This window comes from Kribbella aluminosa, assembly GCF_017876295.1.
Lineage (GTDB): Bacteria > Actinomycetota > Actinomycetes > Propionibacteriales > Kribbellaceae > Kribbella > Kribbella aluminosa.
In genome coordinates, this window is the sequence record NZ_JAGINT010000002.1 from 509943 (window position 1) to 620650 (window position 110708).

The window sequence follows — 110708 nt, forward strand, 5'->3', positions numbered from 1 at the left end:
GAACGACGCGTCACCACGCCCGACCACCTTGCTCGACAGCAGCTTCTTCGCCACCGGCACGGTGATCTGGGACGCGGCCGGCGGGGCGGTCTTCGCGGCGGCGTCCTCCGGCGAGCTGATCCGGCTGCCCGCTGCCACCCCGATCCCGAGCGAGACCACAGCCACCCCGGCCACGCTGACCAGCACCCGGCGGCGGGACTTGGGCGAAGCGGTCACCGGTTCGCCGTCTCGTTGCGGTACGCCTCGAGCTCGGCCTTGTGCTGGTCGACGAACTCCTTCTCCTGCTCGTACTGCACCTTCTTGTACGAGTCGTCGTACCCGTGGGCCTTGCACTTCTGGTCCGCGACCGCGAGCTCGATCTCCCGCTTGCGGAGATCGGCCAGCTTCGCGGAGTCGACCTTGTCGAACGACGGCGGACCGGTGACCGTCTTCGCCGGGCCACCCTTGGCCGGCGGCTGGTTGCCGGTGAGCGCGTCGAGCTTCTGCTGCACCTCGTCCCGCGGGTCGGAGACCTTCTTGTACCCGGCGTGCCCGGCGTTGGCCATGCAGTCGGACCAGGCGCTCGTCGCGTCCACCACCCGCTGGTCGGAGTCGATCCGCTTCTGCAGCGCCTGGATGTCCTTGAACAGGCTGTCGAACTTCTTGAAGTCGATGTTGCCCTTGGTGTCGCCGTACACCTGCTTCACCGCCTTGCCGCGGCACCCGAGGTCCATCTGGCCGCTCGAGCTCGGCCCTCCGCCTTGGATCACGACCGTGCCGTTCCCGTTGGCGTTGGGTCCGTTCAGCGCCTTGTCGTACGCCTTCTGCGCGGTCGGCGAGAGCCCCTTGCGGATCTTCGTGTTCGGGTTGCCGCCGTCGTCCGCGGCCTTCGACCAGTCGATCGTGCTGACGCCGTACCCGTACTGTTCGGCGAACTTGTCCGGCGGCAGGTTGAACGCGTCGCTGAACTTGCCCTTCGCCTGCTGCTCCGGCGGTACGGCGACGTACTCGAAACCGGCGTCCTTCATACACGCGACGGTGGCGTCCTCGACCTTCCGCTGCTTGGCGAGATCCTCGTCGCTCGGCTGCTGCGCACCGCCCGCCCGGGTCGCGATCCGGAAGGAGCCGCCGCCCCCGGACGAGCTGACGAAGCCCTCGCCCATGTACTCCGCGAGCGGACTCTTGCCGCTGTTCTGATCGGACGCGACCGGCGCCTTGCCGTTGCCACAGGCAGCCAACGCGAGGACCGCCACCAGGGCGAGTGCTGTTTTGCTCTTCATGGCGGTCGAGCGTGCCGCCCGGGTGGTGAAGAACCTGTGAAGGACCGGTATGCACCCGATGCTCTCAGCCGATCTTCATCGGATTCTCATCAACTTCGGGGACATTGATCGGTATGCCGGCGCGGATCCTGGTCGCGGAAGACGACCTCAAGCAGGCCGAGCTGATCCGGCGGTACCTCGAACGTGAAGGGCACCTGACCGTCGTCGTGCACGACGGGCGGGAGGCCATCGACGAGGCCCGCCGGCGCAGCCCGGACCTGCTGGTACTCGACGTGATGATGCCGAAGGTCGACGGCCTGGACGTCTGCCGCGTACTGCGCGCGGATGGCCCAGGTGGTTCAGGGGTACCGATCATCATGCTGACCGCCCGCTCCACCGAGGACGACCTGCTGCTCGGGCTCGACCTCGGCGCGGACGACTACCTGACCAAGCCGTACAACCCGCGCGAACTGGTCGCCCGGGTCCGGACGGTGCTGCGACGTACCCGGATCCGCTCCGAGGGCGAGGTGTACCGGATCGGCGAACTGGAGGTCGACCCGTCCCGGCACGAGGTCCGGCTGGCCGGCAAGCTGATCGAGCTGACGCCGGCCGAGTTCAAGATCCTCGCCTGCCTGGCCGCCTCGCCGGGGCGGGCGTTCTCGCGTCAGCAGCTGCTGGAGCACGCGTTCGGCTTCGACCACTACGTGTTCGACCGGACCGTCGACGTCCACGTGATGAACCTGCGGAAGAAGATCGAGCTGTCGCCGGGCGCTCCGACGTACCTGCGGACCGTGTACGGCGTGGGCTACAAGCTGTCCGACAACCAGGAGGCGACCCATGCGTCGTAGCGTGCTGGTCCGCTTCCTCGGGTTGTCGCTCGCGGTGGCGCTCGGGGCGGTGATCGCCACGGCGCTGATCGCGACGTACAGCACGACAGAGAAGCTGCAGGGCGAGATCGACGCGAACACCGGCCAGTTGCAGGTCGACGGCGAGATCTACGGCGAGCTGTCGAAGTACGCCTCCGACCATCCGACCTGGTCGGGGGTGGACAAAGTCGTGCACGACCTGGCCGACCGGCTCGGCCGGCGGGTCGCGGTCAGCACCGAGGACGGGTCGGTGATCGCGGACTCGGCCCGGATGCTCGGCGCCGCACCCGAACTCCCTTCGGTGCCTGCGGCAACCATCGACGCGCGCGGCGGCGGGATGGGGAAGATGGGCGGCACGATGACCGTCTATCAGGCGCGCAAGAGCGCGACGGTAGTGAGCGGATTCGCAGCCACCGCGGCGACCGGTCCGCCGTTCATCGCCTATCCGGACTGGGGCATGACCGACGACGAACTGAAGCAGCGGAACCAGCTCGCGAAGCAGGCAGTGGACTGCTACGCCACGAAGGGCAAGTCGGCGAGCGTGGCGCAGGTCGACGGCACCGTCCCGCAGGTGATGATCGAGTCGACCCAGTCGATCGCCGGTATCCGGGTGAACGCCGGCACGCCGGCCAAGGGCGAGTGCCTGCCGCCCGGCCTGACCGCGCCGAGCGCGAAGGCGAAAATCGTCAACGACGACGAGGTACGCCGCTCCACCGGATGCCTCGACGCCGCCGGGATCAAGTACAAGATCAACGACTACTTCGGTCTGCGAGCCGTCGAGCCGATCGCGAACACCGAGGTCACCGAGACGTTCGCGAACTGTGTCAGCCAGGCCCGCGTCCAGGCGTTGACGCCGTACGTCGCTCCGCCGGCGAAGCTGTATCTCGGGGCGAAGAGCACGTTCAACGTGTTCGCCGGCGAGGGACTGCTGCGTACGGCGGCCACCGCGCTCGGGGTACTGCTGATCGCGGCGCTGGTGATGCTGTTCGCGGGCCGACGGTTGGTGCGACCAATCGTCGCGCTGACCGGAGCGACGCAGCGGATGCGGAACGGCGACCACGCGGCGCGGGTCCCGGTCAGCGGGAAGGACGAGGTGTCGCGGCTGGGTCACGCGTTCAACGACATGGCCGAGGCGATCCAGCGCCACGACTTCCAGCGCAAGGCGATGGTCAGCGACGTCGCGCACGAACTACGGACACCGCTCGCGAACATCAAGGGCTACCTGGTCGCATCCGAGGACGGCGTCGTACCGCTCGACGGCGCGCTCGTCACCTCCCTCCTCGAGGAAACCGCACTCCTCGAACACCTGGTCGCCGACCTCCAGGATCTGGCGCTCGCCGACGCCGGCATGCTCCGCCTGCACCCGGCTTCTCGTGACCTGACCGAGCTCGCGCAGCAGGTCGTGCTGGCCCACCAACCCGAAGCCGAATCGGCCGGCGTCACCCTCATCTCCACAACGTCTGCACCCGCACCCGCAGTCGTCGACAGCGCGCGCATTCGTCAGGCTCTGGGGAACCTGGTCTCGAATGCCATCAGGTACACACGGCCCGGCGGCCAGGTCCTGGTCGGCGTACGCTCCGTCGACGACGGCTACAACCTCACCGTCACCGACAACGGCACCGGCATCGCGCAGGAGCACCTACCGCACCTCTTCGACCGCTTCTACCGCGCCGACGTCTCCCGAACCCGCACCACCGGCGGCAGTGGCCTCGGCCTCGCCATCACCAAACACCTGACCGAAGCCCACGGCGGCCGAATCACCGTCACCAGCCGCGCAGGCGCCGGATCAACCTTCACGATCTGGCTCCCCGCAGCCTCCGGCTGAAGCACGCTTCCGGGCAACCCTAGACTCGGAGACATGGCGGCGCGGAAGGCTCGGGTGGCGGATGTGCACGAGGTCGCCGCGGGCATGCCGCACGTCACCAAGTGGGAGCGGGACGACGGGACGGACCGCCCCGTCTACCAGGTCGGCGGCAAGTCGTTCGTCTTCTTCCGCACGCCCCGCCCCGACGCGGTCGACCCACTCACCGGCGAGAAGTACGACGACGTGATCATGATCTGGGTCGAATCCGAGTCCGAAAAACTGGCCCTCCTCGCCGACGACACCACCCCGTTCTTCACCACCCCTCACTTCGACGGCCACCCCTCCATCCTCATCCGAGCCCGAGACCTGAGCGCCCTCACCAAACAAGAACTGACCGAACTGATCCAAGACGCCTGGCTCTCCCGAGCCTCCCCCCGCCGAGCCACCACCTGGCTCCACGAAAACCGCCTGAGCTGAGCTAGTGCCCAACGGTGTAGAACTCAGCCAACCGCTGGACCGCCTGCGCTTTGGTCATGGCGCGCACGTCGGCCTCGGGGATGTGTGCGTCGACCACCAGCGCCCTGACAACTCCCGCCGGGATCGCCTCGGCCGGAGACTCGGGCCCCTGCCGGTCCGGGAGCACCTTGACGTCAACGCAGGCCCAGAACTCGTCGCCCGTCACGGCGAGCTGGTCCCGCAGGATGTGCGCCCAGATCGACGGGCCGTAGTCGGTGCGATCGACGGGGTGGCTGATCCGCGTGTACAGGATGCGGCCATCCGGCAACGGGAGTTCGTAGTTGACGTGGTGGCTGCCTCGTCTGCCGTCAGCGCGTCGGCGTTCGGTCCAGCCTTCGACCAGGCAGAAGCTCTGGTGGTCTGTTCGGGTTGCCGGGCGACGTTGTTCGCTCACGGTGTGCCTCAGGCCAGCAGCCAGGCGTGGAGTTGCTCGTCCAAAGACAGCGCAACGATCTGAACGAGTCCCCAGTTCTCGGCGTGGTTGGGTGCCAGCCGCAGGTGGTCGACCCACTCTTCGGCGTACGCACGGAGCGCGTCGACCATCTCCTCCGCCGCCTCGTCAAGGTCCGCCCCGTCGGCGGCGACCGGAAGCCCCGGGATCATGATCGACCAGCCGTCGTTCTCCGCGACCACCTGGGCGCCGGAGGGATGAACGCTGGTGAGAAAGTGCACCAGTCGATCCGCATCCACCGCCGCCACCCGCCGCGCGTCCCGCGTCACCGTCGCCGGACGCCCGTCATCGGCGGCATCCAAAATGTCCTTGAAGTGCTCGCGCGCCTCGCGAACACTCCGATAGTCAACTTGCGAACTCATCGCACCCTCCATCCCGTGTACACAGCGTACACGGTGCACACATCATCCCCAACCGACAGTCCACAGCACAAGAAGCCGCCGCCACCGTCCGGTCAGTGAGGAGACAGGGAGCGGGCGGTTTCTAGGAGGCTGGTGCCGGTGGGGAGGGTGGCGATTATGGGGGTGTCGAGGCCGTTTTCGAGGTAGCGGTTGATGTGGGTGCGGCATTCGGCGGGAGTGCCGTGGACTATCAGGGCGTCGATGAGGGATTCGGGGATCGCGGCCATGGCGGCGTTGCGGTCGCCGGCGGACCAGGCTTCGCGCATTGGTTGCATGGCGTCGGCGCGGCCGAGCCAATCGTGGAAGGCGGCGTAGCCGGGGACGGTGAGGTAGGTCGCGATCAGGTAGCGGCCGATGTTGCGGGCCATCTCGGCGTCCTCGGTGACGCAGACGAAGATCCGGGCGGCGAGTTCCTTGTCGGGGCCGAGTTCCGCGCGGACCCGGCGTACGTCGTCCGCCGACAGCCAGTTGGTGATCGCGCCGTCGGCCTCCCGGGCAGCGAGCCGCAGCATCTGTGGACGCAGCGCGGCGAGCATGATCGACGGCGGTACGTCGGGCGCCTTCTCCAGCCGGAACCGGTTGATCGTGAAGCTGTCGAACTCCCCGTCGACCTTCTCCCCCGCGAACGCCTGCCGCAGGAACCGCAGTACGTCGCGGGTCCGCGCCAGCGGCGGGTCGTACGCGATCCCGTTCCACCCGGTCACGATCGTCTCCGAGGACGCCCCGATCCCGAGCACGAACCGCCCGGGCGCGAGGTCCGCCAGCGCCGCGGCACTCATCGCGAGCGCAGCCGGTCCGCGCGTGTGCACCGGTACGACGGCCGTCCCCAACCGCAGCGACGAGTCCCACTCGGATGCGAGCACCAGCGGCGTGAACGCGTCCGCGCCCGCCACCTCCGCGGACCACAGGTCCGTGTACCCCAACGAGTACAGCTCCGAGATCAGCGCCCGATGGTCACGCAGCGGTACGCCGGTCAGCGGAACGGTCAGTCCCCACCGCATTCAGATCAGCCTCTTCAGCAACGGCAGCGGCGCCACCCGCATCACCTGGGCCAACGGCCACCACGGCCGCGCCGGCACGCACGCCTTCGCCTTCTCCGCCTCGATCGCGGCCACCATCGCCCGCACGCCCGGCTCGGTGTCGACGATGAACGGCGCGTGTTCGACCCGGTCGTTCATCTCCGACCGGATGTACCCGGGGTAGATCGTGCTGACCTTGATCGGCTTGCCGAGCAGCTCCAGCCGCAGGCCCTCACCCAGCGAGGCGAGCCCGGCCTTCGTCGCGGCGTACGTCGTGACCGTCTTCGGGAAGCCGCGCAGCGCGGAGATCGAGGCAATCAGTACGAGGTGCCCGGCGTTCCGCGCCCGGAACAGCTCGAGCGCCGCCTCCGCCTGGGCGAGCGCACCGACGAAGTTCGTGAGCGCGGTCTCCCGGTTCGCGTCGAACCGTCCGGTGCCGAGCGGCGCGCCCTTGCCGAGGCCGGCGTTCACCACGATCCGGTCCAGCGGCAGCTCGGCGTCGATCGCGCGGAACACCTCGAACACCTGGTCGTGGTCAGTCACATCCAGGCTGTGGATAACCACCTTTGCCTGTGGATAACTCTCGGCGAGCTCGTCCCGGAGCGCTTCCAGGCGATCCGTACGCCGGGCGGTCAGCGCGAGCCCGTGGCCCTTCGCGGCGAACTGCCGCGCCATCTCCGCACCGAGGCCGGAACTGGCGCCGGTGATCAGGAGGTTCCGTCGCATCGAGGGAGTCCTATCTGTGAGTGAGCAGGTCCGCACCGAGGTGGACGTGCTCGTTGTAGCTCACCACAGTCAGCCCGCCGCGCCCGGACACGACCTTCGTGATCCCGGTGTTGATCGTCACCGGGTTCAGCTTTGTCCACAGGTCGTCACCGCCGGACAGCAGCCGGCTCACCACGGCCGCGATCGGCCCGCCGGACGTGAAGACGAGCGCCGTCTCGCCCTTGCCGAGCCGCCCGGCAGTACGCCGTACCGCCGCCTCCGACCGGTCGCAGAACGCCTGGAACGGCTCGGTGTACCCGTCGCCGCCGTCGATCCAGCGCTGGGTCGCGGCCGTGAACATCTCCTGGAACGCCCGCTTCGGGTTCCCGCTGCGCGCCAGGTCGGCCACCATCACCGTGTGCCGTTTGTACGCCGGCTTGTGGGCGACGAGCAACTCCTGGAAATCGAACTCGTCGTACCCCGGATCCACCTCCGGGATGAATCCGGCGAGCGTCGCCGTCTGCTGATGCCGGCGCATCGAACCCGAGACGACAACGTCCGCCCGGACATCACTCAACGTCGACGCAAGCCGGGCGGCCTGCTGCTCGCCGAGCGGTGACAGCTTGTCGTAGTCACGGGCACCGAACGACGCCTGCGCGTGCCGGATCAGGTAGATGACCGACATCTACGCCTGCCGGACGATTCGGCGGCAGCGCCGCTCGAGCAGGTTGACCGGGAGCCAGAAGTTCCTGAACCGCGGGTTCCGGGTCTGCTTGTGGTGGTAGCGGTAGTAGATCTGCTGCGCGATCACCGCCAGCCGGAACAGCCCGAACACCTCGTAGAACGCCCAGTTGTCCACAGGCAGCCCCGACTGCTTCACGTAGTACTGCACGATCTCGTCGCGGGTCAGCATGCCCGGGACGTCGGACGGTTGCAGCCTGAACCGGCGGAACGCCCAGTCGTCGTCGGCCTGCACCCAGTACGCGAGCGCGCTGCCGAGATCCATCAACGGATCGCCGAGCGTGGCGAGCTCCCAGTCCAGTACGCCGACCACCCGCAGCGGGTCGTCCGGTGCCAGCACGACGTTGTCCAGCCGGAAGTCGTTGTGGATAACGCAGGTCCGGATATCCACAGGCTGGTTCGCGGCCAGCCAGGCCGTCACGCGCTCGTAGCTCGGCACGTTCCACGTCTTCGCCTTGCGGTAGCGCTCCGTCCAGCCGCTGACCTGACGCTCGACGTACCCGGCGCCGCGGCCGAGATCCGCCAGACCGGCGGCCGCCGGATCGACCGCGTGCAGCTCCGCGAGCGTGTCGATCAAGGTGAACCCGAGCTGCCGGGTCTGCGCCGCGGTCAGGTCGACGCCCAGCGAGTGGTGCCCGGGGATCGTCCCGGCGACCCGCTCCATCAGGTAGAACTCGGAGCCGATCACCGACTCGTCGTTGCAGTGAGCAACCATCTCGGGCACGTACCGGAAGACCGGTTTGAGCCCTTTCTGGATGCGGAACTCGCGGCCCATGTCGTGCGCGCCCTTCGCCTTCGTACCGGCCGGCGGGCGGCGCAGGATGAGGTCATGACCCGGATAGCTCAACAGATAGGTGAGGTTCGACGCGCCCCCGGAGAACTGCTTCACCTCCGGCAGGCCGTCCGGTACCGCGGTCTGCTCCCGCAGCCAGGCGTCGACCGCCGGTACGTCGAACGCGTCCTCGTCGCGGACGGCCCGCGCGCCATCACCCATCCTTGGCCTCGGCCCGCTGCCGGGCCCGTTCCGCGACCTTGCGCATCTGCCGGTCGTACAGCGGCCGCGCGAACCGCTTGCTCAGGTAGGCCATCCGGGCCGGCCGGTCCGGGATGATCAGGTGCCGCTTCTTCTTGATGCCGGCAACGACCACGGCCGCGATGTCGTCCGCGGACCGGGGCGACTTCTCGATCAGCTGTCGCGCGGTCGCGCCCATCGCGCTGTCGGCACCCTGGATCGAGTCGGCCAGGTTCGTCCGGAAGAACGACGGGCAGACCACCGACACGTCGACACCGTACGGACGCAGCTCGTGCGACAGGGTCTCGGAGAGCGCGACCACGCCCGCCTTCACGGTGTTGTACGAGCTCATCATCGGCGGATGCACCAGCCCGGCCGCGGACGCGGTGTTCACGATGTACCCGGACCGCTGCCGCTTGAACAGCGGGACGAACGCCCGGCACCCGCGGACCACGCCCATCAGGTTGATGTCGACGACCCGGTCCCACTCGTCGAGCGTCTCGACGTCGATCCGGCCGCCGGTCGCGATGCCCGCGTTGTTCACCAGGATGTCCAGGCCGCCCCAGTTGTCCTCGCACCACGCGACCGCCGCGTCCCAGTCCGCCGGGCTCCGGACGTCGAGCTTCAGGTACGACGTACCGCCGTCCTCGGCCACGTCGGTACCGAGCACTTGGTGGCCGTCGGCAACGAAGCGGGCGACCAGCGCCGCGCCGAGTCCACTCGCGGCACCGGTGACGAGGACGCGGCTCACTTGGTCTCCTGAGCGACAGCTGCGGACAGGTACGACGCCAGCTCGATCCTGGCGACCACCCCACGATGCACCTCGTCCGGCCCGTCGGCCAGCCGCAACGCGCGGGCACTCGTCCACGCGGCCGCGAGCGGGAAGTCGTCGGACAGCCCACCGCCGCCGTGCAGCTGGATCGCCATGTCGACGACGTCCTGCGCCATCCGCGGCACCGCGACCTTGATCTGGCTGACCTCGCTCAACGCCCCGGCCAGCCCTTGGGTGTCCAGCAGGTACGCCGTTTGCAGCACCAGCAATCGCGCCTGGTTGATCGCGATCCGCGCCTCGGCGATCCGCTCGCGGTTGCCGCCCAGGTTGACGAGCGGCTTGCCGAACGCGGTCCGGCTGGTACCGCGCTGCAGGGCGAGCTCGAGCGCCTTCTCCGCCAGGCCGATCAGCCGCATGCAGTGGTGCACGCGTCCCGGACCGAGGCGACCCTGGGCGATCTCGAACGCCCTGCCCGGTCCGACCAGGATGTTCGCGGTCGGTACCCGAACCTCGGTGAACGACACCTCGCCGTGGCCGTACGGTTCGTCGTACCTGCTCATCGTCGGCAGCAGGCGCTCCACCTTCACGCCCGGGGCGTCACGCGGTACGAGCACCATGGTGTGCCGCGCGTACCGGTGGGCTTCGGGGTCGGTGAGGCCCATGAAGATCAGCAGTCGGCAGTCCGGGTGGCCGACGCCGGTGCTCCACCACTTGCGGCCGTTCAGCACGACGTCGTCGCCGTCGACGACCGCGGTCGCCTCCATGTTGGTGGCGTCGGAGGACGCGACGTCCGGCTCGGTCATGCAGAACGCGGACCGGATAGTGCCGTCCAGCAACGGTTCCAGCCAGCGCTTCCGCTGCTCGTCGTTGCCGTACCGGAGCAGCACCTCCATGTTGCCGGTGTCGGGAGCGTTGCAGTTGAAGACGTACGGCGCGATGAAGGAACGGCCGGTGAGCTCCGCGATCGGGGCGTAGTCGAGGTTGCTCAGGCCCTCGCCGTACTGCTCGTTGCCCGGCTCGGCGAGCGGCAGGAACAGGTTCCACAGGCCGGCCTCGCGGGCCTTCGCCTGCAGGTCCTTCATGATCGGCTGCGGCTGCCAGGGGTCTCCGGAGGCGCGGATCGCGCTGTGCAGCTCTGGCTCGGCCGGCTCGATCTCGGTGCGCAGGAAGGACTGCACGCGCCCGATCAGGTCCTGAGCCCGGTCCGAAGGTTCGAACCCCATCAAGACTCCTCTCCCTCAGCTTGACCGTAGCTCAGCGTCTAAGCAATGCTCAAGAGATGGAACACCGTCTGACAGCGGACGAGCGCAGGAAGCAACTGGTCAAGCTCGGCCTGATGATGCTTCGCACCAAGCCGATCCACGAGCTGTCGATCGACGAGATCGCGAGCGCCGCGGGCATCTCCCGCGGGCTGCTGTTCCATTACTTCCCGAGCAAGCGCGACTACTACGTCGCGGTCATCTCCGCGGCCGGCCGCCGGCTGCTCCGCGTCACCAAGCCCGACGACGCGCTCGCCCCCGAGCAGCAGCTCCGCGAGATGCTGACCCAGTTCGTCGCGTTCATCGAGCGCCGCCGTACGGCGTACATCTCGTTCGTCCGCGGCGCCGCCGGCGGTGACGACTTCGCGGTCGAGGTGTACGACGAGACCCGGGCGGGCCTGACCAAGCGGATCCTCACGTACCTCGGCACCCCCGAGGTGGCCGACGACCCGACGTCCGCCGACTACCTCCGGATCCACGCCTGGCTCTCCTACACCGAGGACCTGGCCATCGAATGGTCCGGCCTCCCGGAGGAAGACCGGCCGTACTCCGCGACGCATCTCGTGAAGCACAGCATCGAGGCCCTCCACACCCTCCGGAAGCTGTAGCTCCACCGCTTGTTCGCCGGCGGCAAAAGCACGTGCGCCGAGTGGTGGGATGGGCTTTGATCAGCACATGCCGATCACGCTGCAGACCGCGACCCCGGACTCGCTGGACGAGGTCGTCGAGGCGGTGGCGCTCTGGCAGCAGCCTGGCGGGCCGGTCCAGCTGCACCCGGGTGACCTGGGGTGGAACTGGTGCGACGGCACCGAGACGCTGGCCGCGGCCGTTCGGGCCTGGCGTCGCGACGGGCAGATCGTTGCCGCCGGCATGGTGGACGACGACAGCGGGCTGATCCGGATGGCGATCGCACCGAGCGTCGACGCCGACGAGGCGTTCGCCGCCCGGTTGCTGGCCGACCTGTCGGATCCCGCGCAGGGCGTGCTGCCTGCCGATGCCGGGTTCGTCGAGGCCCGGGCCGGCGCCGCCTTTCGGGAGCTGCTGCACCGCAGCGGCTGGGTGGCCGATGAGCCGTGGACGCCGCTGACGCGTGAGCTGACCACTCCGGTGGAGGACTGCGGCCTCACCATCGAGTACGTCGACGCGCAGCACGTTCGCGATCGGATCCTCGAGGACCGGATCGCGGTGCATCGGGCAGCCTTCCCCAACGCCAAGCTGACCTTGGAGCGCTGGCAGGCGATGGCGGCCGGAGCACCGTACCGCCGGGGTCGGTGTCTGGTCGGGTACGACGACGCGGGCAATGCCGTCGCCGCGACGACGGTGTGGTCAGCCGGCGACGGGCGACCGGGTCTGATCGAGCCGCTCGGCGCCCATCGGGACTACCGCGGTCGCGGACACGGCCGCGCGATCACCGTCGCGGCCGCGGCAGCCTTGCAGGAGCTGGGGTCGTCCAGTGCGACCGTGTGTACGCCGAGCAGCAACGTCGGCGGGGTCGCGGCGTACGTGTCGGCCGGCTTCGAGAAGCAGCCGGCCGTCACGGATTTCTGCCGCAAGAGCTGAACCCTAGGGCAGGAGCTCCGGGGTCAGGTCGGGGTCGGCCATCTCCGGGTCGAACGGGAAGAGCGGCCGGAGTACGCCGTGGTGCCCGAGGCGCAGGAGGTCCTGGTCGACGCCGCCGGGGGTCAGGGCGAGCAGCCAGTCGGCGGCGAGGTTGTAGAGCTCCGGCTCCAGGTATCCGATCTTGACGATGACCAGGTCGGTGGACGCCGGGTCCAGGCCGAGGAGCGTGAAGTCGGCGAGGTGGTGGTACGGCTTGCGGCGGCTGGTGAGGATCGAGTGCAGGCCTCCTGCCTTGACGACCGCTACGGTGCCGCCGACCGGGTCCTCGGAGATCGAGAAGACGGTGCCGGAGAGCGCGACCGGTCCGGACGGGCCGGGGTCGACCTTGCCGCCCGCGGTGACCTCGACCGGGTTGCCGACGCCGGCTGTCACGCAGGCGGCGACCGCGTCCGGGTCGGTGATGCTGGCGTGGATCGCGGTCGCCTTGCCGGAGGTCAGGTCTTCGACCTTGAGCAGCTCGCCGAGCGTCCAGGACACGTCGCCGGCGCCGCCCGCGGTCGGGTTGTCGCCGGAGTCGCTGATCAGGAACGGACGCGCGCTGCTGGCGAGACCGGCCGTGACGCACTCGTCCAGCGTTCCGGTCGGCGCCACGAACGCGAACCCGTCCCGGGCGTCCCAGTACGCCTGCGCCAGCTCGGTCGCCCGCGCGGTGATCAGCTCGGTGTCGTCGCCGGTGACCACGACGGCGGCCCGGCAGCGCGGCTCGTCCGCCCAGGCGTACCCGACCCAGACGGCCGCATCCAGTACGCCGGGCTCGTCCGCGATCTCGGCGACCCGGTGATAGATCGACTTCGCCGGCTCCAGTCGCGTCGACGTCTTCTCGCCGGGCAGCAGCACCGGTACCTGGATCCACGCCTTCCCGGGCTTCCCGCCGCCGGACCGCAGCCGTTCGACGAGGTTCCGCAGCGCGCGCTCGCGACTCTCCATCGCGTCCTCGTGCGGCGCCATCCGGTAACAGGTGATCAGATCGACCGCCGTACCGAGCTCGCGGGAGACGTTGCCGTGCAGGTCCATCGAGGCAGACACGAGGACGTCGGGACCGAGCACGTCCCGGATCCGGGTGGCCAGATCAGCCTCGGCGTCCTGCCGTCCGACGACGCTCATCGCGCCGTGGATGTCGAAGAAGAACCCGTCCAGCTCGCCGGCGTCCTGGAGCCGGGTGATGATCTCCGCGGACAGGTCGTCGTACACCTCCGGCAGCACCGCGCCACCGGGCAGTGAGCGCGCGTGCACCAGCGGCACCCACTCGATCCCCTGCGCCCAGTCCTTGCCGAGAAAGTCGGTGTACCGCTCCAGCAGGTGGTCTCCACGCCGTACGTCGAAGTCCGCGAGCCCGGCCCGGTGCGGCGAGAACGTACTGGACTCGATGGCGATCCCGGCAATGCCGATCCGAAGGTTCATGCCCAAAACTTGCCACATCCGAGCCGTTTCGCGCACTGCCAACCGTCCAGATTTGAACACCTCGAACCTGTCGAAAGCCGCCGCCCGGCTTCGAGGTAGCAGCAACCGATCGAAAAGGACACGGACATGACGAACGAACTGCAGCAGCTCGGCCGCCTCGTCGGCAGCTGGGACATCACCGGCGGCGCGACCGGTACGACGACCTTCGACTGGATGGACGGCGGCCACTTCCTGGTCCAGCATGGCCTCCTCGACCACGACGGTCACGAGGTACGGATGACCGAGATCATCGGCTACGAGCACCCGTTCGGCGGCGAACAGGGAACGGAGGTGAAGTCGCGGGTGTACGACGCCGACGGCAACACGCTCGACTACGTCTACGAGCTGGCCGGGGACGAGCTCACGATCTGGGGCGGCTTCAAGGGCTCGCCCGGCTACTTCAAGGGAGTCTTCACCGAGGGCGGCGACCGCCTCACTGGAGACTGGGTGTACCCAGGTGGCGGCTACCACGCCACGATGGTTCGAAGGAGTGACCGATGAAGTACCTGCTTCTCGCGTACGGCGACCAGAGCGGTTGGGACACGGTCGACGTGACGAGCCCCGAGTTCATCGCGATGTGCAAGTTCTACGAGGACCTGGCGGCAGAGCTGACGGCCAGCGGCGAACTGCTCGGGACAGAGGGCCTCTCGCACCCGGCGCTCGCTCGGACGGTACGGCGTACCGACGGCGGGCCGGTCGCCAGTGAGGGACCGTTCGCGGAGTCCAAGGAGGTGCTCGCCAGCTTCGCGATCGTGGACTGCGACAGCCACGACCGGGCGATGGCGATCGCGGCCCGGATCGTCGACGCGGTGGGCGACACCGTCGAAGTACGCCCGATCATGGCCGGCCCCGAGGACATCCGGCCGGACTGATGGAGCACTTGTTGCGCGGTCTCACCCCTCAGGTGCTCGGCGCGCTGGTACGCCGGTACGGGCATTTCGAGACGTGCGAGGACGCGGTCCAGGAGGCACTCCTGGTCGCAGCGCGGCAGTGGCCCGCACAAGGAGTCCCGGATGAGCCCCGCACCTGGCTCATCCGGGTCGCCTCCCGGCGGCTGATCGACCTGTTACGAAACGAGGAGGCTCGACGGCGGCGCGAGGACACCGTCCGTGCACCGGACGTGGCACCCACTCCGGTCAGCGACGTCGACGACTCGCTGACTGTGCTGTTCCTGTGCTGCCACCCGGTACTGCCGGTCGCGTCGCAGCTCCCGTTGACTTTGCGGGCCGTCGGCGGTCTCACCACCACTGAGATCGCTGCGGCGCTGCTGACGCCGGAGGCGACGATCGGCCAGCGGATCAGCCGGGCCAAGCAGAAGCTCCGCGGTCAGCCGTTCCGGCGGCCGGACGAGTACGACGAGCGGTTGGCCGCCGTACTGCAGGTGCTCTATCTGATCTTCAACGAGGGCTACACGAGTACGGCGGGTGACGAGCTCGGGCGGGTCGAGCTGGCGCGGGAGGCGATCCGGCTCGCGCGGATGCTGCGCGAGCTGCTGCCCGACGACGGCGAGGTGGCTGGGCTGCTCGCCTTGATGCTGCTGACCGACGCCCGGCGAACGGCGCGTACGTCAGCTGACGGTGCGCTCGTCCCGCTCGACGAGCAGGACCGGTCTCAATGGGATCACGCGGCGATTGCCGAGGGCACCGAGTTGATCACCTGGGCGATGCGTACGACGACCCTCGGCCCGTACCAGTTGCAGGCCGCGATCGCCGCGGTCCACAGCGAGGCGACAACGGCCGCCGACACCGACTGGCGGCAGATCCTTGCCCTGTACAACTTGCTCGAACCGCTGCTGGAGGGACCTGTCGTTCGGCTGAACCGCGCGGTGGCGACTGCGATGGTGCACGGCCCCGACGCAGGGCTGGCGTTGCTCGACAGCCTGACCGCGGACCCACGGGCGACTCGCGGCCACCGGTACGACGCCGTACGCGCGCATCTGCTCGAGTTGCGGGGTGATCACCCGGCGGCCGCCGATGCGTACCTGACCGCGGCCAAACTCACCACCAACACGTCCGAGCAGCGCTACCTCCGGGCCCGGGCGAAGCATCTACGCACGCACTTGGGCGGTGGAGGCGCGGGGGATGAGGGTGGTGGCTAGTTCTATGTGGAGGGCTTCCAGGGGTTGGCGGTCCAGGAGGCGGGTCAGGAGGCTTACCGCCATTCGGCCCATCTCTTGCAACGGCTGTCGGACCGTCGTGAGTTGAGGGGTGGTCGCGCGGCTGAGGTCGAGGTCGTCGAAGCCGGCGATGGACAGGTCACCGGGGACGTCGAGGCCACGGTCGGTGGCGGCTTGGAGAGCGCCGACGGCGGCCTTGTCGTTGAAGGCGACCAGCGCGGTGGGGCGCGGGGTCAGGTTGAGCAAGGCAAGAGCGGCGCGGTAACCGTGCGCCGTGGTGGGCTGAACGTGGCGCACCAGGGCCGGGTCGGGGAGGATGCCGGCGTCGGCGAGCGCGGCGGCGTGACCGCTCAATCGCGCGTCGGCGGCCAGCCATTCGCGCGGACCGGCGATGACGCCGATGCGGGTATGGCCGAGGGCCGTCAGGTGAGCGGTCAGTTGGCGGGCGCCGGAATGGTGGGCGGCGGAGACGGACGGGATGTCGGGCGGGAGGGCGGTGCGCGGGTCGACAACCACGAACGGGAAGCGGCGGGAGCTCAGGCGGACCAGGTCCGCGCTCGGCTCCGGCGGAAGGATGAGGACGGCGCCGCCGACGTCCCGGCGCGATGCCAGATACTGCAGTACGGGATCGTCCTGCGCGGCCTCGCCGGCGTTGAGGATCACCTGCCGGCCATGCCGATCCAGGGCCTCGGCGATCGACGACACGATCAGGCCGAAGTAGTCGGTGAGCACGTACGGGCAGCGCACGTAGACGGCGCCGTCGACCGGTTTCGCCGTACCGCCGCGAGGTACGGGAGCCGGTACGCCAAGCTCCTCGATCGCTTGCTCCACCAGCCTCCGCGTCTCCGGCGCCACACCGGGCATCTGGTTGACCACGCGGGACACGGTCGCGAGCGACACCCCGGCCGCCGCCGCGACGTCGCGCATCGTCGCCCTAGCGCGCGGCATTTGTTACATCGCCTTGTTTCACGCTCTGCACTCTAGATCAACGCTCCCAGGTCTTGACAGTGGTCGATCGTGAGCGTGTTCTGAGGCCGTTTGTTTCATCCCTGAGGAGTGCGATGAGAACAACCGCCTTCGGCGTCGCCCTTGCTCTCGCGGTGGCGTCACTCACCGGTCCCGCCCAGGCCCATCCCCCGACGACCCCGGTCAGCGTCTGGGTCACCACGCCGGACCGCGCCGAACTGCTGCACGAGCGCGCGCCAGTCTCGTTCCACGACGGCGCGAGCGACCGGACCACGATCACGGTCGACCCACGGACGACGTACCAGACCATGGACGGCTTCGGCGCCTCGATCACCGACTCGTCCGCGAGCGTGCTGTACAGGCTCAGCCCGGCCGACCGCGAGCAGACGATGCGGAAGCTGTTCGACCCGAAGCAGGGCATCGGCGTCAGCTTCCTGCGTCAGCCCGTCGGCTCGTCCGACTTCACCGCGGCGAGCGCGCACTACACGTTCGACGACGTACCCGCCGGGCAGACCGACTTCGGCCTGGAGCACTTCAGCATCGCGCACGACGAGCAGCAGGTGCTGCCGCTGCTCCGCCGTGCCAAGCAGCTCAATCCCCAGCTCAAGGTGATGGCGACGCCGTGGAGCCCGCCGGCCTGGATGAAGACCGGCGGCTCCCTCGTCGGCGGCCGGCTGCAGGACGACCCGAAGGTGTACGACGCGTACGCGCGCTACCTGGTGAAGTTCGTGCAGGCGTACGCGAAGGCCGGCGTACCGGTCGACTACCTCTCGATCCAGAACGAGCCGCAGAACCGCAAGCCCAGCGCGTACCCGGGCACCGACGTACCGGTCCGCCAGGAGGCCGCGGTCATCACCGCCCTCGGGCCGATTCTGCAGAAGGCCAGCCCGCGGACCAAGATCCTCGGCTACGACCACAACTGGACGACCCATCCCGGCGACGTCGCCTCCACCCCGCCCGGCGAGGACCCGGAGACCGACTACCCGTACAAGCTGCTCCGGACGCCGGCGGCGAAGTGGATCGCGGGTACGGCGTACCACTGCTACTCCGGCGATCCGTCCAAGCAGGCCGACCTGCACAACGCGTTCCCGTCGAAGGGGATCTGGTTCACCGAGTGCTCCGGCTCGCACGGGCCGAACGACACCCCGCCGCAGATCTTCCGCGGCACGCTCACCTGGCACGCCCGGACGCTGATGATCGGTACGACGCGGAACTGGGCGAAGTCGGTCGTCAACTGGAACCTCGCCCTCGACTCGACCGGCGGCCCGCACCTGGGCGGCTGCGACACGTGCACCGGGCTGGTCACGCTGCAGCCGGACGGAACCGTCACGACCGACGCGGAGTACTACACGATCGGGCACCTGTCGAAGTTCGTGCAGCCGGGTGCGGTGCGGATCGGGAGTACGTCGTACGGGACGACCGGATGGAACGGGCAGTTGATGTCCGCGGCGTTCCGCAACCCGGACGGTACGACGGCGCTCGTTGTGCACAACGAGAACGACGATCCTCGGACGTTCGCCGTTGCGGTGGGTGATCAGTCCTTCGAGTACGAGCTGCCTGGTGGGGCGATCGCGACGTACACGTGGGGGCGGGTGCGTACCGACGTACCGCAGGAGCTGATGGCGCGTGCGGCGACGGCGAGTGTGAATGCGGCCGATGCGGGCTTGCTTGTCGACGGTGACGGGTCGACGGTGTGGCAGAGCAAGGCGGCGCAGGCGCCCGGGCAGTGGGTGCAGGTGGATCTCGGGAAGGCGCAGACGTTCCGTCAGGTGGCGCTCGACAGTGGTGGGAACGTCGGGGACTTCGCGCCGGGGTTTGACGTTGCTGTGAGCAACGACGGGAGTAGCTGGCGGACAGTCGCGAGCGGTACGTCGAACAGCCAGCTGACGACGGTCGCGCTGCGGCCGACGCGTGCGCGTTATGTCCGGGTCACGCAGACCGGGAGTGCGGGCAACTGGTGGAGTCTGGCGGATCTGCGGATCTACCGGTGAGCCCGAGCTGGGGATACCGTCCAACGAGCCGCCACCGCGCCTATTGAAGGGTCGTCATGAAGTTCCTGCTCACGTCCTCCGGCATCCGCAACCCGAGCATCTCCGACGCACTCGTCGAGCTGCTGGGCAAGCCGATCTCGGAGTGCGACGCGCTGTTCGTCCCGACCGCGATCTACCCGTTCCCCGGCGGCGCCGGCCAGGCGTGGAAGGCGATCTCCGGGAACGCCCGCAGTCCGTTGTGCGAGCTGGGCTGGAAGTCCTTGGGCGTGCTGGAGCTCACGGCGTTGCCGACCATCCGGGAGGAGAGCTGGGTCCCCGCCGTTCAGGAGGCTGACGCGCTGCTCGTGTGGGGTGGCGACGTCCTGTACCTGACTCACTGGATGCGGCAGTCGGGCCTGGCGGACCTCTTGCCGTCGCTGACCTCGGTGTACGTCGGGGTCAGCGCGGGGAGCATCGCCGTGACGCCGTACAACTGTGACGCCGAGTTCGACCTGGACTTCGTGCCGCCGGGCAGCGACATGGGGCAGGGCGCCGAACGTGCGCTCGGGCTGGTGGATTTCACCCTGTACCCGCACCTCGGGCACCCGGACATGGAGGACACCTCGCTGGAGAACATCGGGAAGTGGGCGTCCGGGATCCCGGTTCCGACGTACGCGATCGACGACGACACGGCGATCAAGGTCGTCGACGGTGCGGTCGAGGTGATCAGCGAAGGCGACTGGAAGCTGTTCGGCGCCTGATCCTCACGCCCGTTCGGCACCAGGGAGAGGAAACGGAAACAGCAGCGTCATGCCAGGTTGGTACCGTCCGGCGGCATGGTGATCGAGGGAGTGGAACTACGCGCGGCGGCGCCGACGGATCCCGAGGTGCTTGCGCTGACGGCCGCTCAGCAGGCCGAACTGGCGGGGATGTACGGCGAGGACCAGCCGCTCGTCGAGCTGCATCCCGACATCTCGTTCACGGTGCTGAGCCTGGACGGGACCGCGGCGGGCTGCGTCGGCCTGCAACCGGTCGCCGCGGAGCTCGGGGAGATCAAACGAATGTACGTCGCGCCGTCCGCGCGCGGCTGGGGACTGTCGCGGCTGCTGCTGGACGCGGTCGAATCACAGGCCAGGTCCGGCGGTCTCACCACGCTCCGGCTGGAGACCGGGCAGAAGCAGGTCGAGGCGATCGCGCTCTACACGAACCACGGGTACCGTCCGACGCCGCCGTACCCGCCGTTCGAGAACTCCGCCGCCTCGACCTGCTTCGCGAAGGATCTCTAGAGGTTCAGCACGAGTTCGTCGCCCTCGCGGTGGAAGCCGAGGTTCTTCAGGTACGTCGTGGAGTCGCGCATCCGCGGCGGCGCGATCACCTGCCGGAACCCCTGCTCCGTGAACACGTCACTGCGTCGGTACACGAACTCGCCCGGCGTGAAGTCGCGGTACTTCGGCACCACGTAGTCGAGGTCGATCTGCGCGCGCCCGGCGCCGGCATCATGCGCGAGGACCACGCCGACAGTCCGGTCGCCGTGCTGCACCAGGAACGCGTACGGGCTCGACCCGACCGTGAACCCCGGGTTGAACCGGCTGATGTCCTTCTGATGCCGCTCGAGGACGAACCCGAGGTACGCGTCCCCGTCGTTCACCTGCAGCACCTGGTACTCGGCCTCGTCGTGCCGGTGCCGGAGCAGCCGCCACAGGTGCACGACGTTGATGACCGCGAGTACGGCGTTCATCCCGACCATCGGCCAGACGCCGACCACCGCGTTGAACGCGACCAGGATCACGCAGCCGACCAGGTTCAGCAGCCGTAGCCGCAGGATCCGGGTCTGCAGCAACGACAGCACGACGAGCGCCGACCCGCCCCACCCGATGACACTCCACACATCCACAGCGCGAGACTAATGGCGTGAACGAGCTTCTTCTGCTGATCTGACCTCGGTCAGCTCTCCAGGTCCTCGCGCGCCGACTCCTCGGCCTTGAGCGACCGACGTCAGGTCGAGGACGACGATCTCGACCGCGCGACAATGACGTCCGGAACGAGCAGGCGTCCAGTGCTCAACTGCAGACTGGTCGCCTCCACAACGTCGGCTCCATCCGGCGCTGACTCGCGGAGGAACACGGCGATGCGGCCACTCGCCTGTGGAAAGCCCAGGTCAGGAACGCTCGGACCACCACTGGAGGAGTTTTTCGCGGGCGCGCTCCTCGCCCAGAGGGCCTTCGTCGAGGCGGAGGTCCATGAGGAACTTGTAGGCCTCGCCGACCTCGCGGCCCGGGGGGATGTCGAGGATCTGCATGATCTGGTTGCCGTCGAGGTCGGGGCGGAGGGCGTCGAGCTCCTCCTGCTCCTTGAGGCGGTCGATGCGGGCCTCGAGGTCGTCGTACGCGGCCCGCAGGGACTCGGCCTTGCGGCGGTTGCGGGTCGTGCAGTCGGCGCGGGTGAGCACGTGCAGGCGCTCGAGCTGGTCGCCGGCGTCGCGGACATAGCGGCGTACGGCGGAATCGGTCCACTCGCCCTCGCCGTACCCGTGGAAGCGCAGGTGCAGCTCGATCAGCTTGCTGACCTGGTCGATCTGCTCGTTGCTGAACCGCAGCGCCTTCATCCGCTTCCGGGCCATCTTCGCGCCCTTGACGTCGTGGTGGTGGAACGTCACCTTTCCGCCGTCCTCGAACCTGCGGGTCTTCGGTTTCCCGATGTCGTGGATCAACGCGGCGAACCGAACGACGAAATCCGGCGTCGGAACAGACAGACGGGGTTCCAGATCGATGGCCTGATCGAGGACGGTGAGCGAGTGCTGGTACACATCCTTGTGCCGCTGATGCTCGTCGGCCGTCTCCAGCAGCGCCGGCAGCTCGGGCAGCACGTGCTTGGCCAGCCCGGTGGAGACCAGCAGGTCGAGCCCGATCCGCGGGTGGTCGGCGCAGATCAGCTTCTCCAGCTCGTCGCGGACCCGCTCCGCGGACACGATCGTGATCCGGTCGGCCATCGCGGTCATCGCGGTCACCACGGCCGGGTCCGGTGTGAAGCCGAGCTGGGCCGCGAACCGGGCGGCCCGCATCATCCGCAGCGGGTCGTCACTGAACGAGTCCTCCGGCGTACCGGGCGTGCGGATCCGCTTGTTGGCGACGTCCTCGATCCCGCCGTACGGATCGACGAACTGGCGCGACGGCAGCCGGACCGCCATCGCGTTCATCGCGAAGTCCCGGCGGGCCAGGTCGCCCTCCAGGCTGTCGCCGTAGGCCACCTCCGGTTTGCGCGAGGTGGGATCGTAGGTCTCGGACCTGTACGTCGTGACTTCGAGGACCCAATCGCCCTTGCGAGAGCCGATGGTGCCGAACGCCTTGCCGATGTCCCACACGTGGTCCGCCCAGCCGGACAGCAACCGCTCGATCACGTCGGGGTGCGCTGACGTGGTGAAGTCGAGATCCTTGCTCCCCCGGCCGAGGAGAATGTCCCGGACAGGACCGCCGACCAGGGCGATCTCGTGGCCGGCATCGGCGAACCGGGAGCCCAGTTGGTCGACGACGGGAGCGAGTTCCAGCAGGGCCTGGACGGCGCGCCGCTGGACGCCGGACAACGATCCGGCGGAGGCTGACTGGTCGGCAAAGGGTGACACGGGGAACTAGGTTACGGTGACGGCGTGTTCAGACGGCGACTGAGGCTCCCAGCGGTGCTGGGTGCCTGCCTGCTGGTTGCTGCTTCGGCAGCGACTCTGAGTGCTCCGGCCGCTGCGGAGCCGGTCGACGAGCCGGCCGTTCAGGTCAGCATCGACACGTTCGGCCCGGTCGCGCCGAAGGCCGGTGAGCAGGTGGTGATCAAGGGCCGGGTGACGAACACCAGCTCGGTCACCTTCGACGCCCCGCAGGCCCTGGCCTGTATCGACCGCACCCGGCTGGCCAGCACCTCCGCGCTGGACGCCATCTCGACCGAGCAGAACGTCCCGATGGACAAGCGGGACAGCTGCAGCAACCTGACCACCGACAGCCAGACGTTCCAGCCGTTCGACCAGCCGCTGGCGCCGAAACAGACCGTCCAGTTCTCGCTGAAGGTGCCGTGGAAGGAATGGCGGATCAACGGGGACACCGGCGTCTACGTCGTCGGCGTGACGTTCCGCGGGGAGACGCCGAACGACGGGCGGGTGATGGCCGGCCGGGCGCGACTGCTGATGCCGGTGATCGGCAGGCAGCCGTTGCAGCGCACCGTCAGCACCGCCCTGGTCGTACCGCTGCGCTTCCGGCCGACCCAGCTCGGCGGCCGCAACTTCGCGAACGAGGCGCTCGCCAAGGCCCTCGCCCCGACCGGTTCGCTCGGCCGGCTGCTGGCCCTGGGCAGACAACGCAAGGTCACCTGGCTGGTCGACCCAGCGATGCTCGACGAGATCCGGCAGCTGGGGAAGGGGTACGTGATCCTCGGCCAGAACGGCCAGACCACCTCCGGCACCGGACAGGCCACCGCGGCCGTCTGGCTGAAGGAGTTCGACGCCACGACCGCCAGGGGCAATCAGGTCGTCCTGCTGCCGTACGGCGACCCGGACGTCGCCGGACTGCTGGACTCGGGCGGCCCGTTGAAGGACCTCGTCGGGCGGGCCCGGACCAAGACCGAGCACTCGGGCGGCGAGCTGGCCCCGACCTTCACCAACGGCCTCTGGCTCGAGGGCGGCGCGGCCGCGAGCCGCTACCTGGGCGCAGCGTCCGGCGGATTCGCCGGCGCCACCCCCGACGACCTGAACCTGGTCAGCAGCTCCTCCTGGACCGCCCGCACCCGCCCGGTTCTGACCAGCACCCCGGTGTACGACGTACTCACGCCGGAAAGCCCTGACCACGCGGTCCGGACCGTGATCGCGGACTCCGCGCTCACCGAGGGCGGCCCCGACCCGGAGACCGCGAACAACCCGCTCCAGGTGCGGCAGCGGTTCGCGGCGGTGACCGCCCTGATCGCGGCTGCCGGAAAGAGCGCTGCCTCAGTGGTCGCCCTACCGCCCCGTGGCTGGGACCCGAACGGCACCGCCACCGCTGCGCTCGCGGGCAGCCTGTCGCTGCCGTGGATCAAGACCACCGACCTCGGCACGATCGTGGCGACCAGCCCGAAGCCGCAGCCCGTCAAGGCGCCGACCGCGCCGCGGACCAACGGCGTACTGTCCGAGGCCCAGCTGCAGAGCGTCTCCCAGCTCGACGCCGCGACCAGCACGATGCAGAACCTGCTCGTCGACGGGAGCCAGCTGCCCGACGTGATGACGCAGGCGCTGCTGCGGTCCGCCTCGACCAGTTGGAACGGGTACCCGGAGGAGGCGCAGTACTTCAGCTCGATCGAGCGCGGCTCCGCGAACCAGCAGCTCGGCAAGGTGCACCTGGTGAACGCGAGCGTGGACCGCGGGTTGCGCAAGGAGATCAAGGTCAACCTGGCGGGCAGCAAGGGCACGTTCCCGCTGACGATCACCAACGAGACCGACTGGTCGGTCCGGGTCGGCATCGTCGTCACGCCCGTCAACCGGACCGACCTCAAGATCAAGACGCCGCAGACCGTCGTCCTCGGCCCGGGCCAGAAGTGGACCCCGAGGATCAACGCGAGCGCCGAGCAGAACGGTCTGATCCGCGCGAACGCCCAGGTCACGAACGCGGCCGGCAAGCCGGTCGGCAAGTCCCAGGAGATGCTGATCCAGGCCAGCCAGTACGGCAGCGTCGGCTGGATCCTGGTCGCCGCCGCCTGCGCGCTGCTGTTCGGTACGTCGTTCGTCCGGATCTATCGCCGGATCCGGATCGAGCGCCGCAACCCGGCCGCGGTCACCACGACGACCGAGCCGGCCGACTCCGCCGAGTCCGAGGAACCCGGTGAGGCCGCCGAAACCCCTGATCCCGCCCACGGCCGCCATGCGGCGAACGGCGTACCCGAGGAGACTCCGGGGACGTCGCTGAAAGAAGGAGTCGGTTCGAAGGATGGCTGACCGCACCCTGCGATCCGCGGCGGTGATGGCAGCCGGAACGGTGCTGTCCCGCCTGCTCGGATTCATCCGGATCGCCCTGCTCGCGGCCGCCATCGGCACCGCGCTGCGGGGCGACATCTTCACCGCCGCGAACACGATCCCGAACAGTCTGTACATCCTGCTGGCCGGCGGGGTGTTCAACACCGTGCTGGTCCCGCAACTGGTGCGCGCGATCAAGAACCACGACGACGGCGGCCAGGACTTCACCAACCGGATCCTCACCTTCGGCTTCGTCGTACTCGCCGTCGTCACGGTGGCCTGCGTCCTGCTGGCTCCGGCGATCGCCGAGCTGTACCTGCCGAAGGAGCTGCACGACCCGTCCCGGGCGTCCGAGCGGGAGTCGATGGTGATGTTCGTCCGGCTCTGCCTGCCGCAGATCTTCTTCTACGGCGCGTTCGTCCTGGTCGGTCAGGTGCTGAACGCGCGCCGCCGGTTCGGTCCGATGATGTGGGCGCCGATCGCGAACAACATCGTCGCCTGCGCCTCGATCGTGCTCTTCCTGTTCATCTACCGAGTCGGCGACACTCCCCCGACGTACAGCCACGGCGAGGAGCTGCTGCTCGGGCTCGGGCACACACTCGGGATCGCGGTCCAGCTGCTCGTGCTGCTGCCGTACCTGCGGGCCAGCGGGCACCTGTACCGGGTCAAGTTCGGCCTCCGCGGAACCGGTCTGGGCCACACCGCCCGGCTGGGCCTCTGGACGGTGCTGTTCGTCGCCGTGAACCAGGTGACCCTGGTGGTCGTCACCCAGCTCGCGATCGCCGGCAGCGCCTCGAACGATCCGGGCGCGAAGGCCGGCCTGTTCGCGTACAGCACCGCGATGCTGATCATCCTGGTGCCGCACGGCATCGTCACGGTCTCGCTCGCGACGGCGGCGCTGCCGCAGATGTCCACGCTGGCGGCCGACGGCGACACGGCCGCAGTGGGCCGGATGTCGGCCCGGTCGATCCGTCAGACGCTGGCGATCGTGGTCCCGGCGGCGGCCGCGATGATCGCGTTCGCGTACCCGATCGTGACGCTGATCGCGGGCTACGGCTCCGGTAAGAACAACCTGACGCTGATGTCGTACACGCTGATGACGCTCGCGCTCGGCATCGTCCCGTTCACCATCCAGTACTTCCAGCTGCGCACCTTCTACGCCTTCGAGGACACCCGTACGCCGTTCTTCCTGCAGTGCGTGATCGCGGCGACGAACATCGCGGCCGCGGTGATCGGGGTCCGGGTGCTGCTGAACCAGGAGGACCTGCGGTTCAGCGGCGTCGTGCTGGGCGCGGCGTATGCCGTGGCTTACCTGGTCGCCGTACTGATCTCGCGGCCCGTGCTGCGCCGCCGGGTGCCGCGGGTTCCGGGCGCCGGAATCGGGCTGCCGCTGCTCGCGATGGTGATCGCAGCGGTCGCTGGGGCCGGTGCGGGCAAGATCGTGCTGTGGATACTGGACCTGGCGATCGACTGGTCCGGGCCGCTCGGCGCGATCCTCCAGCTCGCGGTGGCGGCGCTCGTGATGCTGCCGGTGTACGCCGCCGTGTCGCGGGTACTGCGGATCCACGAGGTGAACGATGTGGTGTCCATGGTCACATCGAAGCTGCCGATCGGGCGCTGATCCGAACCGCTTGTGCGTTAGTGCACCACCTGTCGGGTCAGCGGGGCACTAACATAGGCCCTGCGATCAGGCCGCTGGCGCTTCTAGGAGGGCGAGAGACACCGTGTCGAACCAGACCGTGAGTCCTGGTGCCCTGCTGGCCGGGCGGTACCGGATCGCCGAGTTGCTCGCGGAGATCGACGGCGCCCGGGTGTGGCGCGCCGTGGACGAGGTGCTCAGCCGCGCGGTCGTCGTCGACGTACTGCCGGTCGGGGACCCGCGGACCAACCTGCTCTTCGACGCCGCCCGCCGGGCCGCCGCGGCGAACGACCCGCGGTTCCTCCGGGTGCTCGACTGCGACATGCACGACGGCGTGACGTACTGCGTCCGCGAATGGGCCGGCGGCCGCTCGCTGGAGCGGATGCTCGGCAGCGGCCCGCTCACCGGGCAGCAGGCCGGCTGGCTGGCCCGTGAGGTGTCCGAGGCCCTCGAGAACCTGCACCGCACCGGCTACGCGCACGGTGCGATCAACCCGGCGACCGTGGTGGTCACGGACGCCGGTGCGATCAAGGTCGTCGGCGTCGCCACCGAGGCGGCGCTGCGCTCGTCCGGCGCCGGTTCGCCGGAAGAGGACGTGCACTCGCTCGGCCAACTGCTCTTCGCGTCGCTCACCGGCCGTTGGCCCGGCCCGGCGCCTGCCTGGGGCCTGCAGCCGGCTCCGGTCGAGCACGGCCGGCTGCTGAGCCCGCGCCAGGTGCGGGCCGGCGTACCGCGCTCGCTGGACGACATCAGCGACCGGCTGCTCGGCGACCCGCCGCGGCACCACGCGCCGCCGATCACCAGCGCGGCCGGCCTGTCCGCCGCGCTCTCCGGTGTCGTCGGCAGCTCGCACGAGCCGCCGAACCAGATGGACGAGACCGTCCAGGTCGCGCGCCAGAACGGCAGCGTCGACGACGCCACCCAGGTGGTGCCGCAGTCCCCGCCGCCGGCCCTCGACCCGACGTACACCTCCGAGCCGAACGGGTACCGCCCGCCGATACCAGCGTACGAAGCTGCGCACAATCCTGGGACCGACACCCGCCCGGTCCGCCGTCAGCCCGCGTCGGCGAACGGGAACGGCCGCCGCCGGGACGAGCCGAAGCAGAAGCAGAAGGGCTCGTGGGGCGGCCGGATCCTGATCCTGCTCGCGATCCTGGCCCTGCTGTCGGTGATCCTGCTCGCGCAGTTCCTGCTCAAGGGCGCGATGAACCACGACAACGGCAACGCCAACAACGGCTCCGGCGGCACCGCGACGAGTGCCCCGCCGAAGACCAGCACCACCCCGTCGACGACCGGTGGGAAGGCGACGATCGCCGGTGCCCAGGACTTCGACCCGCCGCCGGGCAACGGCGAGGAGCACCACAAGGACGTCCCGAACACGTACGACGGCGACCCGAGCACGACCTGGAAGACGCAGTCGTACAAGGGGAACCCGAACCTCGGCGGCCTGAAGACCGGCGTCGGCATCATCTACGACCTCGGCGCGAAGACCCCGGTGTCGAGTGTCGCTGTCCTCCTGCAGGGCAACGACACGAGCATCCAGCTGATGGTCCCGAAGGGTGACACCAGCACGTCACCGACGGCGATCAGCGGTTGGACGGCCGTCGCGACCAAGGCGGACCAGCCCGAGGGTACGGTGACTCTGACCCCCTCGGCGCCGACCGAGACACGGTACGTACTGGTCTGGCTGACCAAGCTGCCGAAGGTGTCGGACGGTTACCAGGGCACCATCTCGGAGGTCACGATCCAGAAATGACCGCGCATGTCGACTCGGGCAATCCGCCGCCCCGTCGTCCGGACGTTCCGCGCATCGGCGCGGAGGAGCCGGTCGCCCAGGGTGGCGCGCAGCCTGCCCGGCCGAGCGGGCCGGCCGGCCTCGACGAGCTGGACGACCACGAGCTGCTCCGGATGCACGTAGCCGGGAACCCGGACTCGTTCGGGTTCCTGGTCAAGCGGCACCGGGACCGGATGTGGGCGGTCGCGATCCGGACCCTCGGCGAGCCCGAGGAGGCCGCCGACGCGCTCCAGGAGGCGTTCATCTCGGCGTTCCGCCGGGCCGACTCGTTCCGCGGCGACGCGAAGGTGACCACCTGGCTGCACCGGATCGTGGTGAACGCCTGTCTGGACCGGATCCGCCGCCGCCAGGTGCGCGCCGCCGACCCGCTGCCGGAGGACGAGGACCGCGCCGCCGAGCTGGCCGGCCCGGCCGAGGACGACCCGGCCGAGGTCCGCGAGCGCCGGATCGACGTACTGAACGCCCTGAAGCAGATCAACGAGGACCAGCGCGCGGCGCTGGTCCTGGTCGACATGGAGGGGTACTCGATCGAGGAGGCGGCGGCGATCCTGGACTGCGCGCCCGGCACGGTGAAGTCCCGGTGCGCGCGTGGTCGCGCCAAGCTGCTGCCGCTGCTGCGGCACTGGCAGACGTCCAGAGAGAAGTCCGCCGCGGAAGCGGTGGGAACCGAATGAGTGGGTACACCGTCGAAGCGAAGTCGCCTGCCTCTGGCGACCGAACGCCTGAAGCCTTCGACCGGAGTTTTTCTATGACCATGTCGCCTAGGCCGCGCACCTCCCGTGAGGAGGCGAGCCCACGATGACCGATCCCGGTCTGCCGACCAGTGAGCATCTCGAGCACCTGGACACGGACACGATCGCCGACCTGATCGAGAACCTGCTGCCTGCCCCCGAGGCACACAGCGCTCGTGAGCATGTGAAGGCATGCCCGGAGTGCCAGCAGACGTACGACGCCCTGCTGCAACTGACGGAGGACCTCGCCGAGGAGGGCCGTAGCGACATCCCGATTCCGGCCGACGTCGCCGAGCACCTGGACGCGGTGATCGTGTCCGAGTCGGTGCTGCGTGCGTCCACGGTCGGCGTGCACTCGCTGGCCCAGCTCCGCGAGGAGCCGCGCCGGCACCTGCCGAAGCTGCTCGGTGCGGCCGCCGGTGTGGTGCTGATCGCCGCGCTCGGCGTCGGTGTCGTGTTCGCCACCAAGGACCAGGCGAACGACGGTGCCGCCGCCACCGATGCGAACTCGCCGCCGGCCGACACCGTCACGATCGCCAGCAAGGACATCAGCTCGGCCACGAAGCGCTGGCTGGACAACACCCCGAACGCGATCCTGCACGGCTCGAACGACGAGCAGGCCTGCGCCCGGGCGTTCGCCGCCGGCCGCTCGAACTCGAACGTCCGGCTCGTCCAGCCCGCCAAGGTGGACGGCAAGCGGGCCACGATCATCGGTCTGCAGGGCGCGACGGTGAGCCAGATCCAGATCTTCGCGGTCACCGGATGTAGCTCCCCCGGCGGCGTCGGTACGTCGTTCTACGACAACACGGTGACGCTCCGCAGCCGCTGATCCGGACGATGCGGTACCGGCGGCTGTCGATGGGTACCGTATTCACACGGTCCCACCCCACCACCCGGCTCTGGGGAATGGTCGGCCTCTAGGATCCGTTGAGTACGACGTCACTGTCTCGACGACACGAGGAACGCCTGCATGAGCGAGTCCACAGTCCGCAACGTCATCATCGTCGGCTCCGGCCCGGCCGGTTACACCGCCGCCGTGTACGCCGCCCGCGCGGCGCTGGAGCCGCTGGTGTTCGAGGGCTCCGTCACCGCCGGCGGCGCGCTGATGAACACCACCGAGGTGGAGAACTTCCCCGGCTTCTCGCAGGGCATCATGGGCCCGGCGCTGATGGACGAGATGCGTACCCAGGCCGAGCGGTTCGGCGCCGAGCTGGTCCCGGACGACGTGATCAAGGTCGACCTGACCGGCGACATCAAGGTGGTCACCGACTCGGCCGGCACCGAGCACCGCGCGAAGGCCGTCATCCTGGCGATGGGCTCCGGCTACCGCAAGCTCGGCCTGGCCGACGAGGACCGGATGTCCGGGCACGGTGTGTCCTGGTGTGCGACCTGTGACGGCTTCTTCTTCCGCGACCAGGAGATCGCAGTCGTCGGCGGTGGCGACTCCGCCGTCGAGGAGGCCACGTTCCTGACCAAGTTCGCCAAGAAGGTGCACCTGGTGCACCGCCGCGACGAGCTGCGCGCGTCGAAGATCATGGCCGACCGGGCGTTCGCCAACGACAAGCTCGAGTTCCAGTGGAACTCCGCGGTCGACAAGATCCACGGCGAGGACAAGCTCAGTCACCTGACGCTGAAGGACACCGTCACCGGCGAGACCCGCGAGCTGCCTGCCACCGGCCTGTTCATCGCGATCGGCCACGACCCGCGCTCGGAGCTGGTCAAGGGCCAGGTCGACCTGGACGAGGAGGGGTACGTGCTGGTCAAGCCCGACAGCACCGAGACCAACCTGCGCGGCGTGTTCGCGGCCGGCGACCTGGTGGACCACACCTACCGGCAGGCGATCACCGCCGCCGGCACGGGCTGTGCGGCCGCGCTGGACGCCGAGCGCTTCCTGGCCACCCTGGAGGACGCGGAGCACGCCGCGGCCGCCACCGAGCCTGTCTCCGTCTGAAACCTCACACATCACCTGAAGGAGTTATCCGCCGTGGGCGAGAAGATGAACGCTGTCACCGACGCCGAGTTCGACCAGACCGTGCTGAAGAGCGACAAGCCGGTCCTGGTGGACTTCTGGGCCGAGTGGTGTGGACCGTGCCGCCAGGTGTCGCCGATCCTGGAGGAGCTGAACCAGGACCACGGCGACAAGATCACGTTCCTGAAGATGAACGTCGACGAGAACCCGGTCACCCCGAGCAACTACAGGGTCACCGGTATCCCTACTATCAACGTCTACGTGAACGGTGAGCTGGCGAAGTCCATCGTCGGCGCCAAGCCGAAGGCAGCGCTGCTGAAGGAGCTCGCAGACTTCACCGCCTGATACAGAACCGCCTGAGTTGTACCCCGCCACACCGGCAAGGAGCTTTACCTGATGGAATCCCCGCACGGCGTGTACCGGATCGGCGACAGCGGTGAGGCGGTCGCGGAGATCGTCGGCAAGCTGCAGAGACTCGGGCTGCTGACCGGCGGTCATGACGTCTACGACGAAGCGACCGCACACGCTGTCCGGGGGTTCCAGCAACAACGCGGGCTGATGATCGACGGGATCGTCGGCCCGCAGACGTACCGCGCGATCGACGACGCCCGCTGGCGGCTGGGCGACCGGCTGCTGACGTTCGTCCCGACGCATCCGCTGAGCGGTGACGACGTACAGAGTCTGCAGGCGAAGCTGCAGGAGCTCGGGTTCGCGGTCGCGCGGATCGACGGGATCTTCGGCGCCGACACGCAGCGCGCGGTGACCGAGTTCCAGCGGAACATGGGCCTCCCGGCCGACGGGACCTGCGGGCCGTCCACCTTCAAGGCGCTGCAGCGGATCCGTCCGATGGCCACCGGCGGGCGGCCGGACGCTTTGCGCGCGCGGGAAGCCGTGCGCGCCGCCGGACCGCGGCTGTCCGGGAAGACGGTCGTGATCGACGCGGGGCACGGCGGCTTCGACTACGGCTGGGAGGGCTACGGCCTGCGCGAGTCCGACATCGCGTACGACCTGGCCTCCCGGATCGAGGGGCCGCCTCGGCGCTACCGGCGTCCGGGCGTACCTCTCGCGTGGCCGCGACCAGGGGCCGGACGAGCTGGCCCGGGCCGCGTTCGCGAACGAGACCGACGCGAACCTGTGCGTCTCCCTCCACACCGACGGTTCGATGAACCCGGACGCGCAGGGCGTCGCGACGTACTACTACGGCAACGACCTGCACGGCGCCTCGTCGAGCGTCGGTGAGCAGTTCGCCGGTCTGGTGCAGCGCGAGATCGTCGCCCGGACGGATCTGCTGGACTGCCGTACGCACGCCAAGACCTGGGACCTGCTGCGCCGTACGAAGATGCCGGCGGTCCGCCTGGAGATCGGGTACGTGACCAATCCGCACGACTCGGCGCGGCTGGCCGATCCGGCGTTCCGCGACGTGATCGCCGAGTCGATCGTGGTCGCGATCCAGCGCGTCTACCTGCCGCCGGAGCAGGACGCCGCCACCGGAATGCTCCGCCTCGGCCAGCTGACGGTGTAGTTGCTTCGCTACGAGTGATCCTCGAGTTTGATCCTCGGCAGCACCCGGTCCAGACTCCGCGGTAGCCACCACGCCCGCTCACCGAACAACCGCAGTACGGCGGGCACGATACCGAGTCCCAACGCCAGCAGGCCGAGCAGCGCGATCACCACCGTGCAAGTCGTGTACGCCGGCACCTTGAACAGGTGCGACGCGAGCATCAGCAACCCGCCCGTACTGCCGACGGCGCTCCGCGCCAGGTCTCCCCCGACCTCCACCGGGAATCCCGGCCGGGCGAGGTCCTGCGCCCGGTGGATGATCGTCCGTACGCCGTCCACCGGCATGTCCGCGGCCGCGACGTCGAGGCTCACGGTCGCGTACGCCGTACATCGATCTGTCGACAAATCGCCGTGTCCACTGAACGGGTCGGCGACCGAGGAGACGTGCGGGAGCCGGGTCGGATCGCTTGCCGGATCGGGCTGTCCACGGGCATCGGTGATCCTCGATGAGTAGAACGGCTACATGTTGCATCTCGAAGGCAACAGACATATGAGTAGACTGGCTACATGAAGGCGGATGCGTTGCGTGGGCACCTGGACCCGATGATCCTGGCGGTCGTCGAGGCCGAACCGCTGCACGGTTACGCGATCATGGAGGCGCTGCTGCAGCGCAGCGGCGGCGAGCTCGACCTGCCGACCGGGACGCTCTACCCGGCGCTGCGGCGCCTCGAGCGAGCGGGGTACCTGGCCAGCGAGTGGAGCACGGTCAGCGGGCGGAAGCGGCGTACGTACCAGCTCACCAGCTCCGGCGTGAAGATGCTCGCGTCCGGGAAGCAGGAATGGTTGACGTTCCGGGCCGTGGTGGAAGGGGTGCTACGCCCGGGCCAGGCGTAGACCGCGCGCAGCCTGGACGCTGACCAGCGCCAGCGGCAGGACGACGAACGTCCCGACCACGCCGAAGGCGGGCACGCCCGGAGCATGGGAGCTGGTTGCCGCCATCAGTACGCCGGTCCCGGCGACCAGCGCGGATCCCACCAGCGCGAAGTGGGCCGTCACGCGGCTGAGGTGCTCACGCACCACGGGATAGCGGACGCCGATCCCGGTCGCCAGTACGGCGAGCAGCGCGCCGGCGATCACCACACCGCCGACCGTGCGGACGACCGTTTGCAGCAGGTCGTTGAGGGCACCCGCCGATTCCGGCTCCTGGGTCCAGATCCACGCGCCGCCCTGCCACACGATCGGCTGGATCATCAGCGCGAACAGCAGCATCATCGCGGTCCGGCGACTCTGGCTGATCGCCAGCTCGGCACGGTAGCCCGGCACCACGTCGGACAGCTCACCGAAGTCGGCGACCGCCTCCCGCTCCGCGTCGTACCGCTCGTGTCCGTCCGCCTCGAACGCCTCGGTCGCGTCGGTCAGGTGGTCGCGGGCCTCGGCCAGCAGGTCCGCCTTCCGGCGCCGCGGCCCGCTGAGCGCCCTGCTCAGCGCAGCGAGGTAGTCGTCGATCGGCACCCTTCAAGTATGCGGAGCCGGATCCCGGCTCACGTCCGGGGTCCCACTGAGTCACCCCTGACCTTCGCCTTCTGCCGATGCCGTACGACGAAGAACCCGACATAGGCGATCACGACGACGGCGAAGCCGACTTGTGTGACGAGGGGCGTCGCGCCCACCGGCCACAGATGGCCTTCGAAGTAGTGCCGAACGAAGCCGCCCCGGTACCTGCTCTCGCCGCCCAGGCGCCGGAAGTACTGCTCGGTCGCGGTCACCGGGCAGGTGAAGCTCACCAGGGTGATGACGACGTTCCACACGACGATGGCGAGGTGGAACCAGATCAGCCGCGGCCACCGCCAGGCGAGGAAGCCACCGGCGAGGAAGAACAGCAGGAGAGCGCCGTGCACGACCGCCACCAGGTCGGCCAGCGCACGCCACGTCATGGGGCCTCCCGTCCTGGACTGAGGGCTACTCCGGGCCTGACCGGAGCGCATCCCGGACGGTCACCGGCGCCGACGGCGACTTCTCCGGCCGGATCGCGCCCATCAGCCGCTCCACCGCCGCCTCCATCTCGCTCCGCCAGGTGATCGCGGACCGCAGGTCCAGCCTCAGCCGCGGAGTGCGCGGATGTTCCCGGACCACCCCGAAGCCGACCGCCCGCAGGAACTCCGTCGGCCACACGCAGCTCGGCCCGTCCCAGCGCGAGTCCCCGAACGCCTCCACGGCCCGGAACCCGCGCTTCAGCACGTCCTTCGCGATCGCCTGCACGAGGATCTTGCCGAGCCCGAGCCCCAGGTACCGCGGCAGGATCCGCCCCGTCGCCAGTACGACGGCGTCCGGGCTGACCGGCGCGGTCGGGAACGCCTGAATCCGCGGCAGGTACTTCGCCGGCGCGTACACGGCGAACCCGGCCGGCTCGTCGTCGACGTACAGCACGATCCCGGCGGTCCCCCAGTCGAGCAGCAACTGGGACAGCCAGGCTTCCTTCTCGAGCGCGGTGTCGCCGTTGCGGACCGCCTGCCGGGCAGTGACCGGGTCGAGCTCCCAGAACACACAGTCACGGCACGGCACCGGTAGCTCGTCGAGATTGGCGAGCGTCAGCGGTTCGAGCCGTCGGGCCATCAGCGCATCCGATCAGCGGTACGGGCTGTTAGTTTGCTCACGGTGCGTCAGTGCGCCGCTGGTTCGGCCGCCGGCTCCGGTACGGCGGACGGGGTCCGCGCGTCCGGCGTACGGGTCGCCTCCGGGGCGACGTACCGCTGCTGCACCTTGGCGGCCGGTTGCCGCCTGAACAGCTCGCCGGCGAACCCGGCCAGCACGCCCAGCAGCAGACCACCGAGCGTCCAGCCGGCTGTCCTGCCCACGCTCATCCTGAATCCTTCCGGTTCCACCTCTCAGGCCGCACCGCACCGCCGGCTGTCTCAACAGCCAGATTCCGGCATGGTCGAACCTGCCCCTATAAGGCATGGTAGTGAGAGGTCACGCCGATCCCCAGCCCCGACTGAGGTCTGTCGTCGTAACCTGGTGACTTCCCCCTCGATCACCGTTGGAGTGCCCTCGTGAGTGCTGACGTGCCCGATGTCCGGCAGACCCGTCTCGACAACTACGTCGAGGCGTACGCAGCCCGGACCAAGGGCATGACCGCATCGGAGATCCGCGCCCTGTTCTCGGTCGCCAGCCGGCCCGAGGTGGTCTCGCTGGCCGGCGGCATGCCGAACATCGCCGGCCTGCCGCTCGACGTGGTCGGCGGCGCGGTTCGCGACCTGGTGATCGACAACGGCGCCGTCGCGATGCAGTACGGCTCCGGTCAGGGCGATCCGACGCTGCGCGACCAGATCTGCGACATCATGCGGCTCGAGGGCATCGAGGCGCACCCCGACGACGTCGTGGTCACCGTCGGCAGCCAGCAGGCTGTCGACCTGGTGACGCGGGTGTTCTGCGACCCGGGCGACGTCGTGATCTGCGAGGCGCCTTCGTACGTCGGCGCGCTCGGGGTCTTCCGTGCGTACCAGTGCGAGGTCGTGCACGTCGCGATGGACGACGACGGCGTCGTACCGGAGGCGCTCGAGCAGGCGATCGCGTCGGTGCGGGCGGCCGGCAAGCGGATCAAGTTCTTCTACACGATCCCGAACTTCCACAACCCGGCCGGGGTCTCGCTGTCCGACGAGCGGCGCGCGCGGGTGCTGGAGATCTGCCAGCGGGCGAAACTGCTGGTGCTGGAGGACAACCCGTACGGCTTGCTCGGCTTCGAAGGTGAGCCGCAGCAGGCGTTGCGGGCCGCGGATCGCGAAGGCGTCATCTACCTCGGCTCGTTCTCGAAGACGTTCGCGCCCGGGTTCCGGGTCGGGTGGGCGGTCGCGCCGCACGCCGTCCGGGAGAAACTCGTGCTGGCACAGGAGTCCGCGACCCTGTGCCCGCCGACCTTCAGTCAGCTCGCCATCTCGTCGTACCTGATCCGGCACGACTGGATGGGGCAGGTGAAACAGTTCCGCGAGATGTACCGCGAGCGCCGGGACGCGATGCTCGCGGCGCTGACCGAGAAGATGCCAGCGGCAACGACCTGGACGCGGCCGCGGGGCGGCTTCTACGTCTGGCTGACCCTGCCGGAAGGGCTGGACGCGAAGGCGATGCTCCCGCGGGCGGTCACGGCACGGGTCGCGTACGTGCCCGGGACCGCCTTCTTCGCCGACGGTTTCGGCTCCCAGTGCATGCGGTTGTCGTACTGTCATCCGACGCCGGAGCGGATCACCGAGGGTGTCGGCAGGCTGGCCGCGGTGATCAACGAGGAGCTCGAGCTCCGGGAGACCTTCGGCCCGCTGCCCCCGGGCGCCGGGCGCGACTACGACGCTCCGGGGCCGGAGCTGACTTAGGTACCTCCGCAAAGGTTGCGCAAGGGACCAACGGGTGGCCGGGGGTCCGTGTTGCGGTAGGGGTACCGTTCCAGTGGGCCTCGGGGCCGGCGACCGCGCCGGAGACGCCCACGAGTGATCGGGATATTTGTGATGAGTGATCTGGGTCGAGTGCTGGTTCTGGCCGGCGGTCTGTCGCACGAGCGCGACGTCTCGCTGCGCTCCGGCCGCCGCGTGGCGGACGCTCTGCGCAGCGTCGGCGTCGAGGTCGAGCAACGCGACGTCGATGCCTCCCTCGTCGATCGGTTGCGCGAGGATCCACCGGACGCGGTCTTCCCCGTCCTGCACGGCGTCACCGGCGAGGACGGCGCCCTCCGCCAGGTCCTCGACCTGTACGGCGTTCCGTACGTCGGTGCCGACGCGGCCGCATGCCGTACGGCGTTCGACAAGCCGGTCGCGTCGACAGTCGTCGGCAATGCGGGGCTGCACGCTCCGGCGTCGGTGGTTCTCGGGCACGACACGTTCCGGGAGCTCGGTGCGGCCGCGCTGATGGCGGCCGTCGTCGAGCAGATCGGGCTGCCGCTGGTGGTGAAGCCGGCGCGCGGTGGTTCGGCGCTCGGCGCTTCGATCGTGCGGTCGGCCGACGAGCTGCCCTCGGCGATGGTGAACTGCTACGCGTACGGACCGGTCGCGCTGATCGAGCAGTACGTCGATGGCACCGAGGTGGCCGTGACGGTCGTCGACACGGGCGACGGGCCGCGGGCGCTGCCTGCGGTGGAGATCCGCCCGGACTCCGGGTTCTACGACTACGAGGCGCGGTACACGGCCGGCGCGACGCAGTTCGTCGTACCCGCGCGGCTGGATCCGGAGGCAGCCGGTGCGTGCGCCGCAGCGGCCGTCCAGGCGCATCAGGCGCTCGGTCTGCGGGACTTGTCGCGGACGGACCTGGTCGTCGACGCAGCCGGCGTTCCGTGGTTCCTGGAGGTCAACGTGGCGCCGGGCATGACGGAGACATCGCTCGTCCCGCTCGCCGCGGAGGCTGCCGGGATCGAGCTCGGTGTGCTTTGCCGCGACCTGCTGGCCACGGCCGCCGCCCGCTGACGCTGATGTCCGACCCTGCGCCCCAACCCCTCTGGCGGACGGCTGTTCAGGCACGGTGGCTCGGGATCCTCGCTCTCGCGCTGGCGATCGCTGCGGTGATGACTGCGATGGGGGTCTGGCAGCTCGGCGTGTACAGGTCGAAGACCGCGACCGCGACGGCGGAGCGTGCGGCGGCTGCGCCGGTTCCGTTGCAGTCGCTGTTCTCGATCGACGACGGTCTGCCCTCGAAGGCGGTCGGGCGACAGGTCACGATCAGCGGCACCTGGGGACCTTCCGCCGATCAGGTGTTCATGTCGGATCGCCTGCAGGACGGAAAGTACGGGTTCTGGGTCGTCTCCCCGCTGAAGCTCTCAGACACCGAGGCGGTGATGATCGTCCGCGGCTGGGTCCCGTCCGTGTCCGACCCGGCCGTCAAGGCTCCCAGTGGCCCGGTGACGCTGACCGGCGCGGTGGTCGCCTCGGAGGCCGAGGACTCGTCGGACGACGCCGCGAAGGGACGGGTGCTGTCGTCGCTGCGAATCCCGACGATCGTGCACCTGGTGAAGTACCGGGTGTACGACGCGTTCGTCGTACAGACCTCCGCGGCCGGTACGTCGCCCGCGCCGGCCGCCGTCGTACCGCCTCCGCCGCCGACCGATCACGCCGGCCTGCGGAACGTGGCGTACGCCTTCCAGTGGTGGATCTTCGCCGCATTCACGCTGTGGATGTGGGGCCGGATGGTGCTGGACGCCCACCGCTCCCCCGACGACGACAGCGATGCTGATTCGGCCGAGGGCGACCGGGGCGAAGCGCCAGTGGAGCCAAGCGGTACCGTTTCAACGTGACTTCCTCTGCCGACCCCGCCACCTCCGCGCCGCCGATCACTCCGGCCGTCCGCGGCGCGCTGACCCGGTACCGCGTGATCGCGTACGTGGTGGGCGTGATGCTGCTCCTGCTGGTGTTCCTCGCGATGCCGCTGAAGTACTTCGGCGACAACCCGGGCGCCATGAACGTCATCGGCCCGCTGCACGGCTTCCTGTACGTCGTGTACCTGCTGCTGACCTTCGACCTGTTCCGCCGGGTGCGGTGGTCGTTCCCGCGGCTCGTCCTGATGGCGCTGGCCGGCACGATCCCGTTCCTGTCGTTCTACGCCGAGCGCAAGACGTCGCACGAGCTCCTCGGTCGCTAATCCCGTTGTGCTGCGGCGGTGCGCGGCCCTAGCGTCGCCTGCATGCTGCACGACATCACGGAGTCGAACCGCGCCAGCTGGAACCAGATCCACCATGCCCGCCCTGGCGAGCCCGCGTCGTACTTCGCTGCGGGTGGCTCCACCCTCACGGAAGCGGAGCTCGCCGCGGCGGGCAATGTTCGTGGCCGCCGGGTCCTGCAACTCGCCTGCTCGTGTGGCGACGAAGTCCTGTCCTGGGCACGGCTCGGGGCCTCCGTCACCGGCGTCGACATCTCCGAGGTCGCGCTCGCGATGGCGATCGAGAAGTCAGCGGCAGCAGGGATCTCGGCCGACTTCGTCCGCGCCGACATGCTGGCGCTACCCGAGTCGCTGACGGGCTTCGATCTGATCTACCTGAGCTGGGGCGCGGTCTGTTGGCTCCCGGACCTGGACGTCTTCGCCACCTCGGTCGCCGCCCGTCTTATTGCCGGCGGCTCGGTCCTGATCGCCGAACATCATCCGGCCTGGGAAACCCTCGCGGTCCGCGGGCCGAGCCAACTCGAGGTCACTGCCGACTACTTCGGTCGCACGACCCCACTCGCCGCCGTCGAGAACTCCAAGCGACCGACCGGCGCCCGAGACAATCCGGATGCCCCCAGCTTCACGGCCTTCATCTGGCCGCCGAGCGATGTCATCACCGCCCTCCTGAAGGCCGGCCTCACCCTCACCAGGTTCGAGGAAGCTCCGGATCCTGACAGCTACCTCGGACTCGGTCCGGCGGCCTCCGCACTCCCCGCCACCTACCTGATCCGGGCGACTCGCAATGTTCCACGTGAAACATGACTTTGTCGACAAATCACTTTGCCGAGATAACCCTGTAGTTTGAACAGCGAACTATCTCGCTGAGCGTCATCCTAAGCCGCCGCGACCGACTTACATCCCTGTGATTTCCGGCCCGGTCGCCGCAGAATCAGGGCGCTGACTCGGCGTGTCGGGCTTGTCAGGACCCGTTCTGCTTGTTCGGGTCCATCAGCGTGACAATCCGCTCCAGATCGTCGAGCGATGCGAACTCGACCGTGATCTTGCCCTTGGTCTTACCGAGGTCGACCTTCACCCGGGTCTCGAACCGATCCGACAGCCGATCGGCGAGATCGACGAGCCGCGGAGCGACCGGCTTGTTGCGGCGCCGCGGAGCAGCGGCCTCCTCGGCGTTCATGTCGCCGAGCGCAACGATCTCCTCGACGGTACGGACCGAGAGCCCCTCGGCGACGATGCGCTGTGCGAGCCGCTCGATCGCATCCCCACTCGGAAGGCCGAGCAGCGCCCGCGCGTGACCGGCAGACAGTACGCCGGCGGCGACGCGCCGCTGCACCGAAGCCGGCAGTTTCAGCAGCCGCAGCGTGTTGGAGATCTGTGGACGCGACCGGCCGATCCGGGTCGCGAGGACTTCCTGCGTGCAGCCGAAGTCGTCGAGCATCTGCTGGTAGGCCGCCGCCTCTTCCAGCGGGTTCAGCTGGCTACGGTGCAGGTTCTCCAGCAGTGCGTCGCGCAGCATCGCATCGTCGGACGTCTCGCGAACGATCGCGGGGATCGTCGTCAGCCCGGCCAGCTGGGTAGCGCGCCACCGGCGCTCGCCCATGACCAGCTCGAACTTGTCGTCCTCGAGCCGCCGGACGACGATCGGCTGCAGCAGACCGATCTCCTTGACCGAGTGGACCAACTCGTCCATCGCGTCCTCATCGAAGACGGACCGCGGCTGCTTCGGGTTCGGCGTGATCTTGTCGACGTCGATCTCGGCGAACGACGCGCCGGGGACCGCGGCGAGCTCCGGCTCCGTCGATGCCTGCGGCGCCGTCGACATCGGGGGTGCCCCCGGGATCGAGTTCGACTTGCTGCCGAGGGTCGTGGTGCCAGGGGCCGGCGAGCTGGGGATCAGCGCACCAAGTCCGCGTCCGAGTCGGGTGTTCATCGCGCTCCCTCGAGTTCGACATCCTGCTGAGCTACTGCTGGACTATCACAACGCCCAACGGGTGCCGCCACTCGCACTCTGGCCCCCGTGGTCCGTTTCACGTGAAACGCTGCCACACAACGCAAGGTACTCAGGCGTTGTTCCGCATGGCGATCTCGCGCGACGCCTCCAGGTACGACAGCGCGCCGGCCGAGGCCGGGTCGTACGCGAGCACGGTCTGCCCGTGGCTCGGAGCCTCCGAGATACGCACCGAGCGCGGCACGGCGGTCCGCAGTACGGCGTCCTTGAAGTGCCCCCGTACTTCGGCCGCGACCTCGCCGGCCAGCTTCGTGCGCGCGTCGTACATGGTCAGCAGGATCGTCGACACGTCCAGGCCTGGGTTCAGGTGCGACTTCACCATGTCGATGTGGCGGAGCAGCTGGGACAGCCCCTCGAGCGCGTAGTACTCGCTCTGGATCGGGACCAGGACCTCGCGCGCCGCGGTCAGCGCGTTCACCGTCAGCAGGCCGAGCGACGGCGGGCAGTCGATGAAGACGTAGTCGTACTTCTCTCCCGCGGTCTCGGTCTCGGCCAGGAAGGCCTCGAGCACGCTCTTCAGCCGGCTCTCGCGGGCCACCAGGCTGACGAGTTCGATCTCGGCACCTGCCAGATCGATCGTCGCCGGGATCACCTGGATCCCGGGGTGCTCGGCGCAGGGCTGGATCAGCTTGCTCAGCGGCTCGCCCTCGATGACCGCCTCGTACACACCCGGCGTACCTTCGGCGTGCTCGATGCCGAGGGCCGTCGACGCGTTGCCCTGCGGGTCGAGGTCGATGACGAGGATCTTCGCGCCGTACAGCGCGAGGCCGGCCGCGACGTTCACCGTCGTGGTGGTCTTGCCGACGCCACCCTTCTGGTTGGCGACGACGAACACTCGGGTCTCGGCGGGCAGCGGGAACTCGCGGCCCATTGTGCGTCCTTCATTCACCAGCAGGGTCCGTTCGGTCGCGGCGGCGATCGGAGTCTCGAGGAGTCGTCGCTGAAGCTCGTCCGTCGTGGCCCGCGCGGCGATCTGTGCGGCAGTCATAGCGCCCATTCCAATAGGTGCGGGACTCGGCCCGAAGAGGATGTCTGTAGGGGTCGGGGCGGGTCTACCCCCAGCTCCGTCCACAGGCTTCTGTGGACGAATTCCCGTGTGCAGGGGCAGTTTCATGCGGTGGTCATCCACAGGCGGTGGAGACTCCGAGAGGTCCGTCTCGGCGTCCACCAGTGGCGTCGACTCGGAACCGGAATCATCATCTCGCATCTCCGGCGTTTCACGTGAAACAGCACGGGTCTCATCAGCACTTGGTACGTCGAGACCGGCAGCCGCAGCAGCCCGCAGTCCCGAAGTGTCAATCGGAGGCACGACGGCCGCGCGTTCGGTGGTGACCGGGGGCGCCGGTGCCGGGGAGGTGTCGGGAGCGGGCTCCGGAGTCACCACACGAACGGCACGGTCCGCTTCGGTCGGCCAGCCGATGCCCTGCGATGGGCTCGGCTCACCGGTGCTCTTCTCGGGCCATCCGAGGGCACGACTCACCAACCCGCTCACCTCCCGTGTCGTCCGTGCCGGGATCCCCCTGCAGCACGTCCGGCCACAATACTCACCACAGTCGTGGGGAGGGCCAGTTCATCGCCGCCGAGTTGGTGAATATGACAAACCTCTGCACCAAGCTTCATCAATTCGCGTTCTGAGGCGTCCAGTTCCTCCTCCGCGGACGCACCTTTCATCGCCAGCATCAGGCCGCCCTCGACACAGAGCGGCAGGCACCAGCGCGCCAACTTGGCCAGCGGAGCGACCGCCCGGGAGGTGACCACGTCGTACGACGCCGGCGGCAGATCCTCGGCCCGCGCCCGCACCACGCGCGCATTGTCGAGCTCCAACGCGTCCACGGCCTCCTGGAGGAACGTCGTTCTCCGGAGCAGCGGCTCAACCAGGTCCACCTGGAGATCCGGCCGCACGATCGCGAGCACGATCCCCGGCAGCCCCGCACCGGTGCCGACATCGGCCACCGAAGACTCCTCCGGGATCAGCCGCTCGACGACCGCACAGTTCAGCAGGTGTCGGTCCCAGAGCCGCGGAACCTCGCGCGGGCCGATCAGTCCGCGCAGGGTGCCTTCGGTCGCCAGCAACCCGGCGTACGCCGAAAGCCGGACCGCCGCCCGTGGGAACAGCTTGTCCACGAGCGGCGGCGTTTCACGTGAAACGTCCTCGGTCACGGGGCCTCCCGGCCTGGACTGCGGAGCGGAGGGAGCGACGCGACCAGAGCGACGAGGGAGGGCCGGGAGCAACAGCCCGATGACCCGCCGCGCCGGAGGCGCGGCATCTGCAGGGTCATACGGTCGTCACGGCTGGACCACCACGCGCCGGCGCGGCTCCTCACCCTCGGACTCCGACGTCAGGCCGGCGGCCGCAACGACGTCGTGGACGACCTTGCGCTCGAACGGAGTCATCGGGTCCAGGCGCACCGGCGTACCGGTCGCCTTGGCCTCTTCGACCGCCTTGCGGCCGACCTCTTCGAGCTCAGCCTTCCGGTTCGCCCGGTAGTTCGACACGTCCAGCATGAGCCGCGAGCGCTCGCCGGTCTCCCGGTACACGGCCAGCCGGGTCAGCTCCTGGAGCGCCTCCAGGACCTTGCCGTTCTCACCGACCAGGTTGTTGAGCTCGGCGCCGACGATCGAGACCGCGGCCCGGTCACCGTCGATGTCCATGTCGATGTCGCCGTCCAGATCAGCGATGTCGAGAAGTTCCTCGAGGTAGTCGGCCGCGATGTCGCTCTCCGCCTCGAGTGCCTTCAGGCGCTCCGACGCGGAGCTCTTCGGGCTGGCGGACTCGTCAGCCGTCTCGGTGTTCTGCATGCCGTCGGTCACGGCCACTCCTTCATAGTGTCAAGATCCGCCCCACGGGGACCCAGGATCGTCAAAGAAAGGGATTGCGGCGCGCAGTGTCAGCGCGAACCGCCGGAGCGCTTCTGCGCCGCCTTCTTCTGCGCGGCCGACTTCGCCGCCGGCTGGCGCTTGGCTCCCGACCCCTTCTTGCCGGCCGGCTGCTTCTTGGCAGCACCAGCCTGAGTCTGCTTGGGTGCGTCCTGCTTCGGCGTCGCGTCCTGCACAGCCGGAGCGTCCGCGTCCTCAGCGGACGTCTGGCCGTTGCTGGACGCGGTCGTCCCCGGACCACTCTTCCGGTCGCTCCGCGACTGCCGCTTCGGCTGCTGCCGCTGCGCCGGCCGCCGGTCGGGCATCTCGGTGTCAGTCGCCGCGCCCGCGGTACCCGGGACGTTCTCGTCGGCCGGGCGGCCGTGGCGCAGGTTGTGCTCACGCTTGCGGGCCTGCATCGCGTCGTACGCCGGAGTGCCCGGAGCCGGGTTGCGGCGGATCACGTAGAACTGCTGGCCCATCGTCCACAGGTTCGAGATGAACCAGTAGATCAGCACGCCGATCGGGAAGTTGAAGCCACCGACCAGGAAGAAGATCGGGAAGACGTAGAGCATGACCTTCTGCATCTGCGCCGCCTGGCCGGTGAGGGCCTCCTTCGGCATGTTCTTGCGCATCAGCTGCAGCTGCGTCGTGAACATCGTGGCGGTCATCAGGATGATCAGCACGATCGCGACAACCTTGACGTTGCCGGAGCCGGAGCCGCTCGCCTTCAGGAAGGTCTGCGAGATCTCCGCACCGAAGATCTTCGCGTGCTGCAGGGAGTTGACGTACGGCTTCATGATCTCGCTGTGCCACTGGCCCTTGGCCGCGTAGTCGAGCACCCGGAACAGCGCCAGGAAGATCGGCGACTGCAGCATCAGCGGCAGGCACGAGGAGAACGGGTTGGTCCCGGTCTCCTTGTACAACTTCATCGTTTCCTGACCGAGCTTCTCCCGGTCATGGCCGTACTTCTTCTGCAACTCCTTCATCTTCGGCTGCAGCAGCTGCATGTTCCGGCTGGAACGGATCTGCCGGACGAACAGCGGGATCAGGATGGTCCGGATCACGATCGTCAGGCCGGCGATGGACAACGCCCACGCCCAACCACCGTTCGGGTCGAGCACCTGGCCGAGCAGCCAGTGCCACCCGACCAGCAGCGCCGATACGGCCCAGTACAGCGGCGTCATGACCGTGTTGAACAGATCTACGATCCCGTCCCACACCGCGAGCCCGGGGATGGCCAGAAGAGTCACTCACACACCTCGCTGCACAGGCCCGGCGTCGGCTGACGATCCGGGCTGGTTGGCGGAGACAGACTCTCCGCGCTGGTCGACATCTTTGGGGGGAACGGGGTCGTAGCCTCCGGGGTTCCACGGGTGGCAGCGGAGAAGTCGCCTCACCGCCAGCCAGCTACCGCGCACCGCACCGTGGCGCTCGACCGCTTCCAGGGCATACGCCGAACAACTTGGGTAGAACCTGCAGACCTGCCCGTACATCGGGCTGATCAGCAGGCGGTACAGCTTCAGAAAACCTATGATCCCGCTGCGCACGGGATTGAACCGCATCATGACTTCGACAATCGACGGAACGCCTCGTCGACGTCGGCGACCAGCTCGTCGTACGACGCCGCGGCGGACGACGGCAGTGCGCGGACCACCGTCAGACTGCCGGCCGGCAGCTCCGGGATCCGCGCTGCCATGACAGCACGCAGACGGCGGTGGACCCGGTTCCGCTGAACCGCGTTGCCCACCGCCTTGTTCACAACGAATCCGACGCGCGGGGGGCCGGTGTGACCGGCCTCGAACAGCACATGCAGGACCACCGCGCGTCGCGCCGCGCGCCGTCCGGACCGGACGGCGCGACGGAAGTCGTCGGACCGGACGAGCCGGTTCGACGCGGGCAACACGAGGTGGACACCGTCAGACGGGTCGCTCAGGCCGCGAGGCGCTGACGACCCTTGCCACGGCGGGCGGCGATGATGGCGCGACCCGCACGGGTACGCATCCGAAGACGGAAGCCGTGCTTCTTGTGCCGGCGACGGTTGTTCGGCTGGAACGTCCGCTTGCTCACTGGAATGACTCCGGTTACTCGAGATCACAATTTGTCGACAAATCCACTGATTGGATCTGCCCGGGTGCCTGTCCTGCACACCGTCGGAGAACCAGACGAGGGTTCCGCAGCGAGCGCAGCACGAAAGGGCCGGCTCAACACCGACCGATCCACGGTACGTGGCTCCCTGTGGACAGGTCAAACCAGGTATCCCCAGAGTTTTCCACAGGCTTGTGGACAGCATAGTGGGTAACTGGTTGCCGGACGGCTCGTCACTGTCCGGACCGGGTGGCGACACAGAGCGATCGCGAACCATGACTACGCTCCGGCGTCTACCCGACACGCCGCAGGTTGCCCCCAATTTCCTGTTCATAGCCTGTGGATGACGGCTTGTAGGTGGCTGGTCAGACTTGTTAGCGTCACTCCCTCACAGCAGAGGTCCCACACCCCGCAATCGGTAACCAACCTGTCCCGGCAGTCGTTCACAACTGTGGACAACCGTGTGGACAGAGCGGAGGCACGGTGTCGGGTCGAACGGTCGCGCAGCCCGGATTCCTCCGGATCGCGCCGGCCACCGCAGCGATGGATTCGGGGAGCAACGCGTGGTCGAGGACCATTCCGCCAGTGCGGAATTCACACCGGCGGAATTCACGGCAAGCGAGTACCGGACGGATTACCACGCCGCCCGCCGGCAGGATCTGCGGCCCGAGCCCGACGCCGACATCCGTCCCGAACCCGAAGCGAACTTCCGTACCGAGGTCCCGCCCGCTCCGGAGCCCCGGCCGCGCACCGAAGCCCTACCCCGCAGCGAGCCGACACCCCGCACAGAGCCAGCACCCCGACCGGAGCCGACACTCCGTACAGAGCCCACACCCCGAGCGGAGCCCGCACCTCGTACAGAGCCGACGCTCCGTACGGAGCCGGCACCTCGAGCGGAGCCCACACCCCGTCCGGAGCCCGCGCCTCGTCCGGAGCCCGCGCCTCGAGCGGAAACGCGGCGCCGTACCGACTCGATGCCGCAGGCCGAGACCCTGCCGATCACGCTGCCGGAGCCTGGGCCGCGGATGGATCCTGGTGACTACCTGAGCCCGTCGCTCCCGATCCCGATGCCCGAGCCGTCGGCCTTCGGGTACCGTCCCGCGCCGCCACCGGCGCCGTACGGCTACCGGTCCGAGCTCGAACGTGCGGCCACCGATCTCCCGGCCGGCCCACCCATGCCCACCGCAGGTACGACGTACTTCGGCGCGGCCCCAGCCGTCGGCAACTACCGCCACCCCGACCCGGGCACTGCCTGGGGAACGGCGGATTGGGGTACCGGCAGCGTCAATGCAGCTGGCTCGGCACCGAACGAGGGCGAGGCACGTGTGGACAACGTATCCACCAACCAGTGGTCATCCGACGACAACCCCCCGCAGCCCCAGCCCGCTGCCGACCGGACCGAGGCTCCAGAACACGCCACACCTGGACAGCCGCCGTCCGACCAGCACCCCGTCGCCGTCGACCAGCACCCGGTCGACCAGCAGCAGATCGGGCAGCAGCAGGTCGGCCAGCAGCAACCGCAGCACCAGGTCAATCCGCAGCCGACCGAGCAGCACGCGACGCACCAGGCGCACGAGCAGGCCCAGCACGAGCACCAGCCCAACCTCCAGCAGCAACCGCCGGAGGAGCACACCACGCTGGACCCGCAGTCCCACCAGCACGCTCCACACCAGCCTGCTCGACAACAACCGGCCCCACAGCCGGTCTCCCACCAGCCCCCACCTGAGCAGCACCAGCTGCACCACCAGGGCCACATCCCACAGCAGCAGATCCCCGGGCAGCAGGCCCCGGACCAGCAGACCCACGTGCAGCAGGTTCCCGAGCAGCAGGTCCCGGAGCAGCAGGTTCCCGAGCACCAGGTCCCGGAGCAGCACGCCCCGGAGCAGCACGCCCACGGGCAGCAGGCCCCGGAGCAGCAGCAAGTCGCACAGCAGCCACACCAGCAGACCCAGCAACCGCACCAGCAGCCGCTGCAACAGGCCGCACATGAGCCCGCGACACACCCGCAGCAGACCCAGCCCACCACGCAGCAGCAAGCTGAGCAGCAGCCCGTCGTGCAGCCGCGCGCCCAACAGGCACAGCAACCTCCTGCGCAGCAGCCCGTCGTGCAGCAGCACGCTCACCAGGCACAGCAACCGCCTGCTCAGCAGCAGATGACGCAGCAGATGCAGCAACAGGTCCAGCAACCTGCCACTCAGCAACAGATGCAGCAGCAGGTGCAGCATCCCGGCGCTCAGCAACAGATGGCTCAGCAGCCGACTCCGCAGCAGCACCTGCAGCAGCAGCAGCCGCAGCTGCATCAGCCGCGTGTCACCGAGGTCGCGCCAGCAGTCACAGACCTAGGTGAAGCCTGGGCCCGCGTACTCGCCGGCCTGCCGCCGAACCAGCGTGCCTGGCTGACCAACTCGCGCCCGGTCACCCTCCACGAGAGCACGGCGATCGTCGCGGTCCCCGACGACTTCACCCGCGGCCAGTTAGAGACCCGCCTCCGACCGGACCTCGAGCGGATTCTCACCGAGAGCTTCGGCCGCGACATCCGGATCGCCGTCACCGTCGACCCGTCCCTGGACCCCGAGCAGCAGGCCCCCCAACACCAGCAGCCGCAACACCAGCAGCCCCAGCACACGCTGCAACAGAACCCCCTGCAACAACCGCAGGCCCCGCAGCAGCAGTACACGCAACAGCCGGCCCAGCAGCCCGTACAGCAACCCCCTGCCATACGCGAGCCACTCCGCACCGACGGCGCGTACCAGCCGACCATCCAGTCCGCGCTGACCGATCCGGACAACAGCCCGCACTACAACCAACCGCCCGCGCAGCAGCACTACCAGCAGCAGGCCCAACAACAGCAGAACCCGTTCGGCCAGCCGCTGGGCTCGGTCGCTCCGCCGCCGAACGGTTCCAGCCAGCCGGCCACGGAGGCGCAGGGCGAGGCACGCCTGAACCCGAAGTACACCTTCGAGACCTTCGTCATCGGCAGCTCGAACCGGTTCGCGCACGCGGCCGCCGTCGCGGTCGCCGAGGCACCGGGCAAGGCGTACAACCCGCAACTGATCTACGGCGACTCCGGTCTGGGCAAGACCCATCTCCTGCACGCGATCGGCCACTACGTCCGCAGCCTCTACACCGGGGGCCCCGCGTGCGGTACGTCTCCAGCGAAGAGTTCACCAACGACTTCATCAACGCGATCCGCGACGACAAGGCGTCCCAGTTCCAGCGCCGGTACCGCGATGTCGACGTACTGCTGATCGACGACATCCAGTTCCTGGAAGGCAAGATCCAGACCCAGGAAGAGTTCTTCCACACCTTCAACACGCTGCACAACGCGAACAAGCAGATCGTGATCAGCTCCGACCGGGCACCGAAACGCCTGGAGGCCCTGGAGGATCGGCTGCGGAACCGGTTCGAGTGGGGTCTGATCACCGACATCCAGCCGCCGGACCTGGAGACCCGGATCGCCATCCTCCGGAAGAAGGCGGCCACCGAGCGGCTGACCGCGCCGCCGGAGGTGCTGGAGTTCATCGCGTCCAAGGTGCAGACCAACATCCGTGAACTCGAAGGTGCGCTGATCCGCGTCACCGCGTTCGCCAGCCTGAACCGGCAGCCGGTCGACCTGAGCCTCGCCGAGATCGTGCTCAAGGACCTGATCCCCGAAGGCAGCAAGCCCGAGGTGACGGCCAGCATGATCATGGGCCAGACGGCGTCGTACTTCGGGCTCTCGATCGACGACCTGTGCGGTTCGAGCCGCAGCCGCGTCCTCGTGACGGCCCGCCAGATCGCGATGTACCTGTGCCGCGAGCTGACGGATCTCTCGCTGCCGAAGATCGGTCAGCAGTTCGGCGGCCGCGACCACACGACCGTGATGCACGCGGAGCGGAAGATCCGGCAGCTGATGTCCGAGCGACGCAGCGTTTTCAACCAGGTGACCGAGCTGACGAACCGCATCAAACACCAGGCGAAGCAGCAGTAGCGGCACCACACAGGCTGGGGACACAGCTGTGGAAAACTGTGGGTATCGCCGTGGAAAGGTCGGTCGATCCTGTGGATTGGCTGTGGGGACAGAATTCTTCGTCCACGGCTGTCCCCAACCAAAGCGAGGACTGTCCACACGGCGTCCACATGGCAATTCGTGGTCTGACCTGCGAACTCGCCGCTTTTCCACACTATCCACCGGTGCTAAGAACACTATGGAATCTATAGAGAGCTCGAAGGCCACAAAACGATCGAGCGGCCCGATCTGGGGAAAACCCCGATCTCGCGCCGGCTTGCGGGACCTGTCAGGCTGTTCCCGAAGGCACCAGCAGCACGACCGGTACGACGCCGACGCGACCCGCCCGAAGCGCCACGTCTGGCCCGAATGGCGCACAGCACACTTGTCCGTGGCAGGATCTGCCTGGCACACAGCCGAAACAGGAGGCACCCAGCGGTGAAGTTTCGCGTCGAGCGCGACGTACTGGCCGAATCGGTGGCCTGGGCCGCGCGCAGCTTGCCCAGTCGACCCAGCGTCCCGATCCTTGCCGGCCTTCTGGTCGAGGCCGAGGACGGGCAGATCACTCTGTCCGGCTTCGACTACGAGACCTCCGTCCGGGTGACGGTGCCCGCACAGGTGGCGGATCCCGGCAAGTGCCTGATCTCCGGCCGGCTCGTCGCCGACATCTCCAAGAGTCTTCCGAACCAGCCCGTGGACATCGCAGTAGACGGCGCGAAGGTCCAAGTCACCTGCGGCAGTTCGCGCTTCACGCTCCAGACGCTTCCCACAGAGGAATATCCGGCCCTGCCGACGCTTCCGGCGGCCAGCGGCACGGTGAAGGCCGACGTCTTCGCCCAGGCCGTCTCACAGGTCGTCACGGCCGCTGGGCGCGAGGACACGTTGCCGGTGCTGACCGGTGTCCGGGTCGAGATCGAGGGCTCGACGATCTCCCTGCTCGCCACCGACCGCTACCGGCTGGCGATCCGCGAGCTCGAGTGGAACCCGGAATCCCCCGACGCGTCCGCGGCCGCGTTGGTCCCGGCCCGCGTACTGTCCGAGACCGCCAAGGCGATGACCGGCTCCGACGTGACCGTCTCGCTGGCCGCTCCCGGCACCGGCGACGGCATCGTCGGCTTCGAGGGCCAGGTGTCCGGCGGCAACCGCCGCGCCACCACGCGACTGCTGGACGGCGAGTTCCCGAAGGTCCGCGGCATCATCCCGAACGACGCCTCGATCGCGACCCGGGTGCGGATCGACACCGCGTCCCTGGTCGAGGCGGTCAAGCGGGTCGCTCTGGTCGCCGAGCGGAACGCCCCGGTCCGGCTGACCTTCGAGGAGGACAGCGTGACGCTGGACGCCGGCAGTGGCGACGAGGCGCAGGCGTCGGAGTCGCTGGAGGCACGGGTGGTCGGCGACCCGGTGACCGTAGGCTTCAATCCGACGTACCTGCTGGACGGTCTCGGTGCGATCGGTACGCCGGTCGCGCATCTGGCGTTCACGCAGGCGACGAAGCCGGCCGAACTGACCGGTGTGCGGGACTTCGACGGCGAACCGATCAGTGAGTTCCGGTACGTGCTGATGCCGGTCCGCCTGAACAGCTGAAAAGCCAACAGAACAAGGGGATTCAGATGGAGCTCGGCCTTGTCGGTCTCGGCAAGATGGGCGGCAACATGCGCCAGCGGATCCGCAACGCGGGCCATACCGTGGTCGGATTCGACAACAACCAGGAGATCTCCGACTCCAAGGACCTTGCCGACATGGTCGGCAAGCTGACCGCCACCGATCAGCCGAAGGTCGTCTGGGTGATGGTGCCGGTGCAGGCCATCGACCCGGTCGTCACGGAGCTGGCCGAGCTGCTCTCCCCCGGTGACATCGTCATCGACGGCGGCAACAGCCGCTGGACCGACGACACCCGCCGTGCCGCCCAGTTGGCCGAGAAGGACATCCGCTTCGTCGACTGCGGCGTCTCCGGCGGCGTCTGGGGCCTGGAGAACGGCTATGCGCTGATGTGCGGCGGCGCCAAGGACACCGTCGACGTGGTGATGCCGATCTTCGAGGCGTTGAAGCCCGAGGGCGAGTTCGGCTTCGTGCACGCCGGCAAGGTCGGCGCCGGGCACTTCTCGAAGATGGTCCACAACGGCATCGAGTACGGCATCATGCAGGCGTACGCCGAGGGCTACGAGCTGCTCGAGGTCTCGGACATCGTGGAGAGCGTGCCGGAGGCGTTCCAGTCCTGGCGCGAGGGCACCGTGATCCGGTCCTGGCTGCTCGACCTGCTGGTGAACGCACTCGACGAAGACCACCACCTGGAGAAGATCCGCGGGTACGCCGACGACTCCGGTGAGGGCCGCTGGACCGTCGAGGCCGCGATCGACCTCGCCGTACCGGTGCCGGCGATCTCCGCGGCGCTGTTCGCCCGGTTCGCGTCCCGGCAGGACGACTCGCCGGCGATGAAGGCGATCGCCGCGATGCGGAACCAGTTCGGCGGTCATGCGGTGAAGGGCGCCGAGGCCGCCGACCCGTCGTACGCCACTCCACCCAAGCACTGAGGTGTACGTCACCGCCCTGGGTCTGCTCGACTTCCGGTCCTACCCGCAGGCGGAGGTCCAGCTCGATCCGGGCGTGACGGCCTTCGTCGGGCCGAACGGCCACGGCAAGACCAACCTGGTCGAGGCGATCCACTACACCGCGACCCTCGGCTCGCACCGGGTGGCGAACGACGCGCCGCTGGTGCGGGCGGGCGCCACTCGGGCGATCGTGCGGACCGAGATCCGCAGCCAGTACGACCGGGACGTGGTCGTCGAGCTGGAGATCAACCCGGGCAAGGCGAACCGGGCCCGGATCAACCGCTCGCCGGTCCCGCGGCCGCGGGAGGTGCTCGGGCTGCTGCGGACCGTGCTGTTCGCGCCGGAGGATCTGGCGCTGGTGAAGGGCGATCCGTCCGAGCGGCGCCGGTTCCTCGACGAGCTGCTGACGCTGCGCGCGCCGCGGATGGCCGGCGTACGGCAGGACTACGACCGGGTGCTCAAGCAACGGAACTCGTTGCTGCGGAGCGCCTCGCAGGCCCGCCGGCAGAACCGGACGAGTGCCGCCGAGGGGCAGTTGCGCACGCTCGAGGTCTGGGACTCACACCTCGCCCGCTCCGGCGCCGAGCTGCTTGCCACTCGGCTCGAGCTGCTGGAAGCCCTGCGCCCGTTGGTCTCCAGCTCGTACGACGCTGTTGCCCGCGGCAAGGGTGATGCGCGGCTGGAGTACAAGTCGTCGGTGCTGCTCGAGCCAGGGGTGGTGTCCCGCGAGCAGCTCGAGGACGTACTGCTCGCGGCCGTCCAGGAGAAGCGCCTGGACGAGCTGGAGCGCGGGGTGTCGCTGGTGGGGCCGCACCGCGACGACGTCGTACTCGGGCTCGGCGACTTGCCGGCGAAGGGGTACGCGAGTCACGGTGAGTCCTGGTCGTTCGCGCTCGCGCTGCGACTGGCGTCGTACGAACTGCTCCGCGCGGACGGAGGTGAACCGGTGCTGATCCTCGACGACGTGTTCGCCGAGCTGGACTCGCAGCGCCGGGACCGGCTGGCCGAGCTGGTCGCGCCGGCCGAGCAGGTGCTGGTGACCGCGGCGGTCGGTGCTGACGTGCCCGCTGAGCTCAGCGGCGCACGCTTCGAGGTGGGTGAAGGGGTCGTTCAGCGTGTCTGAACCCCCGGATTCCTCCGAGAGCGTCCCCGAGAACGACGCAGCGACCGAGGAAGAGCACGACAAGCAGGGCCTGGATCTGGCCAAGTCGCTGGCGGGCAGGCTCAAGCAACAGGCGGCGAAGGGCGGCTTCAAGCCGGTCAAACGCCGCCGCCGGCCGCGGATCGGCGGCGCCCAGATCAGCAGCGCCCGCCCCGACGACCGCGATCCCCAGCGCCTGACGAACACCCTCGGCCGCCTGATGCGCGACCAGGGCTGGGAGGTCGACGTCGCGGTCCACGGCGTGATGGCCCGCTGGCAGACCATCGTCGGCCCCGAGATGGCCGAACACTGCAAACCGGAGTCGTACGACGACACCGTGCTCACCGTCCGTACGTCGTCCACCGCCTGGAAGGTCCAGCTCGACCTCCTGGTCCCCCAACTCCTCTTCCGCCTGAACGCCGAACTCGGCGAAGGGACCGTCACCCAGGTCAAGGTCCTCGGCCCCAACACCTACACCTGGCGAAAAGGCACCCGCACAGTCCGCGGCGGCCGCGGCCCCCGCGACACCTACGGATAACGGCCTGGGTTGCTGGTAGGACCCACGCCTCCCCTAGGATCAGGCGCGATGCGCACGCTCGTTGACGGTTTTCGCGAGATGGTCCACCTGATCGGGGATACGTTCCGGCTCTGGTGGAAGAACCTGCTGCCCATGACCGTCTGGTGGGCCGCGGGTTTCGTCGGCTTCACGGTGTGTTCGCAGGGCGCGATCTGGCTGGCGCAACACCGGCATTCCAGTCTCGGTACCGGGCTGTTCGCGGTCGGCGTACTGCTTCAGATCACCGCGTCCGTCGGCATGATCCGGACCTGCGCGATGTCGCTGTACCGCTGGCGGGACGCGGCGAGCAGCGACGCCGAGGAAACCTCGGACCCGACGCAGCGCGGGCTGCTGGAGCTGCTGGCGGTCACGCTGCTGCCGCTGGTCGCGGTCTGGTCGGCGTGGGGCTTCTTCGACCAGCAGGTCAGCCAGCTGAGCGCGACGTACATGATCCAGGTCGGTACGCAGTCCTCGTTCTTCACGCTCGGCAACCACAACTGGCACGGGTACCTGCCCGCGCTGATCATCCTGCTGGTGCTCCGCCGGGTCCTGCAGAGCGTCGACGACCGCTGGCCGAGCCGCCCGGTGAAGTTCGCCCAGGTCTGGGCCGAGGCGTTCTTCGTGCTGCTCACCTTCGTGATCACGCCGTTCGCGATCGCGGACGGCAAGAACTGGGTCAAGGACCGGAGCTTCTGGTACTGGTCGCTGGACTGGTGGGACGGCCTCAAGGGCTTCTTCGAGAAAATCCACATCCCGATCCCGGCCGGCATCGAGTTCCTCTGGGGCTTCTTCTGGGAGACCCTCTGGCCGCTGTTCAAGCTGGGCGTCGCCGAGCCGCTGACGTGGCTCGCGATCACCACGGTGGTCTTCGGTCACCGGGTACTGTCGAGCGGTGGAGTCTTCCGCGGTACCCGGCTGGAGCGCCGGCTCGGTGCGCAGTCGGAGCAGCAGGAGGAGCCGCAGCGCGGCCGGTTGATCGGTCTGACGTACAAGGCGCCGGACCTGCTGCTTGGCGGTCTACGGGAGAAGTTCTACCCGGCGATCAACGCGTTCCGGCTGCTGATCCGGGTCGGCCCGGTCTTCCTCGGCGTGGTCTGCCTGGTCTACACGTTCTGGCTTCTCGGGCAGGACTGGGCGTTCGTCGCGCTGCAGCGGCTGATCGGCCTGCATGGCGAGCACTGGGGGCTGATGAACCACGAGATCGCCACCACGATCCAGGACCTGGTGTTCGAGCCGCTGCGGATCGCGCTGCTGGCGGCCGCGTTCGACCTTTGCATCTCGGTCGGCAACGAGCGGCGCACCGAGGCCGTCGCGATCGCCGGAGCCAAGAAGCCGACGCCGGAGCCGGCTCCCGCGAACGCCTGAACCCCGGATCAGGGGGTGATCAGCACCCGCTTGTGGACGTAGAAGTCCTCGGTGGTCAGACCGACCAGGTTCGGTACGTCGCTCCGCGGCACGACGAAGATCTTCGCGATCTTGGCCGGCTTGTCCATCGTGAACGGGTGGTCGCTGTCACCGCAGTACGTCGGCAGCGGGTAGCCGTACGCCTGCTGGTCCTTCCAGGTGTTGCCCTTGTCGTCCCGCAACACAGCGTCGCACGTGAACCCGTGGTCCTTGAGGTAGAGGCCAGGCTTCGGTGTCACGGTGATGGTCGCCAGCACGACCACGGTGCCGGCCGGGCCGTCGAGCTCGATCGGCTCGCCGTCCCCGTTCAGGATCTTGGTGTAGACCTTCAGCGAGTCGAGCTTCCACTCGACGTTCGCGATCGTGACCGGTCCCTCGCTGACGACCTGGTCGATCCGGCCCTGCTTGTAGAGTCCCTCGTCGTCGCTCAGGTAAGGGCGGAGCAGGACGAACGTTCCGACGCCGAGGAGCGCCAGGAGCAACGTGATCTGGATGACCATCCGGCTCACCCGGCTCGCGAGGACGTTCATGACGCCACCCGGGTGACGGCCGGTTGCACGACGTACTGCTCCTCGGCGCTGTCGATCATCTGCTGCGCGATCGAGTCGGTCGGGATCCCCAGATCGACGCGGATCTCGGAGTTGTACACCGTGAAGAACATCGTTGGCTTGAGCCGCAGGGTGAGGCCCTTCAGGTCGGCCGGGTTGGCCTCGAAGACCGCCGCGCCGGTGCGCGCGAAGCCCGCGTCCGGAAAGCTGATGCCGGCCTCGGACGGGTCGCTGACCTCGGCGTACACACTGCCGCCATCGGTCATCAGCGTCGGGGTGAACGATTCCGGGTCGGCGACGCCGCGAACCGAGTCCCACTCGACGGCGATGAAGATGCCGTTGGTGTCGATCGGTTTGTCATCGCTGCTCGCCCGGCCGCTGAGCAGTTTCTGCGCGAATTTGATCCGGGTCACCTTGATCGTCGAGCCGCTCCCCGTCCACGGCAGCACCTGGCCGATGGTGCCGTGCACGACCTTCAGGTTCGAGTCGTTGCCATAGACCGCATCGGGCTCGGCCAGCCGAGCCACCCCGGCGAGCAGCACGAACAGCAGGCCGACCAGGATGGTCGCGGGGCGGTACAGCTTCATTTGCTCTTCCCGTCGTCGATCACGACAGTCGGCTTGAGCCGCACGACCGCAGCCGCGTCCGGGCTCTGCCAGTAGGGCTTGTCGACCAGACCGAGGGCCGCGTTGTCACTCTCGTAGTGCTCCTGCAGTACGCCGATTTCGACGACGTCGGCGGTGAAGTTCGGGCCGACGTCGAACTTGGTGCTGCACTCCTCTGGGGGCAGGCCGTAGACCAGTACCCAGCCCAGGTGGTCACTCTTACAGGAGTCGCCATTGGACTCGATCAGGTCGGCGCCGCCGCCGGGCACGAATCGGATCATGTTGCCCTGCACCGAGTCGCTCTTCTGTTCCTCGGAGTCGATGTTCTTTGCGGTGAAGTAGACCTTCAGGCTGGCCTCGGCCTTGCTGTACTTCGTCTTCGGCTTCCGGACGATCTCCGCCTTGGTGAACGTGTACTCGAACCGGCCGGCGGTGACCGTGGCCGGGGCCTCGAGGGTCGGGACCGTGCGGCCCTTCTTCTCTTTCCAGCCGCCGGCCGCCAGGATCACCAGGATCGCCGCGATGAGGAGGGCGATCACCAGCAGCCAGACTCGCCGGTGCCGGTGAATCACCCGGTCGGCGATCATCGCATCGATGACCTCGTCGAGACTCTCCACGGCTGCGATCCTAAGGGGCCGTGGGTGCGCGCCGCCCACCTGTCGTCCACAGCCGCCCCGGACGCCGGTCAGCGGTCTGGACCGGTGATCGAGGGAACCGTCAGTCGCGAAACGCCCGAAGGCCACTGAGTGCCCGTGAGCGCTTTCTGGCCCCCCACCCGCGAGAGGGGACATGGCGACGAGGGAGAAAAGACGCCCTGAGGTGAGTTTCAGGCGCCTGGTGGCAGGTTCTGCTTCGGTCGACGGGTAGAATGGACGGCGTAGAGCGAGCCGCGCCTTTGCCATCACCGTAGAGGGCGGCTCTACTGTGCCGCGATGCCTCGCGAACGCGGGGTCCGAGGAGGACAATCACCGGTGACCGACGAGCCGATCGAGATCGACGCCAACCAGTCCGCCGACCCCATCGGCACCCCCGCACCCAGCGAGGAACTCCCCGCGATGCTCGACGCGATCCCGTCGAACGTCGTCGAGCGTGAGTACGACGCCAGTGCGATCCAGGTCCTGGAAGGGCTGGACGCGGTCCGGAAGCGCCCGGGTATGTACATCGGGTCCACCGGTGAGCGCGGTCTGCACCATCTGGTCACCGAGGTGGTCGACAACGCGGTCGACGAGGCGATGGCCGGGTTCGGCGACCGCATCGTGGTGACGCTGCTCGCCGACGGCGGCGTACGGGTCGAGGACAACGGCCGGGGTATCCCGGTCGACATCGTCGAGTCCGAGGGCAAGCCGGCCGTCACCGTCGTGCTGACCGTGCTGCACGCCGGCGGCAAGTTCGGCGGCGGCGGGTACAAGGTGTCCGGCGGTCTGCACGGCGTCGGTGTCTCCGTGGTCAACGCGCTGTCCACCAAGCTCCAGGTCGACGTCAAGCTGAAGGGCAAGCTGTACACCCAGACCTTCACCAACGGCGTCCCGGATGCCGACCTCGCCGAGATCGGTACCTCGGTCTCGAACGGTACGACCATCACGTTCTGGGCCAGCGAGGACGTCTTCGAGACCACGACGTACTCCTACGAGACGCTGGCGACCCGCTTCCGTGAGTACGCGTTCCTGAACAAGGGCCTCGAGTTGGTGATCCGGGACGAGCGTCCGGACCACTTCGACGAGGACGGCAAGCCGCTCGAGCAGTCCTTCCGGTACGACGACGGCCTGGTCGACTACGTGAAGTACCTGACCGGGATCCGCGAGACCGTGCACCGCGACGTGATCTCGTTCGAGGCGGCCACCGCGGAGAACACGATGAGCCTCGAGGTCGCGCTGCAGTGGAGCGGATCGTTCCAGGAGTCCGTGCACACCTTCGCGAACGCGATCAACACCCACGAGGGCGGCACCCACGAGGAAGGCTTCCGGGCCGCGCTCACGTCGCTGGTCAACTCGTTCGGCGAGGACCAGGGGATGATCAAGAAGAAGGAGGACAGGCTCACGGGTGACGACATCCGCGAGGGCCTGACCGCGATCATCTCGGTCAAGCTGGCCGAGCCGCAGTTCGAGGGCCAGACCAAGACCAAGCTCGGCAACACCGAGGTCAAGGGCTTCGTGCAGCGGGTCGTGAACGACAAGCTCGGCGCCTGGTTCGAGCAGAACCCGGCAGAGGGCCGCGAGATCATCCGCAAGGCGAGCGCCGCGGCGAGCGCCCGGATCGCGGCCCGCAAGGCCCGCGACCTGGCCCGGAACCGCAAGGGTCTACTCGGCGGCGGCGGCCTCCCCGGCAAGCTGGCCGACTGCCAGTCGACCAACCCGGAGGAGTGCGAGGTCTACATCGTCGAGGGTGACTCGGCGGGTGGCTCCGCGAAGGGCGGCCGGGACCCGAAGTTCCAGGCCATCCTGCCGATCCGCGGCAAGATCCTGAACGTCGAGAAGGCCCGGATCGACCGCGTGCTGCAGAACAACGAGGTACTGGCGATCATCTCCGCGCTCGGCACCGGTATCCACGAGGACTTCGACGAGGAGAAGCTCCGGTACCACAAGATCGTGATCATGGCCGACGCCGACGTCGACGGCCAGCACATCCGGACCCTGCTGCTCACCCTGCTGTTCCGGTTCATGCGGCCGCTGATCGAGCGCGGTCACGTGTACGCCGCGCAGCCGCCGCTGTACAAGATCCGCTGGAGCAACCAGCCGGACGAGCTCGCATACACCGACCGGGAGCGCGACGGACTGCTCGAGGCCGGCTACGAGGCGGGCAAGAAGCTGCCCAAGGAGAACCCGATCCAGCGCTACAAGGGTCTGGGCGAGATGAACGCGAACGAGCTGTGGGACACCACGATGGACCCGGCCAACCGGGTGCTGCTGCAGATCACGCTCGACGACGCGATCCGCGCCGACGAGACGTTCCAGACACTGATGGGCGACGACATCGAGGCGCGGCGCAGCTTCATCCAGCGCAACGCCAAGGACGTCCGCTTTCTTGATATTTAGCACCGTCTCGACATCTGATCTCGCAGCTGCTCACCGACGTACTGATCTTCTGAACGGGACTTTTTCATGACCGAGACCCCCACCTCGCCGGGCCACGACCGGGTCGAGCCGCTCGACCTGCAGACCGAGATGCAGCAGTCGTACCTCGACTACGCGATGGCCGTCATCGTCGGCCGCGCGCTGCCCGAGGTCCGCGACGGCCTCAAGCCGGTGCACCGCCGCATCCTCTACGCGATGTACGACGGCGGCTACCGGCCGGACCGTGGTTTCAACAAGTGCTCCCGCGTCGTCGGTGACGTCATGGGTCAGTACCACCCGCACGGCGACTCGGCGATCTACGACACCCTGGTCCGGCTGGCGCAGCCGTGGGTGATGCGGGCGCCGCTGATCCAGGGCCAGGGCAACTTCGGCTCGCCCGGTAACGACCCGGCGGCCGCGATGCGGTACACCGAGTGCCGGATGGCGCCGCTGGCGATGGAGATGGTCCGCGACATCGACCAGGACACCGTCGACTTCCGGCCGAACTACGACGGCAAGTCCCAGGAGCCGGTGATCCTGCCGGCCCGCTTCCCGAACCTGCTGGTCAACGGTTCGTCCGGCATCGCGGTCGGCATGGCGACGAACATCCCGCCGCACAACCTGCGCGAGGTCGCGGCCGCGGTCGACTGGGCGCTGGAGCACCCGGACGCGACCCGAGAGGAACTGCTCGACGCCTGCCTGCAGAACATCAAGGGCCCGGACTTCCCGAACGGCGCGCTGATCGTCGGCTACAAGGGCATCGACGACGCGTACCGCACCGGCCGTGGCTCGGTCACGATGCGTGCGGTGGTCGACATCGAGGAGGACGCCAAGGGCCGGACCAGCCTGGTCGTCACCCAGCTGCCGTACATGGTCAACCCGGACAACCTGGCGCTGAAGATCGCCGAGCTGGTGAACACCGGCAAGATGAACGGCATCGCCGACATCCGCGACGACAGCTCGTCCCGGACCGGCCAGCGGCTCGTCGTCGTACTGAAGCGGGACGCTCAACCGCGCGTCGTACTGAACAACCTCTACAAGCACACGCCGCTGCAGGACACCTTCGGCTGCAACATGCTCGCGCTCGTCGACGGCGTACCGCGGACGCTGAGCGTGGACCTGTTCATCAAGCACTGGATCGACCACCAGATCGAGGTCATCCAGCGGCGTACCCGCTTCCGCCTGCGCGAGGCCGAGAAGAACGCGCACATCTACCGCGGGTACGTGAAGGCGCTGGACGCCCTCGACGAGGTGATCGCGCTGATCCGGCGCAGCCCCGACGTCGAGGAGGCCCGTACCGGCCTGATCCAGCTGCTCGACATCGACGAGATCCAGGCGCAGGCGATCCTGGACATGCAGCTGCGCCGGCTGGCCGCCCTGGAGCGGCAGAAGATCATCGAGCGGTTGCAGGAGCTCGAGGCGATCATCGCCGACCTCGAGGACATCCTGGCCAGCCCGGAGCGGCAGCGCACGATCGTCAAGGACGAGCTCGCCGAGATCGTCGAGCGGTACGGCGACGAGCGGCGTACCGAGATCATCGCCGCCGACGGCGACCTGTCGGTGCAGGACCTGGTGCCGGACGAGGAGGTCGTCGTCACCATCTCGCGTGGCGGCTACGCGAAGCGGACCAAGACCGACCTGTACCGGACGCAGAACCGGGGCGGCAAGGGCGTCCGCGGCGCCGCGCTTCGGGCCGAGGACGAGATCAACCACTTCTTCGCGACCACGAACCACCACTGGATGTTGTTCTTCACCACCAAGGGCCGGGTCTACCGGGCCAAGGTTTGGCAGCTGCCCGAGTCGGCGCGCGACGCCAAGGGCTCGCATGTGGCCGGCCTGCTCTCGTTCCAGCCGGACGAGGAGATCGCGCAGGTGCTGACGCTGCGCGACTACGACCAGTCCGACTACCTGGTGCTCGCGACCAAGAAGGGCCTGGTCAAGAAGACGGCGCTGCGCGACTACGACTCGGCGCGGCAGAGCGGCATCATCGCGGTCAACTTCCGCGAGGAGGATGACGAGCTGATCGGCGCCGACCTGGCCACCGCCGAGGACGACCTGCTGCTGGTGTCCCGCAAGGGCCAGTCGATCCGCTTCACCGCGAACGACGAGCAGCTGCGGCCGATGGGCCGGGCCACCTCGGGAGTGACGGGCATGAAGTTCCGCTCCGGCGACGAGCTGCTGTCGATGTCGGTGATCCGGGCCGGTTCGGAGGAGGACGCGCAGTTCGTCTTCACCGTGACCGATGCCGGGTACGCCAAGCGGTCGAAGATCTCGGAGTACCGCCAGCAGGGTCGTGGCGGTCTCGGCATCAAGGCGGTCAAGCTGAACGACGAGCGCGGCTCGCTGGTCGGCGCGATCATCGTGGTCGACGAGGACCAGGTGCTGGCGATCAAGGCGAGCGGCCAGGTCGTCCGCAGCCGGGTGGACAGCGTGCCGGTCAAGGGCCGGGACACGATGGGCGTCCGGTTCGCCGGGGTCGGCGAGTCCGACGCCGTGGTCGCGATCGCCCGGAACACCGATCTGACTGTCGCCGAGGAGGAGTCGGAAGGGTCCGACGAGGGTACTGTCGCTGAAGGTGCCCAGAATGTGGACGGATCGACAACCGAATCCCCCTCTGCGAGCGTCCAGAATGGTGACGAACGTTCGACGGAGGTTGACGGCGCGGCTACCGTCGAAAGCGACGAAGCCGGCCAGGAGGGTGACTGATGACCAACCGCGCGAGGCCGAACTGGCCTGAGGGTGCGGCCGACGGCTCCAAATCCCAGCGCACCGCGCCGGGTGGGAAGCCGTCTGCTGCCCCGGGCAATCCGGCCTCCAACGGTCGTGCCAACGGCGTCCCGGCCACCAACGGCCAGCAGCGAGCAGGTGCTCCGAACGGTCAACAGCCGTCGGAGTACCGTCCACAAGCCCGTCCGGGTACTCCGGGTACTCCGGGTGCCGGACCGGCTCCGGTCCGTCCGCAGCAGCCGGCACCGAGTACGCCGGGCCGCCCGGAGCCCTGGGCCCCCGAACCGGTGCCGGGCGAGGCAGCGTCGAACGGTGCGGCGGCGTACGGTGAGCAGCCGGATGCCAAGACCGAGTCGTTCGGTGACCGGATGAACGCGGCGCGGCAGGCCGTCCTGGACAAGGCCGCCGCGGTGAAGGCGGCGAAGCCGGACAAGTCGGCGGAGCGCGCCGAGCGGGCCGAGGCCAAACAGACCCGGCTTGCCGAGAAGGACACCAAGTCGTCGGGTCGGCCGCAGACGCGGAAGGCGCGGCTGCGGATGTCCCGGATCGACCCGTGGTCGGTGATGAAGACGGCGTTCCTGCTGGCGATCGCGTTCGGCATCGTCACCTGGGTGGCGGTCTTCATCATCTGGTCCGCGATCGGCGCGGCCGGTGTGTTCGACAACATCAACTCGACCGTCCGCGAGGTTCTCGGTACGCCGACCGGCGAGCCGTTCCGGGTGGAGAACTACATCAACACCGGCAAGGTGATGGGTTTCACCACGCTGCTCGCGTGCGCCGATGTGCTGATCATCACCGCGCTCGCGACCCTCGGATCCTTCCTCTACAACATCGCCGCCGCGCTCCTCGGCGGCCTCGAAGTCACGCTGGCGTCGGAGGACTGATCGGTCCCGGCCGGGCCTGTCTGGGCCCGGCCGTAACCGGTTTGGGAGTACGGCACCTGGTGCGGTAATCTCTCCCGGGTTCGACACCGCAGTACGCGGGCCTATAGCTCAGACGGTTAGAGCGCTGCCCTGATAAGGCAGAGGTCACTGGTTCAAGTCCAGTTAGGCCCACCCTCACGTAGTTCGAAGTTCTGATCCGAGGAGTCCCAGTGCTGAGAAAGTTCCTGCTGGTGCTGCTGGCCGGCGTCGGTGGATACTTCGTCTACAAGAAGACCCAGCAGTCCCGCGCCGAAAAGGACCTCTGGGCCGAGGTCGCCGACCCGGTAACCCCGGGCCACTGACCACCCCACGGGGGCGTAGCTCAACTGGCAGAGCACTGCCTTTGCAAGGCAGGGGTTAGGGGTTCAAGTCCCCTCGTCTCCACCATCGCGTTTCTGCAGGTCGGAGCGCGGTTCTCGCGCTCAATGCCTCGTCTCGTACCTGGTCAGGACCACGCCGCCGGGAAACGTCCGCGTCTCCACCAGGTTCAGGTTCACCCAGCTGTCCAGCGCGGTGAAGAACGGTGTGCCGCCGCCCACCAGCACCGGATGGGTGACGATCTCGTACTCGTCGACCAGCCCGGCCCCGCATGGCCGCCCCAGCGAGCGTGGCGCCACCGACCCTCATCGGCTCGCCGTCGTCGGACTTGAGTCGGGTGATCTCCGCTACAGCGTCGCCGGTGACCAGGCGGGTGTTCCAGTCGACCTTGTCGATCGTCGAGGAGAACACCACCTTCGGCGTGTCCCGCCAGTTCCGCGCGAACTCGATCTGCGCCGGGGTGGCGTCGGGCTGCTGGTCGCCGGTCGGCCAGTGGGAACTCATGGCCTCCCACAGTTTGCGCCCGTACATCAACAGCCCGATCGCCAACTCCTGGTCGAGCCACCACTGGAACAGCTCGTCGCTCGGCACGCCCCAGCCGATGTCCCCGCCGGGCGCGGCGCTGTAGCCGTCCAGGGTCGTGTTCATGCCGTAGATCAGTTTCCGCATGGCGCCATGCCTTTCTGTCAGTCCGGCGGACTTTCTCCGGCCGCCTGTCACCCCTACTACGAACGCCTCACTCCGGATCCAACAGGTCATCGGCAGAAATTCGCACGAGGCTCCTCCGTCGGCGCAGGAAATCTCAACCTCGCCCGCGCACAGCAAGCAGCGCACTCACCCCACACGCGAACAGACGGTTATGCGGCAGCTTGCCGGCTGACCCCGGTCTGACCCGACCCGATCAAGGAGCCGGACTGGATGCTCGTGGAGGGAGCGATTGGTGACGTTCTTCTGAGAGCGACCACAGCGTGTGTGGCTAGCGGTCTGGTGAGGTTTGGGTGATGAGTTCGCCGGCGTCATGCGAACTCGTGGACTGGATTCCGAGCTGAGCTACTGCCTGGCTCGTATTGTCGGTTCATGGCTTTTACGTCGCCCTTGGAGCGGGTTGTGCCGGGTCGGTTGGTTGGGGAGCGGGATGCGTTGGCGCAGCAGCTCGACTTTCATCGGGCGACGTTGCTGACCAAGCTGGACGGGCTTGATGACGAGACGTTGCGGCGGCCGATGACGGCGTCGGGGCTCAGTTTGCTCGGGTTGGTGAAGCACCTGGCGGCGACGGAGCATGGGTGGTTTCTCAAGATCTACGGTGGGGTGGCCGAGCCGGATCTGTTCGAGACGGACGAGGAGTTTCGGGTTGAGCCCGGCGAGACGGCCGACGTACTGGTTGGGCAGTATGTGCGGATCAGTGAGCGGTGCCGGGCTGTCGTGGCTGCTGGTGAGCTTGACGATGTGGTGACCACGCCTTGGGGAGCGGAGGTCAATCTGCGGGCGATTCTGATTCACTTGGTGCAGGAGACGGCTCGGCACAACGGGCACGCGGACATCATTCGGGAGAGCATCGACGGGGCTACCGGGCATTGAGCGGTAGCCTTCTCGGATGTCGGTTTGGGGTGTGCCTGAGCGGGTCGAGCCGCCGGTTGATCCGGTGGACGAGTTGGATGCGCTGGTGGGGCGGCTGGAGTTTCAGCGGACCACCTTGTTGGTGAAGTGCGGTGGGCTGACGCCGGAGCAGTTGGTGTTCCGGGCGGTGCCGCCTTCGAGGCTGTCGTTGTTGGGGCTGGTCCGGCATCTGTCGGGGGTCGAGGCCTGGTTCCATGAGTACGACGGGCAGCCGGACCACCTGTACTACTGGAACTACGTGCATGGCTCAACGACCAGCTTCGAGGAGCTCGACCCCACACGAGCGGCTGACGACCTGGCGAGCTACCGGGCGAGTGTTGCCCGGTCACGGGCGGCTGTTGCGGCGGTCGGCCTGGATGAGCGCAGTCCGGGTGAGGACTACACGCTGCGGTGGATCTACCTGCACATGATCGAGGAGTACGCCCGGCACAACGGTCACGCGGATCTGCTCCGCGAGTGCATCGACGGCGCCACGGGTGAGTAAGGACTAGCTGCCGAACGCCCAGCGGATCATCAACGGGAACTCGGCCCGCCAGAACGGGTCGCCGTGGTTCCCGGGGCGTTCTGTCAGGACCACGTCCACGTCCGCGGCGCGCAGCGCGTCGTACCAGCGGGTCGCGTTCTCGCGGAAGAACGGCTCGTCCGTACCGGCGACGAGGTACGCGCGCGGTAGTGCTGACGGCATCACCTCAGGCGGCCGGTATCCGCCGCCGGGAGATGCGGCGAGGACCGATCCGTAGATGTCCGGGTGCCGCATGCCCATCGCGAGGGCGAGTTCCGCGCTGGCCGAGACGCCGAACACCGCGGTGCGTTCGGCTGGCAGCGCGACACCGAAGAGGGTGCCGACCCAGCGGCGTACGTCGTCCACGAACAACTTCTCGTGCGCCGCGAACTGTGCCTCGTCGAACGAGGGAGAGTACTCGCGGATCCGCACCATCTCGTCCGGATCGTCCGTCCGGTGTACGCCGACAACCAGCGTCGGCGGTACGTCGGCGCGCACGAGGTCCGGGCCCCACTTCGAGAGCAGTTGGCCGTCGCCGGTGTAGACGACTGCCTCCGGCGCGGTCGGAGGTACGTAGACGGTGACCTGCCGGCCGCCGTCGAACTCGAATGTCTCGGTGACGAACTCACCGGTGCTGTCGTCCATCGATCTCTCCGTCGTGTGGGCGGGTCGGGCTGGCAGACTTGCGGGCGTGACCGATCAGAGTGCGTTCGACTTCAGTGGTTACCAGGAGGCCGCGGCGCGGACCGGGGGTCCTGTCGCCACCGATCACCCGATTGTGTACCCGACTTTGGGTCTCGTGAACGAGGCGGGCGAAGTCGCCGGCAAGGTGAAGAAGATCTTCCGGGACCGGGCGGGCGTGGTCACCGACGCCGATCGGGAGGCGCTGACGCTGGAGTTGGGCGACGTGCTCTGGTACCTGTCGGAGTTGTCCACAAGGCTCGGGATCCGGCTCGAGGATGTTGCCGAGCGCAACATCGCGAAGCTCGCCGACCGGGCGTCTCGCGGCGTTCTCGGCGGTGACGGGGACCACCGCTGAGTCACGGTCTGAAGTGGTCGGCGGCCGCCTGAACCTGTGTACGTCGGTCGTTCCAGAACGCTTCGTCGGCGGCGACGGTGGTGCCTCCGCCGAGCCGGCCGTCGAGTTGCTCGCGGAGGATGTCGGCGTGGCCGGTGTGCTGGCTGGTCTCGGCGACCATCCGGATCAGCAGTACGCCGAGGGTGGTCTCGCGGTGCCCGTCCGCCCAGTGCGCAACGTACGCGGGACTGTCCAGCTCGAGGTCCGCGACGGTTCGGTCGGAATGTGCGGCGATCTCGCGATACACGCCGACGACGTACGCACTCGACTCGTCCGGCGTCGCCCACATGTCGATCTCCGTCGACACGTCATCCCGAAACCATGACGGCCGCACCGCGGGCACCCGCCCGACAGCCTCACCGAGATACCCGTGCTCCAGCCCCGCCAGATGCTTCACCAGCCCGAGCAAGTTGGTCCCCGTCGGCGCCAAAGGCCGCCGCAGCTCGTACTCCCCCAGCCCCTCCAACTTCCCGACCAACGCCTCCCGAGTCTCTTGCAACACCCGCAACAGCTCACACTTGGGATCCACGAGTCCCCCTCACTGTCCGGTATGGCAGTTCTCCGGTGAGGCAGGTGCAGGGCATGGTGACAGTTTGCTATTCGCCGGTGGTGCCGTCGAGGGACTCGCGGAGGAGGTCGGCGTGGCCGGTGTGGCGGGCGTACTCCTCGATGACGTGTTCGAGGATGAAGCGGATGTCGGTGTCGCCGTACTCCGGGTTCGGCTCGATTCGGTCGAGGTTCGTGGTGCCTTGCGGGAGGAGGTCGCGGGAAGTTTGACAGGCTGTCAAATAATCCGCGTAGACCTCGGACGCCGGCGTCGGATCGGATTCGTCGAACCACTCGTCGCCGTCGGCGGTCTTGTACGTCCGGTACGGGAAGAACTGCGGCGGTGTACCGGTCAGCCGGAGATGCAACCAGTACCGCTCGACGCCCTGCAGGTGTCGCATCAACCCCAGCAGGCTCAACTCGGACGACGGGATCGACCGCTGCCGCAGTTGCGCATCCGTGAGTCCTTCGCATTTCCACAGGAACGTCGCGCGGTGATAGTCGAGGTTCGACGCGATCACGTCGATCCACGAACCGGCCAGCACGCGCTCCGGGCGTACGACGTTCGCGATCACGATGTCATTCATAGAAGAGCCCTTCGAGCAGGAGTGTCTACTCCATCCGATGCGCGAGCACCCCGCAGATCGACATCACCTCAGTGCTCGACCAACCCGCCGACCGCGACCGCCGGTCCATGCCCCGTCCGCGGCCGCGACTCCCACAGCGCGATCCCCACGTCGACAAGCGCCGCACGATGCAACCCCAGTACGTCGACAATCGGCGTCCAGACCGACTCCGCCGTCTCACCGTTCGGCTCCGGCCGCATACGCCCGCCGGTGACGCGCACCGCGTAGAAGATCCCGATGTTCTGGTGATCCCCCCGCCCCCACCGCCGGCGTACCGCGGCCGGCACCACCCGCGAGTCCACACCGAGCATCTCCTCGACCACCGACTCGTACCCGGTCTCCTCCGCCACCTCCCGCGTCACCGCATCGAACGGATCCTCGTTCTGCTCGACACCCCCACCCGGCAACGTCCACCAACTCCCGTCCCCGAACGGCGACACATACCGCGCCAGCAGCACCCGCCCATCGTCAACACACACGGCATAAGCACCCACCCGCTGACCCATCCCCCGAACCTAGTGCCTCAATTGGTCAGGTTGGGGATGGTGTGGGCGCCTACGTAGTCGCGGAAGAGTTTGATCTTGCCGTTGTGGATGCGGAAGACCTGGATGCAGCGGGCTTCGAAGGGGGTGCCGGTGGTGGTGTGGCGGGCTTCGGTGGTGAGTTCGAGGATGACGACCTCGGGGTCTGCGGTCTGGTGGAGCTGGACGGTGTGCAGGTCGATGATGTCGATCGGGCGATCGCTGGTGCGCAGCGAGAACTCGCGGATCGCTTCCCGGCCTTCGAGGCGGGTCGGGAGGCCACCGACCGCGAACGGGAGTTCGATCACGCCGTCCTCCGCGAACAGGTCGGCGAAGGCATCGAAGTCGCGGGCGATCAGATGCCGGCGGCGGAGTTCCAGTACGTCGAGCGGGGTCATGACGCTCCTTCATTCAACGGATGTAGAACGGTTCAACGAGCGTAGAACGAAACTCCCGACGGGTCAACGGACGTAGAATGAATCCCGATGAGTGAGCCCACGTCCCGGCCGTCGCGGGCCCAGCAGCGGATCGACACCCAGGAGCGGATCCTGTCCGCCGCGGGCCGGCTGTTCGCCGCGCTCGGGTACGACCGGACCACGATCCGCGCGGTTGCCGCCGCAGCGGAGGTCGATGCCGGGCTGGTGATGCACTACTTCGGCAGCAAGGAGCAGTTGTTCGCGCTGGCGACGAAGACCGAGACGCCGCTGGTCACCGGCGAGACTCCCGAGGAGGTCGCCGAGCAGTTGCTCGGGATTCTGCGGCAGTCGCTGATCGAGGAGCCGATCGCTTCCCTGGCCGCGCTCCGCTCCATGCTCACGCATCCCGACGCGGCCGCCGAGGTCGGCAACGCGCACGCCGAACGCGTCAAGGTCAGCAAGGCGATCCCCGGCGTGGACGGTAACCTCCGGGCCGCCGTGGTGAGCGCGATCCTGATCGGCGTGGTCCTCGGCCGGCACCTGGTCAAACTCGACGAGCTCGCCGACGCCGACCCCGACGAGATCGTCGAACTCCTCCGGCCGGCGGTCCTCTCGCTGACCAAGGCCGACCGCACGGAATAGGTTCGTCCGCGAGGAGGTTCCGCCGGTATGAGCCTTGAGTTCGGAGTGATCCTGCCGACGTCGACGCCCGATCCGGAGCGCCCCATCCTGGGGGACGTCAAGGAGAGCGCGCGGTACGCCGAGGAGGTCGGGCTGGACTCGATCTGGTCCACGGATCACCTGGTGGCCAGTGCGCCGCTGCTGGAGAGTTCCGTCGTACTGGCGACGGCCGCAGCGGTGACGGAGCGGATCACCATCGGGTACAACGTGATGCTGCTGGCGCTGCGCCCGGTGGCCTGGGCGGCGAAGCAGATCAGCACGCTGCAGTACGTGTCGAACAACCGTGTCGTGCTCGGAGTCGGTACGGGCAACCCGGCACACGGCGCCGCCGGGTGGCAGGCCGCGGGCGTCGAGTACGCGGACCGCGGGCGCCTCACGGACGACGCGCTCGCCGTACTGCCGGACCTGATCGCCGGAACTCATCCCGACATCAAGATCTCGCCGAGCGCGAAGGTGCCGCCGATCTTCGTGGCCGGAAGCGGCGTACGGGCGCAGCGGCGAGCGGCGAAGTACGCCGACGGGTGGGCGACCATCGCGCTGCCGCCGGAGGAGGTCCGCGCGAACCTGGCGCGCATCAACGAACTTGCCGACGGCAAGCAACTGAAGGCCACCGTGGTCGCCCCACAGCTCACCGGCGATCCCCTCGAACAACTGGCGGCCTACGAGGCCGCCGGTACCGAACGCATCATCCTGCCCCCGACCGGCGACTGGCGCCACGACTACGACCACGCCGCCGAGCTCCGCGCCCGCTACCACCAGGCCTGAATGGGCTGGTGAAACACCGGCCGAATGGATCTGCCGAGGCGTGCTGGGTAGCCGAATACTGGGAACGTACCCCGCGAGCTGAGGATGTGGATGATGTACGTTCCCGCGCACTTCGCGCCGGACGAGGCCGCTGTGCAGGAGTTGCTGGTGCGGCACGGTGCGGCGGATCTGGTCACGATGACATCGGACGGATTGCTGGCGACGATGCTGCCGTTCGTGTACGACCGCGAGCGGAACGTCCTGCTCGGGCACCTGGCGCGGAACAACCCGCACTGGCAGCGACCGGTGATCGGGGACGCGCTGGCGATCATGCGCGGCCCGGACGCGTACGTCTCGCCTGCCTGGTACGCCGCCAAGCGCGAGCACGGTCGCGTCGTCCCGACCTGGAACTACGTCACCGCCCACGTCTACGGAACGCTGACCGTGTACGACGACCCCGCCTGGGTCGAGGATGTCGTACGGCGGCTCTCGGATCTCCACGAGGCGGGTCGGGCTGAGCCGTGGTCGGTGGACGACGCGCCGGCGAAGTACGTCAGCGGTCAGCTCCGGGCGATCGTCGGCGTGGAGATCGCGATCACGCGGATCGAGGCCAAGTTCAAGCTCAGCCAGAACCGCTCGGCTGCCGACATCGACGGCGTGATCGACGGCCTGCACGCCGCCGCCGATCACCGCTCAGCCGACGCGGTGGCCCAGCACCGCCCCTGACCTGACCTTGACCGAGGCGGCTCAGCTTGGTTTGAGCAGGCCGCGGTTGTAGGCGACGGCGACGGCGGCGGCGCGGTCGGAGACGTCGAGTTTGGCGTAGATGTTCAGCAGGTGCGTCTTCACCGTGGCCTCGCTGATGAACAGGTGCCGGGCGGCCTCGCGATTGGTGTTGCCGCCGGCAACCAGCTGCAGGACCTCGAGCTCCCGCGGGCTGAGCAGCTCCGGGGCGCGCGGCGCGCGGACGTGGTTCATCAGCGTGTTGGCGACCGACGGCGCGAGCACCGAGCGGCCGTCGGCGGCGGACCGGACGGCGCGGAGGAGCTCGTCGCGCGGCGCGTCCTTGAGCAGGTACCCGGTGGCGCCTGCCTCGATCGCGGGGACGACGTACCCGTCGGTGTCGTACGTCGTTAGTACCAGGACCCGGGCCTGTACGCCGCGCTCGGCGAGCTCGCTGATCGCGTCCAGGCCGTTCATGCCGGGCATCTGCAGGTCCATCAGGATCACGTCCGGCTGCAACGCCTCGGCCAGCCGGATCGCCTCCGCGCCGTCGCCCGCCTGGCCGACCACCTCGAACTCGGGTTCGGCCGCGAACATCCCGCTCAGCCCGTCCCGGACGATCGGGTGGTCGTCGGCGATCAGCAGCCGGATCATGCGCCGACTCCGGTCAACGGCACGGTCGCCGAGATCGCCGTACCGAAACCGGGCTCGGACTCGACCTCCAGCGTCCCGTTCAGCGCCTCGACCCGCTGCCGCATCGCGACCAGGCCGAACCCGCCGGACTCCGACGCCGGCCGCGGCTGCTCCGGATCGAACCCGGCACCGTCGTCGCGCACGTCCAGGGCGACCTTCTTCTCCATGTACGACAGCGTCACACCCACCCGGGTCGCCTGTGCATATTTCGCCACGTTCGCCAACGCCTCCTGAGTCGCGCGGAGCAGGGTCGACTCCGCCTCGGGTGTCATCACCCGCTGCGTGCCGGTAGTGGTCAGTTGTACGTCGACACCGTGCAGTGCGGACCACCGCCGTACTACGTCCGCGATCGCCTCGCCCAGCGTCGCCGACTGCAGCGGCTGGGGACGCAGCGCGTGTACCGAACGCCGGGCCTCGGTCAGGCTCTCGCGGGCGAGCCCGATCGCGGTCGTCACGTACCGCCGCCAGTCGTCCGCGGTCTCGGCGGCCTGGAGCTGGGCGACGATCCCGGTCAGCCCCTGCGCGAGGGTGTCGTGGATCTCGCGGGCCATCCGCTGCCGCTCGTCGATCACCCCGGCGTCGCGAGCCTGGGTCACCAACTGCTCGTGCAGTACGGCGTTCTCCGCGAGCGTCGCCTCGAGCTTGAGGTTGGTCTCGGTCAGGGCGTCGACCGCGTCCTGGCGCTGCTGGCTCAGCACCTCGCCGCGCCGGCCGAGCCAGGACGCGAGGCACATCCCGACCACGTTCACCCCGATCACGGCCGCTGTGCCGAGCAGCCCGAAGATGTCCGACTTCGCGATGGCGTACGCCTGGGCGTACCCGGCGACGACCGCGACGCTGCCGACGCCGACCAGTTCGATCGGCCACGGCAGCAGGATGAAGGTGTAGAAGTAGCTGGCCGGGGTGAGGAAGCCGAACCACGGATCCCGAACCACCAGCACGGCCAGCAGTAGGACGAACCCGGCGATGAAGACGCCGATCCAGCGGTGGTCGGTCCGCTTGGCCGGGCGGAGGGTGAACATCCCGAGCGTCCACAGCGCGATCAGCGCGCACAGCACCAGGTCGACGGTGAGCGACCTGGGCTGGTCGCGCTTGATCAGGATGGTGACGGCGGTGAGGCATGCGAGGAACACATACGGCATCACCGTCAGCCGAACCGGCCAGACCCGATCACTCATGTCACTTAGTGAACACCGAGCGGAGGTGCTTGCTGTTCACCACGAGTGTCACGCCGAGCAGGAGCAGCCCGCAGACCGCCTGCTCACCCTTCATCCACAGTGGGAAGGTGCCGGGCAGCGCGATGATCACCACGATCGCGACCAGCATCACGGCCGACACGATCCGGAGCCGCAGGAACCCCTTCCGGGAACCCTTGGCCGCGCTGCGAGCGAAGAGGAAGGTCAGCAGCGAACTGCCGACGACGATCGTTCCACGGACCCAGACGGCGTCGTTGACGACTGTGCTGTGGTTCCGCAGGGCGATGATGGCGACCAGCGTCAGCACGCTGATCGCGACGTAGCCGGTCACCAGCAGTTGCACGCTCCGCAACGCGGAGGCGCTGCGCGGGTGTCCGACGTTCGCGGGGGTAGTCATCTCGGTAGGTCCTTTCGGGGCTCTGTTTCGGTACTACGACTGTCCCGTTCGGGCCCGGTCCGGCACATCGCCCGAGCGGTCCCAGCCGCCTCCACCGATCGGTTGAGGGGCGCGCTCCACCGGTCCACTACAGGCACATGATCGTTGCCCTGAGCACCTTCCTTCCGTGTCAGTTTGTGCACGGACTGTCACGAACTGTCACGGACGGTTTGCGGCTGCGTGCAGATGTCCGGACAGGGCTTCCGGCGGCGGGAGGCGTCGGCCGATGGTCGTTTCTGGAAGTCGAGAAGGGTTCGAGTCAGCCGGTCGACCACGGAGGACCAGACGCGTGCTCGAGACTTATCGCGGTATCCCACACCTCTTGGACACCTGGCTCGTGCTGACCGGCATGGCGCTGCCGATCGCCCTCTCCTCATGGCGCCGTCGCGGAGACCTGATTCCCCGGCTGGCGGGGTTCTGCCTGCCGGCGGCGTTCGCGTTGGTGATCGCGGCGACGCTCAGCCCGACCCCGCTCCGCTACGGTCCGGTCGGGATGTGCGGCACCCGGCTGGAAGGCATCGGCGGTCTCACCTCGATCCAGGCGCCGCTCAACGTCCTGCTCTTCGTCCCGTTCACCGGGATGCTGGTGCTGTCCGGTGGGCGCCGCGCGGAGGCGATCGCGGCCGGGATCGGGCTGTCGGCGGCGATCGAGGCGATCCAGTCCCTGATCCCGTCGCTGGGCCGGACCTGTCAACTGCACGACGTGATGACGAACTCGCTCGGCTCCGTCTGCGGCGTCGGCCTCGCGGCGGCGGTGCAGACGGTCGCCCACGGGCTGCTGACCGCGAGCCGCGGGCGCCGGCTGGTCACGGCACCGTACGTCGTGGAGCACACCGGGTTGCTCGTCGTACGGTCCAGACCACCGGCCCGCCACCGCCGCGCGACCCTGGTGGCACCCAGGCGTCGTAACGCGGCTGCGAGATATCACAGAACGAATACACAGTTATCCGGATAGCTATCCACAGCCTGTGGATAGAACCGTGGATGACCGTCTGGCTACCTGGGGATATCCACAGTTCACGGTCGTACGTCGAGGCCCAGGGCGGCTGCGACCACCATGGCCTGGGTGATATCGATCCGGGCGCCCTTGAGGACGACGGTCAGCGGATCGAGCGTCGACAGGTCCGATCCGCGCAGGTCGGCGCCGGTGAAGTCGGCCTTCTGCAGCATCGCGCCGGACAGGTCCAGATCCCTGAGCACCGCCTTCGGCGCCCGGACGCCGGTCAGGTCGGCCTCGCGCAGCTTCACCCCGGTGAACTCGGCGCCCTTCAGGTTCGCGCCCGGCAGCCCGGTGAACGACCAGTCCCCGCCGGACACCTTCATCAGGCTGTGCGCGCAGTCGGCGAAGAAGCTGCCGACGAACTTGCACCGGGTGAACGTGGTGTCGAACAGCGAGCAGCGGACGAACGTGCAGTTCACGAACGCGGCGTCGGTGTGCGTCGACGCGTTGAACCGGACTCCGCGAAACGTGCACTCCTCGAACACCGCACCGCGGTTCTCCACCTCGGTCAGGTCCGAGTCGACGAACAGCACCCGCCGGTACGTCTGCCCGGACGGATCCGCGTCGTCCCAGTCCCGGATCGTCGACTCGGTCGGTGCTGCCGGACGCCCGTCCACACGATCAGCCATGCGCTCACACTGCCACGTCGTACCGACACTGTGATGGTAAGGCAGGAGAACGGTAGGCCGACCGACAACTACGGGCCGCACGATGGAGAGGTGACCGGAACTGAGCGGGTGATGGTGTTCGGCGCGGGAGGCTTTCTCGGCGCCAGGATCTGCGCGCTGCTCGCCGACCGGGGCATCGAGTACCGCGGGCTGAGCCGGACCCGGAGCGAGCCGTACCGGCGCTGCGACCTGACCGCGATGCACCCGTACGCGCTGGACACCCAGATCGGGATGTACAAGCCGACCGTGATCGTCAACGCGGTCGGCGCCACGTTCGGTGCGCCGGCCGAGCTGGTCCGGGCCAACGTGATCGCCGTCGAGGCGCTGCTCGCGTCCGTCCGCGACCATGCCGGCCACGCGCGGTTCGTCCAGCTCGGGTCCGCGGCGGAGTACGGCGGCGCCGCGCACGGGACGAGCATGCTCGAGGACAGTGCGCCGCGTCCGCTCGGTCCGTACGGGATCACCAAGCTGGCCGGCTCCGAGCTCGTACTCCGGGCGCAGCGGGCCGGCGCGGATGCCGTCGTACTACGGATCTTCGACGTGATCGGGCCGGGGGCGCCGGACAGTACGCTCACCGGCCGGGTGATCCGGGACCTGCGGACGCGACAGCTGATCGAGGTCGGGTCGCTGGACGTCTGGCGCGACTTCGTCGACGTCCGGGACGTGGCCGAGGCGGTGCTCGCGGTTGCGCTCGCGGACGGGAAGCTGCCGCCGCTGCTGAACGTCGGCACCGGCCGGGCGACCCTCGCGCGCGACGTCGCCGGGCAACTCTTCGAGCTGAGTGGCCTGGCGGCGACGATCGTCGACGAGGCCGGTCAGGAAACCCTGCTCGGTGCGCCGTGGCAGCAGGCCGACAGCACACTGATCGGCCAGCAGCTCGGCTGGTCTCCCAAGGTCGCCCTCGAGCAGTCCCTAGCCGACAGCTGGGCTGAGTCAGACTAGTTCCGTGCAGATTCGCTCGCTCAGTGAGGCCGCGCCGGATCGGCGACCACCTGCCGTCAACGAGGATCTCGTGCTGACCGGCCCCGACTTCACGCTCGTCCTCGACGGCGCCACCGCGCCGAAGGGCGTCGACTCCGGCTGTCGGCACGACGTCCCGTGGCTGGTGAAGCAGCTCGCGATCCAGTTGGCGCCGGCGCTGCTCGCCCAGTCGTCCGCCCCGCTGCCCGACCTGCTCGCGGAGGCGATCGCCGGAGTCCGGGCGACCCACGCAGACACCTGCGACGTCAGCAATCCGGACAGTCCGTCGTCAACGGTCTCGATGGTTCGGCTGCACCCGGATCACGTCGAGTACCTGGTGCTGGCCGACTCGCCCGTCGTGATGCGTTCCCCCGAAGGCCAGATCACCGTCCACAGCGACGACCGGATCGAGCAGCTCCCGGAACGGACCCTGGAGGCGGTACGCCGGTTGCGTAACCAGCCGGGTGGTTTCTGGGCGGCGAGCACCGAGCCGAAGGCGGCGTACGAGGCGATCACCGGGAGTACGGACCTGGCCGCCGTGGACGTGATCGCGATCCTGTCCGACGGCGCGTCCCGTTTCACCGAGCAGTACGGGCACTCGTGGGACGAGCTGATCGACGTACTCACGACCGCTGGTCCACGACAGCTGATCGATCGGGTCCGGGAGCACGACGCAACCTCGACGGGCCGGTGGAAGCAGTACGACGATGCGAGCGTCGTGCTCCTTCAGCGGCCGTAGGTCGGGAAGCCCGGACCGGGCGGCTGCGACCGCGGGGCGTACTGCGGCGTGAGCGGCGGCGGCACCTGGTCCTGCACCGGCGGCGGCGCTGTCCGTTCCTGCTGCCAGTCGCCGATCTGGAGCATCAGGAGAGCCATCGCGACACCGGCCACGATCAGCAGCACGGTCGCGACCGTGAACCCGATGTCCACGCCCAGCGCGACATGCACCATGAAGTCCTGCAGGTCGTAGACGTCGACGTACTGGCCGGCGCCGTTGTCGGTCGCCTGGACGAGACGCACGATCCAGACGATGAAGCCCACCACCGCGACCGATCCGCCGCCGACCATGATCACCCAGAAGCCGGTCCACGTCGCCCACCATCCGTACAGCAGTGCGCGGACCCGCCCAACCGGCCGCGCAGGTGGCTTGCTGGCGCGGACGACGTCGTCGACGATCTGGAACGGGTACCAGAACTGCACGATCGGGCAGAACCACGAGCCGATCACCCAGCCCGGCGCGCGACGGTGCAGGAGGTGCTGCGGCACGAACGGTGAATGCAGGAAGTCGACGTTGTCGCGGGCGCGCCACAGCCAGAGCAGGAACGCGATCGCGGTCCCGATCAACAGGTAGCCGAGCAGGTCCAGCAACGGTCCGGTACCGGCGACCGACCGCGCGCCGCGCTCGATCTCCGCGTCCGAGAGCAGCCCGTACACGAGGCGCTTGACCTCGTCGTACGAGCGCCAGAGCAGCACGCACTGGATGATCGCGGCGATCACGGTCAGCCCCATCAGCGCCATGCTGACGATCGCGACCGCCCGCAACGGCCGGAACGGCCGCGGCACCGGCTGATACGGCTCCGGCCCCGGATACGGCCACGGATAAGGCTGCGTCACCTTCCACCTCCCCGCAGCCAAGTTAACCTCAGACCGCCGCGAACGCCTCCCGTACCGCGGGCAGCGCCAGCTCCCGGTCCGCCGCCGACAGCCCGATCCGGGTCCGCCGATCGAGTACGTCGTCCTCGGTCAGCGCCCCCTCGTGCCGTACGGCGAACCTCAGCTCGGCGTACGTCGTCCGCAGCCCGGGCGCGATCGGCTCCTGCAACTCGGGTGGCCCGTCGATCACCTGTGGCGCCTCCACGCCGTACCGCTGGACGAACCGCGCCGGTGCCCGGACCGCGGCGAGGTGCGCGCGATCGGCCGCGCCGACCAACGGGATCCGGTGCGTCTCGCAACGCCGCAGTACGTCGACGTCGGACTGGTCGAGCGCCGTGTCGAGGGCGTCCTCCGCCATCCGGCGGTACGTGGTGAGCTTGCCGCCGACGATCGTGACGACACCGTCGTCGCTGGTGATCACCGCGTGCCGCCGGGAGATGTCGGCCGTACCGCCATGGTGGCCGGTGTCGAGCAACGGACGCAGACCGGCGTAGGTGCCGAGCAGGTCGGCGCGCGTCACCGGCTGCTGGACGGCGGCGCTGATCGTGTTCAGCAGGAAGTCGATCTCGGCGTCGGTCGCCTGCGGTACGTCGCTGACCGGGCCTGGCGCATCCTCGTCGGTGAGCCCGACGTACACCCGGTCGTCCGGCGCCGGAATCGCCATCACCACCCGGCGCAGCTCGCCCGGCACCGGCACCGTGAGGACCGCGGACAGGCCGCCGAACACGGACTGCGGCAGCACCAGGTGGGTGCCGCGGCTCGGGCGGAGCTTGATGCCGGAGGCAACCTGATCGGCCCAGATCCCGGTCGCGTTGATCACGATCCGCGCGTCCACCGACCGCGTGTCGCCGGTCAGCTGGTCCACCAGGACCGCGCCCTGCCCGGTGACCTCGGTCGCGGCCACGTGGGTCAGGATGCGGGCGCCGTACTGCGCCGCGGTCCGGGCGATCGCGACCACCAGCCGGGCGTCGTCGTACAGCTGCCCGTCCCAGGTGAGGAAGCCGCCGCGCATCCCCTCCGGGCGCAGCGTCGGCGCGTAACGCAGGATCTCGGCCGAGGACACCCGGCGGGAGTGCGGGAGGTAGTCGTCGCTGGTCCGCGCGAAGGTCCGCAGTACGTCACCGCCGAGGAACGCGGACCGCAGCAGGGCGGCCTGCACGAACCTTGCCTGCGGCAACCACGGCGCGATCTGCGGAATCGGATGCACCAGGTGCGGGGCGGTCGTCTTCATCAGGATGCCGCGCTCGACCGCGCTCTCGTACGCGATCCCGACATGCCCGGACGCGAGGTACCGCAGGCCGCCGTGCACCAGCTTCGAGCTCCAGCGGCTGGTGCCGAACGCCAGGTCGTGCTTCTCCACCAGGGCAACGCTGAGTCCGCGGGCCGCCGCATCCAGGGCCACCCCGGCGCCGGTGACACCGCCGCCGATCACGAGGACGTCGACCGCTGCCAGCGAGTCGAGCTCACGGGTACGGCGGGCCGCGTTCAGACTCGCGTTGCCGATGGAGTTCATGGCACCAGGTACCTCGTCAGCATCACGCGCAGCTCCTCGTCGAGCTTCGGGTACTCGTCCTTCCCGGCCATCACCGGGCCGGACACCGCCGACGCGAGCGAGACCAGGATGATCTGCCGGGCCAGCCAGACCGGGTCGCCGGCGCGGATCGAGCCGTCGGCCTGACCCTGGCGCAGACCCTCCTCGACGAGAGCGAGGTGCGCGACGGTGCTGCTGCCGCGGCGCTCCAGCAGGTACGGCGTGAGGAACTCCGGGTCGAGCTCGATGATCTTCCGCATCAGCGGATGCACGCGGGTCTTCGCGACCACCTCGACGACGCCCTCGACCAGGCGGGACCGGCCGTCGGCGGCGTCCGGCTGGAACGCGGACACCAGCGCGATCGTCCACTCCCGGGTCATCAGCGCGGCGACCACGGCCTGCACGTTCGGCCAGCGCCGGTACAGGGTCGCGCGGGAGACTTCGGCATGCCGGGCGATGTCGGCCATCGTCATCCGGCGCATCCCGATCGCGAGCAGCAGCTCGTACGCCGCGTCCAGGATCCGCTCCTCGCCGATCGCGTTCGCCGGGGTTGGACGGGTGCTGGCCTCTTGATCTGATTCGCTGCTACGCTGAGACATCACATGCCAAAGTGTATCAGCGACTTCGGCATCCCGGAACTGTCCAGGGGAGGTGGGAGCCAGGGGGTTCCACCTCCCCTGGACGCTACCCCGCGCGCCCCCGGAAAGGACACCACCGATGACCGAATCAGACCTCCCGGTGGCGCAACTCACCCCCGGCCGCTGGGGCGACCCCGCCCATCCGGCAGAACTCCCGGCCGCCGCGCTCGACGCCCTCAAACACCTGGGCATCCAGCGCCCGCCGGACCCGGTGGTGGAATCCGAGGTCAGGTCAGGCCTCACCGACGAGCAACTGCAGTTCCTGTCATCCGTCGTGGGCTCTCAGCACGTGGCGGCCGAGTGGGAGGCTCGCTGGGCTCACACGCGTGGGTACTCGACGACGGATCTGCTGCGGTTCCGCGCCGGCGACACCTCCGACGTACCGGACGCAGTCGTCTACCCAGCCTCACACGACGAAGTGCAAACAATCCTCCGAGGAGCCGCCGAGCACGATCTGGCCGTCGTCCCGTACGCCGGCGGCACCTCAGTCGTCGGCGGCCTCGCCCCCACCCGCAGCTTCGTCACCCTCGACCTCCGCCGCCTCGACCAGCTGACCGATCTGGACGAGATCTCGCGAACGGCAACCCTGCAAGCCGGCGTCCGGGCCCCGGCCGCCGAAGCCCTGCTCGCCGAGCGCGGCTACACCCTCGGCCACTTCCCGCAGTCGTACGAAGGCGCCTCGATCGGCGGTTACGCGGCCGCCCGCTCCAGCGGCCAGTCGTCGGCCGGGTACGGCCGCTTCGACCAGATGGTCGTCGGGCTCACGATCGCCACCCCGCGGGGCACGATCGAGCTCGGCCGCGCCCCGATGTCGGCCGCCGGCCCGGACCTCCGCCAACTGTTCCTCGGCTCCGAAGGCGCGTTCGGCATCATCACCTCGGTCGTCGTCCGGATCCGCCCGCGGCCGACGGAGCGGCACTTCGAGGGCTGGAAGTTCGACACCTTCGAAGCCGGCCTGACCGCGGTACGTCGGCTCGCGCAGGACGGCCCGCTCCCGACCGTGCTGCGGCTGCCGGACGAGGTCGAGACCGCGGTGAACCTCGCCGACCCGGACGTCCTCGGCAGCAGCGCCGGCGGCGTACTCGCGATCATCGGCTTCGACGGCCCGTACAACCAGGCGACCGCCGACGTACTCACCGCGGCAGGCGGTACGAACCTCGGCGAAGGGCCCGGCGAGACGTGGCGGGTCGGCCGGTACCGCGCGCCGTACCTCCGCGACCCGCTCCTCGACGAAGGCGCCCTGGTGGAGACCCTGGAGACCGCCGCGTTCTGGTCCCGCATCCCCGCCCTGAAGGCCGCCGTCACGGACGCACTGGTCGGCGCCCTGTCGGCGACGCCACCGCTTGTCCTCTGCCACATCTCACACGTCTACGAAACCGGCGCTTCGCTCTACTTCACCGTCGTCTGCGCCCAGACCGACGACCCGATCACCCAATGGCGAAACGCCAAGTCCGCCGCCACCCAGGCGATCGCCACCGCCGCCGGCACGATCTCCCACCACCACGGCATCGGCACCGACCACCGAGACGCCTACGTGACGGAGATCGGTCCGCTCGCCACCGAAGCCTTACAGGCTGTCAAACAAACCCTTGACCCGAACAACATCATGAACCCAGGCATCCTGCTCCCCGAGAGCTGATCCGACGTGGGAGAGGCGGCTCCCACGGTCGCGCTACTCCCGTCCGTCGAGCGCCCTGCCGATGTCGCGCTGCGCACCTGTCTTCGGCTTCTCGCCCTGGTCCTTCGAGTCCCCGCCCTTGCCAGGAGGCTTGATGCCGTCGAGCGCCGCCTTCAGGTTCTTCGAGTCGTTCCGGCTCCAGCCGCCGCCACCGTCCTTCTGGCTGCCGCTCTCGTGCACGTTCTTGGCCATGTTTCCTCCTGTCTCGTCGGAGTTGCCACGGTAGGCACAGCACGGGGTCACGGCCACGACCATTCGATGCCGACCGCAACGCTTGACTTCAAGTTTGGTTGAGGTACGACGGTGTCGGCATGACTCCTGAACCGTCGGAACGTCCTGTTGCTCTGATCACCGGTGCCTCCGCTGGGCTCGGGCTCGCGCTGGCGCATGGGCTTGCCGAGCGTGGGTGGGCGTTGGTGATCGATGCGCGGGGTGCGGAAGCGCTGAAAGATGCGGCGGACGCTCTCGCGGCCAGTACCGACGTCATACCGCTGGCGGGTGACGTCACCGACCCGGAGCACCGCGCCGACCTGCTCGACGCGATCACCGAGCTCGGCAGGCTCGACCTGCTCGTCAACAACGCCAGCTACCTCGGCCCGAGCCCGCTGCAGGCACTCGCCGCGGCTGACCTCGACGAACTGCGTCGCGTGTACGAGGTCGACGTACTCGCGCCGCTCGCCCTCACACAGCTCCTGCTCCCGGCACTCACCACAGCGTCCGGTGTGCTGATCAACATCAGCTCTGACGCTGCCGTGGAGGCCTACGAGACCTGGGGCGGCTACGGCTCCGCCAAGGCAGCACTTGATCACGCTACGAAGGTCCTGGCCGCAGAGCATCCAGCGCTCGCGGTGTACGCCGTTGACCCGGGTGACCTGCGTACGGCGATGCACCAGGCCGCGTTCCCGGGTGAGGACATCTCGGACCGGCCGGAGGCTGCCACCGTCGTACCGTCCTTCCTGCAGCTGCTCGACAAGCGCCCGGCCAGCGGCAGGTACCGAGCGGCTGACTTCGCGCCGGCGGTGACGCCGTGACAGTGCACCCGCACATCAGGTTCGAGCTACCGGACGCGTTGAACGCCGGCGAACCTCCCGAAGCGCGCGGCCTCTCCCGGGACCACGTGAAGCTGCTGGTCGCGGAGGGGTCGACCGTCACGCACACGCGCTTCGACCGGCTCGGCGACCACCTGCGGCCGGGCGACCTGTTGCTGGTGAACACCTCCGGCACGCTGGCCGCAGCCGTCGACGGTACGACGTACACCGTGCACTTCTCCGCACCGCTCGACGACGGCACCTGGGTCGTCGAGCTACGCGACGGCGACGCCCCGATGTTCGACGGTATGCCGGGACAGCAGGTGGAGCTTCCCGAGGGGCCGCTGACGTTGCTGGCGCCGTACCAGGCCTCGCCGAACCGCCTGTGGATCGCGAAGCCGCCAACCCTCGACGTACTCGGATACCTGCGACGACACGGACGGCCGATCACCTACAACTACGTGGGGAGGCGCTGGCCGCTGGCGTCGTACCAGACCGTCTTCGCGCGGGAGCCCGGCAGTGCGGAGATGCCCAGCGCAGCAAGGCCGTTCAGCTTCGAGCTGGTGAGCCACCTGGCGCCCCAGGGCGTACTGATCGCGCCGATCATGCTGCACTGCGGCGTCTCCTCGCTGGAGACCCACGAACCACCGCAACCCGAGCGGTACGACGTACCCAAGCACACATCCCGCCTGGTCAACTGGGTCAAGGCGAACGGCGGACGGGTGATCGCGGTCGGCACCACCGCAGTACGCGCGATCGAGTCGGCGGCCGTCGGCGGAACGGTCGCCCCCTCCCGAGGCTGGACCGACCTCGTCCTGGGCCCGGACAACCAGCCCCAGATCGTCGACGGCCTCATCACCGGCTGGCACGCCCCCGAGGCGTCCCACCTACTACTCCTCGAATCCGTCGCCGGCCGTGCCCAGGTCCAGCGCGCGTACGACGCCGCCCTCCAGAACCACTACCTCTGGCACGAGTTCGGCGACAGCTGCCTCATCCTGCGCTGAGGTCAGGAGGCGGCCTTGGTCGGCAGTTTGCGCTGTGAGATGCGGTTGCCGGCGTGGTCGGCGGCCTGGAGTGCGGTGACCGCACTCGGGGCTTCCGGGGCCGCCGCACGTATTACCTGATGTTCGTTGCCGGGGCGGGCGCGTTTGTCCACCGCGCGTGGGCTCATGTGGATGTCCTTACCAAGCTGGTCCCCCGTCGGGACGTCACCTGATTAGACGAGCAGTCCCCCCGGTTGTCACCTGGTTTGACGCAACTGAGCGGAACTTGTGGCATCTATGCCGCTTGATTGTTGCGGCGCTTGTGGTTCGACATCCGGAGGAAGATCCAGGCGGTGGCGGCGCCGACGACGAAGCCGCCGAGGTGGCCTTCCCAGGAGACGTTCGGGATCGCGAACGACAGGAACGCGGTGACCGCGACGTACATGATGATCCAGGTGATGTCCAAGCCGCGAGCGCGGTGGATCACCAGCAGGGCGCCGACCAGGCCGAGGACCGCGCCGGACGCGCCGAGGGTCGCACCGCCGGGGGCGGACAGCAGCCAGACCGCGACGCTGCCGCCGAGCGCGGACAGCAGGTACAGGATCGTGAACCGGAGCCGGCCGAGCATCTGTTCCAGCGGCGGGCCGAGCTGCCAGAGCATGAACAGGTTCGAGAAGATGTGGAAGATCTGTACGTGCGTGAACGCCGACGTGAGCAGCCGCCACGGCTCGCTTCCGGCCAGCACCGGCACCATCACCAGATCGCTGAGGATCTGCGGGCTGCCGAACCGGACCGCGACGAAGACCAGCACGTTCAGCGCCAGCATCGTGAACGTGACGACCTGCTGGCTGCCGCCGCGCTGGAGGCCGCCGAGCGACGTCCGGGTGCGGGGCACCGAGCGGGCGCCCTCGGTGAAACAGCTCGGGCACTGGAAGCCGACGGCGACGCTGTTCATGCACGCCGGGCAGATCGGCCGGTCGCAGCGCTGGCAGCGCACCCCGGCGGGCCGATCCGGGTGCCGGTAGCAGACGGTCTCGGTCACGCGCGTGCGTCCCTCTCTGGGAGCGCGGGGGCCGGGAGCGTCCCGGCCCCACGATGAAGCTGTGTCAGGCGTTCTTGCGCTCGACGACGACCTTGTTGATCACGATCGGGTCGATCGGACGGTCGCCCGGCGCGGTCTTCGCGGTCGCGATCGCGTCCACGACCTTCTTCGAGTCGTCGTCCGCGACCTCACCGAAGATCGTGTGCTTGCGGTTCAGGTGCGTGGTCGGGACCACGGTGACGAAGAACTGCGAGCCGTTGGTGCCGTGCCCGAACTGGACACCGGCGTTCGCCATCGCGAGCAGGTACGGGCGGTCGAACTGGAGCTCCGGGTGGATCTCGTCGTCGAACTGGTACCCCGGCGTGCCGGTGCCGGTGCCGAGCGGGCAGCCGCCCTGGATCATGAAGCCGTCGATCACCCGGTGGAAGCCCAGGCCGTCGTAGAACGGCTTGGTGACCTGCTGGCCGGTCTCCGGGTCGGTCCACTCCTTGGTGCCCTCCGCGAGACCGACGAAGTTGCTCACCGTCTTCGGCGCGTGGTTGGGGAACAACCTGATGACGACGTCGCCCTTGTTCGTCTGCAGGGTTGCGTACAGCTCTTCAGCCACGGGAGTCACTCCTAGTCGGGTTACCACTGCTTACCCCTCGATCCTGTCATGTGGGTCCAAGAACACCCGCATCGACGGGCTGACGTGTGGAGATTGGGAGGTGGGGCACAGGGTTATCGGCTCGTGACGTCGTACGATGCAGATGCAGCCGGATTTGTCCAGAGTTGTCATCAGAAACAAGCCCATGTCGCCGATGGGCGGGAGAGCTGTCCGCGGGGCGGGCGGCACCGAGGAGGGAACCGTGGGTTCGAGGAAGTCCAAGCATCGGGTCGAGGCCGCCAGGGATCGCGTCCGGCCGCTGGCCGAGTCGGCGAGCGAGAGGTTCGGACCGGCCGTCGGCCAGGTCCGTGAGCACCTCGCGCCGGCCGTTGGCACCGCACGGGAGAAGGTGTCGCCGTACGCCGAGAAGGCGGTCGAGCGGGGCGCACACCTGGCTCACCAGGCGGTGGAGAAGGCCGGTCCGGTGCTCGACGACGCGCTCGCGAAGGTCGGCCCGGCCACCGAGCACGCGGCCGAGAAGGCCCGCGGGCGGCTGAACGACGACGTACTGCCGAAGGTGACCGCCGCACTGGCCACCCTGGCAGCGGCCGCCGAGCCGGTCGTCGAGGAGACCACCCGCCGGGGCAAGGCCACCAAGGCCGCGCTCAAGGGTGAGCTCGACGTACCGACGAAGAAGAGTCACAAGCTGCGCAACGTGGTGCTGTTCCTGGGCCTCGGCGCACTGGCCGCGGCCGCGGTGAAGAAGCTGCTGACCCCGCCGGAGCCGGCCTGGCAGTCCACTCCGACCAGCGGCCGCGACTACAGCTCCGCCCCGGCGGGTACGACGACCCGCCCGGCCGACACCACCGCGTCGAACGGTACGACGTCGAACGGCAAGAGCGACGTCAAGCCGGAGGCTCCGAAGGCCGAGGCGCCGAAGGCGGAGGCCAAGCCGGAGGAGGCCAAGGACGAGGTGAAGGCCGCGTCCAACGGCGCCGCGAAGAAGACCGCCACCAGGAAGCCGACGGGTTCGGGCGAGTCCCGGCCCAGCGACTCCTGACACCACCGCAACGGCGAAGGTCCCGAACCCCACCTGGGGTCCGGGACCTTCGTCTGTCCGGGCGTCGTCTTGCGCGTACGACGCTGTCAGTCGACCTGCGGCTCCTGGTCGTCGGCCTTCGTCATCGTGTAGCGGCCGGCGGACAGCAACTGCGCGGCATACCGGTGCGTGATGCACGGGTAGGTGCCGCCACAGCTCATGCAGACCGCGTGGTTGCGGCGCGGCCACGGGACGACCTTGAACCGCCTGGTCCAGGTCAGCGGCTCCCGGTCCGGCGCGTGCATCCGGAGCGCCGCGCGGGCGGTGTCCTGGATCTCCGGGGCCGACCATTCCTCGGCGCTCTTGTTCATCAGCGCGCTGAGGTCGGGGTGCAGGTGGTCAGTAGTGCGGGCTTTGTTCATTTATGTGTCTTCCAAGGCAGGTGGGAGTTGCCTAGATCGAGCGGTGGGTGGGTTTGCGGATAGCGCTGAATCGCTCGCTTTAAACGTTAGTGCCCTGGCTCGGCCACCGCGCGCCGATTCGCCCCGTTCGAGTGTCAGATCTTCGTCAGGTCTCTCAGGTCCACATCGTCTCGAGGGCGATCCGCGCCTCGAGCTCGAGCAGGTGCCGCTTGGTCGGGAGGCCGCCGCCGAAGCCGACCAGCTTGCCGCCGGCGCCGACCACCCGGTGGCAGGGCACCACGATCGCGATCGGGTTCCGGTTGCAGGCGGTCCCTACGGCGCGGGCCGCGCCGATGTCGCCGACGATCTTCGCGACGTCGCCGTACGTCTGCATCTCGCCGTACGGGATCCGGGTCAGTTGTTTCCAGACCGCGCGCTCGAAGTCGGAACCGCCGCGGACCGACAGCGGCAGCGTGAACTCCTGGAGCTCGCCGGCGAAGTACGCCTTCAGTTGCTCGGCCGCCTCGGTCAGCAGCGGGTCGCCGGACTGCGGCCGGTCGGTGCCGCCGAAGTGCAGCCGGCAGAGCCCGGTCTCGTCGACCGCGAGCGTGAGGTCGCCGATCGGTGAGTCGACCACGGACCAGTGCATACGACCATCCTCCCCGCCACCGCCGACAGTTTCTGGCAGGAATACGCCACGGAGTGGCCGCAACCTGATGTTCTCGCCCGGTCACGCCGTGTTGTGCTATGTCTGATCCATGCCGAGCCGGCCCGCACAGGTACCGCCCTTGGACCGCTGGTTCAGTTCCGAGCGGCCGATGGGCATCGCCGCGTCCGTCCTGGTCGGCCTGGTCACCGTGACCAGCTGGTCGACGGCGTGGTCCGACTTCAACCTGTACCGGACCCGCCGGACGTACGGCGACAACGCGGACCGGTGGTCCGAGGCGAACCTGATCTCCGGCTCGCTCGGGATCGTCGCGGCGCTCGCGCTGTTCGCGGCCGCGGCGGTGTTCATCATCTGGCTCTGGCGGGTCCGGTGGAACGCGGAGATGTTCTGCCGCGGCGAGCACCGCTACACCCGCGGCTGGGTGCTCGGCTGCTGGCTCGTCCCGGTGGTGAACCTCTGGTACCCGAAGCAGGTCGTCGACGACATCGTCGCGGCCAGCGACCCGCGGACGGATCCGCTGACCACGGAACTCAAGGACGTTCCGGGAGCCCGGCTGGTCTGGGCCTGGTGGCTGACCTGGGTGACGGGACTGGTGACCGGAAACATCGTGCAGAGAGGTGTCCTTTCCGGCGCGTCGCAGCTGGGAGATCTGCGGACGAACGTCATACTGTCCTCCGTCTCGGCGCTGTTCATCACCGGCGCGGCGGTGTTCGCGGTGATCCTGATCCAGCGCATCGACGAACTCCAGAGCATGCGTCCGTGGGTGCCCTGGTGGGCCGTCGGGACACCCCAGAATCGCTTCCAACCACCTGCGCGGTAAACCAAACCGTCACGCCTCGCTCATTGCCTCGTTACCAGTGGTGATGGGCGTACGAAAAGAACACGTTAAGTCGACACCCTCTGTGCTGGGGCCGACTGCCCTGGCGTACCTACTTCGTGGTATCAATGTGGCTCGGTCACGCGGGGGCAAGGCCGGGCCGAAGCGCCGGAAAGACGACGGAGTTCCAGCAACGCGAGGGACGCGAGACGTGAGCCACCCGCAGGCATTGATGACCCCTGTCGAGGACGAGGAAGAGTGGCAGCCGCACGCGGCTGAGGAGTTCCAGCAGGTCGGGACGGTCGGCAAGATCGCCGTCGGACTACTGGGCGCATCCACCGTGACGCATCTGCTGTCCACCTGGTCCGACTGGAACACCTACTCGGTGGTGCACCGCTATCTCGGCGGGATGCCGAACGTCGGTGACGCGGACCTGAACCGCGCCGACGCGATCGCCAAGGTGACCGCCGTTCCGAACGTCATCGTCTCGGTGGCCGCCGCGGTCGTCTTCGTCGTCTGGTTGTGGCGGGTCCGGGTCAACTCCGAGGTCTTCTCGCAGGCCGACCATCGCCGCAGCCACGGCTGGGTGCTGGCCAGCTGGTTCGTCCCCGGACCGAACCTCTGGTATCCGAAACAGATCGTCGACGACGTCTGGATCGCCAGCGACCCGAAGACCCCCGTGTACGCCGACGACCTGCGCCGGTTCAGGACTCCCCCGCTCACCTCGGTGTGGTGGGTGGCCTGGATCGGCGCACTTGCGTTCGACGTGGTGGTCCGCCGGTTCCTGATGTGGATGGAGGCGACGGTCGGCTCGCTGCGCGGGATCGCGCTGGCAGGTACGGCGTCGCTGGTGCTGACCGCGATCTCCGCGGTGGGCGCGACGATGATCATCCGCAAGATCACCCACATGCAGACCACCCGCAAGTGGGTGCCGTGGTGGGACCAGGGCCCGAAGCTGAGCGCCGTCCCGACGTACGACATGAGCCAGGTCCCGTCGTACGCGAACGACGACACCGATGAGCAGCCGGTGATCTCGGAGCCGATCGCGCCGTCGCTCGGCCTGGTCCGCGAGCCGCAACTGCAGATGGCCGGCGCACCCCACCTGCAGCCGAACAACCCGTTCGCGCCCCAGGCACCCGCTCCCGAGGCGCCGGTCGCGAGCCCGTTCGCGCCGCAGCAGCCGCAGGGCTTCCCGGGCGACGGCGCCGCCGCCCCGGCCGCGTACGGCGGTGCGCCGCAGCAGCCCGAGGAAGGGCCGAAGTGGAGCCCGTTCGCCCCGGTCCCCGAGAACTGGCAGGGCAACGACGGCGGGCCGGCGACCGAGCAGTTCAGCCCGATCAAGGACTGGCAGGACGAGCAGCCGGCCGCGGAGACGTCGTACGCCGCTGCCGAGCCGACCTGGGAGGAGTACCGCAACACGATCACCCAGGACACGCTCGGTTCCGCGAGCAGCTGGCGTGACGAGGCGGCTCCGATGACCGTCGTCCAGCCGGACCCGTACTCGTACCAGCCGCAGCAGCCCGCACAGGAAGAGCACTGGGCGGCCCGCTACTCCGAGCCGTACTCGTACGAGTCGGAGTACACCTCGACGTCCTCCCCCGCGGAGGCGCAGACCGCACCCGAGCCCGAGCCCGCACCGGTTGCGCGCGCAGGTCGTCGGGCCGCTCGGGTCGCGGTCGACAGCCCGTCGGCGGTCCAGCCGGCCGTCGGGAGCCACACGACGCACGCGTCGCACTCCGGGCACACCACGCAGTCGGCGTACCAGGACCACACCGTCTACGGGCAGTCCGAGCACTCGCAGCAGTCGTCGCACGTGTCCGCGTCCTCCGGGTACTACGAGCCCGCGCCGGCGCCGAGCCACCACGCGCAGGACGACTTCCTGACCCCGTCGAAGCCGCTCCCGCCGGTGCCGTCGTACGGTCCGGAGCCGACGTACCCGGCCACCAACGACCACACGGACTACGGCTCGTCGTACCCGTCGGACCACGCGTCGTCGTACAACTCGGACTACAGCAACTACTCGTACGAGTCCGAGAGCGCGAACTACCCGAGCGAGTCGTACGGGCCGCAGTACCAGGAGCAGACGGACTACCAGCAGCAGTACCCGCACGAGCAGCAGCCGACCGAACCCGAGCAGCCGAACGGCCCGCGGACCCAACCGCGCCGTGGCCGCTGGATCTGATCAGATAGAGCGTATGCGTTTAGGATTCGCCACCCTCGGTTGTCCCGGAGCAGCACTCGACGACGTCCTGGCACTTGCCCAGGGCAACAAGTTCACCGGTCTGGAGCTACGCGCCGCGCCGGACGAGTTCACCAACACCGGCCTGTCGCCGGCTGAGCGGCGGGAGCTGCGCGGCCGGATCGAGGATGCCGGCCTGGAGATCTTCGCGATCAGCAGCTATGTCCGGCTCTGCGCCGTCGAGGAGCAGCCGCTGGAGGCGCATCTGGAGCTGGCGGCCGATCTCGGTGCGCTCGGCGTCCGGGTCTTCCCAGGTGACGACACCGATGCCGACACCGGTACGCCGGACGGCCCGAGCGCCGGCGAGATCCGGGCCCTGGACCGCGTGACGTCCGCGTCGCGCGAGGTGCCGATCCTGCTCGAGACCCACGACTCGCACTCGACCGCCCGGCAGGTCGCCGCGTTCTGCGCGCTGCTCGACACCGACGCCCCCGGCCACCGCGTCCGGGCGCTCTGGGACAGCTCGCACACCTGGTCGCACGGCGAGACGGCGGCCGAGTCGTACGCGCTGCTCCGGCCGTGGCTGGAGCTCGTCCAGTTCAAGCAGGCCGACTCGCGGCAGGACTACCGCCCGGTCGCGATCGACGAGGGCGACTTCCCGATCCACGACCTGCTGACCGCGCTCGACGGCACCCACTACCCGCTCTCACTCGAGTGGGAGCTGAAGTGGCACCCGCACCTGCCGTCCCTGGCGGAGACGCTCCCCGCCGTTCACGCCTGGCTGGGCGACGGCTCGGTCAAGTAACGCGTCACGGTCGGTCCGAGCCAGGCGACCGCCTCGTCGGTCGTCAGCTCGACCACCGGCCGGAGCTCGAGAATGTAGCGGCACAGCGCGAATCCGAGTGCCTGTGTCGCGATCAGCCCCGCCCGTACGGCGGGCTGATCGATCGCGGCCCGCTCGAACGTCGGCGTCAGCTGCCCGATGAAAACCTGCCGCATCCGCTCGGCCGCCGACTCGTTGGTGACCGCCGTACGTAGCAGCACGCGCAGCGTGTCGTCCTCCTCCCAGCGCTCCACCAGGTGCCGGACGAGCACCTCCCCGAGCTGCTCTCTCGGTACGTCGTGCAGCTCGGGCATCCGTACGTCGAACTCGGCCGCCGCCGCGAACAGCTTCTCCTTGCTGCCGTAGTACCGCATCACCATCGCCGGGTCGATCGCCGCGTCGGCCGCGATCGCCCGGATCGTCGCGCGCTCGTACCCGTCCGTGCCGAACCGCTCCCGGGCCGCCGCGAGGATCGCCGCCCGGGTCCGGTCGGACTTCTTCTCCGCCATGCCAACAGCATATGCCAACACCTGTTGACTTTCGTCGCATGCGGCCCTAGCGTAAAAGTCAACAAGCGTTGATGAAAGCAAAAGAACAAAGAAACCCTCGCTTCGCTCGGGGTAGGGGGAGGGGCATGATGACTCCGCAGAAGGCAGCAGTTGTGGTGGTGGGAGCCGGTCCGGTCGGGCTTGCAGTGGCGGTCGGGCTGCGGTTGCACGGGCACGACGTGGTGGTGGTCGACAAGCAGGCCGAGGGTGCGAACACCTCCCGGGCCTGCGTGATCCACCCGCGGACCCTGGAGGTCCTGGAGCAGCTCGGCGTGACGAAACGGCTGATCGACCTCGGCCTGGAGTTGCAGGACTTCGCGGTCCGGTCCGGCGACCGGCGGCTGATCCCGGTCGGGTTCGCGGACCTGCCGACCGCCTACCCGTTCGTCACGATGATCCCGCAGCCGGTCACCGAGCAGGTGCTCCTCGAACGCCTGCAGGAGCTCGGCGGCTCGGTGCTCCGCCCGTACGCCGCGACCGGCCTGAGCCAGACCGCCGACGGCGTCGACGTGACGCTGGACAGCGGCGACGTGATCCACGCGCAGTACGTCGTGGCCGCCGACGGCATGCACAGCACGGTCCGGGAGCTGGCCGGCCTGCGGATGCCTGGCAACACGCTGGAGTTGTCACTGAGCCTGGTCGACGTTCGCGTCGCCGACGGACTTCCGACCGACGAGGTCGGGCTGTACTTCGCGGCCGCCGGGATGCTCGTGGTGGCGCCGCTGCCGGACGGGAGCTTCCGGCTGGTGGCCGAGGTGCACGACGCGCCGGAGCACCCTGACCTGGCGTACGCGCAGCAGTTGCTGGCCAGCCGTGGCCCGCGGAAGACGCACCCGAAGGTGACCGAGGTGGTGTGGGGCTCGCGGTTCCGGATCCACGAGCGGGTCGCGGACCACTACCGCGCCGGTCGCGTGCTGCTGGCCGGCGATGCGGCCCACACGCACAGCCCGGCCGGCGGCCAGGGCATGAACCTGGGGCTGCGGGACGCGGTCGCGCTCGCCGGCGCTCTCTCCCAGGCGCTGGCCGGCGACGAGTCGGGTCTCGACACCTACGCCACGAACAGCCGGGCGGAGGCCGTCCGCGTGATCGGGCTGGCACACCGGCTGACCCGGCTCGCCAACGTCCCACGTCCGATCCGCCCGGTGCGCAACGCCGTACTCCGGCTGGTCGGCCGCGGCAGCAAAACCCAGACCGACCTGGCCAAGCAACTCGCCGGTCTTCCCGAGCGTTAACCGCCGGAAATGCCCCTTCACCGCCGGCATGCAGGAGGTGAACGGGCAAGGTGCGAGGTTAACCCGCGGTCGACTCGCGGATCTGCAGCGTGTGCGGGACCGTCAGGTCGCGGTGGGCGGAGTTGTCGTCGCCGGTGATCCGGTCGAGGAGCAGGGCGACCGCGTTGTCGGCCAGCCACTCCTTGTCCGGTGAGATCGTGGTCAGCGACGGCGAATAGAACCGGCCGTCCTCGATGTCGTCGAAGCCGGCCACTGCGACGTCCCCGGGCACGCTGAGCCCGGCGTCGGCCAGGCTGCGCAGCGCACCCAGCGCCAGCAGGTCGTTGAAGCAGAACACCGCGTCCGGCGGTTTCGGCAAGGCCAGCAGCTCGCGCATCGCCGTCGCACCGTCCGCCCGGTGGTACCCGGACCCGGCCAGTTCGAGGGCGGGGTCGTGCGGCAGCCCGGCCTCCTTGAGCGCCTTCCGGTACCCCTTCCGCCGGACCGCTCCGGTACTGGTCCCGCCGACGCCGATGGCCGCGATCCGGGTCCGGCCGAGCGAGATCAGATGCGTGGTCGCGTCGTACGACGCCTGCACCGAGTCGACGGCGACGCGGTCGAACTGGCCGCCGGCCGGGCGTTCGCCGAGCAGCACCAGCGGCTTCCCGATCGCGACCGAGGTGAGCTTGGCCGGGGCGGTGGCCAGCGGCGAGAAGATGATGCCGTCGATCAACTGCCCGCGCATCCCGTCCAGCACGACCCGCTCGGCGGCCGCCTCGCCCTCGGTCTGGTCGATCAGCACGGTGATCCCGCGGCGCTTCGCGGCCCGGCTGATCGCGGCGCCGAGCTCGGCGAAGTACGGCGATCCCATCTCCGGGATGGCTAGTGCGATGAAGTCCGAGCGGCCCTTGCGCAGTGAGCGGGCGCTGACGTTCGGCCTGTAGTCCAGCGCGGCGATCGCGGCCTCGACCTTTTCCCGGGTCTGAGCGGTGATGTGCGGGTAGTCGTTGATCACGTTCGAGACGGTCTTCACCGAAACCCCGGCCCGAGCGGCCACATCGCTGAGCCTGGTCGCCATCGGAGCGCCTCCTGTCACCGTCGTGTCGCCCGAGTGTCCCATCGCCGAGCCCTTTACACCGATTGTCAATCGTTGTAGACATCCACGGTAAACGTTGTAAACGTCTCTGGGGAGGCCCTGTGGCTCGGCTTGTGGTGGACCCGGCGTTCGTGGTCGGTGGGTTGGACCGGCGGGTGTTCGGCTCGTTCGTCGAGCACATGGGCCGCTGTGTCTACACCGGCATCTACGAGCCCGGGCATCCTCGTGCCGACGCGGACGGGTTCCGGCAGGACGTGCTCGAGCTGGTCCGGGAGCTCGGCGTCACCGCGGTGCGGTACCCGGGCGGCAACTTCGTCTCGAACTACGACTGGGAGGACGGCGTCGGGCCGAAGGACGAGCGGCCCCGGCGGCTGGACCTGGCCTGGCGGGCGATCGAGTCGAACCAGTTCGGCACCGACGAGTTCGTCGCCTGGGCGCGGAAGGCGGAGGTGCAGCCGATCTGGGCCGTGAACCTCGGCACCCGCGGCATCCGGGACGCCGTCAACCTGCTCGAGTACTGCAACCTCCCGGCCGGAACCGCCCTGTCCGACCGCCGGATCGCGAACGGCAGCCCGGAGCCGCACGACATCCGGACCTGGTGCCTGGGCAACGAGATGGACGGCCCGTGGCAGATCGGGCACAAGACCGCCGAGGAGTACGCCCGGCTGGCCGAGGAGACCGCGAACGCGATGCGCCGGGTCGACCCCGGCCTCGAACTGGTCGCCTGCGGATCGAGCAACGCCGGGATGCCGACGTTCGGCGAGTGGGAGCGCGTCGTCCTGGAGCGCAGCTACGACCTGGTCGACCACATCAGCCTGCATGCGTACTACGAACCGAAGGACCGCGACCAGACCAGCTTCCTCGGGTGCGCCGAGGAGATGGACCGGATGATCTCCTCGGTGATCGCGACCGCCGACCACGTCAAGGCGCTGAAGCGCAGCGACAAGGAGCTGACGCTCTCGTTCGACGAGTGGAACGTGTGGCGCCAGCAGGAGTTCCCCGGCGAGCTCGGTCTGGACATCCGCGAGGCCGGCCCGCTGATCGAGGACACCTACACGGTCGACGACGCGGTGGTGGTCGGCAGCCTGCTGATCACGCTGCTCCGGCACGCCGACCGGGTGAAGATCGCTTGCCTCGCGCAACTGGTGAACGTGATCGGCCCGATCCGTACCGAGCCGGGCGGCCGCGCCTGGCGGCAGACGATCTTCTACCCGTTCGCGCTGACCGCGCAGTACGCCGGCCCGACCGTGCTGCAGACCGCGATCTCCGGTGGGCCGGACCTCGAGACCGCCGCGTTTGGGCGGATCCCGGCGTTGTGGAGCACGGCGACGTACGACGAGACCACCGGGGAGACCGCGATCTTCGTGGTGAACCGGAGTGAGACCGACAAGATCGACCTGGAGGTCCCGGTGACCGGACGGCTCCGCCGGCACCTTGCCTTGTACGACGACGACCGCTCCGCTGTGAACACGGCGGACGATCCGGACCGGGTGAAGCCCCGGGCCGTCGACACCACCGAAGTTGTCGACGGTGTCTGCCGTGCCACGCTGCCGCCCGCATCGTGGCACGTGATCCAGCTCAGCAGTTGATCCCAGAGGGGACCCGCCCGTGCCTCCGAAACGACTACTCGCCGCAGCCCTGACTGTGGCCGCGATCGCTGCCGGTACGTCGGCCGCGACCGCCGCACCAGTGGTGACCACGACCAACCCGATCACCTCGAGCTTCGCCGACACGTTCGCCGACCCGTCGATCATCCAGGGCCGGGACGGCTACTGGTACGCGTACGCCACCTCCGACCCGCTGGTGGCGAACGGCCCGTTCGGCCTGATGCACATGGCCCGGACCAAGGACTTCAGCTCCTGGGAGTACCTCGGCACGGTCTTCAACGACCAGACGAAACCGTCCTGGGCCGCGCCCGGCTCGTTCTTCTGGGCACCCGACATCCGGTACTTCGACGGTCACTACGTCATGTACTTCACCGTCACCGACACCCTCGCCAACCCCGGCGGCGATCCGGCGATCGGGGTCGCGACCGCCCCGGCACCCGGCGGCCCGTGGACCGCGACCAGCGGCCCGGTCGTCGCACCGCGCCCGGACGGCAACGGCGGCTACCTCGGCACCATCGACCCGGCGATGCTGACCGCTGCCGACGGCAAGCGCTACCTGTACTACGGCGGCTTCTACGGCGGCATCTCCGTCACCGAACTGAGCGCCGACGGCATGCACGCGGTCGGTACGCCGACGCAGGTCACGATCGGCGACCGGTACGAGGGCTCGTACGTCGTCTACCGCGACGGCTGGTACTACTTCATGGGCTCGTCGATGAACTGCTGCGCCGGTCCCACCACCGGGTACTCCGTCTTCGCCGGCCGCTCCCGTTCGCCGCGCGGGCCGTTCCTCGACGCCGACGGCGCGGCGCTCACCGACTCCCGGGTCGGCGGTACGACCGTCATCACCCAGAACGGCAACCGGTGGATCGGCCCCGGGCACCACGCGTTCATCACCGACGCGGCCGGGCAGGACCACATCGTGTACCACGCGATCGACCGGAACCAGTCGTGGCTGACGACGCCGTTCGGGATCAACCGGCGGCCGATGCTGATCGACAACATCGACTGGATCGACGGCTGGCCGCGGACCAACGCCGGCGCCGGCCCGTCCGAGAACCCGGTCGCCGCACCCACCACCGGCTCCGCGCTCGGCATCGACTCCACCGATCCGGCCGCCGGCCTGCTCGGCGCCACCCGCCAATCGGGCGACGCGCTCGGCGGCCCGACAGCCACCCTCTCCGGCGCCGCCCAAACCCGCCAGTCCGCACCAGGCGGATCCCTCCGGGTGGAAGCCGATGTCAAGCTCGGCTCGTCCTTCACCACAGTGCTGGGTAATCAGGTGGTGGCGACTGTTGCGAACAACCGGCTGACGGTGACGGCCGGTCGGCGTACGTCGTCGGTGAATCTGCCGGCGGACTTCGACCGTACGCAGTGGAACAAGCTGTCCGTACAAGTCTCCGGATCCACCGTGACGGCGCGACTGAATGACGCGGGCCTGGGCGATGTCTACGGAGAGGCGCAGCTGGCGGTACCTGGGCTGGAGCTCAAGTCCGCACCGGTGCGGTGGTTGGGATCGGCGGAGGTGGACAACCTGACCGTTCGTTCCGTGGCCAAGCCTGTGGGCAAGATGGTTGCTGTGCCGCGGACCGGGAAGCTGCTGGCGGGTGACGACTTCAACAGGCCCCTTGGTGCGGACTGGTCGTGGATCAGGAAGGACGACAAGGCGACCGTTGCCGACGGCAAGTTGTCGTGGCCGCTGGAGAACGCAGACCTGACCGGCAAGTCGAACAACGCCGGGCTGCTGCTGCACAGCACACCGGCCGGGGACCGCTGGATCGCGGAGACCAAGCTGCACCTCGACACCGGGCAGGGCGACGTCCGCAACTACCAGCAGGCCGGGATGATCGCCTACCTCAACGACGACGACTTCGCCCGGCTCGGAAGCGTGGCGATCTGGAAGACCCGCCAGACGGAGTACGGCCGGGAGCTCGTCGCCCGCCCGTCGGACGGCGCCACGTCGTACGGCGCGGCCGCGATCGGTCGCTCGGCGCCGACGCTGTGGATGCGGCTCGCGTACCACAAGAACGCCGCCGGCGAGCACGTGTACCGGGCCGGGACGTCGGTGGACGGCAAGAACTGGACCTGGGGCGCGTCCTGGGTGCTGCCGTCCGCGGCGAAGATCGGCATCTACGCACACGGCGAGTTCGCCGGCGCGAACCCGCCGCCGGTGGCGACCTTCGACTACCTCCACTTCTACGAAAGCAGATAATGGCATTCTCCAACCCGGTGTACGACGGTGGTTTCGCCGATCCGCAGATCATTGCGGTAGGCAACGAGTACTACGCGTTCGCGACCAACGGACCGCTCGGAAACGTGCAGACGCTGACCTCCCGCGACCTGGTGTCGTGGCAGCCGGCGGGTGACGCGATGCCGGAGGTGCCGGGTTGGACGATTCCCGGGTGGGTGTGGGCACCGGAGGTCGCGGTGCACGCCCCGGACCGGTACGTCATGTACTACACGTCCCGCGATGTCGCCGCCGATCGGCAGGCGGTCGGCGTCGCGGTGGCGACCTCGCCCGAAGGTCCATATGTCGACAAATCGATGAATCCGCTCATCAGTCAGGTCGACGAGGGCGGCTCGATCGACGCGTCGCCGTTCCGGGACTCCACCGGCCGGCGCTGGCTGTACTGGAAGAACGACGGCAACGCGATCGGCGTCGACACCTGGATCTACGTGTCCGAGCTGTCCGAGGACGGTCTCACGCTGGTCGGTCCGGTACGCCGGATGATCAAGCAGGACCTGCCGTGGGAGGGCGCGCTGGTCGAGGCGCCGTACATGGTCGAACGGGAGGGGAAGTTCCACCTGTTCTACTCCGGCAACGCCTACGACAAGGCGGCGTACGCCGTCGGCCATGCACTGTGCGAGTCGCCGACCGGCCCGTGCGTGAAGTCCGGCGACCCGATCCTGTCCACCTCCCCCGACGCAGCCGGCCCCGGCCACAACATGGTCCTCGGCGACTGGTTCGTCTACCACGCCTGGAACCCGGCCCAGGTAGGCACCGACCCGAAGGGCCGCACCATGTGGCTCTCAAAACTGACCTGGGACGGCGACACCCCCACGATCCAGCCGCCCCTCGCGCACAATCCCTTGCAGCCATAGCCTTTCCGGAGCGAACGTCGACTACTACGACCAGCTCAACGGCGGTTGAGGGCGCCGGTGAGGATTGTGAGTGCGCGGTGCAGGTCGGGCGTTGACGGTGTTGCATAACCGATGACAAGGCCTGGTGGGCCGGGGATGCTGCGGCGGTACTCGGAGAGGGGTGCGACCACGACGCCGGCCTCTCGTGCGGCGGCTGCGATCCGGCGGTCGTCGGTGGTGCCGGAGAGCAGCAGCGTGATGTGCAGGCCGGCGTCCTGGCCGATCACCTGGCCGTACGGCGCCAGCACCTCGCACGTGTGGGTACGGCGTTCGGCGTACAGCCGGCGGCTGCGCCGGACGACACGATCGAGGTAGCCGTCGCGGAGCATCGCGAGGAGTGCGGCCTGCATCGGCCAGGCGGGCCAGTCGCCGGAGTTCGCGCGGAACGTGGCGAGGCGGTCCACCATCGGCTCGGAGGCGACCAGCCAGCCGAGGCGGAGGGCGGGGCTGAGCGTTTTCGACAGCGTGCCGAGATGGACGACCCGCTCCAGGTCGAGCTGTGCCAGCGCGGGCAGCGGTGCGACGTCGTACCGGAACTCGCTGTCGTAGTCGTCCTCGATCAGCAGGCTGCCGGTACGCCGGGCCCAGCGCACCAGTTCGTTGCGCCGGGCAACGGGTAGCCGGCCGCCGAGCGGGTACTGGTGGGACGGCGTGACGTACACGGCGTCGACGTCGTCGGTCAGCGCCGCCACCTGCAGGCCGTCCTCGTCGACCGGTACGTCGACGATCTCGAGCCGGTGGTCGCGCGCGGCGGCGACCGCGTTCAGGTAGCCGGGGTCCTCGATCGCGATCCGGTCGCCGGGCTCCCGGGTGACCGTGAGCAGCAGTCGCAGCCCGTGCACGGTCCCGTTCGTGACCAGCACGTTCTCCGGGCCGCAGGCGATGCCTCGGACCCGGGCGACGTGGTCCGCGAGCGCGGCACGGAGCGCGGGCAGGCCGGCGGCATCGTCGTACCCCCGGGGCGGGGACTGCGTGGAGACCTCACGCCAGGCCCGCCGCCAGCCGGGGTCGGGCGTCGGCGCGATGTACGGGATGCCGGGGCGCAGCGTCAGCAGCTTCGCGTCGGCCTCGGGCCGGTCGGCCGGACGACGTCGTACGGCGGGTTGCAGGGGCACGACGTCCGTGACGAAGGTGCCGGCGCCGGTGCGGCCCTCGATCCAGCCCTCCGCGTGCAACTGGTCGTACGCCGCCTGTGTCACGGATCGCGACACGGACAGCTCCTGCGCGAGATCCCGCGTGGACGGCAGCCGGTGCCCCGACTGCAGCCGGCCGTCCAGGACAGCCGCGCGGAACTGCTCGGCCACCTGCAGGTGCAACGGCACCCCGGAACCCCGGTCGATGATCAGCGGCAGCGAAGTCTGCACGCGTTCAGTGTCCCGTAGGCTTCCAGCATGGCCATGACCGCGGAGGACGTGTCCCGGTTCGAGCGGTCCAGGCACCGGCTCGAGGCCATCGCCTACCGGCTGCTCGGCTCGGCGTGCGAGGCCGAGGACGCCGTCCAGGAGACGTTCCTGCGCTGGCAGGCCGCGGACCTCGGGCGCATCGACGTACCCGAGGCGTGGCTGACGAAGGTGCTGACCAACCTCTGCCTGAACCAGCTCACCTCGGCCCGCGCGCGGCGGGAGACGTACGTCGGTCAGTGGCTGCCCGAGCCGCTGCTCGACGGCGACCCGATGCTCGGCCCGGCGGACACGGTCGAGCAGCGCGAGTCGGTGTCGTACGCCGTACTCACGCTGATGGAGCGGCTGTCGCCGAACGAGCGGGCGGTCTACGTACTGCGGGAGGCGTTCGACTACCCGCACCGGGAGATCGCCGAGATCCTCGAGCTGACCGAGTCCGCCAGCCAGCAGTTGTTCCGGCGCGCGCGGCAGCACCTCGCGGACGGTCGCGCGCGGACCGAGGTCGACGAGGCGACGGCGCGGCGGATCGTCGACGAGTTCATGGTCGCCGCGACCAGCGGGCAGACCGAGTCGATCGTCCGGCTGCTCACCGCCGACGCGGTCTCGGTCGGCGACGGCGGCGGCAAGGTCCCGGCCCGGACGACCGCGGTCGAGGGCGCGCTCGCGGTGGCGCGGTACCTGCGGGGCGTCTTCAAGCCGAGCGACGCGAAGCGCCTGTACGTCGGCGGTACGGCGGAGGTCTACGCGTGGGCCGCGAACGGCGAGCCTGCGCTGGTGGTCCTCGGCAACGGCGAGGTCATCGGAGTGATCTGCGTCCAGGTGACCGGCGACGGGATCACCTCGATCCGTACCCAGGCGAACCCGGACAAGCTGGCCCGCGCGACCGAGTTGTTCGCCGCCGCCGAGCACGGAGAGCCGCTGCTGACCATCCTGTGAGCTGCTTCACAGCACGTTCCTGTCATGAATCCGCGGGCTGCCCGGTTCAAGGGTCGACACCGCAGCAGACAGGAGCACGGATATGAAGCACCGCATCGTCGTCCTCGGCGCCGGGTACTCCGGAGCCATCGCAGCCGGCCGCCTCGCCGCCCGGTTGTACCGCGACGAGGTCACCATCACCCTGGTCAACGCCGAACCCGACTTCGTCGAGCGGATCCGGATGCACGAGCTATCCACCGGCCGCGACCTGAAGCACCGGTCGTACGCCGACCTGTTCGCCGGCACCGGCGTCGACCTGAAGCTCGCGAAGGTCACCGCGGTGGACGTCGAACGCAAGACGGTCGCGCTGGAGTCGGAAGACCTGGAGTACGACACGCTCGTCTACGCGCTCGGCAGCGGCTGGAACTCGCAGGGCGTGCCGGGCGCGGCCGAGCACACGTACCAGATCGCCAGCCGCCCGGGTGCGCTCCGGCTGCGCGAGCGCCTGACTTCGTTGCCGGCCGGCCAACCGGTGACCGTCGTCGGCGGCGGCCTCACGGGTGTGGAGTTCGTGACCGAGCTTGCTGAGTCGCGACCGGATCTCGACGTCGCGCTGGTCGTCCGCGGCGGACTCGGGGACTGGCTGTCACCCAAGGGCCGGCGGCACCTCCGGACGGTCGTCGACCGGCTCGGTATCACCGTCCACGAGAACGCCCGGGTCACCGAGGTCGCCACCGATCACGTAGCGGTCGGCGGTTCGCGGATCCCGAGCGCGGTCACGGTGTGGACGGCCGGATTCGCAGTACACCCGATCGTGCAGGCGACCGCGCTGGAGGTGTCGGACACCGGTCGGATCGTGGTCGACCGCACCATGCGGTCCGTCTCGCACCCGGACGTCTACGCGATCGGCGACGCGGCGTACGCGATGGGCTCGAAGAACAAGCCGTTGCGGATGTCGTGCGCCTCGGGCCAGCCGATGGCGTGGCAGGCCGCCGACTCGATCGCGGCCCGGCTGACCGGTGGCCGGCTCCCGCACGCGCCGCTGGCGTACTTCAACCAGTGCATCTCGCTGGGCCGCAAGGACGGGCTGATCCAGTACGTGACCACCGACGACCGCGCCGTCAACGCGGCGCTCACCGGACGCGTGGCCGCGGTCTACAAGGAGTCGATCTGCAAGGGCGCCGCCTGGAGTGTCGCGAACCCGACGCTCGGCCTGCCGGTCCGGCGCCGGCACGTCGTCCGCGCGGCGGTCCCGTCGCGCGAATGGACTAGCTGATTCGTTCCGGAATGGCCCGTGCCGCCAGGCCACTGCGCGTCCACCCTGGAGGTATGACCAGACTGCAGCCGACCGCCCGGACCTCCCTTCGCCGCTCGAAGGAACGCGCCGCCACGGATCGCCAGGCGCTGTACGACGTACTCCTCGACGGCATGTTCTGCCATCTGGGCGTCGTGGTCGACGGCGATCCGCTCGTACTGCCGACGGCGTACGGCGTGGACCTGGAGCGCGGGCCGGACGGGACGCTGTACCTGCACGGCTCGGTCGCCGCTCGCAGCATGGTCGCCGCCCCGCGGCAGACCGTCTGCGCCACGGTCACGCACGCCGACGGGCTGGTGCTGGCGCGGTCGGCGTTCCACCACTCGGTGAACTACCGGTCCGCGGTGATCTTCGGCGTACCGCGGCTGGTCACCGACCCGGACGAGAAGCTGCACGGCCTGAACCGGATCGTCGACCACCTGGTCCCGGGCCGCTCGCTCGGGTCCCGGCCGCCGAACCGGAAGGAGCTGGCGAAGACGTCCGTCCTCGCTCTCTCGCTGACCGAGGCCTCGGTGAAGACCCGGTCCGGCGGCGCCAACGACGACGAGGAGGACCTCGACCTGCCGTACTGGACAGGTGTCATCCCGCTGCACGTCGTCGCCGGCGAACCGGAGAACAACCCCGACTGCGACCTGCTGGTACCCGCCCACGTCCGCACCCGCGCGAACCTGCTCGGCGCACCGAGTTAAGCCACTGTCCCCTTGTTGTAGTTCTTCTGCGCCCAGAAGTAGCCGACGATCGCGATCACCACGCACCACGCTCCGGCGAGCCAGCCGTTGCCGCTCTCCATCGGCGTCCCCAGCAGCAGGTGCCGCAGGGTGTCGATGATCGGCGTGAACGGCTGGTACCGCGCGAACCAGCGGATGGCGCTCGGCATCGCGTCCAGCGGGATGAACGTGTTGCTCAGGAACGGCAGCAACAGGCTGATCGGCAGGACGACGTTGCTCGCGCCTTCCGGCGTCTTGCTGGTCAGCCCGAGCGCGATCGCGAACCAGGTCAGCCCGATGGTCAGCCCGATCAGCAGCAGAATCGCCAGCAGCCAGTCGCCGACCGACGCGTTCGGGCGGAACCCGATCAGGATCGCGAACCCGACCACGAGCGCCAGGCTGACGATCGTCACCAGCACGTTGCCGAGCACATGCCCGGTGAGGACCGCGGGCCGGAAGATCGCCATCGTCCGGAACCGGGCGACGATGCCCTCGGTCATGTCCGTGCAGACCGCGACCGCGGGCGACATCGTCCCGGACGCGATCGACATCAGCAGAATGCCTGGGGTGAGGAAGTTGATGTACTGCCCGCGCCCGCCGCCGCCACCGAGGCCGTTCGCGAACGTGTCGCCGAAGACCAGGCCGAACAGCAGGATCATGATGACCGGCATCCCGAGGGCGCCGAGGGACAGGCCCGGGTACCGCTGGGCGTGCCGCAGGGTGCGGCGGAGCATCGTCGCGGTGTCTTGGATCGGGTAGCTCATTGTGCTGTGACCTTCTCGGTGGGCTGACCGGTGACGGCGAAGAACACGTCGTCCAGATCAGGGGTGTGGACAGTCAGTTCGTCGACCTCGAGCGAGGCGTCGTCGATCCGGGCCAGCAGGTCGCGCAGCGCGTGCACGCTGCCGTCGTTCGGCACCTGCAGGACCAGGGCTTCGTGGTTCGGTACGGCGGTCGGCAGCACCTGGCCCGCGAGCGTGAACGCCTCGGGGGACGTGAACCGCAGCCGGATGTGCCCGCCGGGTGCGAGCCGCTTGAGCTCTTCCGCCGTACCCTGGGCGACGAGCCGCCCGTGGTCGAGGACGGCGATCCGGTCGGCCAGCTCGTCGGCCTCGTCCAGGTACTGCGTGGTGAGCAGGACCGTGGTGCCGCCGGCGACCAGGTCGCGGATCATCGTCCACATGCTGTGCCGGCTACGCGGATCGAGACCGGTCGTCGGCTCGTCCAGGAAGATGATCCGTGGGCGGCCGACCAGCGTCATCGCCAGGTCGAGCCGGCGCTTCATGCCGCCGGAGTACGTCATCGCCAGCTTCTTGCCGGCGTCGACCAGGTCGAACTGCTCCAGCAGTTCGTCCGCCCGCTGCCGGGCCTCCTGCTTGCCCAGGTGGTACAGGTCGGCCATCAGGATCAGGTTCTCCCGGCCGGTCATCAGGCCGTCGACCGCGGAGAACTGGCCGGTGACGCCGATCGCGGCGCGGACCGCCTCCGGGTCCTGCGCCAGGTCGCGGCCGGCCACCCGGATCTCGCCGGCGTCGGCGGCGGCCAAGGTGGACAGGATCCGGACCACGGTGGTCTTGCCGGCGCCGTTCGGGCCGAGCAGGGAAAAGATGGTGCCTTCGGCAACGTTCAGGTCGATGCCGTCGAGGACGAGTTTGTCGCCGTAGGACTTGCGCAGTCCGCGGACGTCGATTGCTGGTGACATGAGAGGTCCTTGGTTGTTTTCGGGCAGGGCGAACCTGACCCGGGTGGCTTGACGGGTCGTGCTGAGGAGGATTCGGGCGTGCCTGACCGGCCGGGCGCTCAGCCGCGAGCGTCCGGTGGTCTCGAGTTCAGTTAGATGTCGAGGTCCTCGACCGCCGGTTGGTCGGCGGCCTCCTCGACGAGTTCGTAGAGGTCTTCCGGGATCAGCTCGCGGAGCTGGTCGATCGTGTCCACGACGTACAGGCTGGCCTCGCCCTGCGCCATGCTCCACGACTGGTCGGAGCTCCAGTTGCCGACCCAGGAGCGCCAGCCGGTCAGGTAGCGCTCGTCGTCGGCGCCCTGCTTGAACTGGTTGCGGCGGTCGGCGTGCAGGACGAACTTGCCGGTGCGGCTGCGGTAGACCTGGAAGGCCTCGTAGCCGGTGCTGCTCGAGCGGCCGCCTTCGGCGAGCAGTACGCCGGAGAACCGTTGCTTGCGGCCGGTGCCCCGGCCGACCCGCACGGTGATCTCGTCGTACCCCTCGAGCCGGCCTTCCTCCATCTCGACGTACTTGCGCAGGGCGATCGAGATCGCCGAGGACAGGTTGCCGGCGAGCTCCTGCGCCCGCTTGTAGAGCGGCAGGTCGTCGTCGGACACATAGATCGTCTTGTTGGGCATCGCTGTCTCCTCCTACGTAGAACTATACGTACATCTCTCCGCATATGTCTACGTAGAGATGTACGTAGATGTGGAAGCAGGGGACGGCCCTGGTGAACGGTGTGGAAACCAGCTGACTCAAACCTGACTTATCCACAGATTCGAGCCGATTTTGAACACTTTCGGTGGAGAAGTAACGCCCACCCTGGGGATAACTCCACGAAATCGGTGTGCACACCTGGGGACACGGGTGTGGATAACTCGGCGTCCTGCTGACGATGTCCTCGGCCGGACTGCCCGGGTCCCGGCCGAGGTCAGCGAAGTCGAGGAGTCAGACCCACTGGGTGGAGACGACGAAACCGACCGCGATCAGGCCCATGCCGATCAGCAGGTTCCAGTTACCGAGGTCCTTCATCACCGGGATGTTCTGGCCGGCAACGTAGAAGACGACCAGCCAGATGAGACCGAGCAGCCAGCACGCGACCATCAGCGGCGCCACCCAGACGCGTGACTGGGTACGTGGCTTCTTCGGCGTCTTCTCCGCCTTGACCTTCTCGGTCTTCTTCTTGTTGCGACTGCTCGACTCGGGCACGTCTGAACTCCTTGTAAGGACGCATAAGCTGACCGCAGCAGGACCTGTTCGGGTCCGGTCCCGCGCTAGCGTAGTGCAGAGAGCAATCTGGAGATCACGGGTGCGTAGGTTGAGGCGGATTTCACTGTGGCGCGCGGTCGCGCCGGTGGCGCTGATGTGTGCCGGTCTGCTGTTCGCGACGAGTGCCACCAACGCCCGGGGCACCGACCTGCGGCCCAGCCGTAACACTACGCTCGCGGGCCTGGTGGAGGAACAGAGTCGCCGCAGCGCCAGCCTGGTCAAGCAGCACGCGGCCCTGACCCACGACATCGAGGCGTTGCAGGCGCAGCAGGGCTCGATCGACCCGAAGCTCGCCAAGCAGTTCGAGGACCTGTCCGAGCAGGTCGGCACCCGGCCGGTCACCGGCCCCGGTCTGAGCGTGACGCTCCGGGACGCGCCGCCCGAGGTGGTCAAGGACAACCCGGACGTCGACGAGAACTGGCTGGTCATCCACCAGCAGGACATCCAGGCCGTGGTGAACGCGCTCTGGGCCGGCGGCGCCGAGGCGATGACGATCCAGAACCAGCGGGTCATCTCCACCACCGGGGTGAAGTGCGTCGGCAACTCGGTCGTCCTGCACGGCGTCCCGTACCTCCCGCCGTACACGATCTCCGCGATCGGCGACCGGCGGAAGTTGCAGAAGGCTCTCGACGACTCGCAGTACATCCAGAACCTGCACGACTACGTGGTGAAGTTCCAGCTCGGGTACGACGTGAAGAACGACTCGTCGCTGCAGATGCCGGCGTACGAAGGCACCCTGGACCTGCAGACGGCGACCGTGCCCGGGTTCCCGCGCACTCCTTCGGTCAGCCCCACCGTCACCGGGCGGTAGTTGTCGGGGAGCTGACACAATGGACGGCATGCCGCGGATCCTCGTCGTCGACAACTACGACTCGTTCGTTTACAACCTGGTGCAGTACCTGCAGCAACTGCGGGCCGACACCACGGTGCTGCGGAACGACGAGGTGAATCCTGAGCAGGCCGCCGAGTTCGACGGTGTGCTGCTGTCCCCCGGCCCTGGTACGCCGGAAGAGGCTGGTGCCTGCGTCGACATCGTCCAGCAGAAGGGCGGCGAGGTCCCGATCTTCGGGGTCTGCCTCGGTCTCCAGGCGATCGGCGTCGCGTACGGCGGGGTCGTCGGGCGCGCGGACGAGCTGCTGCACGGGAAGACCAGCCAGGTGTTCCACCAGGGCGCCGGCGTACTGTCCGGGCTCCCGTCGCCGTTCACCGCCACCCGGTACCACTCGCTGGCGATCGCCGAGGACAGCGTGCCGGACGTGCTCGAGGTGACCGCGCGCACGGGGGCCGGCGTGATCATGGCGGCCCGGCACCGCGACCTGCCGGTCGAGGGCGTGCAGTTCCACCCCGAGTCCGTGCTCACCGAGGGCGGCCACCGGATGCTCGCGAACTGGCTGACGACCTGCGGCGACCCGGACGCGGTCGCCAACTCCGCCGGCCTCGCCCCCGTGGTCAGCTGACCCAGCACAGCAGAACCCCGTCGAGGCGATCGCCTCGACGGGGTTCTGTGCGTTCAGGACTGCTCAGCCGCCCGGGATCGTGATGACCGGCGTGCTCGGCCCGCCGCTCGGGTTGTCCGTCGGGGTCGAGGACGGCGGCGCGGTCGGCTGCAGCTTGTTCACCGTCAGAATGATCAGCTTGCCCTTCGGCGCCTTGGTGCCGGCCTTGATGGACTGCTGCAGTACGGCGCCGTCGGCCGCGTTCTGGTCGTTGCCCAACGTCTGTCCGACCCGGAAGCCGGCCTGCTCGAGCGTCACCTTCGCGTCGTTGAACGTCTGCGTGACGACGTCCGGGACGTCGACCTGCACCACACCGCTGGAGACCGTCAAGGTGAACTCGGTGCCTGGCGGGTACTGGCTGCCCGGGTCCGGGCTGACCGCGATCACGGTGCCCTTCTTCTGGTCGCTGTCCTGCTCGACTGCCTGGGACTTGACGGTGAACTGGCCGTTGGCGCTCTCGATCTGCTTGCGGGCCTTGGACTCCGACATCCCGATCACGTCCGGCACCGGGTAGGTGTTCTTCCCGCCGGACACCACCACGGCCACGGTCGAGCCCGGGTCCGCCTCGGTGCCGGCATCCGGCGTCTGGCGGATGATCAGGCCGCGGCCGACCGAGTCGCTCTTCTCCGTGGTCGAGGTGACCTTCAGGTTCTTCGCCGCCAGCAGCTGGGTCGCCGCGACCAGCGACTTGTTGCCGAGATCGGGCACCTGGACCTTCGCGGGCGGCGTGTTCGACGTCGTCGGACCACCGGCATTGTTGTTGTTGTACTTCGAGTACAGCGCGTAGGCGCCGATCGCGATCGCCACGATCGCCAGCCCGAGCAGGAAGTACGCCAGGCCGCGGTTCCGCCGGGAGCGGGGCTCGTCGCCCTCCTCCAGGTCGTCGCCGCCCGGCGGCAGCAGGTCGTTGCCGCCGGTCTGCCGGAGCTGCTGGGTGGCGGCCGTCGGCGCCAGCTGGGTCGGCTGCAGCTGCCGGGTCTCCGCGACCGCGGACATCGGCGCGGTCACCTGCTGGCCGGCCAGCACCCGGTGGATGTCGGCGCGCATCTCGGACGCGCTCTGGTACCGCTCCTCGCGGTTCTTCGCCAGCGCCTTCAGGACGACCGCGTCGACCTCCGGCGGGATGTCCGGGTCGAACGAGGACGGCGGCAGCGGCTGCTCCCGGACGTGCTGGTACGCCACCGAGACCGGGGACTCGCCGACGAACGGCGGCCGGCCGGTGAGCAGTTCGTACAGCAGGCAGCCGGTCGAGTACAGGTCGGAGCGGGCGTCCACGGTCTCGCCGCGGGCCTGCTCCGGGGACAGGTACTGCGCGGTGCCGATCACGGCCGCGGTCTGGGTCATCGTGGAGGACGTGTCGGCGACCGCGCGGGCGATCCCGAAGTCCATCACCTTGACCTGGCCCTGCGGGGTCAGCATCACGTTCCCGGGCTTGATGTCGCGGTGCACGATGCCGGCCCGGTGGCTGTAGTCGAGCGCCTCGAGCACACCGGACGTGATCTCCAGCGCGCGCTCCGGCATGATCTTGCGGCCCTCGCGGATCAGGTCGCGCAGCGTCTTGCCGGTGACCAGCTCCATCACGATGTACGGGATCGTGACGCCGGAGCCGTTCGGATCCGGTTCCTCGCCGGTGTCGTAGACCGAGACGATCGTCGGGTGGTTCAGCGAGGCGGCCGACTGGGCCTCCCGCCGGAACCGCGCCTGGAACGTGGCGTCGCTGGCCAGGTCGACCCGCAGCCGCTTGATCGCGACGCTCCGGCCGAGCCGGTTGTCCAGGCCCCTGCGGACCTCGGCCATACCGCCGCGGCCGAGCGGCTCGCCTTCTTCGTACCGGCCGCCGACGAGACGTGCCTGCGATGTCATGACCCAGCCTTCCAACCTGTCCGGAAAAACACACTCAACTTGCCCAAGGTAGCGATCGCCACACCTGGGACCCCGTTGGAAAGACGCACCGTGGTCGCATCATTCCGTATCGTCCTCATTGGCTTCTCATTGGCCCAGCACCGCCTCCATCACCTTTTTGGCGATCGGAGCGGCCAGCGTGCCACCGGCGACATCGGTGCGCGGGACGTTCGCGTCCTCGATCAGCACCGCCACCGCGACCTTCGGATCGTTCGCCGGCGCGAACGCGGTGAACCAGGCGAACGGCGGGCGGTCCTTCGACGTCTGCGCCGTACCGGTCTTGCCGGCCACCTGGACGTTGCTGATCCGGCCCGGCTTGCCGGTGCCGTTGTTGACCACGTCGACCATCATCGCGGTCAGCTGGCTCGCGACCTGCGGAGTGACCGCCTGGTGCAGCGACTCCGGCTTGGTCTCCGAGACCGTCTTCAGGTCCGGGGTCTGCACGTTCTGGACCAGGTACGGCTTCATCACCTCGCCCTTGTTCGCGATCCCGGCCGCCACCATCGCCATCTGCAGCGGGGTGGCCTGGACGTCGAACTGGCCGATCGCGGACTGTGCGGTCTGCGGCTCGTTCGGGTCGCCGGGGAACTGGCTGGTGGCCACGCCCGGCAGATCGATCATCGGACGGGAGCCGAAGCCGAACTTCGCCGCCTGCGCGTTCAGCGCGCCCGCGCCGAGGTCCAGGCCGACGGAGCCGAACGCCGTGTTGCACGAGTAGCGCAGCGCGATCGTCAGCGTCGCGTTGTTGCTGCCGCCGCAGTTCTTGTTGTCCTCGTTCACCAGCGGGACGGTGGTCTGCGGGAGTGGCAGCTGGGCCGGCGAGTTCACCTTGGTGTCCGGCGTGTACTTGCCGCTCGACAGCGCGGCCGCCGCGGTGACCAGCTTGAACGTCGAGCCCGGCGGGTACAGCTCCTGGACCGCGCGGTTCGACGTCGGCTTGTTCTTGTCCGCGTTCAGGCTCTTCCACGCCGCAGCCACCTTGTTGGTGTCGTGCGAGGCCAACAGGTTCGGGTCGTACGACGGCCGGGT

115 protein-coding genes, 2 tRNA genes and 5 pseudogenes (2 of these 122 cut by a window edge) are annotated in these 110708 nt (G+C 68.8%); 63 read left to right on the plus strand and 59 right to left on the minus strand.

The genetic code is table 11. The annotated features are described in order from the left end of the window. Window positions 1-216: the 5' portion of a peptidoglycan-binding protein gene (locus tag JOF29_RS23770; RefSeq protein ID WP_209696683.1), read on the minus strand. Its footprint begins 1080 nt before the window's first position; only the first 216 of its 1296 coding nucleotides appear in the window; it begins with the start codon at window positions 214-216; its stop codon lies off the left edge, out of view. Then, complete coding sequence (locus JOF29_RS23775; protein WP_209696684.1) at window positions 213-1259, minus strand: hypothetical protein; 1047 nt, start codon at window positions 1257-1259, stop codon at window positions 213-215. Before JOF29_RS23775 ends, JOF29_RS23770 begins: the two co-directional genes overlap by 4 nt. 113 nt (window positions 1260-1372) lie before the next feature. Here JOF29_RS23775 and JOF29_RS23780 point away from each other — a divergent pair, with 113 nt between their 5' ends. The 3 genes from JOF29_RS23780 to JOF29_RS23790 are packed head-to-tail and all read left to right on the plus strand — an operon-like array spanning window position 1373 to window position 4385. Further along, window positions 1373-2086: a response regulator transcription factor gene (locus JOF29_RS23780; RefSeq protein ID WP_209696685.1), complete on the plus strand. Its 714-nt coding sequence runs from the start codon at window positions 1373-1375 to the stop codon at window positions 2084-2086. After that, on the plus strand, window positions 2076-3929 hold the full coding sequence (locus tag JOF29_RS23785) for a sensor histidine kinase (protein ID WP_209696686.1): 1854 nt from the start codon (window positions 2076-2078) through the stop codon (window positions 3927-3929). The genes JOF29_RS23780 and JOF29_RS23785 overlap by 11 nt, the downstream gene beginning before the upstream one ends. A gap of 33 nt (window positions 3930-3962) precedes the next feature. Further along, window positions 3963-4385: an MmcQ/YjbR family DNA-binding protein gene (locus tag JOF29_RS23790; protein ID WP_209696687.1), complete on the plus strand. Its 423-nt coding sequence runs from the start codon at window positions 3963-3965 to the stop codon at window positions 4383-4385. 1 nt (window position 4386) lies between these two features. Here JOF29_RS23790 and JOF29_RS23795 read toward each other — a convergent pair whose 3' ends face one another. The 8 genes from JOF29_RS23795 to JOF29_RS23830 all read right to left on the minus strand — a co-directional run bounded on the left by JOF29_RS23795 (window position 4387) and on the right by JOF29_RS23830 (window position 10748). After that, a complete protein-coding gene (locus JOF29_RS23795) occupies window positions 4387-4818 on the minus strand; it encodes a hypothetical protein (RefSeq protein WP_209696688.1) in 432 nt (143 codons plus the stop codon). An 8-nt stretch (window positions 4819-4826) separates the two neighbouring features. Then, on the minus strand, window positions 4827-5237 hold the full coding sequence (locus tag JOF29_RS23800; RefSeq protein ID WP_209696689.1) for a RelB antitoxin-like protein: 411 nt from the start codon (window positions 5235-5237) through the stop codon (window positions 4827-4829). A 92-nt stretch (window positions 5238-5329) separates the two neighbouring features. After that, the gene (locus JOF29_RS23805) at window positions 5330-6277 is read right to left on the minus strand and encodes an LLM class F420-dependent oxidoreductase (RefSeq protein WP_209696690.1); all 948 of its coding nucleotides are present in this window, start codon (window positions 6275-6277) and stop codon (window positions 5330-5332) included. After that, entirely contained in the window at window positions 6278-7021 is a 744-nt protein-coding gene (locus tag JOF29_RS23810; RefSeq protein WP_209696691.1) for an SDR family oxidoreductase, read from the minus strand. A 10-nt stretch (window positions 7022-7031) separates the two neighbouring features. Continuing rightward, complete coding sequence (locus JOF29_RS23815) at window positions 7032-7685, minus strand: histidine phosphatase family protein (protein ID WP_209696692.1); 654 nt, start codon at window positions 7683-7685, stop codon at window positions 7032-7034. Continuing rightward, window positions 7686-8735 (minus strand): phosphotransferase family protein, encoded by a 1050-nt coding sequence (locus JOF29_RS23820; RefSeq protein WP_209696693.1) that lies wholly within the window; start codon window positions 8733-8735, stop codon window positions 7686-7688. Next, window positions 8728-9504 (minus strand): SDR family NAD(P)-dependent oxidoreductase, encoded by a 777-nt coding sequence (locus JOF29_RS23825; RefSeq protein WP_209696694.1) that lies wholly within the window; start codon window positions 9502-9504, stop codon window positions 8728-8730. The genes JOF29_RS23820 and JOF29_RS23825 overlap by 8 nt, the downstream gene beginning before the upstream one ends. After that, a complete protein-coding gene (locus JOF29_RS23830) occupies window positions 9501-10748 on the minus strand; it encodes an acyl-CoA dehydrogenase family protein (RefSeq protein WP_209696695.1) in 1248 nt (415 codons plus the stop codon). The genes JOF29_RS23825 and JOF29_RS23830 overlap by 4 nt, the downstream gene beginning before the upstream one ends. Window positions 10749-10804: 56 nt before the next feature. On the opposite strand from JOF29_RS23830, the gene JOF29_RS23835 reads away from it, so the two are divergent. Further along, the gene (locus JOF29_RS23835) at window positions 10805-11392 is read left to right on the plus strand and encodes a TetR/AcrR family transcriptional regulator (RefSeq protein ID WP_209696696.1); all 588 of its coding nucleotides are present in this window, start codon (window positions 10805-10807) and stop codon (window positions 11390-11392) included. A gap of 67 nt (window positions 11393-11459) precedes the next feature. Further along, window positions 11460-12344: a GNAT family N-acetyltransferase gene (locus tag JOF29_RS23840; protein ID WP_245359400.1), complete on the plus strand. Its 885-nt coding sequence runs from the start codon at window positions 11460-11462 to the stop codon at window positions 12342-12344. Window positions 12345-12347: 3 nt separating this feature from the next. Here the strand turns inward: JOF29_RS23840 and JOF29_RS23845 are convergent, their stop codons facing one another. Continuing rightward, window positions 12348-13805 (minus strand): M81 family metallopeptidase, encoded by a 1458-nt coding sequence (locus JOF29_RS23845; RefSeq protein WP_209696697.1) that lies wholly within the window; start codon window positions 13803-13805, stop codon window positions 12348-12350. Window positions 13806-13931: 126 nt separating this feature from the next. Between JOF29_RS23845 and JOF29_RS23850 the strand changes: the two genes are divergently transcribed. From JOF29_RS23850 to JOF29_RS23860, 3 genes are read left to right on the plus strand one after another with little or no spacing between them, the layout of a single operon-like run. Then, window positions 13932-14345: a hypothetical protein gene (locus tag JOF29_RS23850; protein ID WP_209696698.1), complete on the plus strand. Its 414-nt coding sequence runs from the start codon at window positions 13932-13934 to the stop codon at window positions 14343-14345. After that, window positions 14342-14716, plus strand: a complete 375-nt coding sequence (locus tag JOF29_RS23855; RefSeq protein WP_209696699.1) for a YciI family protein — start codon at window positions 14342-14344, stop codon at window positions 14714-14716. Before JOF29_RS23850 ends, JOF29_RS23855 begins: the two co-directional genes overlap by 4 nt. After that, window positions 14716-15942 carry an RNA polymerase sigma factor gene (locus tag JOF29_RS23860; protein WP_209696700.1) on the plus strand — a complete coding sequence of 409 codons (1227 nt, stop codon included), beginning with the start codon at window positions 14716-14718 and terminating at the stop codon, window positions 15940-15942. The genes JOF29_RS23855 and JOF29_RS23860 overlap by 1 nt, the downstream gene beginning before the upstream one ends. Here JOF29_RS23860 and JOF29_RS23865 read toward each other — a convergent pair. Then, window positions 15892-16908 (minus strand): LacI family DNA-binding transcriptional regulator, encoded by a 1017-nt coding sequence (locus JOF29_RS23865; RefSeq protein WP_209696701.1) that lies wholly within the window; start codon window positions 16906-16908, stop codon window positions 15892-15894. The genes JOF29_RS23860 and JOF29_RS23865 overlap by 51 nt on opposite strands. Window positions 16909-17021: 113 nt before the next feature. Here JOF29_RS23865 and JOF29_RS23870 point away from each other — a divergent pair, with 113 nt between their 5' ends. The 3 genes from JOF29_RS23870 to JOF29_RS23880 all read left to right on the plus strand — a co-directional run bounded on the left by JOF29_RS23870 (window position 17022) and on the right by JOF29_RS23880 (window position 20182). Continuing rightward, on the plus strand, window positions 17022-18917 hold the full coding sequence (locus JOF29_RS23870) for a discoidin domain-containing protein (RefSeq protein ID WP_209696702.1): 1896 nt from the start codon (window positions 17022-17024) through the stop codon (window positions 18915-18917). Between the two features lie 56 nt (window positions 18918-18973). Continuing rightward, on the plus strand, window positions 18974-19657 hold the full coding sequence (locus JOF29_RS23875) for a Type 1 glutamine amidotransferase-like domain-containing protein (RefSeq protein WP_209696703.1): 684 nt from the start codon (window positions 18974-18976) through the stop codon (window positions 19655-19657). Between the two features lie 75 nt (window positions 19658-19732). Continuing rightward, entirely contained in the window at window positions 19733-20182 is a 450-nt protein-coding gene (locus JOF29_RS23880) for a GNAT family N-acetyltransferase (protein ID WP_209696704.1), read from the plus strand. Here JOF29_RS23880 and JOF29_RS23885 read toward each other — a convergent pair. Together JOF29_RS23885 and JOF29_RS23890 are read right to left on the minus strand one after the other, a co-directional pair. Next, the gene (locus JOF29_RS23885) at window positions 20179-20790 is read right to left on the minus strand and encodes a YgjV family protein (protein WP_209696705.1); all 612 of its coding nucleotides are present in this window, start codon (window positions 20788-20790) and stop codon (window positions 20179-20181) included. The two genes, JOF29_RS23880 and JOF29_RS23885, sit on opposite strands and share 4 nt — an antisense overlap. 264 nt (window positions 20791-21054) lie before the next feature. Further along, window positions 21055-22476, minus strand: a complete 1422-nt coding sequence (locus JOF29_RS23890) for a CCA tRNA nucleotidyltransferase (RefSeq protein WP_209699970.1) — start codon at window positions 22474-22476, stop codon at window positions 21055-21057. Between the two features lie 63 nt (window positions 22477-22539). On the opposite strand from JOF29_RS23890, the gene JOF29_RS23895 reads away from it, so the two are divergent. The 9 genes and pseudogenes from JOF29_RS23895 to JOF29_RS43480 all read left to right on the plus strand — a co-directional run. Beyond that, window positions 22540-24840 (plus strand): DUF6049 family protein, encoded by a 2301-nt coding sequence (locus JOF29_RS23895; RefSeq protein ID WP_209696706.1) that lies wholly within the window; start codon window positions 22540-22542, stop codon window positions 24838-24840. Beyond that, a complete protein-coding gene (gene murJ, locus JOF29_RS23900) occupies window positions 24833-26479 on the plus strand; it encodes a murein biosynthesis integral membrane protein MurJ (RefSeq protein ID WP_209696707.1) in 1647 nt (548 codons plus the stop codon). Before JOF29_RS23895 ends, murJ begins: the two co-directional genes overlap by 8 nt. A 103-nt stretch (window positions 26480-26582) precedes the next feature. Then, window positions 26583-28253: a protein kinase family protein gene (locus JOF29_RS23905; protein WP_209696708.1), complete on the plus strand. Its 1671-nt coding sequence runs from the start codon at window positions 26583-26585 to the stop codon at window positions 28251-28253. Beyond that, a complete protein-coding gene (sigM, locus tag JOF29_RS23910; protein ID WP_245359402.1) occupies window positions 28250-28966 on the plus strand; it encodes an RNA polymerase sigma factor SigM in 717 nt (238 codons plus the stop codon). The genes JOF29_RS23905 and sigM overlap by 4 nt, the downstream gene beginning before the upstream one ends. 124 nt (window positions 28967-29090) lie before the next feature. Further along, a complete protein-coding gene (locus JOF29_RS23915; protein WP_209696709.1) occupies window positions 29091-29852 on the plus strand; it encodes a hypothetical protein in 762 nt (253 codons plus the stop codon). A gap of 141 nt (window positions 29853-29993) precedes the next feature. Further along, entirely contained in the window at window positions 29994-30974 is a 981-nt protein-coding gene (gene trxB, locus JOF29_RS23920) for a thioredoxin-disulfide reductase (RefSeq protein ID WP_209696710.1), read from the plus strand. A 45-nt stretch (window positions 30975-31019) separates the two neighbouring features. After that, window positions 31020-31337, plus strand: a complete 318-nt coding sequence (gene trxA, locus JOF29_RS23925) for a thioredoxin (protein ID WP_245360192.1) — start codon at window positions 31020-31022, stop codon at window positions 31335-31337. 51 nt (window positions 31338-31388) lie between these two features. Next, window positions 31389-31763, plus strand: a pseudogene (locus JOF29_RS43475) (peptidoglycan-binding domain-containing protein); the annotation flags it as partial. Between the two features lie 319 nt (window positions 31764-32082). Continuing rightward, window positions 32083-32514, plus strand: a pseudogene (locus JOF29_RS43480) (N-acetylmuramoyl-L-alanine amidase family protein); the annotation flags it as partial. A gap of 8 nt (window positions 32515-32522) precedes the next feature. Here JOF29_RS43480 and JOF29_RS23935 read toward each other — a convergent pair. Further along, window positions 32523-32897, minus strand: coding sequence for a hypothetical protein (locus tag JOF29_RS23935; RefSeq protein ID WP_209696712.1), 375 nt, complete (start codon window positions 32895-32897; stop codon window positions 32523-32525). A gap of 162 nt (window positions 32898-33059) precedes the next feature. Here JOF29_RS23935 and JOF29_RS23940 point away from each other — a divergent pair, with 162 nt between their 5' ends. After that, complete coding sequence (locus JOF29_RS23940) at window positions 33060-33386, plus strand: PadR family transcriptional regulator (RefSeq protein WP_209696713.1); 327 nt, start codon at window positions 33060-33062, stop codon at window positions 33384-33386. On the opposite strand, the gene JOF29_RS23945 is transcribed toward JOF29_RS23940, so the two are convergent. From JOF29_RS23945 to JOF29_RS23960, 4 genes are read right to left on the minus strand one after another with little or no spacing between them, the layout of a single operon-like run. Continuing rightward, window positions 33366-34004 (minus strand): permease prefix domain 1-containing protein, encoded by a 639-nt coding sequence (locus JOF29_RS23945; protein ID WP_209696714.1) that lies wholly within the window; start codon window positions 34002-34004, stop codon window positions 33366-33368. The genes JOF29_RS23940 and JOF29_RS23945 overlap by 21 nt on opposite strands. Before the next feature lie 29 nt (window positions 34005-34033). Then, window positions 34034-34426 (minus strand): DUF2784 domain-containing protein, encoded by a 393-nt coding sequence (locus JOF29_RS23950; protein ID WP_209696715.1) that lies wholly within the window; start codon window positions 34424-34426, stop codon window positions 34034-34036. A gap of 25 nt (window positions 34427-34451) precedes the next feature. Continuing rightward, window positions 34452-35105 carry a GNAT family N-acetyltransferase gene (locus JOF29_RS23955; protein WP_209696716.1) on the minus strand — a complete coding sequence of 218 codons (654 nt, stop codon included), beginning with the start codon at window positions 35103-35105 and terminating at the stop codon, window positions 34452-34454. 47 nt (window positions 35106-35152) lie between these two features. After that, entirely contained in the window at window positions 35153-35353 is a 201-nt protein-coding gene (locus JOF29_RS23960; RefSeq protein ID WP_209696717.1) for a hypothetical protein, read from the minus strand. A 189-nt stretch (window positions 35354-35542) separates the two neighbouring features. Between JOF29_RS23960 and JOF29_RS23965 the strand changes: the two genes are divergently transcribed. The 5 genes from JOF29_RS23965 to JOF29_RS23985 all read left to right on the plus strand — a co-directional run bounded on the left by JOF29_RS23965 (window position 35543) and on the right by JOF29_RS23985 (window position 39923). After that, entirely contained in the window at window positions 35543-36853 is a 1311-nt protein-coding gene (locus JOF29_RS23965) for an aminotransferase-like domain-containing protein (RefSeq protein WP_209696718.1), read from the plus strand. A 132-nt stretch (window positions 36854-36985) separates the two neighbouring features. Beyond that, entirely contained in the window at window positions 36986-37933 is a 948-nt protein-coding gene (locus JOF29_RS23970; RefSeq protein ID WP_209696719.1) for a D-alanine--D-alanine ligase family protein, read from the plus strand. A gap of 5 nt (window positions 37934-37938) precedes the next feature. Then, window positions 37939-38757, plus strand: coding sequence for an SURF1 family protein (locus tag JOF29_RS23975; RefSeq protein WP_209696720.1), 819 nt, complete (start codon window positions 37939-37941; stop codon window positions 38755-38757). Next, the gene (locus JOF29_RS23980; RefSeq protein WP_209696721.1) at window positions 38754-39101 is read left to right on the plus strand and encodes a DUF3817 domain-containing protein; all 348 of its coding nucleotides are present in this window, start codon (window positions 38754-38756) and stop codon (window positions 39099-39101) included. The genes JOF29_RS23975 and JOF29_RS23980 overlap by 4 nt, the downstream gene beginning before the upstream one ends. Window positions 39102-39143: 42 nt before the next feature. Then, window positions 39144-39923 (plus strand): class I SAM-dependent methyltransferase, encoded by a 780-nt coding sequence (locus tag JOF29_RS23985; RefSeq protein WP_209696722.1) that lies wholly within the window; start codon window positions 39144-39146, stop codon window positions 39921-39923. A 157-nt stretch (window positions 39924-40080) separates the two neighbouring features. Here the strand turns inward: JOF29_RS23985 and JOF29_RS23990 are convergent, their stop codons facing one another. The 9 genes and pseudogenes from JOF29_RS23990 to JOF29_RS24030 all read right to left on the minus strand — a co-directional run bounded on the left by JOF29_RS23990 (window position 40081) and on the right by JOF29_RS24030 (window position 48371). Beyond that, entirely contained in the window at window positions 40081-41049 is a 969-nt protein-coding gene (locus JOF29_RS23990) for a ParB/RepB/Spo0J family partition protein (RefSeq protein WP_209696723.1), read from the minus strand. A gap of 130 nt (window positions 41050-41179) precedes the next feature. Continuing rightward, window positions 41180-42115, minus strand: a complete 936-nt coding sequence (locus tag JOF29_RS23995; protein ID WP_209696724.1) for a ParA family protein — start codon at window positions 42113-42115, stop codon at window positions 41180-41182. A 500-nt stretch (window positions 42116-42615) separates the two neighbouring features. After that, window positions 42616-43287, minus strand: a complete 672-nt coding sequence (gene rsmG, locus JOF29_RS24000; RefSeq protein WP_209696725.1) for a 16S rRNA (guanine(527)-N(7))-methyltransferase RsmG — start codon at window positions 43285-43287, stop codon at window positions 42616-42618. A gap of 126 nt (window positions 43288-43413) precedes the next feature. Then, the gene (locus tag JOF29_RS24005; RefSeq protein WP_425557243.1) at window positions 43414-43938 is read right to left on the minus strand and encodes a Jag family protein; all 525 of its coding nucleotides are present in this window, start codon (window positions 43936-43938) and stop codon (window positions 43414-43416) included. Between the two features lie 308 nt (window positions 43939-44246). Then, window positions 44247-45170, minus strand: a pseudogene (gene yidC, locus JOF29_RS24010) (membrane protein insertase YidC); the annotation flags it as partial. A 66-nt stretch (window positions 45171-45236) separates the two neighbouring features. Continuing rightward, entirely contained in the window at window positions 45237-45551 is a 315-nt protein-coding gene (gene yidD, locus JOF29_RS24015; RefSeq protein ID WP_307863642.1) for a membrane protein insertion efficiency factor YidD, read from the minus strand. Beyond that, on the minus strand, window positions 45548-45889 hold the full coding sequence (gene rnpA / locus JOF29_RS24020; protein ID WP_209696727.1) for a ribonuclease P protein component: 342 nt from the start codon (window positions 45887-45889) through the stop codon (window positions 45548-45550). Before rnpA ends, yidD begins: the two co-directional genes overlap by 4 nt. 26 nt (window positions 45890-45915) lie before the next feature. After that, window positions 45916-46053, minus strand: a complete 138-nt coding sequence (gene rpmH, locus JOF29_RS24025; RefSeq protein WP_130386492.1) for a 50S ribosomal protein L34 — start codon at window positions 46051-46053, stop codon at window positions 45916-45918. 1370 nt (window positions 46054-47423) lie between these two features. Then, entirely contained in the window at window positions 47424-48371 is a 948-nt protein-coding gene (locus JOF29_RS24030; RefSeq protein WP_209696728.1) for a hypothetical protein, read from the minus strand. A gap of 636 nt (window positions 48372-49007) precedes the next feature. Here JOF29_RS24030 and dnaA point away from each other — a divergent pair. The 6 genes and pseudogenes from dnaA to JOF29_RS24060 all read left to right on the plus strand — a co-directional run. After that, window positions 49008-50041, plus strand: a pseudogene (dnaA, locus tag JOF29_RS46045) (chromosomal replication initiator protein DnaA); the annotation flags it as partial. A gap of 456 nt (window positions 50042-50497) precedes the next feature. Then, complete coding sequence (gene dnaN / locus JOF29_RS24040) at window positions 50498-51643, plus strand: DNA polymerase III subunit beta (RefSeq protein ID WP_209696729.1); 1146 nt, start codon at window positions 50498-50500, stop codon at window positions 51641-51643. A gap of 26 nt (window positions 51644-51669) precedes the next feature. Further along, window positions 51670-52590 (plus strand): phosphogluconate dehydrogenase (NAD(+)-dependent, decarboxylating), encoded by a 921-nt coding sequence (gnd, locus tag JOF29_RS24045; protein ID WP_209696730.1) that lies wholly within the window; start codon window positions 51670-51672, stop codon window positions 52588-52590. Between the two features lies 1 nt (window position 52591). Next, entirely contained in the window at window positions 52592-53731 is a 1140-nt protein-coding gene (gene recF, locus JOF29_RS24050; RefSeq protein WP_209696731.1) for a DNA replication/repair protein RecF, read from the plus strand. Continuing rightward, on the plus strand, window positions 53724-54287 hold the full coding sequence (locus JOF29_RS24055) for a DciA family protein (RefSeq protein WP_209696732.1): 564 nt from the start codon (window positions 53724-53726) through the stop codon (window positions 54285-54287). The genes recF and JOF29_RS24055 overlap by 8 nt, the downstream gene beginning before the upstream one ends. A gap of 48 nt (window positions 54288-54335) precedes the next feature. Continuing rightward, window positions 54336-55670: a hypothetical protein gene (locus JOF29_RS24060; RefSeq protein WP_209696733.1), complete on the plus strand. Its 1335-nt coding sequence runs from the start codon at window positions 54336-54338 to the stop codon at window positions 55668-55670. An 8-nt stretch (window positions 55671-55678) separates the two neighbouring features. Here JOF29_RS24060 and JOF29_RS24065 read toward each other — a convergent pair whose 3' ends face one another. Genes JOF29_RS24065 through JOF29_RS24075 form a run of 3 tightly spaced genes read right to left on the minus strand, consistent with a single transcriptional unit; the run spans window position 55679 to window position 57479 of the window. Continuing rightward, complete coding sequence (locus JOF29_RS24065) at window positions 55679-56239, minus strand: hypothetical protein (RefSeq protein WP_209696734.1); 561 nt, start codon at window positions 56237-56239, stop codon at window positions 55679-55681. After that, window positions 56236-56844, minus strand: a complete 609-nt coding sequence (locus JOF29_RS24070) for a hypothetical protein (protein WP_209696735.1) — start codon at window positions 56842-56844, stop codon at window positions 56236-56238. The genes JOF29_RS24065 and JOF29_RS24070 overlap by 4 nt, the downstream gene beginning before the upstream one ends. Continuing rightward, entirely contained in the window at window positions 56841-57479 is a 639-nt protein-coding gene (locus JOF29_RS24075) for a Brix domain-containing protein (protein ID WP_209696736.1), read from the minus strand. Before JOF29_RS24075 ends, JOF29_RS24070 begins: the two co-directional genes overlap by 4 nt. Window positions 57480-57833: 354 nt before the next feature. Between JOF29_RS24075 and gyrB the strand changes: the two genes are divergently transcribed. From gyrB to JOF29_RS24105, 6 genes are all read left to right on the plus strand, one after another. After that, the gene (gyrB, locus tag JOF29_RS24080) at window positions 57834-59894 is read left to right on the plus strand and encodes a DNA topoisomerase (ATP-hydrolyzing) subunit B (RefSeq protein ID WP_372446347.1); all 2061 of its coding nucleotides are present in this window, start codon (window positions 57834-57836) and stop codon (window positions 59892-59894) included. A gap of 66 nt (window positions 59895-59960) precedes the next feature. Continuing rightward, window positions 59961-62618, plus strand: a complete 2658-nt coding sequence (gene gyrA / locus JOF29_RS24085; RefSeq protein ID WP_209696737.1) for a DNA gyrase subunit A — start codon at window positions 59961-59963, stop codon at window positions 62616-62618. Next, window positions 62618-63523 carry a DUF3566 domain-containing protein gene (locus JOF29_RS43485; protein WP_245359405.1) on the plus strand — a complete coding sequence of 302 codons (906 nt, stop codon included), beginning with the start codon at window positions 62618-62620 and terminating at the stop codon, window positions 63521-63523. The genes gyrA and JOF29_RS43485 overlap by 1 nt, the downstream gene beginning before the upstream one ends. Before the next feature lie 97 nt (window positions 63524-63620). Next, window positions 63621-63694, plus strand: a tRNA-Ile gene (locus JOF29_RS24095). 38 nt (window positions 63695-63732) lie between these two features. After that, complete coding sequence (locus JOF29_RS24100; protein ID WP_209696738.1) at window positions 63733-63864, plus strand: DLW-39 family protein; 132 nt, start codon at window positions 63733-63735, stop codon at window positions 63862-63864. 9 nt (window positions 63865-63873) lie between these two features. Beyond that, window positions 63874-63949 (plus strand) — tRNA-Ala (locus JOF29_RS24105). A gap of 35 nt (window positions 63950-63984) precedes the next feature. Here JOF29_RS24105 and JOF29_RS45510 read toward each other — a convergent pair. Further along, window positions 63985-64549, minus strand: a pseudogene (locus tag JOF29_RS45510) (dihydrofolate reductase family protein). Window positions 64550-64957: 408 nt separating this feature from the next. Between JOF29_RS45510 and JOF29_RS24115 the strand changes: the two are divergent. Then, window positions 64958-65458, plus strand: a complete 501-nt coding sequence (locus JOF29_RS24115; RefSeq protein ID WP_209696739.1) for a DinB family protein — start codon at window positions 64958-64960, stop codon at window positions 65456-65458. 16 nt (window positions 65459-65474) lie between these two features. Next, window positions 65475-65981, plus strand: coding sequence for a DinB family protein (locus tag JOF29_RS24120; protein ID WP_209696740.1), 507 nt, complete (start codon window positions 65475-65477; stop codon window positions 65979-65981). A gap of 3 nt (window positions 65982-65984) precedes the next feature. Here the strand turns inward: JOF29_RS24120 and JOF29_RS24125 are convergent, their stop codons facing one another. Next, window positions 65985-66644: an alpha/beta hydrolase gene (locus JOF29_RS24125; RefSeq protein WP_209696741.1), complete on the minus strand. Its 660-nt coding sequence runs from the start codon at window positions 66642-66644 to the stop codon at window positions 65985-65987. A gap of 46 nt (window positions 66645-66690) precedes the next feature. On the opposite strand from JOF29_RS24125, the gene JOF29_RS24130 reads away from it, so the two are divergent. Then, window positions 66691-67038: a nucleoside triphosphate pyrophosphohydrolase family protein gene (locus JOF29_RS24130; RefSeq protein ID WP_209696742.1), complete on the plus strand. Its 348-nt coding sequence runs from the start codon at window positions 66691-66693 to the stop codon at window positions 67036-67038. A gap of 1 nt (window position 67039) precedes the next feature. On the opposite strand, the gene JOF29_RS24135 is transcribed toward JOF29_RS24130, so the two are convergent. The 4 genes from JOF29_RS24135 to JOF29_RS24150 form a co-directional block, all read right to left on the minus strand. Beyond that, on the minus strand, window positions 67040-67579 hold the full coding sequence (locus JOF29_RS24135) for a DinB family protein (RefSeq protein WP_307863643.1): 540 nt from the start codon (window positions 67577-67579) through the stop codon (window positions 67040-67042). A 94-nt stretch (window positions 67580-67673) separates the two neighbouring features. After that, the gene (locus JOF29_RS24140; protein ID WP_209696744.1) at window positions 67674-68210 is read right to left on the minus strand and encodes a DinB family protein; all 537 of its coding nucleotides are present in this window, start codon (window positions 68208-68210) and stop codon (window positions 67674-67676) included. Window positions 68211-68278: 68 nt separating this feature from the next. Then, entirely contained in the window at window positions 68279-68755 is a 477-nt protein-coding gene (locus JOF29_RS24145; RefSeq protein WP_209696745.1) for an NUDIX hydrolase, read from the minus strand. Window positions 68756-68772: 17 nt separating this feature from the next. Beyond that, entirely contained in the window at window positions 68773-69168 is a 396-nt protein-coding gene (locus JOF29_RS24150) for a nuclear transport factor 2 family protein (RefSeq protein WP_209696746.1), read from the minus strand. 87 nt (window positions 69169-69255) lie between these two features. On the opposite strand from JOF29_RS24150, the gene JOF29_RS24155 reads away from it, so the two are divergent. From JOF29_RS24155 to JOF29_RS24165, 3 genes are all read left to right on the plus strand, one after another. Beyond that, the gene (locus tag JOF29_RS24155; protein WP_209696747.1) at window positions 69256-69828 is read left to right on the plus strand and encodes a TetR/AcrR family transcriptional regulator; all 573 of its coding nucleotides are present in this window, start codon (window positions 69256-69258) and stop codon (window positions 69826-69828) included. Between the two features lie 27 nt (window positions 69829-69855). Continuing rightward, the gene (locus tag JOF29_RS24160; protein ID WP_209696748.1) at window positions 69856-70632 is read left to right on the plus strand and encodes an LLM class flavin-dependent oxidoreductase; all 777 of its coding nucleotides are present in this window, start codon (window positions 69856-69858) and stop codon (window positions 70630-70632) included. A gap of 90 nt (window positions 70633-70722) precedes the next feature. Then, a complete protein-coding gene (locus JOF29_RS24165; RefSeq protein WP_245359407.1) occupies window positions 70723-71337 on the plus strand; it encodes an FMN-binding negative transcriptional regulator in 615 nt (204 codons plus the stop codon). A gap of 21 nt (window positions 71338-71358) precedes the next feature. On the opposite strand, the gene JOF29_RS24170 is transcribed toward JOF29_RS24165, so the two are convergent. The 3 genes from JOF29_RS24170 to JOF29_RS24180 are packed head-to-tail and all read right to left on the minus strand — an operon-like array spanning window position 71359 to window position 73620. After that, window positions 71359-71988 carry a response regulator gene (locus JOF29_RS24170; protein ID WP_209696749.1) on the minus strand — a complete coding sequence of 210 codons (630 nt, stop codon included), beginning with the start codon at window positions 71986-71988 and terminating at the stop codon, window positions 71359-71361. Further along, on the minus strand, window positions 71985-73205 hold the full coding sequence (locus tag JOF29_RS24175) for a sensor histidine kinase (RefSeq protein ID WP_209696750.1): 1221 nt from the start codon (window positions 73203-73205) through the stop codon (window positions 71985-71987). Before JOF29_RS24175 ends, JOF29_RS24170 begins: the two co-directional genes overlap by 4 nt. Window position 73206: 1 nt before the next feature. Next, window positions 73207-73620: a hypothetical protein gene (locus JOF29_RS24180; protein ID WP_209696751.1), complete on the minus strand. Its 414-nt coding sequence runs from the start codon at window positions 73618-73620 to the stop codon at window positions 73207-73209. Between the two features lie 328 nt (window positions 73621-73948). Here JOF29_RS24180 and JOF29_RS43490 point away from each other — a divergent pair, with 328 nt between their 5' ends. Next, window positions 73949-74614, plus strand: coding sequence for a VanZ family protein (locus JOF29_RS43490; protein ID WP_209696752.1), 666 nt, complete (start codon window positions 73949-73951; stop codon window positions 74612-74614). Window positions 74615-74676: 62 nt separating this feature from the next. On the opposite strand, the gene JOF29_RS24190 is transcribed toward JOF29_RS43490, so the two are convergent. Next, complete coding sequence (locus JOF29_RS24190; protein WP_209696753.1) at window positions 74677-75288, minus strand: pentapeptide repeat-containing protein; 612 nt, start codon at window positions 75286-75288, stop codon at window positions 74677-74679. A gap of 90 nt (window positions 75289-75378) precedes the next feature. Here JOF29_RS24190 and JOF29_RS24195 point away from each other — a divergent pair, with 90 nt between their 5' ends. Both JOF29_RS24195 and JOF29_RS24200 read left to right on the plus strand, forming a co-directional pair. Further along, the gene (locus tag JOF29_RS24195; protein ID WP_307863645.1) at window positions 75379-76269 is read left to right on the plus strand and encodes an NAD-dependent epimerase/dehydratase family protein; all 891 of its coding nucleotides are present in this window, start codon (window positions 75379-75381) and stop codon (window positions 76267-76269) included. A gap of 4 nt (window positions 76270-76273) precedes the next feature. Beyond that, window positions 76274-77026 (plus strand): protein phosphatase 2C domain-containing protein, encoded by a 753-nt coding sequence (locus JOF29_RS24200; protein ID WP_209696754.1) that lies wholly within the window; start codon window positions 76274-76276, stop codon window positions 77024-77026. Here the strand turns inward: JOF29_RS24200 and JOF29_RS24205 are convergent. From JOF29_RS24205 to JOF29_RS24215, 3 genes are read right to left on the minus strand one after another with little or no spacing between them, the layout of a single operon-like run. After that, a complete protein-coding gene (locus tag JOF29_RS24205) occupies window positions 77014-77901 on the minus strand; it encodes a DUF4328 domain-containing protein (protein WP_209696755.1) in 888 nt (295 codons plus the stop codon). The two genes, JOF29_RS24200 and JOF29_RS24205, sit on opposite strands and share 13 nt — an antisense overlap. 28 nt (window positions 77902-77929) lie before the next feature. Further along, the gene (locus tag JOF29_RS24210; RefSeq protein WP_209696756.1) at window positions 77930-79453 is read right to left on the minus strand and encodes a glycerol-3-phosphate dehydrogenase/oxidase; all 1524 of its coding nucleotides are present in this window, start codon (window positions 79451-79453) and stop codon (window positions 77930-77932) included. Then, window positions 79450-80070, minus strand: coding sequence for a TetR/AcrR family transcriptional regulator (locus JOF29_RS24215; protein WP_209699978.1), 621 nt, complete (start codon window positions 80068-80070; stop codon window positions 79450-79452). Before JOF29_RS24215 ends, JOF29_RS24210 begins: the two co-directional genes overlap by 4 nt. A gap of 118 nt (window positions 80071-80188) precedes the next feature. Between JOF29_RS24215 and JOF29_RS24220 the strand changes: the two genes are divergently transcribed. Next, window positions 80189-81748, plus strand: a complete 1560-nt coding sequence (locus tag JOF29_RS24220) for an FAD-binding oxidoreductase (RefSeq protein WP_209696757.1) — start codon at window positions 80189-80191, stop codon at window positions 81746-81748. Between the two features lie 33 nt (window positions 81749-81781). On the opposite strand, the gene JOF29_RS24225 is transcribed toward JOF29_RS24220, so the two are convergent. Further along, complete coding sequence (locus JOF29_RS24225) at window positions 81782-81979, minus strand: hypothetical protein (RefSeq protein WP_209696758.1); 198 nt, start codon at window positions 81977-81979, stop codon at window positions 81782-81784. 119 nt (window positions 81980-82098) lie between these two features. On the opposite strand from JOF29_RS24225, the gene JOF29_RS24230 reads away from it, so the two are divergent. Both JOF29_RS24230 and JOF29_RS24235 read left to right on the plus strand, forming a co-directional pair. After that, window positions 82099-82818, plus strand: coding sequence for an SDR family NAD(P)-dependent oxidoreductase (locus JOF29_RS24230; RefSeq protein ID WP_209696759.1), 720 nt, complete (start codon window positions 82099-82101; stop codon window positions 82816-82818). After that, the gene (locus tag JOF29_RS24235) at window positions 82815-83819 is read left to right on the plus strand and encodes an S-adenosylmethionine:tRNA ribosyltransferase-isomerase (protein ID WP_209696760.1); all 1005 of its coding nucleotides are present in this window, start codon (window positions 82815-82817) and stop codon (window positions 83817-83819) included. Before JOF29_RS24230 ends, JOF29_RS24235 begins: the two co-directional genes overlap by 4 nt. A gap of 2 nt (window positions 83820-83821) precedes the next feature. Here the strand turns inward: JOF29_RS24235 and JOF29_RS24240 are convergent, their stop codons facing one another. The 3 genes from JOF29_RS24240 to JOF29_RS24250 all read right to left on the minus strand — a co-directional run bounded on the left by JOF29_RS24240 (window position 83822) and on the right by JOF29_RS24250 (window position 85447). Further along, window positions 83822-83986, minus strand: coding sequence for a hypothetical protein (locus JOF29_RS24240; protein WP_209696761.1), 165 nt, complete (start codon window positions 83984-83986; stop codon window positions 83822-83824). Window positions 83987-84093: 107 nt separating this feature from the next. After that, complete coding sequence (locus JOF29_RS45515; protein ID WP_209696762.1) at window positions 84094-84840, minus strand: rhomboid family intramembrane serine protease; 747 nt, start codon at window positions 84838-84840, stop codon at window positions 84094-84096. 64 nt (window positions 84841-84904) lie between these two features. Beyond that, window positions 84905-85447, minus strand: a complete 543-nt coding sequence (locus JOF29_RS24250; RefSeq protein ID WP_209696763.1) for a peptidylprolyl isomerase — start codon at window positions 85445-85447, stop codon at window positions 84905-84907. A gap of 241 nt (window positions 85448-85688) precedes the next feature. On the opposite strand from JOF29_RS24250, the gene JOF29_RS24255 reads away from it, so the two are divergent. Beyond that, entirely contained in the window at window positions 85689-86486 is a 798-nt protein-coding gene (locus JOF29_RS24255; protein ID WP_209696764.1) for a hypothetical protein, read from the plus strand. An 86-nt stretch (window positions 86487-86572) separates the two neighbouring features. Here the strand turns inward: JOF29_RS24255 and JOF29_RS24260 are convergent, their stop codons facing one another. Both JOF29_RS24260 and JOF29_RS24265 read right to left on the minus strand, forming a co-directional pair. After that, on the minus strand, window positions 86573-86887 hold the full coding sequence (locus JOF29_RS24260; RefSeq protein WP_209696765.1) for a hypothetical protein: 315 nt from the start codon (window positions 86885-86887) through the stop codon (window positions 86573-86575). Window positions 86888-87041: 154 nt separating this feature from the next. Beyond that, window positions 87042-87515: a methylated-DNA--[protein]-cysteine S-methyltransferase gene (locus JOF29_RS24265; protein WP_209696766.1), complete on the minus strand. Its 474-nt coding sequence runs from the start codon at window positions 87513-87515 to the stop codon at window positions 87042-87044. Window positions 87516-87654: 139 nt separating this feature from the next. Between JOF29_RS24265 and JOF29_RS24270 the strand changes: the two genes are divergently transcribed. The 3 genes from JOF29_RS24270 to JOF29_RS24280 all read left to right on the plus strand — a co-directional run bounded on the left by JOF29_RS24270 (window position 87655) and on the right by JOF29_RS24280 (window position 91334). Next, window positions 87655-88353, plus strand: a complete 699-nt coding sequence (locus tag JOF29_RS24270; RefSeq protein WP_245359411.1) for a DUF4328 domain-containing protein — start codon at window positions 87655-87657, stop codon at window positions 88351-88353. Between the two features lie 229 nt (window positions 88354-88582). Beyond that, a complete protein-coding gene (locus tag JOF29_RS24275; protein WP_245359413.1) occupies window positions 88583-90532 on the plus strand; it encodes a DUF4328 domain-containing protein in 1950 nt (649 codons plus the stop codon). A 13-nt stretch (window positions 90533-90545) separates the two neighbouring features. Next, the gene (locus JOF29_RS24280) at window positions 90546-91334 is read left to right on the plus strand and encodes a sugar phosphate isomerase/epimerase family protein (RefSeq protein WP_209696769.1); all 789 of its coding nucleotides are present in this window, start codon (window positions 90546-90548) and stop codon (window positions 91332-91334) included. Here JOF29_RS24280 and JOF29_RS24285 read toward each other — a convergent pair. Next, window positions 91301-91861 (minus strand): TetR/AcrR family transcriptional regulator, encoded by a 561-nt coding sequence (locus tag JOF29_RS24285; protein WP_209696770.1) that lies wholly within the window; start codon window positions 91859-91861, stop codon window positions 91301-91303. The genes JOF29_RS24280 and JOF29_RS24285 overlap by 34 nt on opposite strands. A 125-nt stretch (window positions 91862-91986) precedes the next feature. Between JOF29_RS24285 and JOF29_RS24290 the strand changes: the two genes are divergently transcribed. Further along, the gene (locus JOF29_RS24290; RefSeq protein ID WP_245359415.1) at window positions 91987-93132 is read left to right on the plus strand and encodes an FAD-dependent oxidoreductase; all 1146 of its coding nucleotides are present in this window, start codon (window positions 91987-91989) and stop codon (window positions 93130-93132) included. 58 nt (window positions 93133-93190) lie between these two features. Here JOF29_RS24290 and JOF29_RS24295 read toward each other — a convergent pair whose 3' ends face one another. Beyond that, on the minus strand, window positions 93191-94189 hold the full coding sequence (locus JOF29_RS24295) for a LacI family DNA-binding transcriptional regulator (RefSeq protein ID WP_209696771.1): 999 nt from the start codon (window positions 94187-94189) through the stop codon (window positions 93191-93193). A 119-nt stretch (window positions 94190-94308) separates the two neighbouring features. Here JOF29_RS24295 and arfA point away from each other — a divergent pair, with 119 nt between their 5' ends. From arfA to JOF29_RS24310, 3 genes are read left to right on the plus strand one after another with little or no spacing between them, the layout of a single operon-like run. Further along, entirely contained in the window at window positions 94309-95796 is a 1488-nt protein-coding gene (gene arfA / locus JOF29_RS24300; RefSeq protein ID WP_209696772.1) for an arabinosylfuranosidase ArfA, read from the plus strand. A 19-nt stretch (window positions 95797-95815) separates the two neighbouring features. Next, entirely contained in the window at window positions 95816-98026 is a 2211-nt protein-coding gene (locus JOF29_RS24305; RefSeq protein WP_307863646.1) for a family 43 glycosylhydrolase, read from the plus strand. Next, window positions 98026-98916, plus strand: a complete 891-nt coding sequence (locus JOF29_RS24310; protein ID WP_209696773.1) for a glycoside hydrolase family 43 protein — start codon at window positions 98026-98028, stop codon at window positions 98914-98916. The genes JOF29_RS24305 and JOF29_RS24310 overlap by 1 nt, the downstream gene beginning before the upstream one ends. A 35-nt stretch (window positions 98917-98951) precedes the next feature. Here JOF29_RS24310 and pdxR read toward each other — a convergent pair whose 3' ends face one another. Beyond that, window positions 98952-100319 carry a MocR-like pyridoxine biosynthesis transcription factor PdxR gene (gene pdxR / locus JOF29_RS24315; protein ID WP_209696774.1) on the minus strand — a complete coding sequence of 456 codons (1368 nt, stop codon included), beginning with the start codon at window positions 100317-100319 and terminating at the stop codon, window positions 98952-98954. Between the two features lie 27 nt (window positions 100320-100346). Here pdxR and JOF29_RS24320 point away from each other — a divergent pair, with 27 nt between their 5' ends. The 3 genes from JOF29_RS24320 (at window position 100347) to JOF29_RS24330 (ending at window position 103274) form a co-directional block, all read left to right on the plus strand. Next, complete coding sequence (locus JOF29_RS24320) at window positions 100347-101291, plus strand: RNA polymerase sigma-70 factor (protein WP_209696775.1); 945 nt, start codon at window positions 100347-100349, stop codon at window positions 101289-101291. 82 nt (window positions 101292-101373) lie between these two features. Continuing rightward, a complete protein-coding gene (locus JOF29_RS24325) occupies window positions 101374-102546 on the plus strand; it encodes an NAD(P)/FAD-dependent oxidoreductase (protein WP_209696776.1) in 1173 nt (390 codons plus the stop codon). A 53-nt stretch (window positions 102547-102599) separates the two neighbouring features. Next, the gene (locus JOF29_RS24330; protein WP_209696777.1) at window positions 102600-103274 is read left to right on the plus strand and encodes a pyridoxamine 5'-phosphate oxidase family protein; all 675 of its coding nucleotides are present in this window, start codon (window positions 102600-102602) and stop codon (window positions 103272-103274) included. Here JOF29_RS24330 and JOF29_RS24335 read toward each other — a convergent pair. From JOF29_RS24335 to JOF29_RS24350, 4 genes are all read right to left on the minus strand, one after another. Next, the gene (locus JOF29_RS24335) at window positions 103271-104056 is read right to left on the minus strand and encodes an ABC transporter permease (RefSeq protein WP_209696778.1); all 786 of its coding nucleotides are present in this window, start codon (window positions 104054-104056) and stop codon (window positions 103271-103273) included. The two genes, JOF29_RS24330 and JOF29_RS24335, sit on opposite strands and share 4 nt — an antisense overlap. Continuing rightward, entirely contained in the window at window positions 104053-104994 is a 942-nt protein-coding gene (locus tag JOF29_RS24340) for an ATP-binding cassette domain-containing protein (RefSeq protein ID WP_209696779.1), read from the minus strand. The genes JOF29_RS24335 and JOF29_RS24340 overlap by 4 nt, the downstream gene beginning before the upstream one ends. A gap of 131 nt (window positions 104995-105125) precedes the next feature. Beyond that, entirely contained in the window at window positions 105126-105650 is a 525-nt protein-coding gene (locus JOF29_RS24345) for an EXLDI protein (RefSeq protein ID WP_209696780.1), read from the minus strand. A gap of 310 nt (window positions 105651-105960) precedes the next feature. Beyond that, window positions 105961-106221 (minus strand): cell division protein CrgA, encoded by a 261-nt coding sequence (locus tag JOF29_RS24350; protein WP_209696781.1) that lies wholly within the window; start codon window positions 106219-106221, stop codon window positions 105961-105963. Between the two features lie 100 nt (window positions 106222-106321). Here JOF29_RS24350 and JOF29_RS24355 point away from each other — a divergent pair, with 100 nt between their 5' ends. Both JOF29_RS24355 and JOF29_RS24360 read left to right on the plus strand, forming a co-directional pair. Then, the gene (locus JOF29_RS24355) at window positions 106322-107092 is read left to right on the plus strand and encodes a DUF881 domain-containing protein (protein WP_209696782.1); all 771 of its coding nucleotides are present in this window, start codon (window positions 106322-106324) and stop codon (window positions 107090-107092) included. Window positions 107093-107120: 28 nt separating this feature from the next. Further along, window positions 107121-107738, plus strand: a complete 618-nt coding sequence (locus tag JOF29_RS24360) for an aminodeoxychorismate/anthranilate synthase component II (protein WP_209696783.1) — start codon at window positions 107121-107123, stop codon at window positions 107736-107738. A gap of 63 nt (window positions 107739-107801) precedes the next feature. Here JOF29_RS24360 and pknB read toward each other — a convergent pair whose 3' ends face one another. Next, on the minus strand, window positions 107802-109640 hold the full coding sequence (gene pknB / locus JOF29_RS24365) for a Stk1 family PASTA domain-containing Ser/Thr kinase (protein ID WP_209696784.1): 1839 nt from the start codon (window positions 109638-109640) through the stop codon (window positions 107802-107804). A gap of 126 nt (window positions 109641-109766) precedes the next feature. Beyond that, window positions 109767-110708, minus strand: partial view of a peptidoglycan D,D-transpeptidase FtsI family protein gene (locus JOF29_RS24370; RefSeq protein ID WP_209696785.1) — the 3' portion only. Its footprint extends 513 nt past the window's final position; only the last 942 of its 1455 coding nucleotides appear in the window; the start codon falls outside the window, past its right edge — the gene reads right to left on this strand; it ends in the stop codon at window positions 109767-109769.

Excerpts from the sequence above, each read along its gene's own strand:
- JOF29_RS23915 (WP_209696709.1), top strand. The coding sequence starts at position 29,091 with ATGACCGATCCCGGTCTGCCGACCAGTGAGCATCTCGAGCACCTGGAC.
- JOF29_RS23775 (WP_209696684.1), bottom strand. The coding sequence starts at position 1,259 with ATGAAGAGCAAAACAGCACTCGCCCTGGTGGCGGTCCTCGCGTTGGCT.
- JOF29_RS23810 (WP_209696691.1), bottom strand. The coding sequence starts at position 7,021 with ATGCGACGGAACCTCCTGATCACCGGCGCCAGTTCCGGCCTCGGTGCG.
- JOF29_RS24160 (WP_209696748.1), top strand. The coding sequence starts at position 69,856 with ATGAGCCTTGAGTTCGGAGTGATCCTGCCGACGTCGACGCCCGATCCG.
- JOF29_RS23805 (WP_209696690.1), bottom strand. The coding sequence starts at position 6,277 with ATGCGGTGGGGACTGACCGTTCCGCTGACCGGCGTACCGCTGCGTGAC.
- JOF29_RS24065 (WP_209696734.1), bottom strand. The coding sequence starts at position 56,239 with ATGAACGTCCTCGCGAGCCGGGTGAGCCGGATGGTCATCCAGATCACG.
- gnd (WP_209696730.1), top strand. The coding sequence starts at position 51,670 with ATGGAGCTCGGCCTTGTCGGTCTCGGCAAGATGGGCGGCAACATGCGC.
- JOF29_RS23985 (WP_209696722.1), top strand. The coding sequence starts at position 39,144 with ATGCTGCACGACATCACGGAGTCGAACCGCGCCAGCTGGAACCAGATC.
- JOF29_RS24225 (WP_209696758.1), bottom strand. The coding sequence starts at position 81,979 with ATGGCCAAGAACGTGCACGAGAGCGGCAGCCAGAAGGACGGTGGCGGC.
- JOF29_RS24030 (WP_209696728.1), bottom strand. The coding sequence starts at position 48,371 with ATGCAGCTGCGGCTGCTGCTGCTGCAGGTGCTGCTGCGGAGTCGGCTG.
- JOF29_RS24125 (WP_209696741.1), bottom strand. The coding sequence starts at position 66,644 with ATGGACGACAGCACCGGTGAGTTCGTCACCGAGACATTCGAGTTCGAC.
- JOF29_RS24180 (WP_209696751.1), bottom strand. The coding sequence starts at position 73,620 with ATGACTACCCCCGCGAACGTCGGACACCCGCGCAGCGCCTCCGCGTTG.
- gyrA (WP_209696737.1), top strand. The coding sequence starts at position 59,961 with ATGACCGAGACCCCCACCTCGCCGGGCCACGACCGGGTCGAGCCGCTC.
- JOF29_RS24310 (WP_209696773.1), top strand. The coding sequence starts at position 98,026 with ATGGCATTCTCCAACCCGGTGTACGACGGTGGTTTCGCCGATCCGCAG.
- JOF29_RS24320 (WP_209696775.1), top strand. The coding sequence starts at position 100,347 with ATGGCCATGACCGCGGAGGACGTGTCCCGGTTCGAGCGGTCCAGGCAC.
- JOF29_RS24115 (WP_209696739.1), top strand. The coding sequence starts at position 64,958 with ATGGCTTTTACGTCGCCCTTGGAGCGGGTTGTGCCGGGTCGGTTGGTT.
- JOF29_RS23975 (WP_209696720.1), top strand. The coding sequence starts at position 37,939 with ATGTCCGACCCTGCGCCCCAACCCCTCTGGCGGACGGCTGTTCAGGCA.
- JOF29_RS24145 (WP_209696745.1), bottom strand. The coding sequence starts at position 68,755 with ATGGGTCAGCGGGTGGGTGCTTATGCCGTGTGTGTTGACGATGGGCGG.
- JOF29_RS24345 (WP_209696780.1), bottom strand. The coding sequence starts at position 105,650 with ATGCCCAACAAGACGATCTATGTGTCCGACGACGACCTGCCGCTCTAC.
- JOF29_RS23790 (WP_209696687.1), top strand. The coding sequence starts at position 3,963 with ATGGCGGCGCGGAAGGCTCGGGTGGCGGATGTGCACGAGGTCGCCGCG.
- JOF29_RS24290 (WP_245359415.1), top strand. The coding sequence starts at position 91,987 with ATGATGACTCCGCAGAAGGCAGCAGTTGTGGTGGTGGGAGCCGGTCCG.
- JOF29_RS24260 (WP_209696765.1), bottom strand. The coding sequence starts at position 86,887 with ATGAACAAAGCCCGCACTACTGACCACCTGCACCCCGACCTCAGCGCG.
- JOF29_RS23970 (WP_209696719.1), top strand. The coding sequence starts at position 36,986 with ATGAGTGATCTGGGTCGAGTGCTGGTTCTGGCCGGCGGTCTGTCGCAC.
- JOF29_RS24215 (WP_209699978.1), bottom strand. The coding sequence starts at position 80,070 with ATGTCTCAGCGTAGCAGCGAATCAGATCAAGAGGCCAGCACCCGTCCA.
- JOF29_RS24275 (WP_245359413.1), top strand. The coding sequence starts at position 88,583 with ATGACCCCTGTCGAGGACGAGGAAGAGTGGCAGCCGCACGCGGCTGAG.
- pknB (WP_209696784.1), bottom strand. The coding sequence starts at position 109,640 with ATGACATCGCAGGCACGTCTCGTCGGCGGCCGGTACGAAGAAGGCGAG.
- JOF29_RS24240 (WP_209696761.1), bottom strand. The coding sequence starts at position 83,986 with ATGAGCCCACGCGCGGTGGACAAACGCGCCCGCCCCGGCAACGAACAT.
- JOF29_RS23880 (WP_209696704.1), top strand. The coding sequence starts at position 19,733 with ATGGTGATCGAGGGAGTGGAACTACGCGCGGCGGCGCCGACGGATCCC.
- JOF29_RS24220 (WP_209696757.1), top strand. The coding sequence starts at position 80,189 with ATGACCGAATCAGACCTCCCGGTGGCGCAACTCACCCCCGGCCGCTGG.
- JOF29_RS23785 (WP_209696686.1), top strand. The coding sequence starts at position 2,076 with ATGCGTCGTAGCGTGCTGGTCCGCTTCCTCGGGTTGTCGCTCGCGGTG.
- JOF29_RS24210 (WP_209696756.1), bottom strand. The coding sequence starts at position 79,453 with ATGAACTCCATCGGCAACGCGAGTCTGAACGCGGCCCGCCGTACCCGT.
- JOF29_RS24230 (WP_209696759.1), top strand. The coding sequence starts at position 82,099 with ATGACTCCTGAACCGTCGGAACGTCCTGTTGCTCTGATCACCGGTGCC.
- JOF29_RS23855 (WP_209696699.1), top strand. The coding sequence starts at position 14,342 with ATGAAGTACCTGCTTCTCGCGTACGGCGACCAGAGCGGTTGGGACACG.
- JOF29_RS24295 (WP_209696771.1), bottom strand. The coding sequence starts at position 94,189 with ATGGCGACCAGGCTCAGCGATGTGGCCGCTCGGGCCGGGGTTTCGGTG.
- JOF29_RS24155 (WP_209696747.1), top strand. The coding sequence starts at position 69,256 with ATGAGTGAGCCCACGTCCCGGCCGTCGCGGGCCCAGCAGCGGATCGAC.
- trxA (WP_245360192.1), top strand. The coding sequence starts at position 31,020 with ATGAACGCTGTCACCGACGCCGAGTTCGACCAGACCGTGCTGAAGAGC.
- JOF29_RS23820 (WP_209696693.1), bottom strand. The coding sequence starts at position 8,735 with ATGGGTGATGGCGCGCGGGCCGTCCGCGACGAGGACGCGTTCGACGTA.
- JOF29_RS24330 (WP_209696777.1), top strand. The coding sequence starts at position 102,600 with ATGACCAGACTGCAGCCGACCGCCCGGACCTCCCTTCGCCGCTCGAAG.
- JOF29_RS23815 (WP_209696692.1), bottom strand. The coding sequence starts at position 7,685 with ATGTCGGTCATCTACCTGATCCGGCACGCGCAGGCGTCGTTCGGTGCC.
- JOF29_RS23845 (WP_209696697.1), bottom strand. The coding sequence starts at position 13,805 with ATGAACCTTCGGATCGGCATTGCCGGGATCGCCATCGAGTCCAGTACG.
- JOF29_RS24190 (WP_209696753.1), bottom strand. The coding sequence starts at position 75,288 with ATGGCTGATCGTGTGGACGGGCGTCCGGCAGCACCGACCGAGTCGACG.
- JOF29_RS23955 (WP_209696716.1), bottom strand. The coding sequence starts at position 35,105 with ATGGCCCGACGGCTCGAACCGCTGACGCTCGCCAATCTCGACGAGCTA.
- JOF29_RS24335 (WP_209696778.1), bottom strand. The coding sequence starts at position 104,056 with ATGAGCTACCCGATCCAAGACACCGCGACGATGCTCCGCCGCACCCTG.
- JOF29_RS23780 (WP_209696685.1), top strand. The coding sequence starts at position 1,373 with ATGCCGGCGCGGATCCTGGTCGCGGAAGACGACCTCAAGCAGGCCGAG.
- JOF29_RS23995 (WP_209696724.1), bottom strand. The coding sequence starts at position 42,115 with ATGACTGCCGCACAGATCGCCGCGCGGGCCACGACGGACGAGCTTCAG.
- JOF29_RS24340 (WP_209696779.1), bottom strand. The coding sequence starts at position 104,994 with ATGTCACCAGCAATCGACGTCCGCGGACTGCGCAAGTCCTACGGCGAC.
- yidD (WP_307863642.1), bottom strand. The coding sequence starts at position 45,551 with ATGATGCGGTTCAATCCCGTGCGCAGCGGGATCATAGGTTTTCTGAAG.
- JOF29_RS24120 (WP_209696740.1), top strand. The coding sequence starts at position 65,475 with ATGTCGGTTTGGGGTGTGCCTGAGCGGGTCGAGCCGCCGGTTGATCCG.
- JOF29_RS23860 (WP_209696700.1), top strand. The coding sequence starts at position 14,716 with ATGGAGCACTTGTTGCGCGGTCTCACCCCTCAGGTGCTCGGCGCGCTG.
- murJ (WP_209696707.1), top strand. The coding sequence starts at position 24,833 with ATGGCTGACCGCACCCTGCGATCCGCGGCGGTGATGGCAGCCGGAACG.
- JOF29_RS24280 (WP_209696769.1), top strand. The coding sequence starts at position 90,546 with ATGCGTTTAGGATTCGCCACCCTCGGTTGTCCCGGAGCAGCACTCGAC.
- trxB (WP_209696710.1), top strand. The coding sequence starts at position 29,994 with ATGAGCGAGTCCACAGTCCGCAACGTCATCATCGTCGGCTCCGGCCCG.
- JOF29_RS24360 (WP_209696783.1), top strand. The coding sequence starts at position 107,121 with ATGCCGCGGATCCTCGTCGTCGACAACTACGACTCGTTCGTTTACAAC.
- JOF29_RS24140 (WP_209696744.1), bottom strand. The coding sequence starts at position 68,210 with ATGAATGACATCGTGATCGCGAACGTCGTACGCCCGGAGCGCGTGCTG.
- JOF29_RS23940 (WP_209696713.1), top strand. The coding sequence starts at position 33,060 with ATGAAGGCGGATGCGTTGCGTGGGCACCTGGACCCGATGATCCTGGCG.
- JOF29_RS24325 (WP_209696776.1), top strand. The coding sequence starts at position 101,374 with ATGAAGCACCGCATCGTCGTCCTCGGCGCCGGGTACTCCGGAGCCATC.
- JOF29_RS23830 (WP_209696695.1), bottom strand. The coding sequence starts at position 10,748 with ATGGGGTTCGAACCTTCGGACCGGGCTCAGGACCTGATCGGGCGCGTG.
- JOF29_RS23865 (WP_209696701.1), bottom strand. The coding sequence starts at position 16,908 with ATGCCGCGCGCTAGGGCGACGATGCGCGACGTCGCGGCGGCGGCCGGG.
- JOF29_RS24170 (WP_209696749.1), bottom strand. The coding sequence starts at position 71,988 with ATGATCCGGCTGCTGATCGCCGACGACCACCCGATCGTCCGGGACGGG.
- JOF29_RS23800 (WP_209696689.1), bottom strand. The coding sequence starts at position 5,237 with ATGAGTTCGCAAGTTGACTATCGGAGTGTTCGCGAGGCGCGCGAGCAC.
- JOF29_RS23835 (WP_209696696.1), top strand. The coding sequence starts at position 10,805 with ATGGAACACCGTCTGACAGCGGACGAGCGCAGGAAGCAACTGGTCAAG.
- JOF29_RS43485 (WP_245359405.1), top strand. The coding sequence starts at position 62,618 with ATGACCAACCGCGCGAGGCCGAACTGGCCTGAGGGTGCGGCCGACGGC.
- JOF29_RS24175 (WP_209696750.1), bottom strand. The coding sequence starts at position 73,205 with ATGAGTGATCGGGTCTGGCCGGTTCGGCTGACGGTGATGCCGTATGTG.
- JOF29_RS23875 (WP_209696703.1), top strand. The coding sequence starts at position 18,974 with ATGAAGTTCCTGCTCACGTCCTCCGGCATCCGCAACCCGAGCATCTCC.
- JOF29_RS23990 (WP_209696723.1), bottom strand. The coding sequence starts at position 41,049 with ATGAACACCCGACTCGGACGCGGACTTGGTGCGCTGATCCCCAGCTCG.
- sigM (WP_245359402.1), top strand. The coding sequence starts at position 28,250 with ATGACCGCGCATGTCGACTCGGGCAATCCGCCGCCCCGTCGTCCGGAC.
- JOF29_RS24060 (WP_209696733.1), top strand. The coding sequence starts at position 54,336 with ATGCGCACGCTCGTTGACGGTTTTCGCGAGATGGTCCACCTGATCGGG.
- JOF29_RS24150 (WP_209696746.1), bottom strand. The coding sequence starts at position 69,168 with ATGACCCCGCTCGACGTACTGGAACTCCGCCGCCGGCATCTGATCGCC.
- JOF29_RS23870 (WP_209696702.1), top strand. The coding sequence starts at position 17,022 with ATGAGAACAACCGCCTTCGGCGTCGCCCTTGCTCTCGCGGTGGCGTCA.
- JOF29_RS24285 (WP_209696770.1), bottom strand. The coding sequence starts at position 91,861 with ATGGCGGAGAAGAAGTCCGACCGGACCCGGGCGGCGATCCTCGCGGCG.
- JOF29_RS23950 (WP_209696715.1), bottom strand. The coding sequence starts at position 34,426 with ATGACGTGGCGTGCGCTGGCCGACCTGGTGGCGGTCGTGCACGGCGCT.
- JOF29_RS24265 (WP_209696766.1), bottom strand. The coding sequence starts at position 87,515 with ATGCACTGGTCCGTGGTCGACTCACCGATCGGCGACCTCACGCTCGCG.
- JOF29_RS23960 (WP_209696717.1), bottom strand. The coding sequence starts at position 35,353 with ATGAGCGTGGGCAGGACAGCCGGCTGGACGCTCGGTGGTCTGCTGCTG.
- JOF29_RS24165 (WP_245359407.1), top strand. The coding sequence starts at position 70,723 with ATGATGTACGTTCCCGCGCACTTCGCGCCGGACGAGGCCGCTGTGCAG.
- JOF29_RS24070 (WP_209696735.1), bottom strand. The coding sequence starts at position 56,844 with ATGAAGCTGTACCGCCCCGCGACCATCCTGGTCGGCCTGCTGTTCGTG.
- JOF29_RS23850 (WP_209696698.1), top strand. The coding sequence starts at position 13,932 with ATGACGAACGAACTGCAGCAGCTCGGCCGCCTCGTCGGCAGCTGGGAC.
- JOF29_RS23840 (WP_245359400.1), top strand. The coding sequence starts at position 11,460 with ATGCCGATCACGCTGCAGACCGCGACCCCGGACTCGCTGGACGAGGTC.